This window comes from Candidatus Solincola tengchongensis, assembly GCF_015711935.1.
Lineage (GTDB): Bacteria > Actinomycetota > Geothermincolia > Geothermincolales > RBG-13-55-18 > Solincola_A > Solincola_A tengchongensis.
On sequence record NZ_JACVJJ010000108.1, the window covers coordinates 1 to 115,343 of the forward strand.

General features: G+C 64.9%; 102 protein-coding genes and 1 pseudogene (1 of these 103 running past the window's edge). 26 read left to right on the forward strand and 77 right to left on the reverse strand.

The genetic code is table 11. The features are described 5' to 3' along the window. Positions 1-100: 100 nt before the first annotated feature. The 17 genes from H7007_RS11110 to H7007_RS11190 form a co-directional block, all read right to left on the reverse strand. A complete protein-coding gene (locus H7007_RS11110; RefSeq protein ID WP_287155348.1) occupies positions 101-889 on the reverse strand; it encodes a fumarylacetoacetate hydrolase family protein in 789 nt (262 codons plus the stop codon). Continuing rightward, positions 886-1,005, reverse strand: coding sequence for a DUF2437 domain-containing protein (locus H7007_RS11115; protein ID WP_287155349.1), 120 nt, complete (start codon positions 1,003-1,005; stop codon positions 886-888). The genes H7007_RS11110 and H7007_RS11115 overlap by 4 nt, the downstream gene beginning before the upstream one ends. Positions 1,006-1,184: 179 nt before the next feature. Next, a complete protein-coding gene (cimA, locus tag H7007_RS11120) occupies positions 1,185-2,771 on the reverse strand; it encodes a citramalate synthase (RefSeq protein WP_287155350.1) in 1,587 nt (528 codons plus the stop codon). Between the two features lie 259 nt (positions 2,772-3,030). Continuing rightward, a complete protein-coding gene (locus H7007_RS11125; RefSeq protein ID WP_287155351.1) occupies positions 3,031-3,948 on the reverse strand; it encodes a branched-chain amino acid transaminase in 918 nt (305 codons plus the stop codon). A gap of 116 nt (positions 3,949-4,064) precedes the next feature. Continuing rightward, positions 4,065-5,123 (reverse strand): 3-isopropylmalate dehydrogenase, encoded by a 1,059-nt coding sequence (locus H7007_RS11130; protein WP_287155352.1) that lies wholly within the window; start codon positions 5,121-5,123, stop codon positions 4,065-4,067. Between the two features lie 29 nt (positions 5,124-5,152). Next, complete coding sequence (locus tag H7007_RS11135) at positions 5,153-5,665, reverse strand: 3-isopropylmalate dehydratase small subunit (protein ID WP_350340649.1); 513 nt, start codon at positions 5,663-5,665, stop codon at positions 5,153-5,155. Between the two features lie 8 nt (positions 5,666-5,673). Then, positions 5,674-6,939: a 3-isopropylmalate dehydratase large subunit gene (leuC, locus tag H7007_RS11140; protein WP_287155355.1), complete on the reverse strand. Its 1,266-nt coding sequence runs from the start codon at positions 6,937-6,939 to the stop codon at positions 5,674-5,676. A 32-nt stretch (positions 6,940-6,971) separates the two neighbouring features. Further along, positions 6,972-8,558 (reverse strand): 2-isopropylmalate synthase, encoded by a 1,587-nt coding sequence (locus H7007_RS11145; RefSeq protein ID WP_287155356.1) that lies wholly within the window; start codon positions 8,556-8,558, stop codon positions 6,972-6,974. A 19-nt stretch (positions 8,559-8,577) separates the two neighbouring features. Beyond that, positions 8,578-10,161 carry a phosphoglycerate dehydrogenase gene (gene serA, locus H7007_RS11150; protein ID WP_287155357.1) on the reverse strand — a complete coding sequence of 528 codons (1,584 nt, stop codon included), beginning with the start codon at positions 10,159-10,161 and terminating at the stop codon, positions 8,578-8,580. 281 nt (positions 10,162-10,442) lie between these two features. Then, complete coding sequence (locus H7007_RS11155) at positions 10,443-11,618, reverse strand: pyridoxal-phosphate-dependent aminotransferase family protein (RefSeq protein WP_287155358.1); 1,176 nt, start codon at positions 11,616-11,618, stop codon at positions 10,443-10,445. Between the two features lie 175 nt (positions 11,619-11,793). Further along, complete coding sequence (gene ilvC, locus H7007_RS11160) at positions 11,794-12,789, reverse strand: ketol-acid reductoisomerase (protein WP_287155359.1); 996 nt, start codon at positions 12,787-12,789, stop codon at positions 11,794-11,796. 40 nt (positions 12,790-12,829) lie between these two features. After that, positions 12,830-13,306: an acetolactate synthase small subunit gene (gene ilvN / locus H7007_RS11165; protein WP_287155360.1), complete on the reverse strand. Its 477-nt coding sequence runs from the start codon at positions 13,304-13,306 to the stop codon at positions 12,830-12,832. Between the two features lie 23 nt (positions 13,307-13,329). Next, a complete protein-coding gene (ilvB, locus tag H7007_RS11170; RefSeq protein ID WP_287155463.1) occupies positions 13,330-15,072 on the reverse strand; it encodes a biosynthetic-type acetolactate synthase large subunit in 1,743 nt (580 codons plus the stop codon). A gap of 195 nt (positions 15,073-15,267) precedes the next feature. Continuing rightward, a complete protein-coding gene (ilvD, locus tag H7007_RS11175) occupies positions 15,268-16,944 on the reverse strand; it encodes a dihydroxy-acid dehydratase (protein ID WP_287155361.1) in 1,677 nt (558 codons plus the stop codon). A 552-nt stretch (positions 16,945-17,496) separates the two neighbouring features. Beyond that, complete coding sequence (locus H7007_RS11180) at positions 17,497-18,495, reverse strand: isocitrate/isopropylmalate dehydrogenase family protein (RefSeq protein WP_287155363.1); 999 nt, start codon at positions 18,493-18,495, stop codon at positions 17,497-17,499. A gap of 140 nt (positions 18,496-18,635) precedes the next feature. Further along, positions 18,636-19,133: a 3-isopropylmalate dehydratase small subunit gene (locus H7007_RS11185; protein WP_350340650.1), complete on the reverse strand. Its 498-nt coding sequence runs from the start codon at positions 19,131-19,133 to the stop codon at positions 18,636-18,638. Between the two features lie 34 nt (positions 19,134-19,167). Beyond that, positions 19,168-20,421, reverse strand: coding sequence for a 3-isopropylmalate dehydratase large subunit (locus tag H7007_RS11190; RefSeq protein ID WP_287155365.1), 1,254 nt, complete (start codon positions 20,419-20,421; stop codon positions 19,168-19,170). Between the two features lie 687 nt (positions 20,422-21,108). Here H7007_RS11190 and lpdA point away from each other — a divergent pair. Then, positions 21,109-22,518 carry a dihydrolipoyl dehydrogenase gene (gene lpdA / locus H7007_RS11195; protein ID WP_287155366.1) on the forward strand — a complete coding sequence of 470 codons (1,410 nt, stop codon included), beginning with the start codon at positions 21,109-21,111 and terminating at the stop codon, positions 22,516-22,518. A 243-nt stretch (positions 22,519-22,761) separates the two neighbouring features. Then, positions 22,762-23,145 carry a glycine cleavage system protein GcvH gene (gene gcvH / locus H7007_RS11200; protein ID WP_287155367.1) on the forward strand — a complete coding sequence of 128 codons (384 nt, stop codon included), beginning with the start codon at positions 22,762-22,764 and terminating at the stop codon, positions 23,143-23,145. A 226-nt stretch (positions 23,146-23,371) separates the two neighbouring features. Here the strand turns inward: gcvH and H7007_RS11205 are convergent, their stop codons facing one another. The 41 genes and pseudogenes from H7007_RS11205 to H7007_RS11400 all read right to left on the reverse strand — a co-directional run bounded on the left by H7007_RS11205 (position 23,372) and on the right by H7007_RS11400 (position 69,307). Next, a complete protein-coding gene (locus H7007_RS11205; protein ID WP_287155368.1) occupies positions 23,372-24,055 on the reverse strand; it encodes a hypothetical protein in 684 nt (227 codons plus the stop codon). Between the two features lie 108 nt (positions 24,056-24,163). Beyond that, a pseudogene (locus H7007_RS13760) lies at positions 24,164-24,247 on the reverse strand (zinc-ribbon domain-containing protein); the annotation flags it as partial. A gap of 208 nt (positions 24,248-24,455) precedes the next feature. Then, positions 24,456-25,913 carry an Asp-tRNA(Asn)/Glu-tRNA(Gln) amidotransferase subunit GatB gene (gene gatB / locus H7007_RS11210; RefSeq protein WP_287155369.1) on the reverse strand — a complete coding sequence of 486 codons (1,458 nt, stop codon included), beginning with the start codon at positions 25,911-25,913 and terminating at the stop codon, positions 24,456-24,458. Continuing rightward, complete coding sequence (gatA, locus tag H7007_RS11215; protein WP_287155370.1) at positions 25,913-27,382, reverse strand: Asp-tRNA(Asn)/Glu-tRNA(Gln) amidotransferase subunit GatA; 1,470 nt, start codon at positions 27,380-27,382, stop codon at positions 25,913-25,915. The genes gatB and gatA overlap by 1 nt, the downstream gene beginning before the upstream one ends. 143 nt (positions 27,383-27,525) lie before the next feature. After that, positions 27,526-28,236, reverse strand: a complete 711-nt coding sequence (locus H7007_RS11220; protein ID WP_287155372.1) for a histidine kinase N-terminal 7TM domain-containing protein — start codon at positions 28,234-28,236, stop codon at positions 27,526-27,528. Position 28,237: 1 nt separating this feature from the next. Further along, positions 28,238-28,519 (reverse strand): Asp-tRNA(Asn)/Glu-tRNA(Gln) amidotransferase subunit GatC, encoded by a 282-nt coding sequence (gene gatC / locus H7007_RS11225; protein ID WP_287155373.1) that lies wholly within the window; start codon positions 28,517-28,519, stop codon positions 28,238-28,240. A 94-nt stretch (positions 28,520-28,613) separates the two neighbouring features. Further along, positions 28,614-30,614 (reverse strand): NAD-dependent DNA ligase LigA, encoded by a 2,001-nt coding sequence (gene ligA / locus H7007_RS11230; RefSeq protein ID WP_287155374.1) that lies wholly within the window; start codon positions 30,612-30,614, stop codon positions 28,614-28,616. A 341-nt stretch (positions 30,615-30,955) separates the two neighbouring features. After that, positions 30,956-31,690 (reverse strand): UPF0280 family protein, encoded by a 735-nt coding sequence (locus H7007_RS11235; protein ID WP_287155375.1) that lies wholly within the window; start codon positions 31,688-31,690, stop codon positions 30,956-30,958. A gap of 9 nt (positions 31,691-31,699) precedes the next feature. Continuing rightward, positions 31,700-32,131 carry a hypothetical protein gene (locus tag H7007_RS11240; protein WP_287155376.1) on the reverse strand — a complete coding sequence of 144 codons (432 nt, stop codon included), beginning with the start codon at positions 32,129-32,131 and terminating at the stop codon, positions 31,700-31,702. A gap of 165 nt (positions 32,132-32,296) precedes the next feature. Next, positions 32,297-32,530: a hypothetical protein gene (locus H7007_RS11245; protein ID WP_287155377.1), complete on the reverse strand. Its 234-nt coding sequence runs from the start codon at positions 32,528-32,530 to the stop codon at positions 32,297-32,299. A 321-nt stretch (positions 32,531-32,851) separates the two neighbouring features. Then, entirely contained in the window at positions 32,852-33,262 is a 411-nt protein-coding gene (locus H7007_RS11250) for a hypothetical protein (RefSeq protein ID WP_287155378.1), read from the reverse strand. Positions 33,263-33,295: 33 nt separating this feature from the next. Continuing rightward, complete coding sequence (locus tag H7007_RS11255; RefSeq protein WP_287155379.1) at positions 33,296-35,440, reverse strand: complex I subunit 5 family protein; 2,145 nt, start codon at positions 35,438-35,440, stop codon at positions 33,296-33,298. Positions 35,441-35,536: 96 nt separating this feature from the next. Further along, entirely contained in the window at positions 35,537-37,051 is a 1,515-nt protein-coding gene (locus H7007_RS11260; protein ID WP_287155380.1) for a complex I subunit 5 family protein, read from the reverse strand. Positions 37,052-37,334: 283 nt separating this feature from the next. Beyond that, positions 37,335-38,819: a complex I subunit 5 family protein gene (locus H7007_RS11265; RefSeq protein ID WP_287155381.1), complete on the reverse strand. Its 1,485-nt coding sequence runs from the start codon at positions 38,817-38,819 to the stop codon at positions 37,335-37,337. 2 nt (positions 38,820-38,821) lie between these two features. Then, complete coding sequence (locus tag H7007_RS11270) at positions 38,822-39,205, reverse strand: cation:proton antiporter subunit C (protein ID WP_287155382.1); 384 nt, start codon at positions 39,203-39,205, stop codon at positions 38,822-38,824. Then, positions 39,189-39,938 carry a hydrogen gas-evolving membrane-bound hydrogenase subunit E gene (gene mbhE / locus H7007_RS11275; protein ID WP_287155384.1) on the reverse strand — a complete coding sequence of 250 codons (750 nt, stop codon included), beginning with the start codon at positions 39,936-39,938 and terminating at the stop codon, positions 39,189-39,191. The genes H7007_RS11270 and mbhE overlap by 17 nt, the downstream gene beginning before the upstream one ends. Next, positions 39,935-40,180, reverse strand: coding sequence for a Na(+)/H(+) antiporter subunit B (locus tag H7007_RS11280; protein ID WP_287155385.1), 246 nt, complete (start codon positions 40,178-40,180; stop codon positions 39,935-39,937). Before H7007_RS11280 ends, mbhE begins: the two co-directional genes overlap by 4 nt. Next, entirely contained in the window at positions 40,164-40,490 is a 327-nt protein-coding gene (gene mnhG / locus H7007_RS11285; protein ID WP_287155464.1) for a monovalent cation/H(+) antiporter subunit G, read from the reverse strand. Before mnhG ends, H7007_RS11280 begins: the two co-directional genes overlap by 17 nt. A gap of 2 nt (positions 40,491-40,492) precedes the next feature. Continuing rightward, the gene (locus H7007_RS11290; protein ID WP_287155386.1) at positions 40,493-40,765 is read right to left on the reverse strand and encodes a monovalent cation/H+ antiporter complex subunit F; all 273 of its coding nucleotides are present in this window, start codon (positions 40,763-40,765) and stop codon (positions 40,493-40,495) included. Beyond that, a complete protein-coding gene (locus tag H7007_RS11295) occupies positions 40,758-41,273 on the reverse strand; it encodes a Na+/H+ antiporter subunit E (RefSeq protein ID WP_287155387.1) in 516 nt (171 codons plus the stop codon). Before H7007_RS11295 ends, H7007_RS11290 begins: the two co-directional genes overlap by 8 nt. 252 nt (positions 41,274-41,525) lie before the next feature. Beyond that, positions 41,526-42,143, reverse strand: a complete 618-nt coding sequence (locus tag H7007_RS11300) for a DedA family protein (RefSeq protein ID WP_287155388.1) — start codon at positions 42,141-42,143, stop codon at positions 41,526-41,528. A gap of 149 nt (positions 42,144-42,292) precedes the next feature. After that, the gene (locus H7007_RS11305; RefSeq protein ID WP_287155389.1) at positions 42,293-43,804 is read right to left on the reverse strand and encodes a long-chain-fatty-acid--CoA ligase; all 1,512 of its coding nucleotides are present in this window, start codon (positions 43,802-43,804) and stop codon (positions 42,293-42,295) included. A gap of 163 nt (positions 43,805-43,967) precedes the next feature. Then, positions 43,968-46,694 (reverse strand): formate dehydrogenase subunit alpha, encoded by a 2,727-nt coding sequence (gene fdhF, locus H7007_RS11310; protein WP_287155390.1) that lies wholly within the window; start codon positions 46,692-46,694, stop codon positions 43,968-43,970. Positions 46,695-46,704: 10 nt separating this feature from the next. Beyond that, entirely contained in the window at positions 46,705-48,489 is a 1,785-nt protein-coding gene (nuoF, locus tag H7007_RS11315) for an NADH-quinone oxidoreductase subunit NuoF (RefSeq protein ID WP_287155392.1), read from the reverse strand. After that, on the reverse strand, positions 48,486-49,010 hold the full coding sequence (gene nuoE, locus H7007_RS11320) for an NADH-quinone oxidoreductase subunit NuoE (RefSeq protein WP_287155393.1): 525 nt from the start codon (positions 49,008-49,010) through the stop codon (positions 48,486-48,488). The genes nuoF and nuoE overlap by 4 nt, the downstream gene beginning before the upstream one ends. 178 nt (positions 49,011-49,188) lie before the next feature. After that, positions 49,189-50,076, reverse strand: coding sequence for a dihydropteroate synthase (locus H7007_RS11325; protein ID WP_287155394.1), 888 nt, complete (start codon positions 50,074-50,076; stop codon positions 49,189-49,191). Beyond that, on the reverse strand, positions 50,070-51,032 hold the full coding sequence (lipA, locus tag H7007_RS11330) for a lipoyl synthase (protein WP_287155395.1): 963 nt from the start codon (positions 51,030-51,032) through the stop codon (positions 50,070-50,072). Before lipA ends, H7007_RS11325 begins: the two co-directional genes overlap by 7 nt. After that, on the reverse strand, positions 51,029-52,093 hold the full coding sequence (locus H7007_RS11335) for a uroporphyrinogen decarboxylase/cobalamine-independent methonine synthase family protein (RefSeq protein ID WP_287155396.1): 1,065 nt from the start codon (positions 52,091-52,093) through the stop codon (positions 51,029-51,031). The genes lipA and H7007_RS11335 overlap by 4 nt, the downstream gene beginning before the upstream one ends. A gap of 215 nt (positions 52,094-52,308) precedes the next feature. Further along, positions 52,309-53,238, reverse strand: coding sequence for a methylenetetrahydrofolate reductase (locus H7007_RS11340; protein WP_287155465.1), 930 nt, complete (start codon positions 53,236-53,238; stop codon positions 52,309-52,311). Between the two features lies 1 nt (position 53,239). After that, positions 53,240-53,905 carry a methylenetetrahydrofolate reductase C-terminal domain-containing protein gene (locus H7007_RS11345; RefSeq protein WP_287155398.1) on the reverse strand — a complete coding sequence of 222 codons (666 nt, stop codon included), beginning with the start codon at positions 53,903-53,905 and terminating at the stop codon, positions 53,240-53,242. A gap of 76 nt (positions 53,906-53,981) precedes the next feature. After that, entirely contained in the window at positions 53,982-55,331 is a 1,350-nt protein-coding gene (gene acsC / locus H7007_RS11350) for an acetyl-CoA decarbonylase/synthase complex subunit gamma (protein ID WP_287155399.1), read from the reverse strand. Between the two features lie 88 nt (positions 55,332-55,419). Continuing rightward, entirely contained in the window at positions 55,420-57,600 is a 2,181-nt protein-coding gene (acsB, locus tag H7007_RS11355) for an acetyl-CoA decarbonylase/synthase complex subunit alpha/beta (protein ID WP_287155400.1), read from the reverse strand. Then, a complete protein-coding gene (cooS, locus tag H7007_RS11360) occupies positions 57,600-59,537 on the reverse strand; it encodes an anaerobic carbon-monoxide dehydrogenase catalytic subunit (RefSeq protein WP_287155401.1) in 1,938 nt (645 codons plus the stop codon). The genes acsB and cooS overlap by 1 nt, the downstream gene beginning before the upstream one ends. Positions 59,538-59,603: 66 nt before the next feature. After that, complete coding sequence (locus tag H7007_RS11365) at positions 59,604-60,545, reverse strand: acetyl-CoA decarbonylase/synthase complex subunit delta (RefSeq protein WP_287155402.1); 942 nt, start codon at positions 60,543-60,545, stop codon at positions 59,604-59,606. A gap of 77 nt (positions 60,546-60,622) precedes the next feature. Then, positions 60,623-61,561: a bifunctional 5,10-methylenetetrahydrofolate dehydrogenase/5,10-methenyltetrahydrofolate cyclohydrolase gene (locus H7007_RS11370; protein ID WP_287155403.1), complete on the reverse strand. Its 939-nt coding sequence runs from the start codon at positions 61,559-61,561 to the stop codon at positions 60,623-60,625. Positions 61,562-61,717: 156 nt separating this feature from the next. Then, positions 61,718-62,344, reverse strand: a complete 627-nt coding sequence (locus H7007_RS11375; protein ID WP_287155404.1) for a cyclodeaminase/cyclohydrolase family protein — start codon at positions 62,342-62,344, stop codon at positions 61,718-61,720. Between the two features lie 78 nt (positions 62,345-62,422). Then, entirely contained in the window at positions 62,423-63,199 is a 777-nt protein-coding gene (locus H7007_RS11380) for an ATP-binding protein (protein ID WP_287155405.1), read from the reverse strand. A gap of 1 nt (position 63,200) precedes the next feature. Beyond that, positions 63,201-65,186, reverse strand: coding sequence for an ASKHA domain-containing protein (locus H7007_RS11385; RefSeq protein WP_287155406.1), 1,986 nt, complete (start codon positions 65,184-65,186; stop codon positions 63,201-63,203). Between the two features lie 94 nt (positions 65,187-65,280). Further along, positions 65,281-66,984, reverse strand: coding sequence for a formate--tetrahydrofolate ligase (locus tag H7007_RS11390; protein ID WP_287155408.1), 1,704 nt, complete (start codon positions 66,982-66,984; stop codon positions 65,281-65,283). Positions 66,985-67,772: 788 nt separating this feature from the next. Then, positions 67,773-68,051 carry a DUF2267 domain-containing protein gene (locus H7007_RS11395; protein WP_287155409.1) on the reverse strand — a complete coding sequence of 93 codons (279 nt, stop codon included), beginning with the start codon at positions 68,049-68,051 and terminating at the stop codon, positions 67,773-67,775. A 602-nt stretch (positions 68,052-68,653) separates the two neighbouring features. Next, positions 68,654-69,307, reverse strand: coding sequence for an alpha/beta hydrolase (locus H7007_RS11400; RefSeq protein WP_287155411.1), 654 nt, complete (start codon positions 69,305-69,307; stop codon positions 68,654-68,656). 726 nt (positions 69,308-70,033) lie between these two features. Here H7007_RS11400 and H7007_RS11405 point away from each other — a divergent pair. From H7007_RS11405 to H7007_RS11440, 8 genes are all read left to right on the forward strand, one after another. Next, positions 70,034-70,168: a hypothetical protein gene (locus tag H7007_RS11405; protein ID WP_287155412.1), complete on the forward strand. Its 135-nt coding sequence runs from the start codon at positions 70,034-70,036 to the stop codon at positions 70,166-70,168. A 3-nt stretch (positions 70,169-70,171) separates the two neighbouring features. Continuing rightward, positions 70,172-71,500, forward strand: a complete 1,329-nt coding sequence (locus H7007_RS11410; RefSeq protein WP_287155413.1) for a phytoene desaturase family protein — start codon at positions 70,172-70,174, stop codon at positions 71,498-71,500. A gap of 225 nt (positions 71,501-71,725) precedes the next feature. After that, a complete protein-coding gene (locus H7007_RS11415; protein ID WP_287155414.1) occupies positions 71,726-72,283 on the forward strand; it encodes a hydrolase in 558 nt (185 codons plus the stop codon). Further along, positions 72,280-72,441 carry a hypothetical protein gene (locus tag H7007_RS11420; protein ID WP_287155415.1) on the forward strand — a complete coding sequence of 54 codons (162 nt, stop codon included), beginning with the start codon at positions 72,280-72,282 and terminating at the stop codon, positions 72,439-72,441. Before H7007_RS11415 ends, H7007_RS11420 begins: the two co-directional genes overlap by 4 nt. Positions 72,442-72,594: 153 nt before the next feature. Beyond that, a complete protein-coding gene (locus H7007_RS11425; protein ID WP_287155416.1) occupies positions 72,595-73,383 on the forward strand; it encodes a class I SAM-dependent methyltransferase in 789 nt (262 codons plus the stop codon). Beyond that, the gene (locus tag H7007_RS11430; RefSeq protein ID WP_287155417.1) at positions 73,384-74,943 is read left to right on the forward strand and encodes a 1,4-alpha-glucan branching protein domain-containing protein; all 1,560 of its coding nucleotides are present in this window, start codon (positions 73,384-73,386) and stop codon (positions 74,941-74,943) included. It begins immediately after the preceding gene. A 481-nt stretch (positions 74,944-75,424) separates the two neighbouring features. Continuing rightward, positions 75,425-76,672 carry a glycosyltransferase family 4 protein gene (locus tag H7007_RS11435; protein ID WP_287155419.1) on the forward strand — a complete coding sequence of 416 codons (1,248 nt, stop codon included), beginning with the start codon at positions 75,425-75,427 and terminating at the stop codon, positions 76,670-76,672. Positions 76,673-76,696: 24 nt separating this feature from the next. Continuing rightward, positions 76,697-78,109, forward strand: coding sequence for an acetate--CoA ligase family protein (locus H7007_RS11440; RefSeq protein ID WP_287155420.1), 1,413 nt, complete (start codon positions 76,697-76,699; stop codon positions 78,107-78,109). Between the two features lie 3 nt (positions 78,110-78,112). Here the strand turns inward: H7007_RS11440 and H7007_RS11445 are convergent, their stop codons facing one another. From H7007_RS11445 to H7007_RS11455, 3 genes are all read right to left on the reverse strand, one after another. Then, positions 78,113-79,105: a galactose-1-phosphate uridylyltransferase gene (locus H7007_RS11445; RefSeq protein ID WP_287155421.1), complete on the reverse strand. Its 993-nt coding sequence runs from the start codon at positions 79,103-79,105 to the stop codon at positions 78,113-78,115. Positions 79,106-79,497: 392 nt separating this feature from the next. Then, positions 79,498-80,265, reverse strand: a complete 768-nt coding sequence (locus H7007_RS11450) for an acyltransferase (protein WP_287155422.1) — start codon at positions 80,263-80,265, stop codon at positions 79,498-79,500. Between the two features lie 17 nt (positions 80,266-80,282). Next, the gene (locus H7007_RS11455) at positions 80,283-81,188 is read right to left on the reverse strand and encodes a class I SAM-dependent methyltransferase (RefSeq protein ID WP_287155423.1); all 906 of its coding nucleotides are present in this window, start codon (positions 81,186-81,188) and stop codon (positions 80,283-80,285) included. A gap of 108 nt (positions 81,189-81,296) precedes the next feature. On the opposite strand from H7007_RS11455, the gene H7007_RS11460 reads away from it, so the two are divergent. From H7007_RS11460 to H7007_RS11475, 4 genes are read left to right on the forward strand one after another with little or no spacing between them, the layout of a single operon-like run. Then, positions 81,297-81,713, forward strand: a complete 417-nt coding sequence (locus H7007_RS11460) for a NusG domain II-containing protein (protein WP_287155424.1) — start codon at positions 81,297-81,299, stop codon at positions 81,711-81,713. After that, positions 81,697-83,217, forward strand: coding sequence for a Gx transporter family protein (locus H7007_RS11465; protein ID WP_287155425.1), 1,521 nt, complete (start codon positions 81,697-81,699; stop codon positions 83,215-83,217). The genes H7007_RS11460 and H7007_RS11465 overlap by 17 nt, the downstream gene beginning before the upstream one ends. Then, positions 83,202-84,059 carry an energy-coupling factor ABC transporter ATP-binding protein gene (locus H7007_RS11470; RefSeq protein ID WP_287155426.1) on the forward strand — a complete coding sequence of 286 codons (858 nt, stop codon included), beginning with the start codon at positions 83,202-83,204 and terminating at the stop codon, positions 84,057-84,059. Before H7007_RS11465 ends, H7007_RS11470 begins: the two co-directional genes overlap by 16 nt. Then, positions 84,056-84,856, forward strand: coding sequence for an energy-coupling factor transporter transmembrane component T family protein (locus tag H7007_RS11475; protein WP_287155427.1), 801 nt, complete (start codon positions 84,056-84,058; stop codon positions 84,854-84,856). The genes H7007_RS11470 and H7007_RS11475 overlap by 4 nt, the downstream gene beginning before the upstream one ends. A gap of 18 nt (positions 84,857-84,874) precedes the next feature. On the opposite strand, the gene H7007_RS11480 is transcribed toward H7007_RS11475, so the two are convergent. Together H7007_RS11480 and H7007_RS11485 are read right to left on the reverse strand one after the other, a co-directional pair. Beyond that, complete coding sequence (locus H7007_RS11480) at positions 84,875-85,534, reverse strand: DUF4234 domain-containing protein (RefSeq protein ID WP_287155428.1); 660 nt, start codon at positions 85,532-85,534, stop codon at positions 84,875-84,877. Positions 85,535-85,569: 35 nt separating this feature from the next. Beyond that, positions 85,570-86,013, reverse strand: coding sequence for a DUF2752 domain-containing protein (locus H7007_RS11485; RefSeq protein ID WP_287155429.1), 444 nt, complete (start codon positions 86,011-86,013; stop codon positions 85,570-85,572). Positions 86,014-86,809: 796 nt separating this feature from the next. Here H7007_RS11485 and H7007_RS11490 point away from each other — a divergent pair. After that, entirely contained in the window at positions 86,810-87,148 is a 339-nt protein-coding gene (locus tag H7007_RS11490; protein ID WP_287155430.1) for a prepilin-type N-terminal cleavage/methylation domain-containing protein, read from the forward strand. Between the two features lie 22 nt (positions 87,149-87,170). Then, positions 87,171-87,962 carry a GGDEF domain-containing protein gene (locus H7007_RS11495; RefSeq protein WP_287155431.1) on the forward strand — a complete coding sequence of 264 codons (792 nt, stop codon included), beginning with the start codon at positions 87,171-87,173 and terminating at the stop codon, positions 87,960-87,962. 12 nt (positions 87,963-87,974) lie between these two features. On the opposite strand, the gene H7007_RS11500 is transcribed toward H7007_RS11495, so the two are convergent. Beyond that, a complete protein-coding gene (locus H7007_RS11500) occupies positions 87,975-88,682 on the reverse strand; it encodes a SoxR reducing system RseC family protein (RefSeq protein ID WP_350340651.1) in 708 nt (235 codons plus the stop codon). A 295-nt stretch (positions 88,683-88,977) separates the two neighbouring features. On the opposite strand from H7007_RS11500, the gene rsxC reads away from it, so the two are divergent. Genes rsxC through H7007_RS11530 form a run of 6 tightly spaced genes read left to right on the forward strand, consistent with a single transcriptional unit; the run spans position 88,978 to position 94,166 of the window. Next, positions 88,978-90,387: an electron transport complex subunit RsxC gene (gene rsxC, locus H7007_RS11505; RefSeq protein WP_287155433.1), complete on the forward strand. Its 1,410-nt coding sequence runs from the start codon at positions 88,978-88,980 to the stop codon at positions 90,385-90,387. Beyond that, positions 90,374-91,420: an RnfABCDGE type electron transport complex subunit D gene (locus H7007_RS11510; protein ID WP_287155434.1), complete on the forward strand. Its 1,047-nt coding sequence runs from the start codon at positions 90,374-90,376 to the stop codon at positions 91,418-91,420. Before rsxC ends, H7007_RS11510 begins: the two co-directional genes overlap by 14 nt. Continuing rightward, a complete protein-coding gene (locus H7007_RS11515) occupies positions 91,417-91,986 on the forward strand; it encodes an RnfABCDGE type electron transport complex subunit G (RefSeq protein WP_287155436.1) in 570 nt (189 codons plus the stop codon). Before H7007_RS11510 ends, H7007_RS11515 begins: the two co-directional genes overlap by 4 nt. 2 nt (positions 91,987-91,988) lie before the next feature. Then, positions 91,989-92,627, forward strand: a complete 639-nt coding sequence (rsxE, locus tag H7007_RS11520; protein WP_287155437.1) for an electron transport complex subunit RsxE — start codon at positions 91,989-91,991, stop codon at positions 92,625-92,627. Then, positions 92,624-93,247 carry an electron transport complex protein RnfA gene (locus tag H7007_RS11525; RefSeq protein ID WP_287155438.1) on the forward strand — a complete coding sequence of 208 codons (624 nt, stop codon included), beginning with the start codon at positions 92,624-92,626 and terminating at the stop codon, positions 93,245-93,247. The genes rsxE and H7007_RS11525 overlap by 4 nt, the downstream gene beginning before the upstream one ends. Positions 93,248-93,257: 10 nt before the next feature. Beyond that, entirely contained in the window at positions 93,258-94,166 is a 909-nt protein-coding gene (locus H7007_RS11530) for an RnfABCDGE type electron transport complex subunit B (protein ID WP_287155439.1), read from the forward strand. Positions 94,167-94,397: 231 nt separating this feature from the next. Here the strand turns inward: H7007_RS11530 and H7007_RS11535 are convergent, their stop codons facing one another. Then, the gene (locus H7007_RS11535; protein ID WP_287155440.1) at positions 94,398-94,595 is read right to left on the reverse strand and encodes a hypothetical protein; all 198 of its coding nucleotides are present in this window, start codon (positions 94,593-94,595) and stop codon (positions 94,398-94,400) included. Positions 94,596-94,794: 199 nt separating this feature from the next. Further along, positions 94,795-95,961 carry a hypothetical protein gene (locus H7007_RS11540; RefSeq protein WP_287155441.1) on the reverse strand — a complete coding sequence of 389 codons (1,167 nt, stop codon included), beginning with the start codon at positions 95,959-95,961 and terminating at the stop codon, positions 94,795-94,797. A gap of 428 nt (positions 95,962-96,389) precedes the next feature. Here H7007_RS11540 and H7007_RS11545 point away from each other — a divergent pair, with 428 nt between their 5' ends. Then, on the forward strand, positions 96,390-97,472 hold the full coding sequence (locus H7007_RS11545) for an NAD(P)-binding protein (protein WP_287155442.1): 1,083 nt from the start codon (positions 96,390-96,392) through the stop codon (positions 97,470-97,472). A 576-nt stretch (positions 97,473-98,048) separates the two neighbouring features. Here the strand turns inward: H7007_RS11545 and H7007_RS11550 are convergent. From H7007_RS11550 to H7007_RS11565, 4 genes are all read right to left on the reverse strand, one after another. Continuing rightward, on the reverse strand, positions 98,049-98,852 hold the full coding sequence (locus tag H7007_RS11550) for a pyridoxamine 5'-phosphate oxidase family protein (protein WP_287155443.1): 804 nt from the start codon (positions 98,850-98,852) through the stop codon (positions 98,049-98,051). Positions 98,853-99,003: 151 nt separating this feature from the next. Then, positions 99,004-99,984, reverse strand: coding sequence for a glycyl-radical enzyme activating protein (locus H7007_RS11555; RefSeq protein WP_287155444.1), 981 nt, complete (start codon positions 99,982-99,984; stop codon positions 99,004-99,006). Beyond that, entirely contained in the window at positions 99,950-102,349 is a 2,400-nt protein-coding gene (locus tag H7007_RS11560; RefSeq protein ID WP_287155445.1) for a pyruvate formate lyase family protein, read from the reverse strand. Before H7007_RS11560 ends, H7007_RS11555 begins: the two co-directional genes overlap by 35 nt. A gap of 202 nt (positions 102,350-102,551) precedes the next feature. Continuing rightward, the gene (locus tag H7007_RS11565) at positions 102,552-103,628 is read right to left on the reverse strand and encodes an acyl-CoA dehydrogenase family protein (RefSeq protein WP_287155446.1); all 1,077 of its coding nucleotides are present in this window, start codon (positions 103,626-103,628) and stop codon (positions 102,552-102,554) included. Between the two features lie 651 nt (positions 103,629-104,279). Here H7007_RS11565 and H7007_RS11570 point away from each other — a divergent pair. Then, positions 104,280-104,933, forward strand: a complete 654-nt coding sequence (locus tag H7007_RS11570) for a hypothetical protein (RefSeq protein WP_287155448.1) — start codon at positions 104,280-104,282, stop codon at positions 104,931-104,933. 213 nt (positions 104,934-105,146) lie between these two features. Here the strand turns inward: H7007_RS11570 and H7007_RS11575 are convergent, their stop codons facing one another. From H7007_RS11575 to H7007_RS11585, 3 genes are all read right to left on the reverse strand, one after another. Continuing rightward, the gene (locus H7007_RS11575; RefSeq protein WP_287155449.1) at positions 105,147-106,631 is read right to left on the reverse strand and encodes a B12-binding domain-containing radical SAM protein; all 1,485 of its coding nucleotides are present in this window, start codon (positions 106,629-106,631) and stop codon (positions 105,147-105,149) included. A gap of 560 nt (positions 106,632-107,191) precedes the next feature. Further along, on the reverse strand, positions 107,192-108,565 hold the full coding sequence (locus H7007_RS11580; RefSeq protein WP_287155450.1) for a phytoene desaturase family protein: 1,374 nt from the start codon (positions 108,563-108,565) through the stop codon (positions 107,192-107,194). Positions 108,566-108,670: 105 nt separating this feature from the next. After that, positions 108,671-108,949, reverse strand: coding sequence for a MoaD/ThiS family protein (locus H7007_RS11585; RefSeq protein WP_287155451.1), 279 nt, complete (start codon positions 108,947-108,949; stop codon positions 108,671-108,673). Between the two features lie 510 nt (positions 108,950-109,459). Between H7007_RS11585 and H7007_RS11590 the strand changes: the two genes are divergently transcribed. Together H7007_RS11590 and H7007_RS11595 are read left to right on the forward strand one after the other, a co-directional pair. Next, complete coding sequence (locus H7007_RS11590) at positions 109,460-109,900, forward strand: hypothetical protein (protein ID WP_287155452.1); 441 nt, start codon at positions 109,460-109,462, stop codon at positions 109,898-109,900. After that, on the forward strand, positions 109,900-110,274 hold the full coding sequence (locus H7007_RS11595) for a HAMP domain-containing protein (RefSeq protein WP_287155453.1): 375 nt from the start codon (positions 109,900-109,902) through the stop codon (positions 110,272-110,274). The genes H7007_RS11590 and H7007_RS11595 overlap by 1 nt, the downstream gene beginning before the upstream one ends. Positions 110,275-110,375: 101 nt before the next feature. Here the strand turns inward: H7007_RS11595 and H7007_RS11600 are convergent, their stop codons facing one another. From H7007_RS11600 to H7007_RS11615, 4 genes are all read right to left on the reverse strand, one after another. Continuing rightward, complete coding sequence (locus tag H7007_RS11600) at positions 110,376-111,530, reverse strand: acyl-CoA dehydrogenase family protein (RefSeq protein ID WP_287155454.1); 1,155 nt, start codon at positions 111,528-111,530, stop codon at positions 110,376-110,378. A 330-nt stretch (positions 111,531-111,860) separates the two neighbouring features. Further along, positions 111,861-113,000, reverse strand: a complete 1,140-nt coding sequence (locus H7007_RS11605; RefSeq protein ID WP_350340652.1) for an acyl-CoA dehydrogenase family protein — start codon at positions 112,998-113,000, stop codon at positions 111,861-111,863. Positions 113,001-113,208: 208 nt separating this feature from the next. Continuing rightward, positions 113,209-114,006 carry an enoyl-CoA hydratase/isomerase family protein gene (locus tag H7007_RS11610; protein WP_287155456.1) on the reverse strand — a complete coding sequence of 266 codons (798 nt, stop codon included), beginning with the start codon at positions 114,004-114,006 and terminating at the stop codon, positions 113,209-113,211. A gap of 522 nt (positions 114,007-114,528) precedes the next feature. After that, positions 114,529-115,343, reverse strand: the 3' portion of a protein-coding gene (locus tag H7007_RS11615) for an enoyl-CoA hydratase/isomerase family protein (RefSeq protein WP_287155457.1). It continues 97 nt past the right edge of the window; 815 of the gene's 912 nt are visible here — the last part of the coding sequence; the start codon falls outside the window, past its right edge; its stop codon occupies positions 114,529-114,531.

The window sequence follows — 115,343 nt, forward strand, 5'->3', positions numbered from 1 at the left end:
GGCAGCAAAGGCGACGGGCTTGATAAGGAATGGCCTGAGAGGCATGGCGGTGATCCGGACAACGGCCCGGGCTTTCGTGAGTCATGATAAGGATTCAGCGCTACGGGGCGACCACCGTGTTGCGCAGGGTGCCCACGCCCTCGATGACCACCTCCACGACGTCCCCGGGGCGCATCTCCCCCACCCCGGACGGCGTTCCGGTCATAATCACGTCTCCCGGGTAGAGGGTCATGACGCGGGATGTGAAGCTGAGGAGTTCCGCCGGGGAGAAGATCATGTTGGAGGCCGGCGAGGACTGGCGCAACTCCCCGTTGAGCCGCAGCTCCACGGTGAGCCCCAGGGGATCCACCTCGGTCTCGATGAAGGGCCCCAGGGGGCAGAAGGTGTCGAAGCTCTTGGCCCGCGTCCACTGCCCGTCCCTGGCCTGCAGGTCCCGCGCCGTGACGTCGTTGCCGCAGGTGTAGCCCAGGATGCAAGAAGGGGCCTCTTCCACTCTCACCTCGCGGCACTCCCTCCCCACCACCAGCACCAGCTCCGCCTCGTAGTCCACCCTTTTACTCATGGAGGGGTAGACTATCTCACCACCGTGGGGAAGGAGGGAAGAGGGCGGCTTCATGAAGAGCACCGGCTCCCCGGGTATGGACAGGCCGAACTCCTCGGCATGATCCCGGTAATTGAGGCCAACGGCGATTATCTTCTGGGGGAAGACGGGCGTGAGGAGCTCCACGTCCTCCAGGCGATACGTGCTACCCGTTTTTTTCATCTCCGTGAAGGGGGTGCGCTCCAGCTCGTGGAGGAGGCCGTCCTCCAGGATACCGAAACGGATGTGCCCTTTATATGAATACCTGGCGATCTTCATGTTGGGGTGTTCCTCCTTTCCCGTCCTCAACCGACCTCTCTCGCTCCTCCGGTGAAGGGGGTGCGCTCCAGCTCGTGGAGGAGGCCGTCCTCCAGGATACCGAAACGGATGTGCCCTTTATATGAATACCTGGCGATCTTTGTCACCGTGTCTCCTCCTGCTCTCCATCCCGTTAACGAAAGGTATCCCTCCCCCTCCATAAGGCGTCTAACTTCGTATGATCCGGTAATCTATCCGCTTACGAGAGGTGCCGCCTCGTCACGCTTGGCCTTTCGTCGGATAAAAGGTATCGGAGCCGGTAAGGGGTTAAATACCCCATAGGGTATCACGATTCAAGACCTGACCCCTTCATGTGCAGGAGGCCGTACTCGATGGAATCCACCAGGGCCTGCCAGGAGGCCTCGATGATGTTCTCGGAGACGCCGATGGTGCCCCAGGTCTTCTCCCCGTCCCCGGTCTCGATGAGCACCCGGGTGACAGCGGCGGTGGCCTTCTCCGGGTTGAGGATGATGACCTTGTAGTCCTGGAGGTCGATGTTCTCCAGCTCCGGGTAGGCCCGCCCTATGGCCAGGCGCAGGGCGTTGTCCAGTGCGTTGACCGGGCCGTTCCCCTCCGCGGTGGCGATGATGCGCTTGCCGCGCACGTGTACCTTGATGGTGGCCTCGGTGACCACCTTTCCGTCCTCCCTCTTCTCCATGATCACCCGGAAGCTCTCCAGTCGGAAGAAGACCCGGTGCATGCCCAGGGCCCGGCGCATGAGGAGCTCGAAGGAGCCGTCGGCAGCCTCGAAGTGGTAGCCGCGGTGCTCCATCTCCTTGATCATGTCCAGGATCTCCTGCACCTTCTCCGGGTGGCGGCTGAGGTCGTAGCCCAGCTCTTTCCCCTTGATGATGATGGTGGACCTCCCGGAGAGCTCGGAGACCTCTATGCGCTGCATGTTGCCCACCAGCTCGGGGCGTATGTGCTCGTAGGTCCCCGGGTCGCGCATCACCGCGCTCACGTGCAACCCGCCCTTGTGGGCGAAGGCCTTCTGGCCCACGTAGGGCTGGTGGGAGTCGGGCTTGATGTTGGCTATCTCGCTCACGTAGTGGGAGAGCTCGGTCAAGCCGGCCAGGCTCTCCATGGAGACCACAGGGATGCCCATCTTGAGGATCAGGGCGGGGATTATGGAACAGAGGTTGGCGTTCCCGCAGCGCTCACCGTAACCGTTCACCGTCCCCTGGACCATGGAAACCCCTTCCATGACCGCCGTGAGGCTAACGGCCACGGCGCACTCACTGTCGTTGTGGGCATGGATGCCGATGGGCACAGGTATGCGGTCCCTGACCTCGGAGATGATGCGCTGCACCTCCCAGGGTAGGGTACCCCCGTTGGTGTCGCAGAGGCACACCCAGTCCGCCCCGGCCTCCACCGCCGCCCGCACGGTGTCCATGGCGTAGCGGGGGTTGCCCTTGTAGGCGTCGAAGAAATGCTCCGCGTCATATATCACCTCCCGGCCATGGCGTTTGGCGTACTCCACGGAGTCGGCGATCATGAAGAGGTTCTCGTCCAGGCCGGTGCGCAGGGCGGTGCGCACGTGCAGTTCCCAGGTCTTCCCCACTATGCACACCGCCGGGGTATCGGCGCGCAGTAATTGATCCAGCTGCCGGTCCTTGTCCGCGCCGATCATGGCCTTGCGCGTGGAGCCGAAGGCTACCGGGACGGCGTGGCGGAGGTTTACCTCCTTGAGGCGCTTGAAGAGTTCCTCGTCCTTGGGATTGGATCCCGGGTACCCGCATTCCACGTAGTGCACCCCGAACTCGTCCAGGCGGTGCAGGATCTTCAACTTGTCCTCCACGGAGAGGGATACCCCCTCCATCTGGGCACCGTCCCGCAGGGTGGTGTCGTACAGCTTTACCGTCCTCTCCGTCATGGCCTTCCTCAGTTCATGTGCCACGGCCAACGCCGCGGCCGCCGGCTCGGTCTTCGTCGCCTCCCCCGCCCCTCCGCTTCCGGACGAGCCTTGGGGGAGAAGCCGGAGCCGCCAACGGAACGGGTTTTCCGCCGCGGACGGTGAACGACGCCCAATAGGTTCCTCCACGGCGGCATTCCCTCGGCCCGCGTCTTTCAACCAGCGCTCGCGCCCTCCACGGGATGGGCCGACATCCCAGCGGCAACGCTCGACGGCCTTCTCAGTCCACGTATTCCAGCCAGTGCTCGTACTCCCCGTCCTGCCCCTTGACGATGGCGAAGAACTTCTCCTGTATGCGTCGGGTGATGGGACCCGGCTCCCCGATGGGCCGGTCGTCGACCTCGCGGATGGGCACGATCTCCGCCGCCGTCCCGGTGAAGAAGGCCTCGTCGGCGTGGTAGAGGTCCGTCCTCACCAGCTCCCTCTCCCGGAAGGGTATCTCGAAGTCCTCGGCAATACGGATGACCGAGTCGCGGGTAATTCCCTCCAGGGCTCCCGAGGAGATGGGCGGCGTGTAGAGGTAGCCGTTGCGCACCACGAAGACGTTCTCCCCCGCCCCGTCGGCCACGTAACCGTGCTGGTTGAGGAGGATAGCCTCGTCGTACCCGGCCTCTGTGACTTCCATCTTGGCCAGTATGGAGTTGAGGTACTGCCCGGTGGCCTTGGCCGCCGGGGGGATGGCATTGGGGTCGTTGCGCCGGAAGGAGGAGATCTTGGCCCGCACGCCGTTCTTTATCCCCTCCTCGCCCAGATAGGCCCCCCAGGGCCACACGGCGATGGCCACGTTCACCGGTGACCCATGCGGATGGAGCCCCATCTCCCCGTAGCCCCGGAAGGCGATGGGGCGGATGTAGCAGCTCTTGAGGCCGTTGGCCCTGATGACCACCTTGGTGGCCTCCACCAGCTCCTCCAGGGAATAGGGTATGGGCATGCGGTAGATGGCGGCGGAACGGAAGAGCCTCTTCAGGTGGTCGGTGAGGCGGAAAACCGCAGCGCCGCGCGAGGTCTCGTAGGCGCGGATGCCCTCGAAGACCCCCGAGCCGTAATGCAGGGAATGGGAGAGAAGGTGGACCTTGGCCTCCTTCCAGTCCACCAGCTCCCCGTCCATCCAGATCTTCTCCACTTCCGGGATGGGCATAGGCTACTCCTTCCGTTACCAGATTGTGACACCTTTTCTGCCCGCCCTGCGGCGCGTCCTTTCCGGCCTCCTTCCCCTCCGCCGCGGGGCTGGGGCACGGGACATGTCCTGAGGAATCAACCTTCACGGATGTATTTTACGACAAGATCCCCGACCTCCGAGGTGGACTTGCCCATCTTGCCCGCGGAGAGGGAGAGGATGTCCCGCTCGCAGACCCGCATCACGGCGCGTTCCACCCTCTCCGCGGCCTCCTTCTCCCCCAGGTGGTCGAGCATCATCTGCACGGCGCAGATGGCCGCCAGGGGGTTGATGACGTTCTTCCCCGTGTATTTGGGTGCCGAGCCTCCGATGGGTTCGAACATGGACACCCCCTCCGGGTTGATGTTCCCGCCGGCGGCGATGCCCATGCCTCCCTGGATCATGGCCCCCAGGTCGGTGATGATGTCCCCGAACATGTTGTCCGTGACCACCACGTCGAACCATTCAGGGTTCTTCACGAACCACATGCAGATGGCGTCCACATGGGCGTAGTCCGTGGCGATGTCCGGGTACTCCGCGGCCACTTCGTTGAAGGTCCGCTCCCAGAGGTCCCAGGCGTAGGTGAGCACGTTGGTCTTCCCGCACAGGGTGAGCTTGCGCTCCCTGTCGCGGCGCCGGCAGTACTCGAAGGCGAAACGGATGCAACGTTCGACGCCCTTACGGGTGTTCACGCTCTCCTGCACGGCGACCTCGTCCGGGGTCCCCTTGCGCAGAAACCCCCCCGTCCCGGCGTAGAGTCCCTCGGTGTTCTCCCGCACCACCACGAAGTCTATGTCTTCGGGTCCCTTGTCCTTGAGGGGGCAGTCCACGCCCGGATAGAGCTTCACCGGCCGTAGGTTTATGTACTGGTCCAGTCCGAAGCGTATCTTGAGGAGGATGCCCTGTTCCAAGATGCCCGGCTTCACGTCCGGGTGCCCTATGGCCCCCAGGAAGATGGCGTCGAAGGAGCGCAGCCCCTCCAGTTCCTCATCGGTCAGGGTGAGGCCGGTGCGCAGGTAGCGCTCTCCACCGTAATCGAAGAAGGTGGTCTGGAAGTCGAAGCCGGCCGCCTCCGCCGCCGCCTCCAGGGCCTTGACGCCCTCACGGACCACCTCCGGTCCGGTGCCGTCCCCCGGGATAACCGCTATTTTATACATGTCTTCGCTGTCCCTTCCTCCGCTTCCTCTCAGGTGTCGCCCGCCCTCCTCTCACGCAGGCGCTCCCGCACGTATTCCACCAGCCCTCCCCGGGAGATGATCTGGCGCATGAAGTCGGGGAAGGCTTGGGCCTGGAATTTATTTCCAGTGTCAAGGTTTTCCACCGTCCCCGCCTCGAGGTCAACCCGCAGCCGGTGACCGGTCTCCACGTCCTCCACCGCCTCCGGGCACTCCAGGATAGGAAGCCCCACGTTGATGGCGTTGCGGTAGAAGATACGCGCGAAGGAGGAGGCGATGACGCAGGACACCCCGCACCCCTTGATGGCCAGGGGAGCGTGCTCCCGCGAGGAACCGGAGCCGAAGTTCTCCCCGGCGACGATGATGTCCCCGGGGCGGACCCTGCGCACGAACTCCGGGTCCAGGTCCTCAAGGCAGTGGGCTCCCAGCTCCTCCGCGGTGGTGGCCGTGAGGTACCGGGCGGGGATGATGACGTCGGTGTCTATGTCCCGCCCGTAGCGCCAGGCGTTGCCCTCCAGGACCATCCCTCCGCTCATCCCGCCACCTCCTCCGGATGGACTATACGCCCCGCCACCGCCGAGGCCGCGGCCACCGCCGGACCGGAGAGATAGACCTCGCTTCCCGGGTGGCCCATGCGCCCCACGAAGTTGCGGTTGGTGGTGGCCACGGCCCTCTCCCCCTCGGCCAGCACTCCCATGTGCCCTCCCAGGCAGGGCCCGCAGGTAGGGGTGCTCACCGCCGCCCCCGCCTCCAGGAAGGCCTCCATCAATCCGCGGCGCACCATCTCCAGGAGGACGGCCTGCGTCCCCGGGAAGACGATGGCCCGCACCCGCGGGTGCACCTTGCGCCCCCGCAGGATGGAGGCGGCCACCTCCATGTCCTCCAGCCTCCCGTTGGTGCAGGACCCGATGACCACCTGATCCACCTCCACCTCCCCCACCTCGGACACCGGCCGCACGTTGGACGGGAGGTGGGGCAGGGCCACCTGGGGTTCCATGCCGCTCACGTCGATGGTGAGCCGTTCCGCGTAACGGGCATCGGGGTCGCTTTCCAGGACCTGGAAGGGTCGGCTAGCTCTCCCCTCCAGCCAGGAGAGCGTCTTCTCGTCCGGTCGGAAGATGCCGTTCTTGGCCCCCGCCTCCACGGCCATGTTGGCCATGGCGAAGCGCGAGTCCATGGAAAGTGCTTCCACCGCCGGGCCGGTGAACTCCATGGCCCGATAACGCGCTCCGTCCACCCCTATCTTCCCGATGGTGTGCAGGATGAGGTCCTTCCCCCCCACCCACCGCGGCAGCTCCCCTACGTACTCGAAGAGCATGCTCTCCGGCACCCGCAGCCAGACTTCCCCCAGGGCCATGGCCATGGCCAGGTCGGTGGAGCCGACCCCGGTGGAGAAGGCGCCCAGGGCGCCGTAGGTGCAGGTGTGGGAATCAGCCCCCACCACCAGGTCCCCGGGGAGCACCAGGCCCTCCTCGGGCAGGAGCACGTGCTCGATGCCCACCCGGCCTATCTCGTAGTAGAACTCCAGCCCTTGCTCGCGGGCGAACTCCCTCAGGAGGGCGCAGTTGCGCGCCGCGGCGATGTCCCGGGCCGGGGTGAAGTGGTCGGGCACCAGGACCACCCTTCCGGGATGGAAGACCCTATCCGCGCCCATGTTCCGGAAGGCCTCGATGGCCAGGGGGGCGGTTATGTCATTGGCCAAGGCCAGGTCCACCCTGACGCTCAGCAACTCCCCCGGCCGGACCTCCTCGCGGCCGGCGTGGGCGGCAAGTATCTTCTCGGTGATCGTCTGACCCATGATACCCTCGCGCGGATCGAGATCTCGAGCGGTCAGGAGCCGGCTTTCCCGGCAGCCGCCCTTCCCCGGGTGACGGCCTTGGCCTTGCGGGCCAGCTTCTTCTTCTCCAGGAGGCCCTTCTGGATGCCGCGGTTGATGGCGTTGATATAGGCGCGGGCGCTGGCCTCGATGATGTCCGGGCTCACACCCCGTCCCACCACCTCGTGCCCGTCGATGTCCAGTTTTATGGTCACGTCCCCCATGGCGTCCAGGCCCTTGGTGATGGCCTGCACCTGGTAGGAGACCAGCTTGGCCTTGACCTTGGTGGCCTTGGCGATGGCCTTGCATACCGCGTCCACCTGGCCGTCCCCGGTGGCCGTGGCCTCGTAGCTCTTCCCCTCGCGGCTCAGCTTCACGGCGGCGATGGGGATGGCCCCCGTCCCCGAGGAGGACTGCATGTACTCCAGCTGGAAGAGTTCCTCCAGGGTGCGGATCTCGTCCAGGGCTATGGCCTCCAGGTCCTTGACGGTGATCTCCTTCTTCTTCCCCGCCAGCTCCTTGAAGCGGATGAAGGCCCTCTCCAGGCCCTTGTCGTCCAGGTAGAAGCCCATCTCCTCCAGCTTGGCCTTCAGGGCGTGCCGTCCGGAGTGCTTGCCCAGGTAGATCTCCGACTCCACCAGGCCCACGTCCTCAGGGTGCATTATCTCGTAGGTCACGCGGTGCTTGAGCACCCCGTCTTGATGGATGCCCGACTCGTGGGCGAAGGCGTTGTCCCCCACGATGGCCTTGTTGGGCTGCACGTTGTACCCGGTGAGCATGGACACCAGGCGTGAGGTCTGGTAGATCTCTTTCGTGTTCACCCCGGTGGTGAGGTCCACGTAATCCTTGCGCGTGTTGATGATCATGACGATCTCCTCCAGGGAAGCGTTGCCCGCCCGCTCCCCCAGCCCGTTCACCGCGCACTCTATCTGGCGCGCCCCCACCCGGGCCGCGGCCAGGGAATTGGCCACCGCCAGCCCCAGGTCGTTGTGGCAGTGCACGCTGACCAGGACGTTCTCGATGCCCGGCACGTTCTCCATGATGCCCCTCACCAGCTCGGCGAACTCCTCGGGTAGGGCATAACCCACGGTGTCCGGGATGTTGATGACCGTGGCCCCCGCCTTGATGGCCGCGGCGTACACCTGGTAGAGGAACTTGGGGTCGCTGCGCGTGGCGTCCATGGCCGAGAACTCCACGTTCTCCACGTACTTGCGGGCGTAGGCCACCGCGTCGCGCGCCAGCTCCAGCACCTGCTTGGGGGTCTTCTTCAGCTGGTACTTCATATGGTACTCGGAGGTGGAGATGAAGGTGTGGATACGGGGCCTCTCGGCGAACATGATGGCCTCCCAGGCCCAGTCGATGTCGTTGCGCTCAGTGCGGGCAAGGGCGCAGATGACCGGCCCCTTCACTGTCTTGGCCACCGCTTTGACCGCCTCGAACTCGCTGGGGCTGGAGACGGGAAAACCGGCTTCGATGACGTCCACCTCCAGGCGGGCCAGCTGCTCGGCGATCTCCACCTTCTCCCGCTGGTTGAGGCTGATCCCCGGCGCCTGCTCGCCGTCCCTGAGGGTGGTGTCGAAGATGTATATTCTCTCGGCCATCTGTTCTTCCTCCCCGTCATCACCACAGCTGGATGAACTTTCCATCACGCACCTTGGGAACGCGCCGGATCTCCTCCATGACCTCCTCGGGTATGGGGACATCAACGTTTATCCCCATCACCGCCTCCCCGCCGATCTTCTTCCTCCCCACCTGCATGTGGGCGATGTTGATGTTGTTGTTCCCCAGTATGGTCCCTATCTTACCTATCATCCCCGGAACGTCCGCGTAGCGGAAGAAGGCCATGTACCGCGAGGGGCCCAGGTCGATGTCGTATTCGTAGACGTGCACGAACCGCTCCGCGTTGGAAAGACCTACCAGCGTGCCCCCCACGGCCACCTCGCTCTCGTCGCGGCGGCCGCGCACCATTATCAGGTTGACGTAATCGCGGGTCTGCTCCGACTTGGTCTCCCGAACGGCTATGCCCTTCTCCTTGGCGAAGAGGGGGGCGTTCACGTAGTTGACCGGCTCGAAGACGATCTTCTCGAAGAAGCCCTTGAGGGTGGCCACGGTGAGAACACCGGTCTCGTGGTTGGCCAGCTCCCCCAGGTACTCCAGCTCTATCTCGTCCACGTGCCCCTCCACAAGGTGGGTGAGGAGGAGGCCGAGTTTCTCCGCCAGGGGCACGAAGAGGCGCACCGTCTCGTCCACCTCGGCGGGTACGGGCAGGTTGACCACGTTGGAGACGAACTCCCCCTTGAGGGCCGCGGCCACCTGCTCGGCGATCATGAACCCGGCGCGGTCCTGGGCTTCCTGGGTGGAGGCTCCCAGATGCGGGGTGGCGATGACCCTGGGGTGGACCACCAGCGGGCACTCCGTGGCCGGCTCGTTCTCGAAGACGTCCAGGGCCGCCCCGGCCACCTTCCCCGACTCCAGGGCCCGGTAGAGGGCGTCCTCGTCGATTATCCCCCCGCGTGCCACGTTGAGTATGCGCACCCCGTCCTTCATCTTGGCGAACTCCCCGTCGCTGATGAGATGGTAGGTCTCCGGTGTCTTGGGGAGGTGCACGGAGATGAAATCCGACTGGGCCAGGAGCTCGTCCAGGCTGGAGACCAGCTCCACCCCCAGGCGCCGCGCCTTCTCCTCGGAGATGTAAGGGTCGTAGGCTATGACCCGCATCCCGAAGGCCAGGCATCTCTGGGCCACCAGGGTACCGATGCGCCCCAGGCCGACGATGCCCATGACCTTCTGATAGAGCTCCACGCCCTCGAACCTCTTGCGTTCCCAGCACCTGTTGCGCAGGGAATTTACGGCATCGGGGATGTTGCGGCACATGGCCAGAAGGAGGGCCATGGTCTGCTCCGCCGCGGAGATGATGTTGCTCTGGGGGGCGTTGATGACCATGATGCCCCGCTTGGTGGCCGCCTCGACGTCGATGTTGTCCACGCCCACACCGGCCCTGCCTATGACCTTTAAACGCTCCGCAGCCCGGATGACCTCGGCGTCCACCTTGGTGGCGCTGCGCACGATGAGGGCCTCGTACTCACCTATGCGCCGGAGCATCTCCTCCCGCGACATGTCCGGCAGGTAGTCGACCTCGAAATCCCTGCGCAGGAGCTCTATCCCGCTCTCCGCGATCTTCTCCTTCACCAGGACCCGAGTCAAATCCGTCCTCCTTTTCCGGCTCTCCGGGACCTGCACCTGTCTCTAAAGACCTTCCCTTCCCGCCGGCCGCTTTCCACGGCGCTTCGGCTGCACTCACCCGGACTCCCCCGGGGGTAACCGGCTCCGTGCTCTATCCCTCTTCGGGCCTCCCTCGCACGCCCGAATGTCCCGAACGCCCCTTCCTCGCCGCCCTCCGTCTCAGGGGCCGCCCCGGAGCCCGCTCCGCTCCTCCGGGTAAGGCCCGGGGCGCGGGGTCCGGAACCACGGCCCAAGGCGGCGCCTCAACCGGGGGCTTCCTTTCCCTCCGTCAACTCCCAGTATAACCTCTCCATGGCCGCCACGCCCGAGCCCAACTCGGCGGGGTATCCCAGGGACCTCAGGGTTAACTCAAGGGCGGTGACCGCCACCACCATGTCGAAGAAGTGGTAGTACCCGACGTGCCCTATCCGGAAAATCTTGCCCTTCAGGCGGTCCTGCCCTCCGGCGATGATCACCCCGTGCATCCGGTTCATGTGGCGGACGATGTCCCCTCCCTTTATGCCCTGCGGGGCCTTTACTGCGGTGACCGCGTAGGCCCGTTCCAGTACTTTGGGAAAGAGTTCCAGGCCCAGGGCTTGCACGGCGGCGCGGGTGCACAACGCCAGCACGCGGTGGCGCTCCCAGGCCTCCTCCAGACCCTCCTCGAGGAGCAGCCGTACCGCCGCGGACATGGCCTTGACCAGGCTCACCGCGGGGGTGAAGGGGGTCTCCGGGGAGTCGGAGCGGTACTTCTTCAGGGCCTTCTTGAAGGAGAAGTAATAGGACGGCGACTCCGCCTTTTCCACATACTCCCAGGCCTTGGGGCTCACCGCCGCCGCCGCCAGTCCGGGTGGGGTCATCAACGCCTTCTGGGACCCGGTCACCAGCACGTCCACCTTCCACGCGTCGGTGCGCAGCTCCAGGGCCCCGGCCCCGCTTATGGAGTCCACCACCAGGATGGCCGGCGTTTCGCTCACCACCTCGCCGACGGCCCGCACGTCGTTCACCACGCCGGTGGAGGTCTCGCTGTGGGTGAGGAAAACGCCCTTTATGTCCCGCTTCTCCCTGAGGTAGCGGGCGATGACCTCGGGGTCCGCGGCCTCGTCCCAGGGATACTCGTAGAGCTCCACCTCCAGGCCGTAGGCTTTGGCTATCTCGGCGAAGCGCAGGCCGAACTTGCCCCCCGCGGCGACGAGTACCCGGTCACCGGGGCTAAAGCAGTTGGCCACCGCCCCCTCCATAGCCCCCGTTCCCGAGGCGGCGAAGGTGAGCACCTCGTTCTCCGTGAGCAACACCTTCTTGAGGTCCTCCACCAGGCGCACGAAGAGTTCCGTGTAGGCGGGCGTGCGATGGTGGATGATGGGCTCGGCCTGCACCAGGCTGACCTCCGAAGGTATGGGTGTGGGCCCCGGAGTCAGCAGGTATTCCTTGCGTATCATCCGGCATCACGCCCTTTCCTCTATCCTCCCGCCTCGCGCCTCGCTTCAGGACCCTCTTCCGGACGTCCGACAGGGCTTGCTCTAAAGGGTTCTCCCGGTACCGGAATCCCGGGAGGGGCCTGGAAGCCTTCCTGTGACCCGGATCTCGAACATGGGGCGCGCAGACGGGAAAGCCTTACTTTTCCTGCAGCCAGCTCATCATGGAGCGGAGTTCCCTTCCCACCTTCTCGATGAGGTGCTCCGCATCCCTGCGGCGTAGGGAGTTGAACACCGGCCTTCCGGCCTGGTTCTCCAGTATCCATTCCCGGGCGAACTCTCCACTGGTAATCTCTTCCAGGATGCGCCTCATCTCCTGCCTCGTCTCCTCGGTTATTATCCTCCGCCCCCGGGTCATGTCCCCGTACTCCGCGGTGTCGCTGATGGAGTGGCGCATGAAGGAGATGCCCCCTTCGTAGACGAGGTCCACGATGAGCTTCAACTCGTGGAGGCACTCGAAATAGGCGATCTCCGGCTGGTAGCCCGCCTCCACCAGGGTATCGAAACCGGCGCGGATGAGCTCGGTCACCCCGCCGCAGAGCACGCACTGCTCCCCGAAGAGGTCGGTCTCCGTCTCCTCCCGGAAGGTGGTCCTGATGACCCCGGCCCGGGTGGCTCCCAGCCCCTTGGCGTAGGCCAGGCCGAGCCGGAGCGCGTTTCCGGTGTAGTCCTGGTACACGGCCACCAGGGAGGGCACACCGCTCCCCTGCTGGAACATGCGGCGCACCATGTGCCCCGGCCCCTTCGGCGCCACCATGACCACGTCCACTTCCTTGGGTGGGATGATCTGGAAATAATGGATGTTGAAACCATGAGCGAAGAAGAGGGCGTTGCCCTCCTTGAGCCCCTGCCGCACGCTGCTCTCGTAGACCTCGCGGTGGTCCTGGTCGGGGACGAGCATCATGACTATATCCCCGGCCTCCGCGGCCTCGGCGATACCGGCCACCTCCAGGCCCGCCTCCCGGGCCCGTTCCCGCGAGGGGCTGCCCTCGCGCAGGCCCACCACCACCTTCACGCCGGAATCATGCAAGTTCAGGGCATGGGCGTGCCCCTGGCTTCCGAAGCCGATGACCGCCACCGTCTTGTCCTTCAGCAGAGAAAGGTCCGCGTCCCGGTCATAGTAGATCTCCGCCATCTCCAACCTCCCGGCTCCGATCCGGTCCTCCGAACTCCTCTCACTTTCCCCTGGGCAGGGCCACCTTGCCCGTGCGCACCAGCTCCTTGATGCCGTAGGGGCGTACCAGGTCCTCGAAGGCCTGCAGCTTCTGGGAACTCCCGGTCACCTCCACGATGATGCTCTCCGGGGAGACGTCCACTATGTTCCCCCGGAAGATGTCCACGATCTCGATGACCTCGGACCGGGTGTCCTTGTCCACCTTCACCTTGGCCAGCACCAGCTCCCGGGCCACGGAGGTCTCGGGGTCCAGGTCCACTATCTCGATGACGTTGATGAGCTTGTGCAGCTGCTTGCGGACCTGCTCCAGGGAGTGCTCCGCCACGTCCACCACGATGGTCATGCGGGAGATATCCGGCCGGTCCGTGGTCCCCACCGCCAGGCTGTCGATGTTGAAGCCGCGGCGGGCGAAGAGCTCCGCGACCCTGGCCAGTACCCCGGGCTTGTTCTCCACCAGCACGGACAAGGTGTGTTTCATCGCCTAAGCCTCCCCTCGCCGCCTCACAGGAAGGGCTCCTCGGCCTTCTCCGGGTGAACCTTCTCCACCGGGTAGAGCAGGTCCCCGATCATGTCGTAGAGGGGAGCCCCCGGCGCCACCATGGGATAGACGTTCTCTTCCGGGTCCACCCAGAAATCGATGAGCACCGGGCAGGGCGTCTCCAGGGCCTCCAGGATGGCCTGATCCACCATCTCGGGATCCTTGACCCGGATCCCCTTGGCACCGTAGGCCTCGGCCAGGAGCACGAAGTCCGGGGTCCGCTCCCTCTCCAGGCAGGAACATGAATATTTGCCGTGATAGAAGAGCTGCTGCCACTGGCGGACCATCCCCAGATACCCGTTGTTGAGGATGGCCACCTTCACCGGCGCGCCCTCGAGCACCGCCGTGGCCAGCTCCTGGATGGTCATCTGCACGCTCCCGTCCCCGGCGATGTCGAAGACCACCTCGCCGGGCCTCCCGAGCTGGGCGCCTATGGAGGCCGGGAGGCCGAAACCCATGGTCCCCAGCCCTCCCGAGGAGATGAAACGCCTGGGGCTCTCCACCTTGTAATACTGGGCGGCCCACATCTGGTTCTGCCCCACCTCGGTGCACACGATGGCCTCTCCCCGGGTCAGGGCGTGTATCCTCTCCACCACGTACTGCGGCTTGAGGGTCCCGGAGTCCCGGTCGTAGTTCAGGGGGTACTTCTTCTTCCACCCCTCGATGAGGGCGTTCCACTCCGAGCGGTCCGGCGTCCGCACCTCGGAACGCATCTCTCGGATGGCGGCATTGAGGTCCTTGAGCACCTGTCTGGCGTCCCCCACGATGGGGATGTGGGCCCGCACGTTCTTCCCTATCTCCGCCGGGTCCACGTCGATGTGTATGACCCGGGCCTTGGGGGCGAACTCGGAGAGCTTCCCGGTTATGCGGTCGTCGAAGCGGGCCCCCACGGCGACGATCAGGTCCGCTTCGCACATGGCGTAATTGGCGCAGCGCGTGCCATGCATGCCCAGCATGCCCATGGACAGGGGGTGGCTCTCCGGAAAGGCCCCCTTGCCCATGAGGGTGTGGGTCACGGGGATGCCGTTCTCCTCGGCCAACTTCCGGAGCTCCGCGGAGGCACCGGAGGTGATAACCCCGCCGCCGGCGTAGATCACCGGGTTGCGCGCCTCCAGTATGGCCCGGGCGGCCATGCGTATCTGCTTCTTGTGCCCCTTGAGGGTGGGTTTGTAGCCTGGAAGCACCGGGTGCTCCCGGCGGCGGTACTGCAGCTCCCCCCGCGAGACGTCCACCGGGAGGTCGATGAGCACCGGCCCCGGCCGGCCCGTGCGGGCGATGTAGAAGGCCTCCTGGACCACGTCGGGGATGTCCGCCGGGTCCTTGACCAGGTAGTTATGTTTTACGATGGGCATGGTGATGCCCGTGGTGTCCGCCTCCTGGAAGGCGTCGGTGCCGATGAGATTGGTGGCCACCTGCCCGGTTATGGCCACCAGGGGGATGGAATCCATGTAGGCGTTGGCGATCCCGGTGACCAGGTTGGTGGCCCCGGGGCCCGAGGTGGCCATGCACACCCCCACCCGGCCCGTGGCCCGGGCGTAACCGTCGGCGGCATGGGCGGCTCCCTGCTCGTGCCTGGTCAGCACTTTGCGGATGGGGGAATCGTAGAGCACGTCGAAGACGGGGAGCAGGACCCCTCCGGGTATCCCGAAGAGGATCTCCACGCCCTCCTCTTCCAGGGAGCGCACCAAAGCCTGAGCCCCGGTCATCTTCAACTGCATCACCTTCCCGTAGGCCTTATGACCCTTCCAGCTCTTACGCGCGTCCCGCGCCCTTTTCCTTTCCTGGCCATGCTCGCGCCCTTGCGCCTCTCCCGGGCCCCTCCATCCCCGTACCCAGTCTTCCCCGCCACCCCTGGTTGCGTCACCTAATGGTAATTATTTACAGAACCCCTTTGGTGCCCTTCAATCAATCAACCGTACGGCGCCCCGGCTGGCACTGGAGACCCGGCGCGCGTATTCCGCCAGGTATCCCTCCCGGATGCGCGGCTCCGGCGGACTCCAGGCCCTCCGCCGCTCCCGGAGCACCTCCTCGGGCACCTCCAGCCGGATGGTGCGCGCGAGGACGTCCAGCTCTATGAGGTCTCCCTCCTGGACCAGGGCGATAGGCCCCCCCTGGGCGGCCTCGGGAGACACGTGCCCCACCGCGGCGCCGCGCGTCCCACCGGAGAACCGGCCGTCGGTCACCAGGACCACCTTCTCCGAGAGGCCCATCCCCGCCAGGGTGGCGGTGGGGTTGAGCATCTCACGCATCCCCGGCCCTCCTCGCGGCCCCTCGTAACGGATGACCACCACGTCGCCCTCTTTTATGCGTCCCGAGCGCATGGCCTCCACGGCCTCCTCCTCGACGTCGAACACCCTGGCCGGACCGCGGTGGCGCAGCAGGTTGTCGGGCACCGCGGACTGCTTGATCACCGCTCCCTCCGGGGCCAGGTTCCCCCACAGGATGGCCAGCCCTCCCGTGGGCATGTAAGGATCTTCCACCGGCCGGATGACCTCCGGGTTCAGGGTTCCCTTCCCCTCCAGGATGTCCCCCAGCCGGTCGGCGGCCACGCAGGGCACCTCGGGGTCGATGAGCCCTTTCTTCAGGAGCTCCCCCATCACCGCGGGGATGCCCCCCGCCTCGTCCAGGTCCTGCATGTGGTGGCGGCCGCCGCCGGCGGGACTTATGCGCGCCAGGTTGGGAACGGCATCGCACACTTCCTGGATCTCCCGCAGATCCATGTCCACTCCCGCCTCGTAGGCCAGGGCCAGGAGGTGCAGGATGGTGTTGGAGGAGCCTCCGATGGCCATGTCCACGGCCAGGGCGTTGCGCAGGGAGGATTTGGTAATTATATCCAGGGGACGCCTGTCCTTGCGCAGCATATCCATGACCGCCAAGCCGGCCTCCTTGGCCAGGCGTATGCGGCGGGCGTGGGGAGCGGGCACGGTCCCGTTCCCGGGAAGCCCCAGCCCCACCGCCTCGGTCAGGCAGTTCATGGAGTTGGCGGTGAAGAGTCCGGCGCAGCTCCCGCACCCGGGGCAGGCCGCCTCCTCCAGGCAGGCCAGCTCCTCGGGGTCCATGAGCCCCGCCTCCACCGCCCCCTGGGCCTCCATCACGGTGATGAAATCCACATCCCTCCCGGCGTGTCTCCCGGCCAGCATGGGCCCCCCGCTGACCACCACGGTGGGCAGGTTGAGGCGCGCCGCGGCCACGAGCATGCCGGGCACGATCTTGTCACAGTTGGGGATGAGCACCAGGGCGTCGAAGGCGTGCGCCTGGACCATGAGCTCGATGCTGTCGGCGATGACCTCCCGCGAGGGGAGAGAGTAGCGCATGCCCGCGTGCCCCATGGCAATGCCATCGCATATGCCGATTACCCCGAACTGCACGGGGGTGCCCCCGCCCATGCGCACCCCGGCCTTCACCGCCTCGGCCACCTGTTGCAGGTGCAGGTGCCCGGGCACCACCTCGTTGGCGGCGCAGGCCACGCCCACCCAGGGCTGGTCTATCTCCCGGTCGATGAACCCGTCGGCCTTGAGCAACGACCGGTGGGGAGCCCTGGATAGGCCTTTCTTTACGGCTTGGCTCCTGAGTTCCAAGGTTTTCCTCCGGAAAGAAGGTAAAAATATCGCGAGTCCACGTAAAAGTGGTTGTTCTTTGTATTATTTAGATATTGCGGGAAACCGTCAAGGTATAAAACGCCCTTTGTATCCCGGGCCAAGAGCTGCAACATGCCTTGGGGGTCGAACATCGTGGGATCGCCACTATCGTCCCGTACGCTTGCTCCTTCGGAATGACGGGGTGGTACTCTCTGTGTCTCTATATGTCAATAACCCGAAAGCGCCTGCCGGGACGATACGGCAGCCTCGGCCGACCAGCTTTTTCCGCCGGTATATATAAGGAGGCTATAGGGAGGGGTGCTCCCGAGCCTCAACCAACCCTGGAGCGCCTTCCGAAAGGTCGGGGCCTTGACTCGGAGCCGCAGACGTCGCAGTGTGGCAGAAGAAGTGTTCCCCATCCGTGGATTCGGACGGAACCTTCCCGGGTAAGTTCTCTAGTGGCCGCAGCGGCGTTTCCGTCCTCGGGGAGGCCATCGTTCCTTTTTGGAAGGCTCTTCAGGGTCCGGGAAGGACACCGTTCGCCGCGCCGCCTCACAGCCTCTCGATGATGGCGTCGGCCATCTCCGAGGTGCCGGCGTCCCCTCCCAGGTCGTAGGTGACCCTTTTCCCCTCCCGGATGACCTCGGCCACCGCTCGGTAGATCCGTTCCGCGGCCTCCGCCTCCCCTATGTGGCGGAGCATGAGCACCCCGGAGAGGATCTGCGCCGTGGGATTGACCTTGTTCATGCCCGTGTACTTGGGGGCGCTTCCGTGCACCGGCTCGAAGACCTGTATCTCGTCCCCGATGTTGGCGCTGGGAGCCACGCCCAGCCCCCCCACCAGCCCGGCGCAGAGGTCGGAGATGATGTCCCCGTACAGGTTGGGCATCACCAGCACGTCGTAGATGTGCGGTTTCTGCACCAGCTGCATGGCCATGTTGTCCACGATGCGGTCCTCGAACTCGATGTCCGGGTACTCGGCGGCCACGGCCCGGGCCGTCTCCAGGAAGAGGCCGTCGGTGAATTTGAGGATGTTGGCCTTGTGCACGGCGGTTACCTTGCGCCGCCCCTCGCGCCGGGCGTACTCGAAGGCGAAACGGCAGATGCGCTCCGAGGCCCGGCGGGTTATGAGCTTGACGCTCTCCGCCGTGTCCTCGTCCACCTTTCGCTCTATCCCGGCGTAGAGGTCCTCCGTGTTCTCCCTCACCACCACCAGGTCTATATCCCTATAAGGAGAGCGAACACCTTCCATGCTGCGGGCCGGCCTCAGGTTGACATAGAGGTCCAGCTCCTGGCGCAGGGCCACGTTTATGCTGCGGAACCCTGAGCCTACCGGGGTGGTGATAGGCCCTTTAAGGGCTACCCCATTGGCCCGGATGGAGTCCAGCACGTGGGTCGGGAGTGGTGTGCCATATTTTTCCATAACTCCCGCGCCCGCTTCCTGGACATCCCAATCGATGGAGACCCCGGCGGCCTCGATGACCCTCCGGCAGGCTTCCACTATCTCCGGTCCCACCCCGTCGCCGGGGATGAGGGTCACCCTTCTAGCCATACCCTACCTCCGTTCCCCAACCGGCCGGCCGGCCGGAAGTCCATACAGCCCATGCGCCGCTCCGACGCTGCGATGCCGAACGTTGCGCCCGGGAGAGGGGCTCCTTTCCGCCTCTCCGCCGCAAGCCCCGGGGCGCCTTCTCATAGGCGGAAACCGCCGTGCCTCCTCAGATAAGAGGTCAGCCCGCCCTCCCTTAAAATATCCATCATCACCGGAGGCAGGGGCACGATGTCCAGGGTGGTCCCCCGCGTGAGGTTCACCACCCGGCCCCCGCCCAAGTCCACCTCCAGCTCGTCACCGTCCCGGATTCCCGAGGTGTCGCACTCCACCACCGGCAATCCCTTGTTGATGGCGTTGCGGAAGAATATCCGGGCGAAGGAACGGGCCAGCACCGCTGCCACCCCGGCATGTTTTATGACCAGGGGGGCCTGCTCCCGAGAGGAGCCGCACCCGAAATTCCCCCCGGCGACGATGAGATCGCCGGGGCGCACCTTGCTCACGAATTCCGGGTCCAGGTCCTCCATGCAGTGGCGGGCCAGCTCGTCCATGTCCAGGGTCTTGAACTTGTACTTGCCGGAGATGATGTAGTCGGTGTTCACGTCATCCCCGAAGACGTGAGCCCTTCCCCTCAAGACCATGTTCTCCGCCATCTCCAGATGTCCGCTCCTCTCCTCACAGCATGCGCCGGGGGTCGGTTATCTTTCCCGCCACGGCGCTGGCGGCCACGGTGGCCGGGCTGGCCAGGTAGATGAAGGCGTTGGCGTTCCCCATGCGGCCCTTGAAGTTGCGGTTGGCGGTGGAGATGACGTTCTCTCCGTCGGCGGGCACCCCGTTATGGGTCCCCACGCAGGGACCGCATCCGGGGGTCACCAGGGCCGCCCCCGCCTCCACCAGCCTCTGGATGATGCCCCTCTCCATGGCCCTCAGGAGCACCTGGCGCGACGCCGGGGCCACCACCAGGCGGACCTCCGGACTCACCCTCCTCCCGGCCAGGATGCGCGCCGCCTCCTCGAGGTCCTCCAGCCTCCCGTTGGTGCAGGTCCCGATGACCGCCTCCTGGATGGGCAGGCCTTCCAGCTCCTCCACCGGCCTCACGTCGTCCACCCGGTGAGGCACCGCGACCTGGGGGCCGAGGTCCGAGAGGTCGAACTCCAGCACCTCGCGGTAGGAGGCGTCGGGGTCGGGTGACGCTGGGCGGGGGGTCCGGGAAGCCCTCCCGGAGAGCCATCTCATGGCCTTCTCGTCCGCCTCCATGAGCCCCGCTTTGGCTCCCATCTCCACGGCCATGTTGGAGATGGTGAAGCGGGCCTCCACGGAGAGGGCAGAGATCACCTCGCCCCCGTACTCCACCGCCAGGTAGGTGGCCCCGTCGGCGGTGAGCCTTCCGGCCAGAAAGAGGGCCACGTCCTTGGAATACACACCGGGGCCCAGGGTTCCCCGCAGCTCAAGCCTGAGGGTCTCGGGCACCTTGAACCAAAGACTGCCGGTGAGCATGGCCGCGGCCAGGTCCGTGGAGCCCACTCCGGTGGAGAAGACGTTTATGGCCCCGTAGGTGGTGGTATGGGAATCCGCGCCCACCACTATATCCCCCGGGACCACGTGCCCCTGCTCCGGGAGGAGGCAGTGGCATACCCCGCACCCCACGTCGTAGAGCCCCACCCCCTGTTCGGCGGCGAACCTGCGCATCATGGCGTGCAGGTTGGAAACTCCTTCCAGTGGGCTGGGGGCGCTGTGGTCGATGACCAGCGCCACCCGGGACGGATGGCGTACCCGGCGGCCCCCCATCTCCTGAAATGCCTGTATGGCCAGTGGCGACGTGCCGTCCTGGCCCATCATGAAGTCCACCTCGGCCACCACCAGCTCCCCGGCGCGGACCTCTCGCCCCAGGTGGGCGGAGAAGATCTTCTCGGCGATGGTGAGACCCATCCTCGCGTCCTCCGGTCTCTTACTTCCTCTAGCCGCCCCGTAGGGTCACGGGGCGCTCCCCAACATTATTCACGAAGGGCTTCTCTTTGCCAAGAGCTCGTTTCCGGGCGCTTTTCGACATATCCCGGGTCCGTCGGCGGCGGGTCAGAAAACCGCCATCCATTCCCAGGGTATCCCTCTGGAAGAGGGCTTGGGCCCTGGCGCCTCACCTTTCCTCCAAGACCGGAAAAGGGGCCTTCAAACCCGGAAACCGGACATCAAGACGCCCTGCCGGTCTTTTTTCTCCGCTTTGCCTCCTTCCCCACATGCGGCAAGCACGGCGCAGCGAGTCGCACGGGCATTTGATAGGGGAGGTCGCGGGAGCGGGATCGCAGGTGCCCGGTCAAAAGGCTGGAAGGCTACGTGCTCCAAATATTCAAAAGACTGGAACGCTACGTGCTCCAAATATCTCATCCACCGCATCGTCCACCCGCGTAGCGGGTCCCATCCCAACCCCGCCGTGCGGCGAAACCGGCCTTTCGGCTTCTCCCCGCAGCCGTGGAGGGGGGTTCGCGGGTCGCACGACATGGCCATTCTTCCTTTTCGCCGTGATAAAATAGCTTGGACGCGCGCCCGGACGCCAACGCGGCGCACATCGCGGTAAGAGACGTTTCCCGTCAGCCGGAACAAGGTCCGAAGGAGGAGGTCATGGCAGCCGAAAAGCAACAGGCCAGACTGGTGATCATCGGCGGAGGCCCCGGAGGCTACGTGGCGGCCATCCGGGCGGCCCAACTGGGAAGCGGCGTGGTCCTGGTGGAGAAGGACCTACTGGGAGGGACCTGCCTCAACCGGGGGTGTATTCCCACCAAGGCCATGCTGGCCTGCGCCGAAGTGGTGGAGACCATAAAGGAGGCCCACGAGTACGGGGTCAAGGTCGGCGAGCCCGTTCCCGACCTCAAGGCCATGGTGGAGCGCAAGGACAAGGTCAGCGCCCAGCTGCGCAACGGCATCGCCCAGTTGCTCAAGGCCAACAAGGTGGAGGTGGTCAAGGGCACCGGAAGGCTCGCCTCCTCCAACCGGGTCGTCGTGGAGTCCGAGGATGGGGAGAAGGTCATCGAGACGGAGAAGGTGATCATCGCCACCGGCTCGGAGCCCGCCCGGCTTCCCACCTTCGATTTCGACCAGCCGGCCATCCTCACCTCCACGGAGGGCCTGGAGCTCACCGAGATACCCAAGTCCCTGATCATCGTGGGCAGCGGGGTGGTGGGTTCGGAGTTCGCCACCATCTACAACGCCCTGGGGACCAAGGTGACCATGGTGGAGCTCATGCCCCGCATCCTGCCCACCGAGGACGAGCGCATCTCCCAGCAGATGAAGCGTATCCTCAACAAGAAGGGCATCGAGATACTCACCGAGGTGACCATCGAGGAGATGGTGGAATACCGTCCCGACGGGGTCAAGGCCCGGCTCTCCACCGGCGACGTCCTGGAGGCGGAGAAGCTCCTGGTCTCCATCGGCCGTTCCCTGAACTCCTCCGGCCTGGGCCTGGAGGAGATCGGCGTGGAGCTGGGCAAGAGGGGCGAGATCGTGGTCAACGAGCGCATGGAGACCAGCGTCCCCGGCGTCTACGCCATCGGCGACGTGGTGGGAGGCATACTCCTGGCCCACGTGGCCTCCTTCGAGGGCATGTGCGCCGCGGAGAACGCCATGGGGCTGGACTCCAGGATGGACTATGACGTCGTCCCGGCCTGCATCTTCACCGAGCCGGAGATCGCCAGCGTGGGCTTGACCCCGGCCAAGGCCGAGGAGCGGGGCATCGAGACGCGCATAGGGCGCTTCATGTTCGGCGGGCTGGGTAAGGCCCTGGCCATGGGAAAGGGACAGGGTTTCGTCCAGCTGGTTGTGGAGGCTTCCACGGACAAGGTGCTCGGTTGCCAGATAATGGGACCCCACGCCTCGGACCTCATCCACGAGGTCGCCCTGGCCATACGCATGGGGGTCACCGCCGAGGCTATGGGGCGCACGGTACACGCCCATCCCAGCCTGGCCGAAGCCATCATGGAGGCGGCGGAGGCGGCCCACGAGCGGGCCATCCATGCCGCTCCCGCCCGCAAGTAAGCCGAGCGGCGGCCGGGGGAGGCACCCGCGAACCGCAGTGCCGCGGAGCGCCTCCGGTGGGAACCCTTACCGGAGCACCGGAAGCCCGGCATTGCGCGAATAGTCCGGAGGTCCGCAGGGCGCAAGTGGATGACCTCCCTTTCCGGGCTTGAACGCACATCCACGCCAAAAAGATGTGGCGCCCGGAAGAGGGTTGGGATATGATTGCATCGTCGTGACGGAAAGGACTGGAGGTGAAAACTGATGTACCCGGAGGATCTGAAGTACCATCCCGAGCACGCCTGGGCCAGGATCGAGGGCGATATGGCCACCCTGGGCATCACCTACTACGCCCAGGACCAGCTGGGCGAGATCGTCTTCCTCGAGCTCCCCGAAGTGGGCACGGAGGTCAAGGCCGGCGAGCCCTACGCGGAGATCGAGTCGGTGAAGTCGGTGTCCGATGTCTACAGCCCGGTGAACGGGGTCATCGAGGAGGTCAATCAGGAAGTGGTTGAGGCTCCGGAGATCATCAACGAGGACTGCTACGGCGCGGGCTGGATGGTCAAGGTGAAGCTCGGCGATCCTTCCGGGGTGGACGACCTCCTGGACGCCGCGGCCTACGAGAAGCTGGTCTCCGAGGAAGGCTGAACCGTTGGCCCGACACGGCCGGTCGAACGCCGGGCGTTCCCGCCGTTGGACTCCGGCCGGTCGGATCAAAAGGTTTTAAAGGCAGAGCATCGGAAAGCGGGGCAATGCCCCGCTTTCTTTCCATCCCTCCATCGGCTGCCGGCGGAAGAGATGACATCGGCTGCGGGCGGAAGAGATAAACAGCGGCGCCGCGGCGTTTCCCGGACGGCGACCGCTTTCGGCGGGCTCAGACAGCGGTGTCCCCGGGAATCTCCTCCTCCAGCCTTTCCTGCATCTCCCGCCACCATTCCCGCAGTTTCTCGAGGTCCTCTCTTCCAGGAAATTCCTTCCAGTGGTCGGGGAGGCCGAAGCCCTGGAGATCCGTCTCCCAGTCTTCCGGGCCACGGAAGGACTCGGGCATGGCCGGACTGGGCATCGGGTCGTCCGTGAGGTACCACCTACCTCCCTCCCGCTTCATGTCGAAACGCAGGGGTTCCCTGCCCAGGTCCCTCTCCTCCTCCACCCCGAAAAAGGATATGGTCAGGGTCCCGGAGGTGGTGAGCACAGAGGCCCGGCCGTCGTACTCATGCTCCAGCCGGAGGGCGACGCCGCGGAAATCCGCTTCCATGATCCGGAAAGCCATTCCCAGCACGTCTCGAGGGTCGAGGCCCAGGTTCTCCAGCATGACGTTGTCCCCTGTGGAGAGGTCTTTCTCGGCGAAGCAATCGAGATAGGACTCTACGTCCTTTTCCTCCAAAGCTCGCATGTACTTGCGGGCCAGGGATACCGGGTCCTCGACCCCGCCCTCCCCTCCCCTCCAGAGGGTGAGGTAAAGGGTCAGGACCACGGCTCCCGCCGCCATCAAGACTGCCCCGGCGACTCCAAGAACCACAGCCAGCCGCTTCCTCCCCCGGGGGGCCGGAACTTTCACCGGCTCAACCTCCGGGGGGCGGGGAGGCGGCGACGGAGCCCTTTCAGCCTCCGCCGCTACGCGCCCATGGTCTTCCGCCGCCTCATCTCCCTCCTTCGGTCTGAGGCCGGCACCGCAGGCCACGCAGAAGGATGCCCCTTCCCGTGCTTCCTTCCCGCAGCGCGGACAGCGTCTTACGTCTTCCAATCCCACATCTCCTCCGCTTATCGAGGGGTGCGTTCACCGTCCTCCCCAACCTCGGATACCGATCCCCCCTTGCCGAGACCCTGTGGGGAGGGAGCCCTCTCTACCGCTCCGTACATGTGCGGGCTTACCTACCGCCGCATGGCACGCGGTCCCCGGGTAACACGGCATCGTGCGACAGGTCGCCCCGCTTCCGTATGTGCCGCCGTGCTGCCGGTCAACCTCCCTCGTTGAGCCTGGCGGCCAGTATCTCGTTCACCAGTTGCGGGTTGGCCCGCCCCCCCGTCCGGCGCATGACCTGCCCCACCAGGAATCCCAGGGCCTTCCCTTTGCCCTTCCGGTAATCCTCGACCACCTTGGGATTTTCTTCCAGCACTTCCTCCACCAGGCGTTCCAGTTCCCCGCGGTCGCTTATCTGGGCCATGCCCCTCTCCTCCACCACTTCCAGGGGAGGACGGCCGCTCTCCAGCATCTCCTCCAGCACCGCCTTGGCCATGGTCACGCTCACCGTGCCCTTCTCCACCAGGGCGACCAGTTCCGCCAGCCGCTGCGGGGTCACCTTGAGGTCGTTCACCTCCAGCCCCCTCGCGTTGAGGAAAGCGGAGATCTCCCCCATCATCCAGTTGCTCACCGCCTTGGGCGGCGCACCGGCGGCCACGGCGGCCTCGAAGTAATCCCCCATGGCCTTGGAGGAGGTGAGCAGGACGGCGTCGTGGGCGGGCAGCCCGTATTCCTCCCTAAAACGCCGCCTCCTCTCCGCCGGCAGCTCCGGGAGGGACGACCGGACCTCCTCGATGAAGCTCCGGTCCAGCTCGAGGGGCACGAGGTCGGGTTCCGGGAAGTAGCGGTAGTCGTAGGCGTACTCCTTGGTGCGCAGGGGAGTGGTCACGTTGGCGTCCGCGTCCCAGTGGCGGGTTTCCTGGACTATCTCCCCTCCGGTTTCCAGTACCTCCCTCTGCCGCGCTATCTCGTAGTCCAGGGCCCGGTAGAGGGCGCGGAAGGAATTCATGTTCTTTATCTCCGTCTTGACCCCCAGCTCTGAGGAGCCCCTGGGCCGGAGGGAGACGTTGGCGTCGCAGCGCAGGCTCCCTTCCTCCATCTTGCAGTCGGATACCTCGAGGTGTTCCATGATGCTCTTCAGCTCCTGCATGAAGAGGCGGGCCTGCTCCGGGGTGCGGATGTCCGGCTCAGTGACGATCTCCAAAAGGGGCACCCCGGCGCGGTTGAAGTCCTCCAGGCTGTACTCCGAGCCGTGGATACGGCCGCTCTCGCTGGCGTGCACCGTCTTCCCGGTATCCTCCTCCATGTGCACCCGGGTGATCCCCACCCGGAAGGCCCCCTCCTCCGTCTCCAGGTCCAGGTACCCGCCGACGCCCAGGGGAAGGTCGTACTGGGATATCTGGTAATTCTTGGGCATGTCGGGATAGAAGTAATTCTTGCGGTGAAAGATGCACCTCTCGGCTATCCGGCAGTTTAGGGCCAGAGCCAGGCGCACGGCCAGTTCCACCGCCCTTCGGTTGAGCACCGGCAGGACGCCCGGAAGGCCGAGGCACACCGGGCAGGTCTTGGTGTTGGGTTCCCCGCCGAAGGAGGCGTCGCAGGAGCAGAACATCTTGGAGCGCGTCTTCAGTTCGGCGTGGATCTCCAGGCCGATGACCGCCTCGTATCCGCCCATCACCCCACCCCCCTTCCCGCCGGGGGCCTCTCCCGGAAACCTATGGCCTCCTCCATGGCCCGAGCCACGCGGAGCAGGGTGGCCTCGTCCAGCACCTTGCCCATTATCTGCAGGCCCACGGGCAGCCCGTCCTCCAGGCCGCAGGGGATGCTCACCGCGGGGATGCCCGCCAGGTTCACCGGTATGGTGCACACGTCGGAGAGGTACATGGCCAGCGGGTCCTCCACCTTCTCCCCCAGCCGGAAGGCCGGCGTGGGCGAGGTGGGGCTAACCAGGACGTCGTAGCGCTCGAAGGCCTTCCGGAAATCCCCCAGGATGAGGGTACGCACCTTCTGGGCCTGTCCGTAATAGGCCTCGTAATACCCTGCGGAAAGGGCGTAGGTCCCCAGCATGATGCGCCTCTTCACCTCGGCCCCGAAGCCCCGGGCCCGGGTCTTTCCGTACATCTCCAACATGTCCTCCCCTTCGACCCTCAGCCCGTAGCGCACCCCGTCGTAACGCGCCAGGTTGGAACTGGCCTCGGCGGGAGCGATGATGTAATAGGCGCTCAGAGCGTAGTCCAGGTGAGGCAGCCCGGCCTCCTCCACCTCCGCTCCCAGTTCCTGGAAGATGGCCAGGCAGCGCTCCATGCATTCCCTCACTCCCGGCGTGAGGCCCTCCTGCATGAGCTCTCTGGGCACCCCGACCCGCATTCCCTCGATGCCTCCCTCCATGGCCTTGAGGTAATCGGGGACCTCCACTTGCAGGGAGGTGGAGTCCCGCGGGTCGTGCCCGGCGATGAGGGAGAGGAGCAACGCGCAGTCCCGCACGTCACGGGTTATGGGCCCTACCTGGTCCAGGGAGGAAGCGAAGGCCACTAGCCCGAATCTGGATACCAACCCGTAGGTCGGCTTCAGCCCCACCAGCCCGCAGAAGGAGGCCGGCTGGCGGATGGAGCCGCCGGTATCCGAGCCCAGGGCCCAGATGGCCTCCCCGGCGGCCACTGCCGCCGCCGATCCGCCGCTGGAACCGCCGGGCACCCTCTCCAGGTCCCAGGGGTTGCGGGTGGGGCCGAAGGCGGAGTTCTCCGTGGAGGAACCCATGGCGAACTCGTCCATGTTCGCCTTGCCCACCATGGTGAGGCCGTCACGGCGCAGACGGCCGATGACCGTGGCGTCATAAACCGGGACGTAGTTCTCCAGGATGCGCGACCCGCAGGTGGTGAGTATGCCCCGCGTGCAGAGCACGTCCTTAACCGCCATGGGTATCCCAGCCGCCGGGCCCGGATCCCGTCCCTCGGCAAGGGCGGCATCCGCCTCCAGAGCCGCCCTCTCCGCCTCGTCGAGGGTCAGCGTGATGTAGGAGCGCACGCGCTCCTCCACTTCCCGAACCCGTTCCCGCACCGCGCGGAGGATCTCCACGGCGGAGACCTCCCTGCGTCGGAGCATCTCCCTCAGCTCCCAGGCCCGGGCTTCGTACAGCTCTACCATCTATTCCGCGACCTCCGTTCTCACGCGTCATGGAACCCGTAAACGTATCCTGTGGCCAGAGCGCTTCCCACCCGATTCCGCGCTCTCCTCGGAGCGGCGGATGGACGCGCCGCTCCTGTGGTTCCCCCCACGGCCCTTCCCTCCTATCCCGTTTCTCGGCCGAGGTCCTCCCGGCCCCACCACCTACCCGCCACCCCCCAGGCCAGTACCAGGGCACCCACGAGGCTGGCCAGCTCCACAAGCGGGACACGGGCTTCCCACCACCCCTGCGCCCCCAGCACGCCCCCCAAGACGTTGGCGTAGAAGAGGATGAGCAGCGCGGCCAGTATGATACCCATCCTCTGGGTCTCCCGGCGGTGGCCCTCACGGCGCAGTTCCCTCAGGAGGGCGGCGATGTGATAGATGGCCAGAAGGGAATAGAGGAGGAGCGCGGCGGCCACGATCCATGTCGCCGGAGATGAGTTGTCCGGGATCCACGCCTTGCTCCTCCGGCAGAGCATGTCCTCCCCGTTGGCCAGCACGGCGGCCGCGGACAGCTGCAGGGGGAGGGACCAGAAATAGGCCCTGTAATCCACGTTCCGGCTGAAGGAACGCGCGAAGAGGAAGACGAAGAAGGAGCTCGAAAGCACCAGCACCGAGGTGGCCTGAGAGAACGACAGGCTGACCGTCCGGTCCTCCACCCACCAGGAGACGGCGGAGGATATCGCGGACAGGGCGGCGGCCAGGAGCCAGAGGAGGAACCAGAGACCGGTCTCCCCCTTGATTCCACTCCGGATGCGGAACCAGACCGCGATTCCCGCCAGGACCACGGCGGTGGCGAGGAGCAGGATGGGGCTCACCGGCCTCTCCACCACCTCAGATGATCCTGGGCACGGCGAAGTACCCTCCTTGGCGACGGGGAGCGTTGGAGAGGGCCTCCTCCTGCGTCAGCCCCGGCTCCACGACGTCCTCCCGCATGACGTTGCGCAGGGGGACCACGTGGGAGGTGGGCTCTACGTCCGAGGTGTCAAGCGATTTTATCTTCTCCGCGTGCTCCAGCACCTGCCCGAGCTGCCTGGCGAACCGTTCCTTCTCCTCGGCGGTCAGCTCCAGGCGGGCCAGCCAAGCCACGTATTCCACGTCCCTTTCCGTGATCATCCACTTGCCCTCCGTTCTCCTTACCGCCTACGTTCCCTTAAAAGAAGGGGCTTCCCGCTCCCCGTCCCATGATATACCCCAGCCATCCGCGCGACTACTCCCGAAGGAGGGCCAAGAACTCCTCCTCGCCGATTATCCTCACCCCGAGCTCGCGGGCCTTATCGTACTTGCTGCCCGGGTCGGTGCCGGCCACCACGTAGTCCGTCCTGCGGCTCACGCTGGAGCTCACCCTTCCCCCTCTCTCCTCGATGGCTTCCCGTGCTTCCTCCCGGGTCATGGAGGAGAGAGCCCCGGTGAGCACGAAGGTCAATCCTTCCAGGGGCCGCGGCCCCTCCTCCACCTTCTCCTCCATGTTCACCCCGGCCTCTCTGAGGCGCCGGATGAGCTCCAGGTTGCGCGGCTCGTCGAAGAAGGCCCTCACGCTCTCGGCGATGGTGGGGCCGATCTCCTCCACGGAGAGCAGCTCCTCCACCCCGGCCCGCGCCAACTCTTCCATGCTCCTGAAGCGCCTGGCCAGCAACTCGGCCACGTGGGCGCCCACATGTCGGATGCCCAGAGCGAAGAGCAGGCGCGAGAGCGGCCTTTCCTTGCTCTGCCGGATGGCGTTCATGAGGTTGGAGACCGACTTGTCCTTGAAACCGGTGAGGGTGTACAGCTGCTCCTCGGTCAGGTAGTAGATGTCCTCCACGGAACGCACGTAACCCTTGTCCATGAGCTCCCGGATGGTCGCCGGACCCAACCCCTCGATGTCCATGGCCCCCCGGGAGGCAAAATGGAGCAGGCTCTCGAAGAGGCGCGCCGGACAGTCCACGTTCACGCACCTGGCCACCACCTCCCCCTCCGGGCGGTAAACCTTCCCGCCGCAGGCCGGGCAGCGATCGGGCATGACGAACTCCCGCTCCGTGCCGTCACGCAACTCCACGATGGGCTTGATGATCTCGGGGATGACGTCCCCCGCCTTGTGCACCAGGACCACGTCCCCGATCTTTATCCCCTTGCGGCGTATCTCGTCCTCGTTGTGCAGGGTGGCCCGGGAGACGGTGGAGCCGCCCACGAAGACGGGCTCCAGCACCGCGGTGGGGGTCAGCGCTCCGGTACGGCCCACGTTGACCACGATGTCCAGAAGGCGGGTGCTCTTCTCCTCGGCGGGGAACTTGAAGGCCACCGCCCAGCGCGGAGCCTTGCTCGTGGCCCCCAGCCTCTCCCTCGCCTCCAGGGGATTGACCTTGATGACCGCGCCGTCCACCTCATAGGCCAGCTCGTCCCGCCTGGCTATCCAGTACTGGCAGAACTCCAGGATCTCCTCCACCCCGTCGGCGGGCCTCCAGTGCTCGCTCACGCGGAACCCCCAGTCCGCTATCTGCTCCAGGACCTCGCGGTGGGTGCGGAACTCCCGCCCCTCCACGTAACCAATCTCGTAGCAGATGAGGTCCAGGTTGCGGGAGGCGGTGATGCGGGGGTCCAGCTGGCGGAGCGAGCCGGCGGCGGCGTTTCGCGGGTTGGCGAAGGGGGGCTGCCCCTCCTCCTCCCTCTGCCGGTTGAGCTCCAGGAAGGCCTCCTTGGGCATGAAGACCTCGCCCCTTATCTCCAGGTAGGGGACCGGGCGCTCCCCCAGGAGCCGCAGGGGAAGAGACCTGATGGTCCGCAGGTTGGCGGTGACGTCCTCGCCGGTCACCCCGTCGCCCCGCGTGGCCCCGCGCACGAAGACCCCGTCCTCATAGGTGAGGGCGATACCCGCTCCGTCTATCTTCAGCTCGCACACGTAATCCGTCTTCCCCACCTGGTTCTCCACGCGGCGGATGAAGGCTCGCAGCTCATCCTCGTCGAACACGTTGTCCAGGCTCATCATGCGCGCTCGGTGCTGCACGGGCTGGAAGGCCTCCGCGGGAGGGGCGCCTACCCTCTGGGTGGGTGAATCGGGGGTCACCAGCTCCGGGTATCTCTCCTCCAGCTCCACAAGCTCGCGCATCAGGCGATCGTATTCCTCGTCGCTGATGACCGGTTCGTCGAGAACGTAATAACGGTAGTTGTGGTAGTTCAGCTCCCGGCGCAGCTCCTCCGCCCTTTTCTCCGCCTTCTCCCTATCCAGGCTCATCGCTGACCCCCCTGCCTAATTCGTGGTACCCATTTAATTTTATACAACATGAGCGGCGCCCTGCAGCGCTCGCAACGCGAAGAGACGCTCTCTTGGGGAACGGCTCTCGAGGGAGACGGGATTAAGCCGCATACGGGGCCATATCCGTCGGGACGACTTGTGGAGCCGGATGAAGGCCGCGGGCGACGGCCAACCTCTTTTCCAATTCCTTCCTGGAGAAAGGCGTCATCGGACTCGGACCTCGCCGTCCGCCTCCACCGGAGAGGGGATCCTCCGCTTGCCACCTGCCTCTTGAACGCCGGCCGCGTCAAAGCCACCGGGGGCAAGGCACCACCTTACGTTTACCCGGCCCTCTCCAGCCTCAGGTCGCCCCTCACTCCCAGCCTGTCTCCCATGATGACCAGGCATCCCGTCACGCCCTCCAGGCCGGCCACGTAGGCCAGGGCTTCCTCCATATCCTCCGGCGACTTGACCCGATTACCCAGGGCGGTGGCCGCGGCGTCGGCCAGGCTGGCGCTTTCCGCCACCACCAGGGCGGCATCAGCCGCCCCCGCGCTGTAGGAAGGCCCGACGGTGGCCGAAGAGGTGCAGATCCCCAACCCCTGCGGAGGAGTGGGCGCCACCACCAGGGCCAGGCGCCCGCTGAACGGGGACTCGCCGGCGAAGATCCCTATGCGCCTCTCCGACCTCGAGCTGAGGAAGATGTCTCCACCGTTCTCCACCATCAGTTCCGGCGATAGAGGCAAGAGGTCCAGGCCCACCATCTCCGCGACCGCCCCGGCCACCGCGGCCATAGGGCCCACGTGGGCGCGAGCCGCTGCTTCCGCCATGCGCCTCACTATCTCCGGCGCCTCCACGGGAACCGCATAAGGACGGAAGGTGGCGGCGAAAAGGGGCTGGCGGGCGATGAATTCCTCAAGGAGGGAGCGATGCCGGGTCAGCGAATCGAGGGCTTCCTCGCGCAGGTCTCGCAATGCCCAGATGAAGAGGTCGCTCTCCTTCAGCCTCACCTGGAAGGAAACCAGGCCCTCCGCCCGCATCTGCCGGCGGTAGAAACGGTGGATGTATTCCCTCATCCGCGGGGATCAGAGGCCGGAAAGGCCGATCTTCGGCAGGACCATCCAGGATATGAAGGCCACGTAAAGAAAAAGACCCAAAAGGAAGCACGAGACCTGCCCCAGCAGCAAGGACTGCTCCACCTCTTGACCCTTGGGTTCGGCCCTCGAGGAGAGTAGGGGCTCCGACTCCCTTCCCTCCTCTTCCCCGATGCCCGCATCACCGGCGACGTCCGGAAGGGGAGACGACTCCTCCCCTGCGCCGCTCACCATGTTCGCCACCCCCAGGACCGTGGAGAGGGTCATGAAGACCCAGGAGGCGAACAGGAGGTAACGCGTCCACTGGTTGGAGGTGAAGTTGGCCAGCCAGGAACCGGAGATGAGGATGATGATGGACAGAGGTATGAAGATCACCGCCAGAGCGGTCAACCACCGCGCCGCTCCGAACTGCTTCTCGCTCATTTCCTACCTCCTTGGGACCTCGAGAACATGCGCATCTCGTTCCAGACAAGAACTTTAAGCTTGTGGGCCTGCGAGCTCATCCTCCGAGGAGCCCCACTCGCTCCTCGCAAGGCCATGGGGGCAACCCGGCCGGACCAGACGTCAGGAACCGTCAGGGCACGAGCCTCATCCCTCCTTGCTCTGCCTTTCCTCCTCACCCGCCTTGCGGCGGGTGACCACAACCACGGTGATCACCGCGGCCATGATGGCCAGCCAGATGGCGGCGATGGTCACCACCAACTTCACCGAACTGCTCTTCTCGCCCTCTCCGGATTCGGCCGCCTCCGCACGAGCCGTGGAAAGGCCGACCGTAAGCAGCAGGACGACGACCAGGACAAGGACCGATGTTTTCCTAAGCATTCTTCACCCTCCATGTCATCCCTTTATTGGTCCCCCGAACCCCTTTCATCTTTTCTTCACACCTTCTCACGGCGCCGCATCTCCCACCCGCACAGGAGAAACATCCAAACCGCTTCTCCATGTCCATCCCTCACCGGCCGACTGCCTTCCTCTCTCCTCCACCACGGACCTTCATGCCCTTGCCCAGACCTTTTCCCGGCCCTGCCCATACCGCGAAGGCCGTGTCACCCTGCATCACGCATCCCCAACGCCATCAGGGACCGGCCTTCCGGCGGGGCAAAGGGCAATCCTCCCGACGGCGCCACCCTGACCGCCGACCCCTCAGACCAGCCTCATGATCAAGAGCGCCACCAGGGTCACGGCGATGGCCAGCGCTCCCAGGGCTATGTCCCGGTTAAGCCGCCGGGCGGCGTCGGGCAGCATGCGGCGCGCCTCTCGCCTGAACTTCCTCCAGTCCCTCTTGAAGGTCACCTTGGCCCGCTTCTTGAACTTGGCGTAGCTCCAGCCCCCACCTGCCAGAAAAGCCTGGAACTTTCTGGCAGCGCGCACGTACCAGTACTCGATGCGTGCCTCCCGTGGATAGCGCAGGGAAAAGGGGTCGAACTTGAACAGCTTGAGGTCGAAGAGATCGGAGGCCGCGGCGTAGAGGAGCACCGCCCCACCGACCAAGGCGGCGATGAAGGCCGCGAAGAGGTCCCGTCCCAGGTTGCCGGTTGCCGTCAATCCCAACATGGCCACATGGCCTCCTCCACACCGGTCATTCTTTCACATCAGGCGCATGATCAAAAAGAGGGTGAGGGACACGGCGATGACCAGGGCGCCCACGGCGATGTCTCCCTGGTACTCGCGGATACGGGGCAGAAGCTCCCTGCGCGCGTTTCCGTAAAGCAGCAACGCTTGCCGGCTCACCCATGACGCGGGACGAGTGGTAAGCGAGGGATATACGACCTCCCTCACGGCATGAACGGCCGCCGCGGCGCCTCTCCTGCACAGGGCGACCACGTTCTCCTTCACCGGCGCGTAGTTCCTCTTTCCCCAGAAGAGCAGCCTCAAGGAGCCGCGCGCCGCGGCCAGGTACCAGAAATCCACTCCCAGCCAGCGGGGCAGGCGCAACTGGAAGAGGTCCGGGCCCCTCCTGCGCACCCGGAACAGGTCCGGCCATGCCCCCAGGACGAAGACGCTCAGTCCGATGGCCAGAGGCACGAATATCTCCTTGATATTGGACCACAGGAATATGGTGGTATGCGCCAGGTGCTCCACGTAAAGGGCCTCGAGGCCCGGCACCGTGCCCGCAGCCGGCCCGACCAGCCGCCGCATGAGGAGGCCCGGGAAAAGCCCGTTGAAGAGGACCCCCGCCGCGAGCAGCCCGGTGCCGGCCAGCATCCATGCGGGGGCTTCCCGGACGTGTTCCAGATGAGAGGCATGTTCCGGGTCCGGCCTGCGGAAGAAGGTGTAATAGGTCATCTTGGTTATATATCCGATAGTGCCTCCGCTGGTGATGATGAACATCGTCTCCGCCGCCTTCACCCAACCCGCGGTGGCCAGACGTGCGCCTTCCGCCAGGTGGTGGGATTCGAGTATGGCATGGTGGAGCAGGGTCTTGGAGACGAAACCGTTGCCCAGGGGGATACCCATGATGCCCAAAGCGGCGATACACCAGAAGAGCGTGGTGAGGGGCATACGCCTCCAGAGCCCGCCCAGCTTGAACATGTCCAGCTCGTGGGCACAGAAGAGGACCGAACCCGCGGCCAGGAAGAAACATCCCTTGAAGAAAGCGTGGTTGATGATATGGTAAAGGCTCCCACCCATGCCCATGGCCCCCTCGGCGCCCAAGTACCCCAGGCATCCCACGCCGAAGAGGATGTACCCCATCTGGCTCACGCTGGAATAGGCCAGGGTGCGCTTGATGTCCCTCTGCACCAGCGCCAGGAGCATGCCCAGGAACATGGTGGTCACGCCTATCCAGATGACGGCGAACCCCAGCATGCGCACATCGGCGGCCAGACCCCCCGCGGCATGGACGGCCGCCTCCACTCCGTGTCCCGCCGCAGCCTGCCCCTCCGCCCCGTGGGCCACGGGGGACTGCAAGAAGCTGAGCGCCGTCCTCAAGATGCCGTAGGCCCCCGCCTTGATCATGACCCCGGAGAGCAGGGCGCTGGCCGGGGAGGGTGCCGCGGGGTGGGCGTCGGGCAACCAGACGTGCAGAGGCACCATGCCCGCCTTGACCCCAAAGCCGGCGATGAGCATGACCACTGCGGCCACCTTGAAGGGCCCGGTCAGCCAGGCGCTCTCCATGAGGGGCCGGAAGGAGGTGGTTCCCGCGTATCCCAAGTAGAGGAACACGCCCCCGATGAGGCTCAGGCCGCCGATGACGGTCATGCCCATGTACTTGGCCGCCGCCGCCCGGGCCCGGGGGGTCTCGGAGTGGATGACCAGTAGGTAGGCCAAGAATCCCATGGCCTCGAAGAAGAGATAGAGGCTGAAGAAGTCCTGCACCATGAAGACCCCCAGGGTGGCGCTCTCGGTGAGGAGCATGAAGATGAAGAAACGCGTGCGCTTGTGTTCATGGTCCATGTAGCGGAAAGCGTGCAGCGAGGCCGCGAACCACAGGATGGAGGCGAAGAGGGCGAAAAAGGCCCCCACGGCGTCCACCTCCAGCCCGCAGGAGAAGCGCTCTCCCAGGCGCAGGAATCCGAGCTCGAAGTACACGGGCCCCTTCCCCGTCACCCGGGCCAGGAGGGAGGCCACCACCACCAGGGTGAACCCGGTGCTCAGCACCGCGGACCAGTTGCGGAGGCGCGGCCTCCTCTCTCCTCCCACCGCGGCCCCGGCCGCTCCCACAAGCGGCAGGAGGAGAGCCAGTGCCGGGAGGAAGCTGAAAGAAAGGACGGCCAGTGTCTCCTCATGCACCGCAGCGACTCACCCCTTTGTCACCCCTTTGCAAGAACCTCTCCCGCCGTACTCGCGTTCCTGCAGGCACCGCCCAAGCCCGAGAGCCGTTACCCATCATCGGAATATGACGTTGACCACCTTGCTGACCAGAGAATAGGGGAAGCCGGGCACGTTGCTCCAGATACCCGCGATGACCACCAGGGCGGCAAGGATGACCACCGGTACCACCAGCTTGTGGTCGGCCTCCTTGCCGAAGACCAGCTTGGGATGGTGCCTTTCCCCGTGCTCCTCCAGCTCGTCTCCCTCCCACCGGAAGAAGGCCATGTAGATGATGGGAAGGAAGTAAGCCGCGTTCAGCAGGGCGCTCACCAGAAGGATGACGATATATACCGGCAAACCCGCCTCCAGGGAACCGCTCCCCAGAAGCCACTTGGTGACGAAACCCACCGAGGGCGGCGTGCCCATCATGGCCAGAGCGCATACCGAGAAGCAGATCATGGTTATGGGCAACTGGTAACCGATGCCCGCCATCTCGCTGATGTTCTTCTTCCCCGTCTTCACCAGGATGACCCCGGCGCACAGGAACAGGCAACCCTTCATGAGCGCGTGATGGGTGAGGTGCATGACGCCGCCCAGCGCCCCGTCGTGGGCTAGCATGGAAAGCCCCAGGATGATATAGGAGACCTGCCCTATGCTCGAGTAGGCCAGCCGGCGTTTGAGGTTGTCCTGGGTGAGGGCGAAGACGGAGGCCACAACGATGGTTATGCAGGCCAGCACGGCCATGACCGGGTAGACCTTCAGCTCCCGCATGAGCTCCACGCCGAAGACGTTGAAACAGACCCGGATAATTCCGAAGGCGCCGGCCTTGAGGATCACGCCGGAGAGCAGGGCGCTGGCCGGGGAAGGCGCCGCGGGGTGGGCGTCGGGCACCCATCCGTGCAGGGGCATGATGGCCGCCTTGACCCCGAAGCCGGCCAGGTAGGTGAAGAAGACGGCTGTGAGTGCGGCCCTGGAGGCCATTTCCAGGCCGAGCACGCCGTATCTGCCGAACCCCAACTGCCCGTCGCCCCAGAAATAATGAGCCACGATGGCGAAGAAGAGCACCGTGCCGGCGGCGATGGCGTAAACCAGGTACTTGTAGCCAGCGCGGCGGGCCATGGTGGTCTCCTCGTGGATGATAAGGGGATAGGAGCCGAAGGTCATCATCTCGTAGAAGATGAAATAGGTGAACATGTTGGCCGAGAAGGCGCAGCCCAGGATGAAGGACTCGCACATGGCCATGAAGGCGAAGAAGCGGTTGTGTTTGTGGTCTATGTAACTTATGGAGTACACCGTGGCCAGCATCCACAGGAAGGCCAGTATGAGGCCGAAATAATAACCCAGGGTATCCACGGTGAGGCGCATCTCCAGACTCTCCACCACGCTGGCCAGCTTGATGGTGTAGGTGTTTCCGTCCAGGATGCCCGGGAGCATGGACAGCACCACCCCGAAGGTGGCCAGCGAACCCAGAAAACACAGCCACAGCCGGAGCCTCTCCGCCCGTTTCGGGAAGATGAGGATGGCCAGCAGCGATACCCAGGGAAGCAGGATGGCTACCAGCGGTACTGCCGAGAAGGTGCTCTCTCGCATCGACTACCCCCTTGTCCGCTCATGAAGACGCAGCGTCAATACACTCCGTATCCGCAAGGGCCTCTAGCCCGGCCCCATGAACCCGGTCCGCGGCGGATTGGCAACGGGACGTGACCCGGAGGCCTCCATCATGGCTCCTCGCCCCGCCGTAGAAACCCATCTCGGTCCCCCTTACCCGCCTCCGCCTCTTGACCCGTCCCTCTCCGTACTGCATTCCCGGCTCGATGTTCGACCCTTCCGACCCGCGCGCGAAAGGGCGGCCTCCCACGGCTCGGACGCCGATCTACAGGAGGTACGCCGCCGCCCTGAGGAGCGACGGGATGAGCAGGGAGGAGAAGACGCCGAAGAAAAGCGTGGCCAGCGAGAGCACCCAGACCGGCGCCAGCATGGCCGGCGGGGCATCGTGCCACGACTCCTCCCAGGCCCCCTCCTTCCCCGCTTGGAAAAACATGTAATAGAGTATCCTAAAGCAGTAGACCGCCGCCAGGATGCTCCCCGCTAAAAGCACCACCGCATACAGCCACTTCCCGCCCTCCACGTTCCCCAGGATGAGGTACCACTTGCTGATGAACCCCGCCGTGGGAGGGATGCCGATGACCGAGATAGAGGCCAGGGCAAAGGCGAAACAGGTCCACGGCATCTGCGACCAGGCCCCCTTCAGGTCCTCGATCCTCCGGTACCCCTTCATGTATATGAAATTGCCGGCGCAGAGGAAGAGACAGGCCTTGGCCAGGCCGTGGTCCAGCATGTGGTACATGGCCCCGGTCAGCCCTTCCGCGGTGAAGGCGGTGAGGCCGAGGAATATATACCCGATGTGGCTCACCGTGGAATAGGCGATCATCATCTTCAGGTCCTTCTGGAGGATGGCCATTATCCCCCCGTAGAGGACCGCCGCGGCGGCGGCGACCCCCACCGCGTCCGCCGTGCCCATCACCAGATCGGTGGCCCCCAGGGTGAAAACGGAGAAGGTGACGCGCACCAGGGCGAAGGTGCACACCTCCACCAGGAGCCCGGAGAGGAGGGCGCTGATGGGCGAAGGGGCTATGGAGTGGGCGTCGGGAAGCCACATGTGCAGGGGAAAGAGGGCCGCCTTGACCCCGAAGCCCACCACCAGGAGGATATAGGAGACGATGAGCACCTCCGTGTATCCCGACTCCGCGATGCGCCGCGCCAGGTCGGCCATGTTCAGGGTGCCGGTGACGGAATAGAGCAAACCGATGGCCAGAAGGACGATGATGGAGGAAGGCGCACCCATAAGGATGTACTTGAAAGCGGCGCGCACCGCGTTGCGGTTGCCGGTGATGGCCACCAGAGCATAGGAGGAGAGAGCCAGGATCTCCATGAACACGAAGAGGTTGAAGATGTCCCCGGTGGCCACGAAACCGAGCATGGCGCCGGACATGAGCAGGTAGAGCACGTAATAGGCGGTCCGCCTTCCGGGGCTAACCTCCTTGTCAATATAACGCCGCGAATATATGAGGGCCAGGAAGGTTATCCCGCACACCACCAGCATGAGGAACAGCCCCACGTAGTCCAGGCGTATCTCGATACCGAAGGGCGGCTCCCAGCCTCCCATGTGATAGCTGAGGTATCCTCCCGAAGGTATGCGGCCAATGAGGAGTATACCCAGGAGGGTCGAGGCTCCCAGGGGCAGGAGGGCGACATAGGGCACCCACCTCTCCTTGGCGTAACCCAAGAAGGGCAGGAGGACCGCCCCCAACAGGGGCACGGTGATCATGAAGATCGGGAAATGCCTCCAGGCCCCCACCCTCAGTCCTCCTTCCCGCTTTCTTCCGCTTCGGGTTCCTCTTCCCGCATGAGCCGGTCCACGTCCAGGGTGCCGTACTGGCGGTAGAGGAGGATGACCATGGAGAGGGCCAGGGCGGTGACGCTCACCGCCACCACGATGCCGGTGAGGATGAGGGCCTGAGGGATGGGGTTGACCATGCGGGCGGGATCGGCACCACCGACGCGGATGGGGGCGATCCCCCCGTCAAGGTAGCCGAGGGAGATGTAGAAGAAGAAGACGGAGGTCTCCATGATGTTCAGGCCGATGAGTTTCTTTATGATGTTGCGGCGCACGATGACCGTGTGCAGCCCCAGACAGAACAGGAGCATGGCCGCCGCATAATGGTAATTATGAAACAGTCGCAATCTCCTCCTCCTCCCGGATCATGGCGAAGAGTATGGAGGTGAGTACCATGGCCCCTCCCAGCCCTATGCCCACCTCGACCAGCACCGTCAGCCAGACCACCAGCGAGGGGTGAAGGTCTTGTGCCACTCGTGGCCAAGCGTAAGTGAGGAAGTTCCCCCCGCCCACGAGCCCCAGCGTGCCCACCAGGAAGAAACCCATCACCGCCGCCCCCTCCAGGGGAGCGCGTACCTTGAGTGGAATCCTCCTCGAGGACTCGTAGAGCCCGAAGATGGTGGTGAAGATGATCATGCTCCCCCCGATGATGGCGCCTCCCTGGAACCCGCCGCCCGGGGAGGTCTCGCCGTGGAGGATGGTGTACACGGAGAAGAGGATGATGAAGGGCACGATGAAGCGTACCATGGTCCGGACGATGGTGGAGGAGGGGACCTCAGAGCGGTCCACAAAACCGTGGATGACGCCCCTCCTCTCCCGACCCAGCACGGCCAGGACGGCGGCCAGGGCGCAGAAGATCACCGTCACCTCCCCCATGGTGTCGTACCCGCGGTAGTTGAGGATGACGCCGGTGATCACGTTCACCGTGTGCGTCTCCTCCTCCGCCTTCTCCAGATAGCGGGGGATGACGTGGGTGGCGGTGGGGGTCTCCGGGTCCCCCATGGGGGGCATGCGGGAAACCACGTAGAGCAGGAGCACGGCCAGGGCGGCAATGAAGAGGAGAGCGGCGACGCGTTTCATTCCTCCTCCCTCCTCCGCGTCTTGAAGATGGCGATGACGAAGAGGACGGTGGTCACCCCCGCTCCCACGGCGGCCTCGGTGAGAGCCAGGTCCGGGGCCTGCAGCCTCTGCCACATGAGGGCCATGATCAGGCTGTAGACGGAGAAGATGATCACCGCCGCCAGGAGGTCGCGGGCGGTCACCGCCAGCACCGCGGTGGTCAGCAGGAGGAGGATGAGTACGAGGTTAAGCGCCGTGCCCATCTTCTTTAACTTCCTTTTTCTTCCAGTAGGGGATGTGGCGGCGCAGAGCGGAACGCCCGATGGCGTGTCCGCAGGTGGCGCTGGATAGGAGAAGGAAACAGGCGATGAACACCAGCTTGAGCAGGTCCCAGGACCACCCGTTGTGCACGGCCATGCCCACGATAACCGAACAGGCCCCCAGGGTGTCGCACTTGGTGGAGGGGTGCAACCGGGTGAAGAGGTCGGGCATGCGCAGAAGCCCGGTGGTCCCCAGGATGAAGAAGAATGTGCCCGTGCAGCAGAAGATCCCGGCCACGATGTCCCTGGCCATCCTCAAGGCACCTCCTTCCAGCCCTCGGCCTCCAGGTAGCGGCTCAGGGCCACGGTGACCACGAAGAGGAGCAGGGCGTAGACGATGGCCACGTCCAGGAAGTAGTTCTCGGCCAGGATGTAGGTGACCAGTATGACCACCACCAGGGTCTTGGTCCCCACGATGTTCACGCCCAGCACCCGGTCCTGGGTGGTGGGACCCACCGCGGCCCGGTAGAGGCAGATGAAGGCGTTGAGGCCGATGATCAGGGCGATGGCGGTGAGGAATTCATCCATTTTCTTCCACCTCGGGTTTCTTCACCTGGAAGAGCCAGGCCACCAGTTTCTCCAGTCCGGCCAGCCCCTCCTCGTGGTAGGGGCACAGGCAGTGCACGTTGAGCAGGTCGCCGCGCAGCTCCACGGTGACCGTCCCCGGGGTCAGGGTGATGGAATCGGAGAACACCGTTCGCGGCAGGTCCCCGGGAAGGTAAGTGCGGTATTCGACGATGCGCGGGTCGATGGGGAGGCGCGGATTGAGGATGATCCTGGCCACGTCGATGTTGGCCTTGATGATCTCCCATACCAGGCGGACCATGAATACCGGGAGGCGCAAGAGGACCGAGGGGGTAATTCGCGCGTCGAGGGCCCTCCCCAGCAGGGAGACGGTCAAGGCTCCCACGAAAGCCGAACACACCGCCCCCATGACCAGTTCGTGAAGGGCCAGTGATGCGGTGAGCACTATCCAGAAGAGGAGGAGCAGGAAGAAGAGGAGAAGCTTGCTCCGAAACGCGCCACCACCGGTCAATTCCCTGCTCCCGATGTTCATCCGAAGTCTGGACCGAAACCCGCTGAGACACCTAAAATTGGCGATATTTTATCATGGGCTCCAACTCTTCGCAAAACGCCCTCCAGCTCCCCCCGACACCTACGGGAGAGGCTCTTTTGCGAGGATTTTTCAGCGCGCGGGCCTCCTTCTCCTTTTTACCGGACGACCCCCTCCCCCCGGAAAGAGGGATGAGGACATGCCCCCGTGCGATGAATGCGACACGAGGAGCGCTCAGGCGGCGCGGCGGACCCTCCTCCGCCGGACAAGGTACCAGGAAGCGGCTATGCCGGCCAAGAGGACCAGGAGCCCCCAGCCCAGGGCGTCGAAGAGGCGGTCTATGGTCCTCCAGTGGGCGCCGAAGAAATACCCGAGCGAGGTTAAGAGGGCGCTCCAGAGGACGATGCCCGGGATGTCGAAACCCAGGTAGGCGCCGAGGGACATGCGGTTGAGCCCTGCGGTCACCGGGATGAACGCGTCCACACCGGAGACCATCCTTCCGAGAAGTACGGTGAGGCCTCCGTGACGGCGGAAATAGGCCTGGCCCCTGTGCATCCCCCGCATGATCCGGGGCCGGTCCCGATATTTCCGCATCAGGTCCCTGCCCATCCGGCGCCCGACGAAGAAGCCAACCAGGTCTCCCAGGAGGGCCGCCACCACGGCGGTGGGGAGCACCAGCCAGGGGTTCAGCTCCCCGTGGGCGGCGTAGAACCCGCCCAGGAGGAGAACGGTGGTGCCGGGCGCGATCCAGCCGGTGAGGAAGAGGCTCTCCAGGAAGACCCCGGCGAAGACTATCGCGTAACCCCAGTAGGAGAACAGGGGCATGAAAAAATCCAGCACCCGGTCTACCAAGGAACCCTGCATGCCCCAATTATACACGTGGGCCTAATGGGGAAACTCCGCGGCTGGCCTCCGGGCTTTCGCCCTCCGGTCCCATCTCCGGACGGGCGCGGTACTGCCTCCGTGTGGCGACTCGCCGGGCAAGCCTTGCCGGGTTACCCTCAGCTCTCCTCCTCGATGAGGTCCTTGAGGATCTGGCCCGAGGGGTCTTTCTTGAAGGACTTGACGAAGACCACGAACTTGGGCGTCTTGTAATAGGGCAGCTTCTCCTCGCAGTACTCGAGGACCTGTTCCTCGGTGAGGTTGGAGCCGGGCTTGAGCTTCACGTAGGCCTTGACCTCCTCGCCCAGGTACTTGTTGGGTACGCCCACCACCGCGGCCTCGGAGATCAGAGGGTGGGAGACCAGGACCTCCTCTATCTCGCGGGGATAGATGTTGAAGCCACCCCGGATGATGAGGTCCTTCTTGCGCCCCACGATGAAGAGATAGCCGTCGTTGTCCATGTACACCATATCTCCGGTGTACAGCCACCCGTCCTTCAGGACCTTGGCCGTCTCCTCCGGTTTGTTGTAGTAGCCCTTCATCACGTTGGGGCCGCGGACGATGAGCTCACCCACCTCACCCCTCTCCAGCTCCTTGCCCTCATCGTCCACCACCTTGACCTCCACGTCCTCCGGAGGCACGCCGATGGAACCCATCTTGTAGGGCCCCTCCAGAGGCTGCATGGAGACCACCGGGGCGGCCTCGGTGAGCCCGTAACCCTCGTAGATGCGGGCTCCCAGCTCGTTGTTCCAGCGCTCCATGACCTCGCGCGGGAAGGGGGCTCCCCCGCAGACCCAGAGGCGTACCGAGCTCAGATCGTACTGGTAGATGAGGGGGTGGTTGAGGATGTACACGTACATGGTGGGCACGCCGAAGAAGACGGTGACCTGTTCGTGCTGCAGGGACTTGAGGACCTCCCCGGGTATGAAGGACTCGTGAAGCACCACGCTGCTCCCGGCGTAGATGGAGGCGTTCATCACGCAGCTCTGGCCGTAGGCGGCGAAGAAGGGCAGGACCCCCATGACCACGTCGTCGCTGGTCAGCTTGTTGAGCCTGGCCACCGTGCGCGCGTTCCAGTCCAGGTTCCCGTGGGTCAGCATGCACCCCCGGACCACTTTGGAGGAGGTGGGCGCGTAGAGGAGGACGGCCACGTCGTCCTCGGAACGGTCCACGCCCTCCAGGCTGTCGGAGCCGCTCTCCAGGAGCTTCTCGTACTGGATTACCCCCTCCAGTTCCGGAGCCTCGCTGACGATGATGCGGCTGATCTGCGAGCACATGGAGCCCTGCAGTTCCTTGACCATGTCGTTGAACTCGAAATTGGTTATCAGGGTCTCCACCATGGAATCGCAGACTATCTTCTCCACTTCCTCGGCCAGGCACATGTAGCAGAGGGGCACCACTACAGCGCCCAGGGCCAGCGCGGCATAGTAGGAGATGACGAACTCGGGTACGTTGCGCAAGAGGATGGCGACCTTGGAGTCCTCCCCTATACCCAGCTCGCGAAGGGCGTTGGCCAGCCGGTTGACCCGGGACAGGAGTTCGCCGTAAGCGATGGTCTCATGCCCGAAGTAGAGGGCCGTAGCGTCGGGATCGCGCTCCGTCGTCCTCACGAGATTCTGGTATAGATTCATGTTTCATCTCTCCCGTCTTTACCCGCTCCAAGAGGCCCCTTTCGGAACTTCGCTCTCCGAAACGCCGTTCGCTCCTTGGCGCCACGGTCGGCTACTATTCTACCATCCAATCCGCCGGGGATAAACGCATCGCCCAGTCCCTTCCTTCCCCCCCACCGGCGCATCAGGCGGAAACGTATTCCAGGCCCTCCATGGCTTTCCCGGTCACGATGCGCACGGCGGCCACCTTGTATTCCGGTATCTTGGCGATGGGATCCAGGGCCGGGTTGGTCAGGGCGTTGGCGGGCGACTCCCCGAAGTGGAAGGGGATGAAGACCACACCCGGAGGCACTTTCTCGGTCACCCTGGCCTTCACCTTTATGGCTCCCCGCCTGGATTCGACGGCCACTTCATCTCCGGCGGCCACCCCCAGCCTCTCCGCGTCCTCCGGGTTTATCCACACCCGGTTCTCGGGGACCAGCTCGTTGAGCGGCTCCACGCGGCGGGTCATGGAACCGGTATGGTAGTGGGTGAGCAGCCTCCCCGTGGTGAGGACCAGCGGGTAATCGGCATCCGGCTCCTCGGCCGGTGGCCTGTATTCCACGGGGCTGAACTTCCCCTTTCCCCTGGTAAATCTTTCCACGTGGAGGATAGGGGTCCCGGGATGGTCGGGAGAAGGGCACGGCCACTGCAGACCGCCCGACTCCTCCAGCCTGCGGTAGGAGATCCCGGCATAGGAGGGGGTGAGGCTGGCAATCTCTTCCATGACCGCCGCCGCGGACACGTCCCCCATGTCGAAGCCCAGCCGGGCCGCCAACTGAGCGATGATCCAGGAATCCTCCCTGGCCTCGCCGGGGGGCTCCACCGCTTTACGCACCCTCTGCACGCGGCGCTCGGTGTTGGTGAAGGTCCCCTCCTTCTCGGCAAAGGAGGCGGCGGGTAGCACCACGTCGGCGTAACGCGCCGTCTCGGTGAGGAAGATGTCCTGGACCACCAGGAAGTCCACCCTCTCCAGGGCCTCCTTGAGGTGCCTGATGTCCGGGTCGGAGAGGAGCGGGTTCTCGCCCATGATGTAGAGGACTTTGACCTCGTCTCGCAGGACGGCGTCCATCATCTCCATGACCGTGAGGCCCGGGTTGCCGGGTAGGTAATCCACACCCCAGGCCTTCTCGAACTTCTCCCTGGCCTGGGGATCGGAGACCTTCTGATAACCCGTGAAAACGTCCGGCAGGGCACCCATGTCGCAGGCCCCCTGCACGTTGTTCTGCCCCCGCAGGGGGTTAACTCCCGCGCCCTCCTTGCCCAGGTTGCCGGTGAGCATGGCCAGGTTGGCCAGAGAGAGGACGTTGTCCACGCCGGTGGTATGCTGGGTTATGCCCATGGCATAGACTATGGCCGCGGAAGCGGCGCTCGCGAAGGTGCGGGCCGCTCGCCGTATGTCCTCCGCGTCCACCCCACAGATCTCCGCCGCCCTCTCCGGAGGGTACTGATCCACCACCTTTCGGAACTCCTCGAAACCCTCCGTGCGCTCGCGGATGAACTCCTCATCCGCCAGCCCTTCGGCCAGGATGACGTTCATCATCCCGTTGAGCAGGGCCACATCCGTGCCCGGCCGGTGGCGGATCCACTGGTCGGCGTAATAGCAGAGACGTATGTGCCTCGGCTCGGCGACGATGAGCTTGCAGCCGTTCTTCATAACCGCGCGTTTTATGCGCAGGCCCACGATGGGATGCCCCTCCGTGGTGTTGGAGCCGATGACCAGGATGCACTCCGCCCTCTCCAGGTCGTCGATGGAGTTGGTCATGGCCCCGCTCCCGAAAGCCGTCGCCAGACCGGCGACCGTGGAGCTGTGTCATAAACGAGCGCAGTGGTCGACGTTGTTCGTGCCGACCACCGCGCGGGCCAGCTTCTGCAACAAGTAGTTCTCCTCGTTGGTGCATCGCGCCGAGCTGAGGAAGGCCACGCTGTCCGGTCCCTTGTCGTCCAAAGCCCTCCGGATGCGGTCGGCCACCATCCCCAGCGCTTCCTCCCAGGAAGCCGGGGCCAGTTCGCCGTCCTTCCTTATCAAGGGGGTGGTGAGGCGGTCGGGATGGTGGACGAAAGCGTAGCCGTAGCGCCCCTTGACACAGAGGTTGCCCTGCCCCGGCCCCACCATCACCGGCGAGGAGACCTCGATGATCTCCCCGTCCCGCACATGGAGGTCGATCTGGCACCCGCAGCCGCAGTAGGGGCAGGTGGTGCGCACCTTCTCCACCTGCCAGGGCCGGCCCTTGCCCTTGGAGGGGATGGAGATGATGGCCCCGGTGGGACAGGTGGACACGCACTGCCCGCAGAACTCGCAGGGCGTCTCGGTGAGGGGACGGTTGTAGGGAGTCCCGGGCACGGCCTCGAAGCCGCGATTGACGAAGTCGTAAACCCCCACTCCCTGCACCTCGCGGCAGATGCGTATGCAACGCCCGCAGAGGATGCACTTGTCGTAATCCCTCTCGATGAGGGGGTTGTCGGCCAGTACCTCGTAATGGTGCTGCTCTCCGCTGAAGCGCGATTCCTTCACCCCGTACTCGTAGGCCAGGTCCTGCAGCTCGCAATTGCCGGCGCTCTCGCAGGTCATGCAGTCCCGGGGATGGTCGGAGAGGAGCAACTCGATGATGGTGCGCCTTATGCGGCGCAGCTCCTCCGTGTTCGTGCGCACCACCATCCCGTCCGTGACCCTGGTGGCACAGGCGGGGAGGAGACCCCGCGCTCCCTCCACCTCCACGATGCATATGCGGCAGGCCCCGAAGGGGTCCATGCGCCGGTCGTAGCAGAGGCTGGGGATGCGTATCCCCACCTCGCGCGCCGCCTCCAGGATGGTGCGGTCGGGGGTGGTGGTCACCTCCACGCCGTCTATGTTCAAGCGTACCTGCTCCATCCCGACCTCCTCACTCCGCGTAGATGGCCTCTTCCGGGCACCGGCTGAGGCAGAGCTTACACCTGATGCACACCTGGGGATCGATGGAATGGGGCTCCTTCTTCTCCCCCGAGATGGCCTCCACCGGGCATATCCTGGCGCAGGCGCCGCACCCGGTACATACCTCCTGGTTTATCTTCACCGTGATCAGGGCGGGACACACTCCCGCCGTGCACTTGCGCCTGAAGATGTGGTCCTCATACTCGTTGCGGAAGTACTTCAGGGTGGTGAGCACCGGGTTGGGGGCCGTGCCCCCCAGGGCGCAAAGGCTGGCAGCCTTGATGTCCGCGGCCAGTACCTCCAGCCTCTCCAGGTCCTCCGGCTCCCCATTCCCCTCGCATATGCGGGTGAGTATCTCCAGCATGCGCTTGGTGCCCAGGCGGCAGGGCACGCACTTGCCGCAGGATTCCGCCTGGGTGAAGGAGAGGAAGTAACGGGCCAGATCCACCATGCAGGTGGAGGAATCGGCGACGATCATGCCCCCCGAGCCCATGATGGCTCCCGTGGCGGTGATGGCCTCGTAATCCACCGGGGTGTCCAGAAGGCTGGCGGGAAGGCAACCTCCCGACGGCCCTCCCAGCTGCACGGCCTTGAACTCCTTTCCCTCGCGCACGCCCCCGCCCACGTCGAAGATGACCTGCCGCAGGGTATATCCCATAGGGACCTCGGCCAGGCCGCTGCGGCGCACCTTACCCGCCAGACAGAAGACCTTGGTGCCCTTGCTCTTCTCCGTCCCCAGCTGGGCGTATTTCTCGCCCCCGTTGGCGATTATCCAGGGCACGGCGGCTAGGGTCTCCACGTTGTTGATGTTCGTGGGCTTGCCCCACAGGCCCTCGTTGGCCGGGAAGGGAGGACGAGGCCGGGGCATGCCGCGCTTGCCCTCGATGCTGGCGATGAGGGCCGTCTCCTCCCCGCAGACGAAGGCTCCGGCTCCTTTCTTTATCTTGATGTCGAAATTCCAGTCGGTGCCGAAGATCCTCTCCCCGAGGAAACCTCTTTCCCTGCAGGCGGCGATGGCGATGTCCAGGCGCTTGAGGGCCAGGGGGTACTCCGCCCGGCAGTAGATATAGCCCTGCGTGGCCCCGATGGCGTATCCGGCGATGATCATGCCCTCGATGACCGCGTGGGGGTCGCCCTCCAGGACGGAACGGTCCATGAAGGCGCCAGGGTCGCCCTCGTCGGCGTTGCACACCAGGTACTTCTGGTCACCCCTGGCCTTGCGGGCGAAGCCCCACTTGGTCCCCGTCGGAAAACCGGCCCCCCCGCGGCCCCGCAGCCCCGACTTGCTCACCTCGTCGATTATCTCCTCGGGAGTCATGGTGGTGAGCGCCTTTCGCGCCGCCTCGTAACCTCCCATGGCGATGTACTCCTCGATGCTCTCCGGGTTCAGCTTTCCGCAGTGGCGCAACACGATGCGGTGCTGGTTGGCCAGGAAATCGCCCTCGCTCGCCGTGGGGTCGTCGCTGCGGCGCACCACCCAGTCCTCCAATATCTCGCCCGAGGCCGCCGCCTGGAGGAGCTGGGGGACCTTCTTGGGGGTCAGGTCCCCGTAGACCACCGCCTTGCCGTCGGGGTAGAAGACCTCCACGATGGGTTCCCGGAAGCAGAAGCCCATGCAGCCGGCGATGTCCAGCTCCAGGTCGTAGTCCCCCACGGAGAGCTCCCTCTCCAGGGCTTCTTTGACCGCGGCGGCCCCGGCGGCGATGCCGCAGGTGCCGTAGCCCAATACCAGCTTGGTCCTCCCGTTGCCGCTCATTCTTCCCTCTCCTCACTCTCTCCCATGTACTTCTTGAGGACCTTGCGCACGTTGGCCGGCTTGAGTTTCCCGTGGGTGTCCTCGTCCACGATCATGATCGGCGACAGGGAGCAGGCCCCCACGCACATGACCGTCTCCACGGTGAACTTACGATCCGGCGTGGTCTCCCCGTCCCGGATGCCCAGTATGTTGTGGATCTCCTCGGAGATGAGCTCCGCCCCGGCCACGTGGCAGGCCGTACCGTGGCAGACGCGGATCAGGTGCTCACCTATGGGCTGCAGACGGAACTGGGTATAGAAGGTGGCCACGCCGTAGAGTTGGCTCAACTGGTAACCCGCTCCTTTGGCCAGCGCGCGCATGATCTTCTCGTCCAGGTACCCGTAGGCCTCCTGGGCGTCCTGGAGGAGGGGTATAAGAGCTCCCTTCTCGCCCTTGTAACGCTCGAGTATCTCTCGCAGGGGCTCGAGATCGTCAACGTCGGCGAAACGCTGGGAGCACTTGCAGGTATCGCCTTCCATCATCCATCCTCCTTGGGGTGCCAACCCGCCTTCACCTAAGGCCCCGGGCCGCCCTCCCAGTCACCCGAGGCCTTCCTCCCGCGGCCGCGGAGCCCCGGGAAGCGGTCCTTCCGCTCCCCGCGGGCTCCCGCAATCCGGCGAAAAAGCGCGGGGTCGTCCGACTCCGGCCCGCGCCACGCGCTTAGAGCTCCAGGTAGGAGTGGGCGTAAAGGGTCTCCTCGGTGAGGACCCGCCAGGTCTTGAGGAGCTTGACGACCGTGGGGTCGCTCTCGTCCACCTCTTCGCCCTTCACTATCTTCTCCACGATCTGGTATTCCTCGTTCTTGTTCACCACGCCCATGAGGGCTTCGTCGTTGGGGTCCACGATGGCCGCGGTGAGGCCCTTCACCATGAGCACCGCCAGCAAAGTGCGGTTGAGCAGGCTGCACAGCTCGGGATCGGGGACGCTGTTGGAGACGTTGGAGAGACCGACCACCGTTCCCGGCTTGGGGTCGAACTCGGCGAAGACGCCCTGCAGCATGTCCATGGAATCGATGAGGGCGTGCACCTGGTCCTGGGTAACGGCGATGGGGAGCACGATGGGGTCGATGAGCAGTTTGTCCAGGGGAATTCCGTATTCCTGGGCGGCCATGATGATGTTGTAGGCCACCTCCACCCTCTCGTTGGCGTCCCGCGGCACGTTGCCCTGGGCGTTGAGGACCAGTCCCACCACCCAAGCGTTGTGCTCTACGGCCATGGGCATGAGCTTCTCGATGCGCTCCGGCTGGGAGGAGATGGAGTTTATCATCACCTCGCGGTCCCTGACCGTCTCCAGGCCGGCCTTCATGGCCTCGATGTTCATGGTGTCCAGGGCCAGCGGGACGTCGGTGACCTCCTGTACCGCCTCCACCACGAAACGCATGCGCTCCGGTCCTTCCTTGGTGGCCGGGCCGAGGTTGATGTCCAGCCAGTTGGCCCCGCCCTCCACCTGGAGAAGAGCCATCTCCTGGATGGGCTTCTTGTCGTACTCCTTCATGGCCTGGCCGATCTTCTTCATCATCACGTTGACCTTTTCGCCGATGATCAGCATTTCCTTCCTCCTTGGTCGTTCTTGCGGTCGACGACTTTCCGCCCGTCCTTTCCTTTATCTTCCAACAATTCACCCGCCCGGTAGGAGCTGCGCACCAGCGGGGCGGAGACCACCACGGGGATACCCGCCTCCTCCGCCTCCTCCTTCAGCTCCGCGAACTCCTCCGGCGCGAGGAACCTCTCCACCTTGAGCTGCTCTTTCCCGGGGCGCAGGTACTGGCCGATGGTGAGCATATCACATCCCGTGCCCGCCAGATCGCGGAACAGGCGCCGCAACTGTTCCCGGGTCTCACCCAGCCCCACCATGATGCCGCTCTTGAGCCGCATCTCGGGACACCGCTCACGGGCGGCCTCGAGAAGGCGCAGGGACCTCCGGTAATCGGCCTGCGGCCTCACCCTGGGGTACAGCTCCTCCACCGTCTCCAGGTTGTGGTTGAAGACATCGGGTCTCTCGGAGAGCACCGTCCCCAGGGCCTGGAGGTCGCCACGGAAATCGGGTACCAGCACCTCCACGGTGGCCCCCGGGAGCCGTTCCCGCACCTTCCGCACCGTGGCCGCGAAGTGCGACGCGCCTCCGTCCGGGAGGTCGTCTCGGGTCACGCTGGTGACCACCACGTGGTTCAATCCCAGCGCCGCAGCGGCCTGGGCCACCCTCTCGGGCTCTTCCGCGTCCAGCGGATCGGGCACGCCGCCGGGCACACCGCAGAAGGCGCAGTCACGCGTGCAGGTGCCTCCCAGTATCATGAAGGTCGCTGTGCGGCTGGAAAAACATTCCATACGGTTGGGGCATTTGGCGCTGCGGCATACGGTGTTCAGGCGCAGGTGCCGCAGGATATCCTCCACCTCCCTGAGGTCCTTTCCCGCCAGTATGGGTCGGTGAAACCACCGCGGCATGCGCGCCCCATGGCCGCTTTCCCGGACCTCATCCCCTCGCGTCACGCTCGCTTCAATCCTCATGTGCCCTCCTCCGAAAGGCGGCCGGGCTCCTCCCCGCGCAGGGCCGCGGAGACCTCCGCCGCAAGGCGGTAAGCCCTTTCCGCACGTTCCTCGCTCAGTCCCTCCAGCCCGCAGGAAGGCGTGATCATGGCCCTCTCCCGCAGCAGGCCCTCGTCCACACCGCGGGAGGCAAGGAGTCTCACCCCTTCCTCGAACCGGCGCACCAGGCCGGCGACCTCCTCCTCGTCCACGGCGGGCGTGTTGGGCACCAGGCCCCAGGCCAGTATCCCCCCGCCCTCGAGGAAGCGGGAGAGCTCCTCGGGATAGAGGGCCAGGCTCTCCATGTACCCGTAAGCGTCGAAGTTCACCACGTCAAGTCCGGCCTGGTAAAGCAGCGTCCAGTCGGTGTTGCCGCAGCAGTGGGCCCCGGTCAGGCAGTCCAAGCCCTCCGTGCATCCCCGGATGGAATCCACGACCTGCTGACGGCTCACGCTGACCAGGGCGGAACCCACGGAGACCAGGTAGGGCTCGTCGAGGAAGATGAGCACCTCCTCAGAGGCCCCGGCGCTCCGCAGGAACTCCTCCATCCAGCGGGCCTTCAGGTTGAGGAGCCTGACCATCACCTCCGCCATCTGGTCGTCGTAGAGAATGGGCCGGTTCCTCCGGTCGAGCACGGTGAGCCCGAAGCTCACCGGGCCGGTCACCTGCCCCTTGAGGAGGGGATACCTCCTCCCCTCGGCGGCCACCCTCCGGCGCATGGCGTGCAGGCCGGAGGCGTAATCCTCGCTTATGGCCGCCCATTCGAGGTCGCCCTCCAGGTAAGCCCGCAGGACCTCCTCCATCTCTGCAAAAAGGTCCCTCTCCGTGTCGCAGAAGACCTTGCGCCCTTCCGCGTCCACCACCACCCCGGGCAGCCCCTCGCTGTACTGGGCGTACATGTTCTCCCGGAAATCGCGACGGGGCAACTGGGGCCAGGCGGGCGCCTCCGTTAGGTACTTGAGAGTAAGCGCACAGGCCTCCTCCGCGTCACGATGGGGGAGGCTTCCTATGGCCGTAGCCGTGAAAGACGGCTGGAAGGACACCCTCGGCCCTCCTCATGGAACTCCCGGACCGGTTCCCGGCGCCCCTTAGGGGAGGGGCGCCTCACCCCTCTCGCCCTAGGCGAGGATGCCGCTCCCCCTCCTTCCCGTCGGGGTCTCCGGTTCCCGCCCGGCGAACCTCTCCGGCAAGGAGACGCATGGCGACCAACGTTGAGCTGCGGAGGGGAGGACGTGAGGCCTCCCCTCCGTGCCTCTTCTCACATCTTGGTGATGTCCACCCCGGCTTCCTCAAGGATCTGGGGGACCACCGATTCCTTGCCGATGGCCATGATGTGTACGCCGTCGCACAGCTTCTCGTCTATGCACTGGCGTATCTGGCGGGCCATGATGCGGATGCCGGTGGCCAGCCTCTCCTCCTTGGGGGCGTCCTCCATCTCCCGGGCCAGGCTCTCGGGCACGAAGACCCCGGGGACGTTTGCGTTCATGTACTTGATCTGGCCGGGGCTGGTCAAGAGCACCAAGCCGCAGCAGATGTAAACCTTGTCGCTTATCTTGCGCGCCTTCTCCATGAAGCGCTTGAAGTTGTCCATGTCGTAGACGGCCTGGGTCTGGAACCACTGCGCTCCGGCCTCGATCTTCTTCTCGAACTTGAGCATCTGGGGCTCGATGGGCACCGCCTCCGGGGTGACGATGGCGCCCTTGAAGAACTTCACGCCGCCCTTGAGCTCGTTGCCCCCAGAATCGCGCCCCTCCTCCATGTTGCGGATGAGCTGCAGGAGCTGCACCGACTCCAGGTCGAAGACCGCCTTGGCCTCCTTGTGGTCGCCCACGGGGATGGAATCGCCGGTGAGGCAGAGCACGCTGCGGATGCCCCTGGTGTAGGCGAAGAGCAGGTCGGCCTCGATGGCCAGGCGGTTGCGGTCCCGGCAGGTGACCTGCAGGTTGGGCTCCCCTCCCAGCTCCTTGATGAGGATGGCCGTCCCCAGGGACGGGTAACGCATCACCGAGGACTGGTTGTCGGTGATGTTCATGGCATGGACCTTGTCCTTGAGCAGGTGGATGTGCTCGATCATCTCGTCGATGTCCGTGCCCTTGGGAGGCCCGATCTCCCCGGTGACCAGGAACTTCCCGGACTCGAGGATCTCCTGTATGGAGGGCTTGGCGTGTTCCTTGATGAGCAGGGTCATGTCACTCACCCCCCTCGCCCTTCTTCTCGAAGATCACCCGCCCGGGCTTCATGTTCGCCTGCCAGTTCTTGAGGCCGTAGATCTTGCGGAAACGGTCCAGCTTCCCCATTTTCTCCAACTGGTTGTAGATGAGGGTCCAGCCGCAGTCCTTCTCCTTGCTCGTCTCGCACTTCCCCTCGTCGGTGCCTCCGCAGGGCCCGTTGAGGATGCCCTTGTGGCAGCGGGTCACGGGGCAGATGGCCCCGAAGTCCTCCAGCACGCACTCCCCGCACAGGGAGCACTTCTCCACGAAATGCCCGTGGCGCTGGATGTTGCCCAGGAAAACGGTGTTGCAGGCGGGATGCACCGGCTTCTCGGTTGCCTCGCGCACCGACTGGGTGCCGGCACCGCAGCACATGACCAGGAAACCGTCGGCGGCCTCCACGGCCTCCTTGTTCTCCCGGAACTTGCGCTTGGTGTTCAGCTCGTGGCATACCTCCTCGTAGACCACGGTGCCGGTGACCGTCTTACCCTCGGCCTCCAGCTTGGCCTTCATCTCCGCCACCTGCTCCTCGCCGCCCGTCTCGCACGTGGTGGCGCAGGAGCCGCAGCCGACGATGAAGACCTTGTCCTCACCCTCGAGGGCCTTTAGCACCTCCTCGAAGGGCTTCGACGTGGTGATGATCATCTTAGGCCTTCCTCCTCCGTTCTTCGTCTCTTACCGCGTCTGGTTATCCTAAGACCGCAGGCCTCTCCTCCCCGGCTCAGGTGGTGGAGAACTGGCGCAGGAACGCGGGGATGTCCGCCGCCTCCCGGGTGCCGATGACGATCTCCCAGTCGGGCAGCTCCTCCTCCAGCTCGCCGGAAATCTGAGCCACGTAGCCGGGGATGATCAGCTTGCGGTGCTTCACCTTATCGGCTATCCCCGAGGTGTTGATGAACTTGGCGATGGTCTCGGGCACGAACTTGCCCGCCGCCCAGGCGGTGAGCACCGACTGGCCGTCCACGTCCACCACGCCCAGCCAGGCCGGTATCTTGCTCCCCTCGATCTCGCCGGAGACGATGAAGTAGGTGAGAGAGAAGTTGGTGGTCACCAGGACCGGGCTGTTCTCGTCGGGGTTGCCGATCTCGTAGAACTTGGAATCCACGGCCATGGGGCGCTGGGGATCGGTGTAGATGTTGAGCACCAGAACCAGCAGGGGGTACATCCTCCACTGCTCGGCGTGGGAGAGGATGACTATCCCGCCGTACTTGCAGATGTACATGGCCGCCAGGGCCGTCTCGTAGAGCTCGTCGTCCGTCTCCTCGCAGGGGAAGGTGATGGTTGGGAAGCCGAAGGGGGCGAACTTCTGGTTGAGGGCCGCCCTGCGGATGGCCACAAGGTCCTTGAAGGTCTCCCTGGGCGTGCGCGGAGAGGGGTCCAGGACCAGGTCTTTGAGCCCCATGCCGGTGAGCTTCTCGGAGAGCTCGGCCAGCTTGTCCAGGTCATCGGCCTTCACCGCCAGGGGGAGGTCCTTCTCCTTGGCCAGGGCCCCCATGGCCTCCACGTTGGCTTCGGTGGCCGCGTAGAGGAGAGGCCGGGAATCGGCGGCCACCTCGAGGGCGGCCTTCATGGCCTCAACGTCCTCGGCCATGAGGATGAGGGGTTTGGAGGTGGCGCCCTTCACCTTCTCCACCAGGGCCTTGAACTTGCCGGCGTCGCCGGAGGCGCACTTCACGGCCACGGCCCCCACCTTGAGGATGACGCCCACGCGCTCGTGCACGCATTCCTTGGCCTGCTTGAGGAGCTGGTCCACCCGGGCTTCCTCCATGTCGTCGCTGACCAGCACCCCCAGGACCGTGGGGTTGAAGAAGGTCTTCTCGTGGCGGAAGAGGACCAGTTCCTCACCCACCTTGAAGGCCTCGTCGCCCACCCCGACGGTGACCCCCCTGATGGGCGGGGCGGCGGCCTCGGCCAGCTCGGCCCGCACCTCGTCGGTCACATAGGGACAGTCGTCGAGGTTAGCCTGCCCGGCGGCCAGCTTCATGGCGAAGGCCAGGCAGGTAGGGAACCCGCATTCCTTGCAGTTGGTCTTGGGTAGCTTCTTGAAGATATCCAAGCCCGAAAGTCCCATCTCTAACTCCTTCCTACTAAATCAGCGGTCCTCCCACCTGTTGTATATCCGGTAAAGGGGGAGGGCACAGCGCCCTCCCCCCTCATGCCTACATGAGCATGGGCTCCATGGTCAGGGCGGGATGGCCTACCTGCTCCAGCCAGGGGAGGATCTCCTCTTCGGTGGTGCCCACGTCCTCGTCGGCAATCTTGTTGATGAAGTCGGGGTCGCCGATCTCCTCGCAGCGTTTCTGGAGCTGCTCCTTGAGGGTCTCCTTGAGCTCCTTGGGCATCCACACGATGCGCTGGAACCCCCCGTCGGCGGAGATGAACTTCTTGGAGGTGATGTACACCTTCCCGATGCCGATGAAGCCCGGCGTCTGCTGGCCGCCGCCCACGGAGTTGGCCAGGGTGGAGAAGGTCATGCCGCAGGGGGTCATGCCCTTGTGTTCGCGGTTGACGATCATCACCCCGTTGCACATGGGCAGGAAGGCCACGATGCACTCGAAACAACCGCAGGAGGTCATGGGGTCCTCCATCATGGAGTACATGGTCACCCTCTGCGTGTTGCCGCCGGACTTCTCCTTGACGAACTCGTTGATCGCCGGCCAGACGCCCTTCACCGGGTCCTCCACGTCGCCCTTCTTCACCGGCTGGTTGGGGCCGGTGGGATCGATCTCGTAGGCCGCCTTGCCGTCCAGCCAGTTGTAGGCCCCGCACAGCCCCAGCCTCTCCGGGGAGATGATGCACACGTGGGTGGGGGCGAAGGACTGGCACAGGGTGCAGGAGTAGAAGGTGTCCACCGACTCGTCGGTCATGCCCGCCGTCTTCTCATCGCGGTAGCGGTAGGCCTGGCGGGCGATGGCCAGCCACTTCTCCACGTCCTCGAGGTTGGTGTAGATGGTCACCTGCACTTTGTCCACGATGGACGGGAAGTCATTGAGCAGCTTGGCGTGGATGATCTCCCCGTAGTGGCGGATCTTGAACCCCTTTGCTTGGGCCTTCTTACTGATGCGCGTCCACACGATGTCGCGCTGGCCCATGTGCCAGATGCCCTCGGCCCCGTTGATGAGGTGGTGTATCTGGCGCTCCAGGATGGACTCGAAGTCCTCCTGCATCTTGCGCCCGGCCACCTCCACCACGATGCCCAGAGGCAGGGCGTCGCCCTCGTTGACGTCGTCGATCTCCGGGCCGACCACCTCGATCTTCCCGTCGGTGACCTCGTCCATCTCCCGCATGCGCACGTACTCGAAGGCGGGAGTGATGTTGCCGCCGAACTGTATGTACATGTCGTCCTTGCGGATGACCTCGCCCTCGAAGGCCGGACCGTAGGCCATGGGGATGGGGATCTCGGTGATCTGGATCTTGAGCCCACGCACCTCCACGCACTTCTGGACGATCTCCTCCTCGGGAACGCCGCCCACCACGTGCTCGTAGGTGCACACGCCGGTGGGCAGGATGTCCGGGATGGGGGTGTTGGCGATGGTGGGGAACCCGTAGTTGATGGCCCCCGCGGCGTAGGCGTACTTCTGCTCGTCCACGTAATCAAGGGCCAGGACGAAGGCGAAGATACGGTTCTTGTTGTAACGCAGCACCTTCTTGAAGTCGCCCGGCTGCGCCCCGCCGAAGGACATGGCGGCGCGGGCGGCAAAGCCCAGGGAGTACACCGCCGAGGACATCTCCTTGCCGTAGGGCACGATACGGGTGTCCCATCCCAGCTGACGGTCCACCTGCTGCAGCTGCTCGGCGATGGAGACGCCGTCCACGTGCCCGGAGATCCACACGTAGAGGTTCTTCTCCAGGAGCTCCACCACTATCCGGTCCGCCATCTCCGGGGTGGAGGCCCGGCCCACCAAGGCGCAGAAGCCGGGTGCCGTGCCGTCCACGAACTCTACCCCGCGCTCGCGCATGATGACGTCGTCGGCGGCCCCCAGCCAGAGGTCGTCCACCGGGGGGTTGGTGGCGTACTTACAGCCCTCGATGATCTCCCCGGCGAAGAGGGTGGCGATGCCGGCATCCAGGGCGTGCCCCAAGTAGGGAACCCAGTGCCGCTGCTTGGGGATGGGGGGGAGGAGGTCCTTGGCGTACTCCAGGACCTTGTCCATGTCCTCCAGCCTCTGCACGGGGATGCCCGTGAGGGCATAGATGATGGGAAGGTAATAACCGGTGTTGGGGAACTCCACCTTGGCGGTGGCGCCGACGGCCTCTTTGGTCTCGGCGAGCATGCGCTCGGCCTCGGCCACCTCCTTGTGGGCCCCCTTGATGGCTGCGGCTGCGATTATCCTACTCATCAGATCTCCAACTCCCTTCTCATGGCCATGTCGAAGAGGACCCTTTCGCGCTTGGCCATGATCCCCAGGGCCTCGCGCTTGCTGTCGATGTGGCTCAGGATCTTGCCCACCATCTTCTCCGGGTCCGGCTCGAAATCCCAGGTGTTCTTGAAGAGCTCACCGTACTTCTTGAACAGGAAGTCGGTGACGTTCTTGGAACCCATGGTCGGCCACTTCACCCCGAACACGGTGTACACGCCGGAGGCTACGAAGTACTCGCCGATGGCGATGGCCTTCTCGCTCATCCACTCCGGCGCGCAACCGGCCACCGGGAGCTCGCTTATGTCGTCGCCCAGGCCGCCCTCGTGGACCATGGCCGTGCAGGCGATGAGGATGCGGCTGTTGTCCACGCATGAGCCGCAGTGCAGAACCGGCGGGATGCCCACCGCCTCGCAGATCTCCCACAGGCCCTGGGGGCAGATCTCCCGGGCCACCTCGGGGAGCATGAGGCCCGCCTTGGCCACCGACTGGGCGGCACATCCGGTCATGACCACCAGGCAGCCGTTGGCGATGAGCTCTTTGACCACGCGCACGTGGATGTCGTCGTGCTTGACGCGCGGGTTGTTGCACCCCACCACGCCCACCACGCCGCGGATGCGGCCGTCGATGACCCCGTCGTTGAGGGGCCGGTAGGAGGCGCGGAAACGGCCACCCAGCATGTAGTTGATGTACTCGTGGTTGAACCCGGCGATGAGTGATTCCTGGACGTCGGGGATGCGCACCTTCCCTCGTTTGGGGAAGTTCTCGATGGCCGCGGAGACGATCTCCTTGGCGATGTCCAGGGCGTGGTCCTCGTGGAACTCGATGTGCCGGGCGTAGGGCATCTTGGCCTTGGGGGAGGTGGTGATGATGTCCGTGTGCAGGCAGCTGGCGATCTGCCCGATGCCCTGGTAGACGCACTGTACGTCCACCACCATGGCCTCCACGGCTCCAGTGAGCAGGGCCAGCTCCTGCTGGAGCACGTTGCCGGCGATGGGCACCCCGTGGCGGGTGAGCACCTCGTTGGCCGTGCAGCAGATACCCGCCAGGTTGATGCCCTTGGCCCCCACCGCCTTGGCCTTCTCCTGCATCTCGGGGAGGCTGGCGGCGAGCACAATCATCTCCGAGAGGATGGGCTCGTGGCCGTGGACGATGATGTTGACCTCGTCCTCCTTGAGTACCCCCAGGTTGACCTTGGACTCCAGGGGCACCGGCGTCTGGAAGAGGATGTCCTGTAGCTCGGTGCCCACCATGGAGCCGCCCCATCCGTCGGCCAGGGCGGTGCGGGCGCAGGCCATGAGTATGTTCTCGTAGTCCTGGTCCACGCCTATGGAGGTGCGGTGCATGAGCTCCACCACCTCGCGGTCGATGCCCCGCGGGAAGACTCCCAGCTGGCGCCAGATCTCCTTGCGCGGCTCGGGAGCCCTCTGGGCGAAGGCCAGCTCGCCCTCCTGCTGCCCGAACATGGCCAGGCAGCGCTCGCCCACCTCCAGGGCGATGTCGTTGATGTCGCGGTCGCCGATCTCCACGCCGAGGTCGGCGGCCACCTCCAGCAGCTTGATTCGGTCCTTGATCTCGTAGTCCTTGGCCTCTCCCTTGGCGGCCAGGATCAGGGTCTCGGCCACTGCGCGCCCGTGGTCGGAGTGGGCGGAGGCCCCTCCGCAGACCATGCGGGCGAAGTTGCGGGCCACGATGGTGTCCATGGTGGCCCCGCAGACCCCCCGGCTCTCCTCGGGTTTCTTGGGGTTGATGCGGCAGGGCCCCATGTTGCAGATACGGCAGCAGCTCCCCGCCTCGCCGAAGGCGCAGCCCTTCTGCTGCTCCACGCGGTCGAAGGCGGTCTCCTGCTCCAGCTCCTTGGCCTGCCTGAGCATCTCCAGCGTGGCTTCGCACGCCGACAGTTCCTCGATTTCTGCCATGTCTCCGTTTCCTCCTATGGAATTGGTCTCGGGTCCTTCTGGAACCCCTTCTCTCTATGTCCAAGCCTACCCGGAAAGGTCGGCGATGAGCTTTTTCACCAAGCGGATGGACTCCGGATGGCGCAAGACCAGGATGTCCGCCCCGGCCAGGAGGAGGGCAACAGCGGTCACCGTCTCCCACATGATGCCCCGTTTCTCCGGATCGCCCCACTCCGGGTAATCCTCCTCGGAGCTCTTGGCCTCCTTGGTCTTCCAAGCCTGGAAACCGATGTTCGCCAGCATGGGCATCTGGGTCATGGAGTCGTCCTGGAAGAGTCCGGCGATCTTCAGGCGCTCCATTACCGAGTAAGTGTACTCCAGGCCGTATCCCAGGGCTCCGGTGGTGGGGTCGATGACCAGCTTGTCCGCCTCCATGCCCAGGTTGGTGAGGAGGATGTTCAGCTGCTTGGCCAGGTTGACGTCGATGGGGGTCATGCCGGCTACGGTCTGCTTGTATCCTATGGCCGGAGCCCCCACCTTCTTGAAGTTGTCCTCCTTTGCCGGGCCGATGAGCAGGTTCTTGCCCTCCGCCTTGGTGGCCACCACGCGGGCGATCTCGGCGTCCTTCTCCACGTCCTCAGTGCCGTAGACGATGACCGGGACCTTCACCGCCTCCTCCACCTTGAGCACCGTCTCCGCCGCCTGATCGGCCGGGGCGTCGGTCCCCTTGGGGTCGGTGGAGGTGAGGAGGAGGAAGATGGCGTCGGCGCCCCATTCCTCCACGGCCTTCTTGGCCCAGGCCACAGGATCGCCCTTGACCTCGCCCAGGGCCTTCTCCAGGGCCGGGACCAGTTCGCTCACCTCGTCCATGACCTCGGCGGCCACGATGGGTTTGTTGGGCATCTCGCCTTCCCAGAGGTAGAAGGGCAGGCAGTTCTCGCCGCCAACCTTTCTGGCCTTCTCTCCGGCCCCTAGTTCTACCTCGCGGATCTTGCCTTTGGCCGTTTCCGTCGGTAGAGTGAATGCCATCTCTCTTCTCCTTTCCGATGTCTCAACCGCCGTTAAATATGATATTTACAACCTCCGCGCGAGGACCTTGACTCCCGTCATTCCAAACCGTGCTGCAGTTTGCAGGCCCGCAGGGCGTTCTTCATGAGCATGCGGTTGGTCACCGACCCCACGCCTCCGGGCACCGGGGTGATGGCCTTCACCATGTCCTTCACGGCGTCGAAGGCCACGTCGCCCACCGTCTTGGTCTTGGGCTTGCCCTTCTCGTCCAGCACCGGTTCGCCCTTCTCGTCCAGGACCTTCACCCGGTTGATGCCCACGTCCACCACGATGGCCCCTTCCTTCACCTGGTCCGGGCCGATGAGGCCGGCCTTCCCGGCGGCCACGATGAGGATGTCCGCTCCCTTGGTATGTTTTTCCAGGTTACCCTTCATGCTGGTGAAGACGTGGCACACGGTGGTGGTGGCGTTGCGGTTGAGCATGAGGAAGGCCACCGGTTTGCCCACGATGTTGGAGTGGCCCACCACCACTATCTCCGCACCCTCGTAGAAGTCCTTGGGATCCACCTTTTCGTATTCACGGGCGTAGCGGTCCAGAATCTCCACCACCGCCGAGGGGGTGGCGGGAGGGAAGGTGGGCTCGCCAAGGGCCAGCTTCCCCATGTTGAAGGGATGGAAGCAGTCGATGTCCTTGTTCACGTCGATGGAATTGATGACCGCGCTGTCCGAGATGTGCTCGGGGAAGGGACGCAGGGGCAGTATGCCGGAGACCGCCTTGTCGGCGTTGAGCCGCTTGACGATCTCCACCACTTCCTCCTCGCTGACGTCTGCCGGAGGGTTCTCGTTGAAATAGTTGAAGCCCGCTTCCTGGCAGAACTTCTCCACCTGGCCCCGGTACATGCGGGCTCCGAAATCGTCCCCCACCAGGAGGGTGGCGATGCCGGGGGTTATTCCCTTGGCCTTCAGGGCCTCCGTCTCGGCCACGATCTCCTTCATCAACTCCTCGCCGATGGCGACACAATCGATGACCACGGTCATAAGCCTCGCTCCTTTCCCTTTTCCGGAGGGGATCCTTTCCTTCCTCCCACCTTCCTGTCCGTCAATGATTACGCATCCATGCCCGCGCCCGTGCCGACCCTCAGCGGTAACGGTTTCATGCGCGGGAAGCGCGGGAAGACCAAATCCTTTCCGCCCCTACCCGAGCTTCTCGTAGGTCAGCCTCAACACGCTGTCCCGCAGGCGGGCACTCTCCTCGAGGATCTCCTCGATGCGTCCCCAGCGGGATTCGGCGAACTCCCGATCCTCGATGCTGTTCACGTTTATCCTCACGTTGAGAGCCGCGCTTTGAGCCGCCGCCTCGGCGAGGAGGACCGCCACTCCGGCATCGCTGACCGCGCCGACGTTTCCGATCTCCGCCGCCGTCTCCGAGAGGCGGGCCACCTCAAGGCACTTCTCGGCGATCCGGAAGGGCACTTCGGTGGCCTTCTTCAAGGCCTCCTGGATACGGGCGGCGCGCTCCGCCTTCTGTTCCTCCGTGTCCCGGGGAAGCTTGTAGGCCTCGGAGACGTCGGCATACACCTCGGTGTCCCTCTGGATGAGCGTCTGCAGCTCGGCCCGCAGTCCCTCCGAATCCCGGAGCAGTGCCTCTATACGGTCCTGAACGCCGGCGTATTTCTCCTTGCCCAGCGTGAGGTTGGCCACCATGGAGACGAGGGCCGCGCCCACGGCCCCCACCAGTGCGGATGCGGAGCCTCCACCCGGCTCCGGCGACCTGGAGGCGAGCTTGTCCAGAAATACGACCATGGGCTTCTCTACGTACATCGTCAGACCTCCCCGGTCCAAATCCTGATTATCTCACTTCTCCGGGCATAATTCCACCTTTTCCCTTAAATCCCAGGCTCAACCGCCGCCCGCCTTGGCCGCACCCAGATAACGGGAGAGGATGTCCTCCACCGCACGGCGGGCCGGGCTGTCCTCCGGCAGCTCGGTGATGGCCCGGCCCTCCTCGTCCAGGCTCACGATGAGGGGGTCGTCGGGCACCACCCCGGCCAGCTCCAGGTTCCCTTCCTCGGCTATGGCCCGCAGGTTGTCCGCCAGCCCGTCCCTCACCCGGGAGACCACCAGGGCCATGCGCCGGATGTCCAGTTTCAGTTCCCTGGCCAGGTCCCGTATGCGCAGGGCGGTACGGATCCCGCGGACCGTGGGGTCCGAGGCTATGAACATCACGTCCACCCCTCGCGTGGTGCGGCGCGAGAGGTGTTCCATGCCCGCCTCGTTGTCCATGACCACGTACTCGTACTGTTTGGTCATGATGTCCAGGTAGCGCCGGAAGATGTTGTTCAGGTAGCAGTAGCAGCCCGGCCCTTCCGGCCTTCCCATGGAGATGAGGTCGAATCCCTTCTCCTCCACCAGGGCCTGCCGGAGCATGGTCTCCACCCATACCTCCTTGGACATCCCGGCGGGAATACGGGATACGTTCTCGGTGAGGTACTCACGCACCGCGCCCACGGTCTTCTCCGCCCGTGTGCCCAAGGCCTGGTCAAGGTTGGCGTTGGAATCCGCGTCCACGGCCAGGACCGCCTTCCCCGTCCTGCGCACCAGGTAATCCACGGCCAGGGCGGAGAAGGTGGTCTTTCCCGTCCCTCCCTTGCCGGAAACGGCGATGATGAAACTCAAGTCATCCCACCTCCCCGGCGGAGGCCGCCTCTCCCGTCCTGTAGCGGACCTTCCTGCGGGCCTCCAGCTTCTTCTTCACCGAGGGGAAGGCGTCCAGGTTGGTGTGGGGGAAGAAGAGGGCCGAGAGGTAGTGCTCCATGAAGGCCGGGTTCATGGACAGTTCCAGGTAGGTCATCTGGCGGGCGATCTCGTTGGCCTTCTCGAGCATGTCCTTGGAGAGGGCGGAGAGATGGGCGCCCAGGAGGGACCCGTTGCCCACGAACTTCATCTTCTCGAAGCCGATGTCCGGGAGGAGGCCTATGTTCACCGCCTTGTCCACCTCCAGGTAACGCCCGAAGGCCCCGGCGATGAGCAGCTCGTCGATCATGGAGACGTCCATATCCACGGAGGAGAGGAGTATCTCTATCCCCGCGTACACGGCGGCCTTGGCCCGCATGAGGTTGTCGATGTCCACCTCGGTGATGACAATGTCCCGCCGGGTGGCGGAATCCTCGGCCCGCACCAGGACGTACTCCGCCCCTCCCTCGGTGGCCCGCACCCGGTCGGTGGGGAGGTCGGTGTTTATCTTCCCCTTCTCGTTGATGATGCCGGTCATGAACATCTCCGAGAGGGCGTCGATGAGCCCCGAGCCGCAGATGCCGATGGGCTTGCGGTTGCCCACGGTGATGATCATGGGCTCGTAGTTCCCGGGGTTGATGCGCACCTGCTCTATGGCCCCACGGGTGGCCCGCATGCCGTGTTTCACCCCACCTCCCTCGAAGGCCGGCCCGGCGCTGCAGGAGCAGGAGAGCATCCATTCCCGATTGCCTAGGACCATCTCGCCGTTGGTCCCGATGTCGATGTACAAGGTCAGCTTGTCGGTGTTGAATATCCCCGAGGCCAGCATGCCGGCTACGATGTCCCCGCCCACGTAGGAGGCCACGCAGGGGATGGCGTACAGATAGACGCCGGCGGCTATGCGCAGCCCGATGTCGCTGCATTTTATCCAGGGGAAGAAGGTGGCGGAGGGTATGTAGGGCTCCTCGCGTATGTACTTGGGGTTCAGGCCCAGGAGGAGGTGGGTCATGGTGGTGTTCCCGGCCACCACCAGGTGGGTGATGTTGCAGTACTCTATACCCGCCTGCTCCACCAGCGTCTTGATGAGGTTCCATATGGTCCCCACCACCACCGACTGCAGCTTGGCCAGCCCGGTCCCCCGGGTGGCGTAGATGATGCGCGTGATGACGTCCTCCCCGAAGGCCACCTGGGCGTTGTAGTCAGAGGCCCGGGCGGTGACCTCGCCGGTACGCAGGTCGATGAGCTCGGCGGAGATGGTGGTGGTGCCCACGTCTATGGCGATGGCCGACTGGCGCTCCGTTGTATCTCCCTGCTCTATGCGTACCGCCCTCAGCTCCTCCCCGCTGTCCAGGACGGTGACCGTGATGTCCCAGTCGCTCTGGCGCAGCATGTTGGGCAGGCGCTGCAGGACCGGGTAGTCGATGACCACGTCTCGCAGCCCTGCCTCCATGGCCAGTCCCCGCTTGACCCGCTCCGCGTCGCTGACGTTGTCGTCCAGAGTAGGGGGCGGGAGCACCAGGTGGATCTTCCGCGTGGAGGGATTCAGCTCCCAATGGGGCAGCCTCTTCTCCCAGTCCGCGGCGGAGAGGAGGTACCCGTGGGCGGGAACGGGCTCTTTCCGCTCGAATATCCTCTTGTCCCCGATGCGCGACTCGATGGGTATCCTCACCTGCAGGTCGGTGAGCACCCTCGCCTGGCAGGCCAGGGCGTAACCCTGTGCGATCTCCGACTCGGTGAGCTTGGGGTTGGGCTCTCTCTCCACCTCCCCCTCTTCCACCACCACACGGCATTTTCCGCAGGAGCCGGAGCCGCCGCAGGAGGCGTTGACGTGAACGTCGGCGTCCATAGCCGCCTTGAGGAGGTTCTCTCCCCTGGGGACGACTATGTAGCGGTTGTCAGGAAGGAACAGTACCCTGCAGGTGTCCTCCAAAAGCCGTCCTCCGAGTTATCAGCGTCCCTTTCCGGTCGATGCCCCGGTCCGCCGGACCGGGGCATCGCAAGCTCTCATCGTCTATCGCCGGCGACTAGAACAGGCCCACCGTCCTGCCGTTCTCGTCGATGTCCACGTCCACCGCCGCCGGCCGGCTGGGCAGACCGGGCATGGTGCGCATGGCCCCGCAGAGGGGGTAGAGGAAGCCGGCCCCGATGGAGGGGCGGATGTCCACCACCGGCAGGCGGAATCCCTTGGGCACTCCCTTGAGGTTGGGGTCGTGGGACAGGGAGAGGTGGGTCTTGGCCATGCAGATGGGCAGCTTGTCCCAGCCCGCCTCCGTATACTGCTTTATCTTCTGCTCCGCCAGGGGGGTGTAGTCCACCCCGTCGGCGCCGTAGATCTTGGTGGCGATGGTCTCGATTTTCTTCTTGATGGGCCAGTCCAGCTCGTAGAGGAACTTGAACTCCTTAGGCTGGTTGCAGGCCTCCACCACCGCCTCGGCTGCTTCCCTGCCTCCCTCGCCGCCCTTGGCCCACACCTCGATGGGCACGCAGGCCACCACACCGGCCTGCTCGGCCAACTTCTTGACCAGCTCGATCTCCTTGTCCGTGTCCGTGACCCGCTTGTTGATGGTCACCACCACGGGCAGGCCGAAGAGCTTCATGTTCTCGATCATCTTGAGGAGGTTGCCCGTGCCCTCTTCCAGAGCGGGCATATTCTCCTTCTTCACCAGTTCCTCGTCGATGGGCTTTCCCGGCCGCACGGTGAAGGCTCCGCCGTGCATCTTCAGGGCCCGGATGGTGCAGGTTATGACCACGCAGTCCGGGGACTTGCCGAGCGCGCGGACCTTGATGTTCATCATCTTCTCCGCACCGCAGTCGGCACCGAACCCGGACTCGGTGACCACGTAATCGGCGCACTTGAGGGCCACCAGGTCGGCCACCACCGAGTTGTTGCCGTGGGCGATGTTGGCGAAGGGTCCGGCATGCATGATGCAGGGCTGGTGCTCCAAGGTCTGGATAAGGTTGGGCTTGAGGGCCTCCTTGAGGAGCACGGTCATGGCGCCCGCCGCCTTGAGGTCCTCGGCGGTCACCGGCTTGCCGTCGTAAGTGTAGGCCACCACGATGCGCCCCAACCGCTCCCGAAGGTCCCTGAGGTTCTTGGCCAGCGCCAGGATGGCCATCACCTCGGAGGCCACGGTGATGTCGTAACCGGTCTGACGCGGATACCCGTTCTCACGGCCTCCCAGCCCGATGACGATGTCTCGCAGGGCGCGGTCGCTGATGTCCACCACCCGTCGCCAGGAGATGGTCAGCGGGTCGATGTTCAGGGGGTTGCCCAAAAGGATGCTGGTATCGATCATGGCCGCCAGGAGGTTGTTGGCCGCTCCCACGGCATGGATGTCCCCGGTGAAATGGAGGTTGAGGTCCTCCATGGGCACCACCTGGGAATATCCTCCTCCCGCAGCGCCGCCCTTGATACCGAAGACCGGTCCCAGGGAGGGTTCGCGAAGGGTGAGGATCACGTTCTTGCCTATCTTCCCTAGGGCCTGGGTCAACCCTATGGAGGTAACCGTCTTGCCCTCGCCCAGAGGGGTAGGGGTGATGGCGGTCACATCGATATACTTAGCGTCCGGACGGTCCTTCAGACGTTCCAGGACCTGTTCGAAATTGATCTTGGCCTTGTACTTGCCGTAGAGCTCGATCTCATCCTCCTCAAGCCCCATATTCCTGGCGATCTCAGTGATGGGTAGCATTTCCGCCGCCTGGGCGATCTCAAGGTCACTCGGAATCATGCTGCAACTCCTTTCCTCTTCCTCCAGTGACGGCCTTTTCGTTCAATCCCTTCGCGTTTCCCCTTCAGTACCGGTCCCGATTTTAGGCATATTATTAACCGACGGCTCTCAGCCATAAGGCCTGGAGTCCCCGGTGAGTCCTCATCGCGGAAATCGGTTCCGGTTCTTTTCCTCCCGGACACCGACGGTATTATATCCGCTGCTCCCAGCCATTGCAAGGAAGGAAGCGCCCTCCAGAGGCCAGTAGAAGGTCCTCTATCGACGGGTTGGGTCGAGGCAAGGAGTCCATTGCCCGCGGTCATTTCCTGAGGGATAAAGGCGCCATAAGACATGGAGAGAAGGACGGCCACCGGCTTTCGAGCCGTGTGGGTCTTCGGCGCGGCCTGCGCAATCCCACCCCGACGAGCCGCTTATGGATAAACGGAAAAGGCCTGTGCCATGGGGTGAGCGGGAGCGGAGCGTGCCGACCCGCTTGCGGATGATCGAGTCGCGGACGAATGACGAGGTCCGGAGCGGATGACGAGACCTTCACCGCCCACGGGACGTGAGGACCCGTATCCCGCTCCGACGACCGCGGAAGAATACGGTGGAAGGACAGACCTTTACTCTCTCCCTCTGCCGGACCAGAAGGCCCGCCACGCTCCGCGCGCGTGGACGGGTCATACATAAATTATTTTATCCGTGTATCCGTGCTCGAGCCTTTCAGCCCACCGACCGGTCAACGGCCAAACACCGAGCTTTATGATACCGTCCTGCCATCATGAGCCATGCGGCTCGGGGTCAAGGGTTCAGCCGTGGGTTATGGTCGGCCGCTCCCTCTCCGGCTGAGCTTCCGACCCCTCGTAGTACATGTCCTCCCGCTCCAGGATGTCCGCCGGGTAGGCGTCCACCATCTCCCATCCGAGTTTGAGGTCCTCGGGCAGCGCCGCGGCTATCATCTCCGCCTGCTCCTGGGGCAACGCGGCCTTTAGCACGGCGACCACGGCCCTCACCGCCCGGTCCGCCTGACCGACGGACTCCAGTCCCGCGGCATCCCTCACCTTCTTCAGGAACTCTTCCCGCAACATGTTCCTCGCCCCCTTTCTCCGCGGGTCCGGTCGGGACGGCCCGCACCCATCCGCCGTCCTCTCCATCCTCTATTTATCATTATCACCACCCCACACCCCGGATAACCCCAAGCTGTTCTTCATCGCCTCCCGCACAACAAACCGACCATCTGCTTTTCATATCGACATCTCGAGGGCAAGCGATAAAGGGGATGTGTTAACCTCACGCTTTCCTGCAGCCTGCGGTCCCCTTCTCCACCGCGTCTCTACCCCGCTTTTCAATATCGGGGCGTCAAACGTATTCGGTTGATGTGACGCGGTTCAACCCACGCCACGGCCCGCCCCGGGCACATGCCGAAAGGGGGTCGATAAAACCGGCGCACTCTTTGGAATATAATTCCAAGCTATTCTCGCCGCCTGCGAGGTCCAGAGAAAGGAGGCCGAGGATCGCGTGCTTCCAGGCGCATACTACTCCTGCGGATCATGCCGGACCCGGAAACCATCCGGAAACCTTCTGCCGCATGACGGGCGTTGGTCCTGTGTCGGACCACACCGTCCAGCGTGTGGGTCGTTCGGGGAACGCAGGCCCACGTTCCCGTCCGGCCTCCCGGAGGCAATGCGGTTCAGCGGGTCTTTCCCCAGCGGCCGGCGATGACCCGGGCGACCTCCTCCTCCCGGCCGAAGAGGAAATGGTCGGCCCCCTTCAGGAGATGGAGCTCTCCCCCCAGGCGGGAGGCCAGCTCCTCGAGCTTCTCCCGAGAGGCGAACTGATCCTTCTCCCCGGCCACCACGAGAGTCTCCGGCGGCAGGCTCAGGCCGCTGTTTTCCAGGAAGTGGAAGAAATCGAATCCCACCATTGGCGGGCTCACGAGGGCCACCCGGCGGCAGCGACCGCCCTTCACCGCCCAGCGCAGGCCCACCCAGGAGCCGAAGGACCACCCTGCAAGGGAGAGGTCCCCCGCGTCCACGTCCTCCCGCTGGGCCAGGAAACGGTAGGCCCCCTCCACGTCCTCCGTCTCCCGGAGCCCGCCGGTGGACTCCCCGGCGCTCTCCCCCACTCCCCGGAAGTTGAACCGCAGGCAGGCCCATCCCTCCCCCACCAGCACCTCGGAGATCACCCGCAGAAGGGGAACATGCATAGACCCTCCGCCGATGGGGTGGGGGTGGCAGAGGATGCAGGCCGGAAAAGGCCCCTCTCCTTCGGGGAGCTCCAGAATCCCCTCCAACCTCAGAGGCTCCAGGCTTTCGGCGTAAAAGGCAACCTTTTCCCGTTTCACCCCACGCGCTCCTTTCCCATCCTCTTGAAGATGGCTTCACACATACATTTTCGCCAGAGATATGCTACATGGCTTTGGGAACCACTTCCAGAACGGCCCCACCGAGGAGGATACGTGACGCTCCGTGCCTCGGAGGCATGCTCTTCCCCGCCCCCGGATCCCGCCTTCCCGTACATAGGCCAAGGCCTCTGCGCTTCCCGTCGCGGAGACCGATCCAGGCACCAGGCGGCAACCATACGCCTCCCGCGTGCGGTCAAGAATCAAACCCGGCGGCCACGTCGGCCCTTCTTCGGCTGCTTTCCTCCCGCGACCACGAGGGTGGAGTCGCACGCCGACCCATGAAAGGGCACGGCTCGCCCCAGCTGACGACGCTGCGCAATGCCCCAGCGACCTTGCCCTTCGCGAGCATCCCATCATAGGGTACCTGTTGCCAGCTGGAACCAGTGAAGGCGGAGGGGCCGGGTCCGGCCCCGAATTCCTTTCCCCCTCACCCCCCGGAGCCGATGCAGGCCTCCGCTGGGGCCCCTTCGCGGAATGGCTCGCGCATCCGCCGCCAGCGTGGGGTCGAACGAACACCTATGGTCGCAGCAAGGGCCACGGGAGCCGAAGACATCCTGGAGACCATCCCGCCTCCCCGTTAAAGCAATCATATCGAAGAAGGAAAAGTCGGTTTCCCGAACATGAACCGCCGTGTGCGCTCGTTCTTATCTATGGTTAAATATCCTCATGGCCCGCGAACGTACCGCCGAGGGCGGCACGGGGGACGAAAGAGGGAGGGCGGGGGTCGCCGGGCCGTTGAAGATCGCCGCCCTCCTGATGATGCCCGGCGGGAGGGCCTTCACTGAGACGGAGGGGGTTTAAGGCATGGACGGATACGACGTGATAGTCATCGGGGGCGGCTACGCGGGACTTTCCGCCGGCGCCCTTCTGGCCAGTAAGGGCCACCGGGTGCTCCTACTGGAGAGGTCGAGGCATCTGGGAGGGAGGGCCGCATACCAGGAGCGGGACGGCTTCCTTGTGGAATACGGGCTGCACGACAACCGCTTCGCCTCGGAGGGGGCGGCGGCCGCCGTCTTCCGCCGCCTGGGTCGGGAGCTCAAGTTCATCGAGCCCGGGGAACCGGAGCTCTACCGGAACGGGAGTTTTCTCCCCCTGCCCAACAACGTGGGAAAGATATTCCGTTCCCCCCTCCTGTCCACCCGGGCCAAGCTCAGCGCCGCCTACTACCTGCTACGCCTGGTCCTCGGGCGGCCGGAACGGAAGTACCAAATCTCTCTTGAGGAACTCACCTCGAAGTGCAGGTCGCCGGAGACCCTCGAGCTCATGAGGGTCCTCTCCGGCATCGGCATCATCGCCCCCGACCTGCGGCACGCCTCCGCGGGCGAGATGGCCGCCTTCCTGCGCAAAGCGCTGCGGGCCAAAGTGAAGGTTGGTTATCCCGAGGGGGGGACCCGCCAGATCATCGAGGGATTGAGGGAGGAACTGGAGAAAAACGGCCAGATACTCACCTCTTCACAGGTCACCCGCCTCTTCCTGCGGAAAGGAAAAGTCACCCAGGTGAAGACGGACACCGCAACCTATACCGCCCGCGCGGTGATCAGCGCCATACCCGTCCAGGAAGTGCCCGACCTCTTCGGGGGCAAGGACCTTCCCATCAAGTTCGTGAAGAAAGCCCGGGAGCTGGTGCCTACGGCGGGCATTGCCCTGGACCTGGGGCTACGGGAGAAGGTCAGCGAGAAGAAGGGCTTAATAGTGACCCCGGACCCCGTGACCATGGGGCAGTTCACCTCCAACATCGACCTCTCCACGGCCCCGGAGGGGAAGCAGCTCCTCTCCTGGTTCTATCCCCTTCCCCTCCCCTGGATGAGGAACCAGGACAAGGTGAAACGGGAAGAGGAGAGGCTGCGGGAGATGCTGGGAGAGATGTTCCCGGGGATATGGGAGGCGGTGGAATGGGAGCGCGTCATGCGCCTGAGCATGGTGGACGGCTTCCTGCCGCGACCCGGGCAGACCCGCGAGGACCGGCCGGGCTTCACCCTCCCGGGCCTGGACAACTTCTTCCTCTGCGGGGACACCACCTGCGCCGAGGGCACGGGAGGGGACACTGCCTTCAACTCCGCCCTGGAGGTCTCCGAGCTGGCGGACGCATATCTCAAGGAGGCCAAGGGAGAAGAAGGCGAGGAAGAGGGTTGAGGATTGGTTTGCTGGACATGACCGCGCATGACGAGGAGGGTGCAATGACGTTCTCCGGTCTCGCCAAGGTGCGGTGGAGCGGGTTGACGCCTTGAGAGGACAGCGGTCGGGCGAGGCGGAGGGAAGGGAGGAGAGGGAATGAGCTGATGAGGGGCGACCGCTAATCGGACCGGATGCCCTGCAGTCCATAAACCGATCTACGGAGACCGCAAAGGAGATCGAGACATGGAAAGACACCCGGACCTGGCCAACGCAGCAGACAGCCTGCTCCTGGTCATCGACCCCCAGGAGAAACTGGTGCGCATGATCCACAACCGCGAGGAAGTGGTCGGGAACATCGTCCGGCTGCTCAAGTTCGCTTCCATATTCTCCCTGCCGGTGATCCTCACCGAGCATTATCCCCAAGGGCTGGGATACACGGTGGAGGAGGTCAATCGCGAGCTGAGCGAATACCGGCCCATCCTGAAGCGCGTCTTCAGCTGTTTTGGGGTCCCCGAGTTCGAGGAGGCCGTGAAGGGCTCCGGCCGGAAGCGTCTGCTGGTCTGCGGCATCGAGACCCACATATGCGTGTGCCAGACGGTCCTCGACGCCCTGCACCGCGGCTACCTGGTCCAGGTGGTGTCCGACGCGGTGGGCACCCGCCGGCCTGAGGACCACTACGCCGCGCTTTCGAGGATGCGCGACGCCGGGGCCACGGTCACCACCTCCGAGGCCCTCATCTACGAGGTTACCTGCCGGGCGGACGGGGAGGAGTTCAAGAAGGTCCTGGACCTGGTGAAATGAGGAAGAAGCGTCTTCGCTACCTGGGCATGGGGATGGCCGCGGGCCTCCTCTGCCTGGGGCTCGGGTTCGGCTTCGGCAACTATTACCTGGTCGTCGCGGGCATCATCCTCGTCGGCGGGGCCCTGTCCACCCTCTCCATGCCTCTCCCCCTTTTATGAGGCCTGGCGAGGAGGGGGCCCGCGACGAGGCCCAGGAAAGAGCCGCCGACAGTGCCTGCTCATCCACCTCACGCGACTTCGTTGCCGGGGCCTCTGAGGCCCTCGGGACGATTGGCTTGGCAAAGAGGAGCATACGGTGCCAGAATATGCACCATGGACGAAGAAGTGGACACCTCGGACCTTCCCCAGGACCATTACCCTCCCCTGGCCCTGACCGGGGAACGCACCCTCCCCGGGGTGAGGGAGGAGAATTACTGGTTCCAGCGCCACCTGGCGGCCTACCGCTTTCTCCTCCCCTACGCCGCCGGCAGGCGCGTCCTGGACCTGGGGTGCGGTGAGGGTTACGGGACGGACCTCCTGGCCTCCTCGGCCCGGGAAGCGGTGGGGGTGGACCTCGCCCCGGAGGCCGTGTACCACGCCCGGCGCACCTACCGGCGACCCAACCTCAGGTTCCTCTACCGGGACATCTACGACCTGGGCCTGGAGGACTGCTCGTTCGACCTGGTATGTTCCCTCCAGGTGGTGGAGCACCTCCACCACCCGGACAGATTCATGCAGGAAGCGCGCCGAGTGCTCAGACCGGGCGGCCTGTGCGTCATCACCACCCCCAACCGCCTGATCATCTCGCCGGGCCGTGAGACACCGCTGAACCCCTTTCACATACGGGAATACGACCACCGCGAGTTCTGCGACTTCATGCGCCGCCACTTCACCCGCTCGGAGGTGAAGGGCGTCTTCCACGCCCGGCTGCTCCGACTGCACGACCGTCTGAGCGGCCGCAACTTCTCGCAGTGGTGCCTGGAGTTCCCCCAGTGCCTGGAGAGGTACTTCTACCGCCCCCTGTTCCTCCCCCTCCTCAGCACCAGGGACTTTGCGGTGCGCGACCGGCCCCTGGAGGAAGCCCTGGACTTCATAGGGCTGGGATGGAAGGAAATGCCATAGATGGAAAGACGTGCCTTCACCATCCTCCTGCACTCCCACATGCCCTACGTGCGACGCAACGGAGACTGGCCGGTGGGCGAGCAGTGGATTCTGGAGGCCTGGGCGGAATGCTACCTGCCCCTCTGGGAGCTCATCGGAGAGATGGCGGAGGGCAGGCGCCGCGGAAAGCTGGCTCTGACCATGACCCCCATACTCGCCGAGCAGCTGGAGGACGCCTACCTCCGGGAGCGTTTCGCCGCCTACCTGAGGAACCGCCGGCGCCAGGCCGAGGAGGAGGTGGTGCGGCTGCGCTCCCTGGGAGAGGAGGGGCGCTCCCGCCTGGCCTCCCTCTATGCCCGTGAGCTGGAGGGGCTGCTCTCCCTCCTCGAGGAGAAGTACGGGGATGGCATGCTCTCCGCTCTCCGCCGGGGAATGGAGGCCGGCGTGCTGGAGGTGCTGGCCAGCTCGGCGACCCACGCCCACCTTCCCCTCCTCTCCGCCGACGCCTGCCGGGCGGCCCAGGTGGAGATCGGGCTGGAATGCTACCGGCGCAGCTTCGGCCGGGACCCGGTGGGCTTCTGGCTTCCGGAGTGCTCCTATACCCCTCAGCTGGACCGGGTGCTGGGGAGGTTCTCCCCGCCCCTGCGATACGTGGTCCTGGATCACACCGCCCCGGACACCGCGCCGCTGTCCCTTCCCACCTGGAGGGCCTGCCGGCTGGGGGGGACCCCCCTGGCCGCTTTCCTGCGCGACGAGCTCTCTCACCGCCTGGTGTGGGAGCCGGACGGATACCCCTCTCACGGGGAATACCGGGAATACGTTAAGAGGGACTACCAGGGGCACGGCTTCCAATACTGGAGGATAACCTCGCCCTCCCTCCCCCTGGAGGACAAGGAGCTCTACGACCCCGAGGCGGCGCGGGCCCGGGCGCGCGCGGATGCCGAACACTTCGCGGCCCGCATGCGGGAAAGGTGGGACCGGCTCCCGGGCCGGGAACCCGGTGAGGAGGCCGTCCTCCTGGCCGCCTACGATGCCGAGCTCTTCGGCCACTGGTGGCGCGAGGGACCCATATGGCTGCGGGAGGTGCTGGACATCCTGGGCCCGGAATGCGAGCTCCCGGGCCGGGTGGCGGCGACGCTGGAACCGGATTCCCTTCCCGTGCTCTCGCCCGCCCGCACCGCCTGGAACGTGGACGGCACGTTCAACACCTGGGAGAATCAGGGCACGCGGGACATCTGGGAGGTCACCCGTGGCTCCGAAGAGGCCTTCCTCTCCCGCTGCGGCGGTGAGCGTGACGAGGCCGCGACGAGGGCCCTCCTGCAGGCGGGGCGTGAGCTCCTGCTTCTGGAGGCCAGCGACTGGTCCTATATGGTCACCCGGGACACGGCGGCCGAATACGCCAGGGAGCGCTTCGCGGCCCATGCCGAGCGCTTCCGGCACTGCATGGCCATGCTCGAACGCGGTGTGGAGGAGGAGGCGCTGGCCCTCATGGAGGAGACGGACAACCCCTTTTCATGGCTGGACATACGATATTGGGCAAGACACCTGGAACATCTTCCCGGACACCGCCAGGGCGAATAGACGTTGTCCCCGCGCGGCCGTGGCCGAATCACCGTCTTCCGGGAGTCCCGCGAACCTCTTCCGCCTTCCGAACTGAGGCAGCCGGTCGCATCGGAGGCAGAGGAGGCTCAAGAGCCACGAAGCCGACTTATATGCCAACTTCTTCCAACAAGGATGCCGGGCCGCACCGGCGGACGATGAGGTGGTTTTCCTCGAGGCATCCCCGGTTCCCCCCTTCCCGCCGCCGAATCCCTTGCAGGGGATAGGCCATTCCCTCACGCAAGATGCCCGCCGATCCGAGTTCGCTCCTCCCAACGGGAGGATCGCCGCGGAAACCCGACGCGATCCGGATTGAATTACCATAATTACCCAATCATAGGCTTTATTGCCAACGCCCATGAGAGCGAATAAAATATTTTCGCCCTTCCAGAAGGGCGGGTGGAAAAGGCGGCGGGCGGCTCCCGGGGGAGGGAGGCGTCGCTCATATGAGAAGGTAGGGGAGATGAAAGTCCTGATCCTCAGCTGGGAATATCCACCACGCATCATCGGCGGCCTGGGAACCCACGTCCACCAACTGGCGGTGAACCTCGCCCGCTTGGGGATCAACGTCCACGTGGTGACCAAGGACTCGCCCGGGGCGCCGGACTACGAGGAGGCGGAGGGGGTGAAGATCTACCGCGTCCCCCTCTATCCACCCGAGATACCGCAGGACGACTGGGTCTCCTGGACCCTGCAGTTCAACGTGGCCCTCCTGGAGAGGGCCGTGCCGCTGATCAACGAGAGGATCGGCAAGGTGCACATACTTCATGCCCACGATTGGCTGGTGGCCCACGCCTCCATAGCCCTCAAGCACGCCTACCGCATCCCACTGGTGGCCACCATCCACGCCACAGAGTACGGGCGCCACCAGGGAAACCTTCCCGGCCCCATGCAGAGGATAATCCACCAGATAGAATGGTGGCTGACCTTCGAGAGCGTGCGCACCATCTGCTGCAGCAACTACATGCGCGACGAGGTGGTGCGCATCTTCGAGCTGCCCCCGGACAAGGTCACGGTCATCCCCAACGGCATAGAATACGAGATCTTCAACGTCAACCCGGACCGGGAGCGCATCTTCCACCAGTTCATACACCCCGACCGCCGCATGGTCTTCTTCGTGGGCCGGCTGGTCTACGAGAAGGGCGTCCAGACGGTCATCGAGGCCATGCCCATGGTACTCCGGGAAGTGCCGGACCTGCGCTTCCTGGTGGCGGGTACGGGGCCGCACGCCCGCGCCCTCCAGGCCATGATCGAGGAGCTGGGCCTCGGCGAGAAGATAAAGCTCCTGGGGTTCGTGGACTCCGATGTGCTGGCCAAGTTCTATAAATGCGCCGACCTCACCGTGGTTCCCAGCCTCTACGAACCCTTCGGCATGGTGGTCCTGGAGGCCATGGTGGCCGGGTGCCCGGTCATCGTGGCCGATACCGGGGGCCTCAAGGAGATCGTGGTCCACGAGGAGACGGGCCTGTGCTTCAAGCCCGGCAACCCGGAATCGTTGGCTCAGGCCATGATACGGGTGCTCAAGGACGAGGAACTGGCCCGCAGGCTAACCAGCGACGCCCGCAGGTTCATCGGCGAGAAGTACAACTGGGGACGTATCGCCAGGCAGACCGTGGAGGTGTACGAGCGTTCCATAAGGGAGTACGAATACCGGCCGCGCGTCTTGCACGTCTGCCCTCCCCTCCCCGAGGAACGCGTCCAAGGCGGCTAGTCGGCGGAAGCGGCGGCCGGGGCCATGGACCGGCGACTGAAGGAAAGCCTGGACCGCATCTTCCATCCCCGCGCGGCGGCCGTCGTGGGGGTCTCCGAACGGCGCGACAGTCCCGGCACCCTCCTTCTGCGCTCCTTCCTGGACATGGGGTTCGAGGGAGACCTCTTCCCGGTCAACCCCCGCCATGACGAGATATTGGGGATGAGATGCTACCCCGACATCACCTCCCTGCCCCGCGTGCCCGATCTGGTGGTCCTCAGCGTTCCGCCCGCCGCCGTGCCCGGGCTGGTGCGGGAATGCGCGGCGGCCGGGGTGGGAGGCTGCGTGATCAACACCGCCGGGTTCTCCGAAACCGGACGCCCGGAGGGCCGCCGATTGGAGGAGGAGGTCCGCGAGGCCTTACGGGGAAGCGACCTCCGGGTGGTGGGCCCCAACTGCATGGGGATCTACTCCGCGCGGGGAAAGGTGGCCCTCTTCGCCGGGATGTTCCCGGTGCCGGGACGTGCGGGAATGATCTCCCAGAGCGGCTCCATCTCCAGCATCAGCTTCCTCACCGGGATGGAGAGGGGCATCCTCTTCGACAAGATAGTCTCCAGCGGCAACGAGCTGGACCTCAATTGCGCCGATTTCCTGGAGTACATGGCTGAGGATCCGGCTGTGGAGATCGTCCTGGCCTACCTGGAGCAGGTGCGCGACGCCCGGCGCTTTCTGGAAACGGCCAGGCGCATGCGAGGTAAAAAACCGCTGGTGGCCATCAAGGGCGGCCTCACCCTCTCCGGGGAACGGGCGGCGGCCAGCCACACCGCCGCCCTAGCGGGGAATGCCGAGGTCTTCCGGGGGGCGGCCCGCCAGGCAGGGATGGTGCTAGCCGACGACCTGGCTCAGATGCTGGACTTCTCCTCCGCTCTCCTCCACCTCCCGCCCTGCGGGGGCGACCGGGTGGCGGTGGTCAGCGCCCCCGGAGGCCTGGCGGTTAACTCCGCCGATGCGGTGGAGTGGGCGGGACTATCCATGGCGCGTATATCCCCACGGACGCGCGAGGCGCTGGCCTCTTTCCTCCCCCCGGAGGGGACCAGCTTATCCAACCCCGTGGACCTGGGTTTCGGAGCCGTGGTGCCCGGCAACTACCGGCGGGCGCTGGAGCTTCTGGACCGGGACCCCGGCGTGGACATCATCCTGGCCGTGGGGAGCGCCCCCGCCTCTCGGGAGGGGGACATCGGGCTGATCCGGGCCATAACCGACGAGGTGCTGGAGGCAAAGCCGAGCCTCTCCAAACCGCTGGTGGTGGTGCTCTTCCCCAGTGCACTCGTCCAGCCCCAGGCGGCCAGGCTGTACCAGGCGGGCATACCGGCCTACCTCACACCCACCTCCGCCTGCCTCTCCCTCCGGCACTACGTGGATCACCACCGAGAGGCGGCCGTGCTTCCCCGCGGGTAGGGCTCAGCCCACGGCCTCGGCCAGCCGCCGGGCGGCCTCCTCGGGCGGCACCGGGTTGATGAACATACCGGAGGCCATCTCGAAACCGGCGGTCACCGCAAGCCTAGGGATCAGTTCCAGGTGCCAGTGGTAATAGGGATGCTCCTCGCCGCAGGGAGCCGAGTGCAGCCACAGGTTGTAGGGCGGGTCGTCGAGGAGTTCATTCAATCCCCGGAGCGTGCGGCGGAGGATGTCCGCCAATCCCCGCAACTCTTTTTCCCCGGCCCTGGAGAAGTCCTCCCGGTGGCGGAGGGGCACGAACCAGGTCTCGTAAGGCTGGCGGGCGGAGAAGGGAGCCAGGGCGGCGAAGGACCCGTTCTCCAGCACCGTCCTTCCCTCCCGGCGGGCCTCCTCCACCGCCGCGCACAGCGGGCAGCCGCGGGAGCCCGCCCTCCTTAAGCGTCGCAGTTCCTCACGCACCGCCCCAGGGACCAAGGGGAGGGCGAACACCTGGGTGTGCGGGTGCTCCAGGGAGGCTCCCGCCTCCCGCCCGTGATTGAGGATGATGAGGACCTGCCTTACCCCGGGGCGCCGGCAGAGCTCGCGGTAGCGGAGACGGTAGGCGCGCATGAGACGGAACGCAGGTTCCGGATCCATGCGGGCCAGAGCGAGGTCGTGGTGGGGAGAATGGACGATGACCTCGTGGTACCCGTTTGCCGGAAGCGTTCTCCTACCGACCTTTCCCACCGCGGATGGGGCTTCCGCCAGCGCCGGGTAGAGGTTGGGGAACACCCGGATCTCCCACCCGGGGCCGTCCCTGCGGCGGCCTTTCTCCCCCTCCGCCCATACCTCCGGGGGCGTCAGGCGCTCGTTCCCCGGACAGAAGGGGCAGGGGCCCTTTACCGTCCTTGCTCCCGTCCCCCCTCCGGGACGGCGGGAACGCCCGGGAGCCACGATGGTCCAACCTCCGATAAGGGGGTCACGCCTAAGTTCCGGACGGCCATCCTCCCTCGTCATACCTCCCGCTCCCGGTGACCGGTCAAAGCTCACTGTAATAAATTACCATTTCATTTACCGGAGGGCGGGGCACGTCTTTCGAACGCCGCATCCTCACGCCTCCGAGCCCAATCGAGAACCTGCAAATGTCTTCCTTTTCACCAGCGGGTGCCTGGATCTCACTCGGAATGCAGCTCCGCCATCCCGCTAGGCCACGACCCCTGGGCAAAGAACGCTGCGCGAGAGCCTCCCTTCGGGAAAAGTCAGCCACGCAACAGATCTCGATGGTCCCCCTCTCTCTTAGAAAGGGAGGAGCGGTTTCCGACCCCAGCATGCCGGCAATTCCCGATTCGCTCACCAGGGGCGACATAAAACCGTTTGCAGGATGAACCGGTCCGAGCGCCGTGTCTGCTTCACCCCCGGTCTTCGGGTGTATCACCGGCACTTTCCCCGTACCCCTCCACGCCGGAAGCGTCCCCACCATCTCCCTCCTCCGCCGCAAGAGCCACGGGCCGGGGCCTCCAGCCGATGACCCTCGCCGGCACGCCTCCCACCACGGCGTAGGGGGGCACGTCGCGGTTCACCAGGCTCATGGCCCCGATGACCGAGCCCCTCCCCACGGTCACCCCCCGCAGTATGGTCACCTTCTCCCCCACCCAGATGTCTCCCTCCAGGCGGATGGGCTTCTTGGTGATGCCCTGGGAGCGGATGGAGATCACCGGGTCCCAGTAGTTGTGGTCGAAATCCACTATGTACACCGAGTCGGCGAAGAGGCATTCCGGCCCGATGTACACCCCGGCGTAGCAGTTCACCGTATTGTCCGTCCCGAAGATGGTGTTGTCCCCGATGTACAGCTCACCCTCGTGGCAGCGGATGGCGTTGTTCCGGCCTATCCACACCCAGCGCCCGATCCTTATGCGGCCTCCCTTCTTGAGCACCACCTCATAACGCCGGGGCAGGAAGACGAAACCTTCCGTCTTCACCCGGGGGTGCAGGACCTTGAAGCGCAGGAAGCGATAGAGGAAGACCCAGTAGCGCGGGGTGTACATGCGCCTGGAAACGACGAACCGGACGGTACTGCCCAGCCACCTCAAGCCCCGGGGGCGGCCGGCGGCCTCCATCCCCTGTGCCTTCTCCACCTCCTGCATGGCCTCCAGGGCCTCACGGCTGCAGCCTCCCAAGGCGGCCCCCCTTCCCGTCACTTCTCCAGGCACAGGATGAGGTTGTAGAACCAGTCGCGAGGCAGGTAGCGGTAGAGCACGCGGTCCAGGGCCCGGGCCCTCTTGTAGGTGTTGTAAGCCCCCCACCTCCAGCGGTCGGTGATGTTCTCCTCGCTGACGCTCCCTTCCACGGTGCGTATCATCCAGCCGATGAAGCTGGAGCACAGCTCCTCGCACTCGTAACGCACATCGCGGAAGCCCACCTCGCGGGCCAGGGCACAGAGCTCGCGGGGGCGGAAGTTGTGTATGTCCACCATGAACTCCAGCTCCTGGAGCTCGTGGTTCTCCGGGGACCCCTCCGCGTCATAACGGCGAAGCTCCACCCTCCTCTTCCCCAGCCGGCCGCCCAGCCTTGCATACCACCTTATCCCGAACGAGGCCAGGTCCTTGGCCACCCGGGCCAGCCGATGGCCGGCCACCGTGGGTTCCCCAGCCACCACGCATTTGCCTCCCGGCCTGAGGACGCGGTGCACCTCCCGCAGGGAAGCCCTGAGGTCGGGGAGGTGATGGAGCACGGCATGCCCGATGACCAGATCGAAGGACTCATCCTCGTAGGGAAGCTTCTCCGCGTCCGCCTGCTGGAGGTGGACCTTGATACCCAGGCGCTCCGCGTTCTCGCGGCAGACGTCCAGCATCCCCCGGGATATGTCGCATCCCCAGGCCTCGTCGAGGACCCCGGCCAGCCCCAGGTTGAGCATGGCGTACCCCGTGCCGCACCCGATCTCCATCACCTTTACGCCGCGGGGGAAGGGCCCTCCCAGGCCCAGTTCGAACTTGGAGAGCACGAAGCGGGCCATGTCGTCGTCGAAGCGGATGGCCCACTTGCGGTCGTATTCCCGGCTGGTCTCGTCGTGAAAGACCAGGTTGGCTTCCTTGACGTCCATAGGAAAGATTATATGCGCGGCCCTGGGGCATAACAACCGGAAGCCGCGTCCCCGGTTGTAGAATGGAGGATGAGCATACGCCGGTGGGATGACTAGGAGGACGGAACGTTGAACGGCACCATACGATCCGGGCGGTGGGCCGCCTCGCTGAAACGCTGGTGGGCCCCGGGCGACGTCTTCCTGGTCCTGGCCGTGGGGGTCCTGAGCGTCTTCCTCATCCTGAACGGCGTCAGCCGAGCGGGAGGGTCAAGCCTCAAGGTGCGCATCCTGGCCGACGGCCGGCAGGTGGCGGAGTTGGACCTTCCGCAGGGACACCGCTCTTTGTCCGTGGACGGGTACCAGGGGAAGAGCTTCCTGGAGATCGAGGGCGGAAGGGTCCGGATGGTGGACTCCGCTTGCCCGGACAAGCTCTGCGTGCGCACGGGGTGGATATCCCGCCCCGGGGAGAGCATAGTCTGCCTTCCCAACCGGGTGGTCGTAGAGGTGGTGAGCGGCGAAGGGAGCCCCGATGTCGTCAACCGCTGAACCGAGGCCCCTCCCCAGAATACCGTCCTCCGACCGGCGGGCCTATCTGGTCAGCCGCTTGGGACTCCTCGTGGCCCTGGGCCTTGTGCTCCAGATATTGGAAGGGATGATCCCTCCCGTCCTTCCCTTGCCGGGAGCCAAGCTGGGTCTGGCCAACCTGGCCACGCTGATAGCCCTCTTCATCCTGGGGCCCTGGGAGGCATTGGTCGTCAACATCCTGCGCTGCCTCCTGGGCGGGCTTCTGCGCGGAAGCTTCGTGGGCCTGACCATAAGCCTGGCCGCCGGGACCACGGCCACCCTGGTGATGATGGCCATATACGCTGCCAGGCCCCCAGCCGTAACCCTCACCGGATTGAGCGTCGCCGGCGCCGTCTCCCACAACGCCGCCCAGCTTGGGGTGGCCGTGTGGCTGGTTGGCTTTCCGGGACTCGTGCATTACCTCCCCTTCCTCCTCCTCCTGGCCCTGCCCACCGGCTTCCTGATCGGCGTCCTGGCCCGCAGGCTGCTCTTATCCCTTCCTCCCCAGTTCTCGCCCCACGCCCTCTCCCCACCCCACCGCGGGAGCAGGGCACGCGGCGGAGAGGCCCCGTATGGAGGCCGAACCGCCATCCCGGATGCCCTCCGTGATGAACGGACCCCGGATGAAAACGGGGCGGGACCAGGAGGTGGGAAGGAGTCGGCCATCCTCCTGGAAGGAGTTACCATATGCTTCCCCGGGAGGGAGGACCGGCCAGCTCTGGTCGACGTCGACCTGCGGGTGGACGAGGGTGAGTTCGTGGCCCTCACCGGGCTCAACGGCTCCGGCAAATCCACTCTCTGCCGCCTGGTGAACGGGCTCCTGCTGCCCGGGCGAGGAAGGGTGCTCGTCTTCGGGCTGGACACCTCAGTCCCCGGCGATCTGGCGGAGATACGCCGCCGGGTGGGCATGATCCTTCAGGATCCCGACCACCAGATAGTGGGCTCCACGGTGGAGGAGGACGTGGCCTTCGGGCCCGAGAACCTGGGGCTTCCCCGTGAAGAGGCGGCCCGGCGAGTGGAGGAAGCCCTGCTTCTTGCCGGCATCCTCCACCTCCGCGACCGCCAGCCGCATCTGCTCTCCATGGGGGAGAAGAAGAGGGTGGCCCTGGCCGGAGTGCTGGCCATGCGCCCCCGCATCGTCATCTCCGACGAGTCCACCTCCATGCTGGACCCCGCGGGCCGGGCGGAGTTCCTGGACCTCCTCCGGAGGTGGCGGGAGGAGCACAAGGTCACTCTCCTGCACGTCACCCACCGGCCGGACGAATTCCTGCTCGCCGACCGCCTGCTGCTCCTGGAAGGCGGAAGGGTGACCTTCGACGGACCGCCCGCTCTCTTCCTCTCCCGGCCCGAACTCCTGTCCCGCATCACGGCCCGGGAACCGGAAGTCCTGGCCCTGTCCCGAGAATTGCGCAGGAAGGGATGGGGGCTCCCCGAATACCCTCGCAACGTGGACGAGATACTGGAGGGATTATGGGTCTCGCTTTGAGGGACGTCCATTTCACCTACCATCCCGGCACCCCCATCGCCAGGGAGGTGCTCCGCGGAGTGGACCTGGAGATCCGGGAGGGCGAGATACTCTCCCTTCTGGGGCCCAGCGGTTGCGGCAAATCCACCCTCCTCCTGGTGGCGGCAGGGCTGCTCCCTCCCCAGAGGGGCACTCTCCTCCTCGACGGGAAGCCCTGCGGCGGGACACAGACCGCCCATGCGCCGCTGAGGGAACGGGTCGGATTGCTCCTCCAATCCCCGGAAGACCAGCTCTTCGCGGACACGGTGGAAGCGGACGTGGCTTTCGGGCTGCGCCGTGCCGCCCTCTCCCCCCGCGAGGTCAGGGAGAAGACGGCGGAAAGCCTGAGGTCCGTGGGGATGGAGCCCTCTCTATACTCTCCGCTCTCGCCATTCGCTCTCAGCCGGGGCGAGATGCGCCGCGTGGCCCTTGCCGGGGTGCTGGTTCGGGAACCCCGGTTCCTCCTCCTCGACGAACCCTTCTCCGGTCTGGACGGGGAGGGCCGGGAAAAGCTTGCCTCCCTCCTTAGGGACCTGCGCGGCAATGGCACGGGCATCCTCTTCGTCACCCACGAATGGGAGGAGGTGGATCTCCTGGCGGATCGCGCCGCTGTGCTCTTCGAGGGGCGACTCCTCCTGGAAGGTGAGAAGAAGAAGGTCCTGGGGGACCGGGAGGGGCTTCTCCGCGCCGGCCTGGAACCCCCGCCGCGGGTGGAACTCCTCCACCGCCTGCGGGCAAGGTACCCCTCCCTCCCTCCCTACGCCGACGACGCAAGGGAAGCGGCGGAGAAGGTGGACATCCTCATGAGGGGGTGTGCGGGTTGAAGGGTCTGCGCCGCATTCGCATCGGGCAGTATTACCCCCTACCCTCCCCCGTGCACCGTCTCGACCCCAGGACCAAGCTGGCCTGTACCTTGGCCCTTCTGGTAGGCGCCTTCCTGGTCCGCCGGCCGGGAGGGGTGGTCCTCCTCCTCGTCTTCTCCCTGACCGCGATCTACCTGGCCAAGCTCCCCCCGGGACAGACCCTCTCCTCGCTGCGCTCGGTGGCCTTGCTCCTCCTGATCACCGGACTCGCCCAGCTCCTGTTCTCTCCCGGCAGGGAGATATGGAGATGGGGACCCCTGGTCATCACCAACACCGGCCTGGAGAACGGCGCGCTCTACTCCCTGAGGCTGGCCCTGGCCGTCCTGCTCCTGAGCATTCTCACCATGACCACCGGACCGGTGGAGATGCTCTCCGGCCTGGAGTCCCTGGCCGCCCCACTGCGGGTGCTGGGCCTTCCGGTCCGCGACATGGCCATGATCCTCACCGCGGCCTTCCGCTTCCTCCCCCTCCTCCTAGGGCGCGCCGGCGACATTGCCCTGGCCCAGGAGGCGCGGGGGGCCGACTTCTCCAGCCGCAATCCCGTGAGGAGGATGCTGAACCTCGTTCCCCTACTGGTTCCCCTCTTTTCCGCCTGCTTCAGAGACGCGGAGGAACTGGGCGCCGCTCTGGCGGCACGCGGATACAGGGGGGAGGCCGACCGCACCCGTTACCGGGCGATGCGCTTCCGCCGCTCCGACCTACTCGCCCTCTCGGCGGTGGCGGCGGTTGTGGCCCTCTCCCTGTGGCTCCCGGCTTGAGGGATAAGGGACCGACGCTCAACGCAGGGCCTGTACCAGGAAATCCTCCCAGGGAACCTGGGCCATGAAGTGGTCGTTGAAATCCTTGATCATCACGTACATCCAGTAAAGGCCGTAGATGCCACAGGTGACGAGAGTGAGGATGAGGAAGGTGGCGAAATCTCTCTGGGGCACGGAGGGCGCCGCCTGTCCGGCCTCCGTGGCCAGCCCCAGCTTGGCCAGCGCCCCGCTCATCAGGGTGAAGAACTGAGCCTCCAGAACGTCATGCTGCACGTAATCCTGCATGAGCAGGTAGTAGAGTATCAGGTAGCCTATGCCCGTGAACATGCAGATGAGAAGCCAGATGGCGGCCCCGCGTTCCGTGGCCATGGTGGCCATCTGCATGCGTACCTGCTCCAGCTGGGAGAGCTCCGGCGCGATTAGTTCCTCCCTTCCCTGCGCCTGGGCCTTCGCTCTCAGGGCGGCCACCGCGGCATCCGCCACCCCGGCCATGCGCCGGAAGTGCTCGTCCCTCCTCTGCACCAGCTTGTAGGCGATGTACAGGCCGTAGATGCCGCAGGTGACGACGGAGAGAAGGACGGCGGTCCCGGGATCGGTGATGAAATCCGTGCTCACCCGGGCTCCCACGTGGTACTCGAGGGGGTTTCCGGGTTGCGCCGCATAAGGAGTCCCTTCCATGCTTACCTCCTTCCTCCTCCCGGCCCACAGGCCGCTCACACGTTCACGCCGAAGATCACAAGCCTCGCCGCCCAGGCCGCCACCAGGAGGGCCAGCCCCGCCCTTGCCAAACGTCTCCTGGCCTCCTCGTCCGGCCTGGGCAGAACGCGCCGTCCCAGCGCCCGTTCCAGCAAAGACCCCAGTGTAACCCCGAGGACCAGGAAATACAGGGGCGGTCCCAGAAAGTGCCAACGGAAGGCCTCCGCCAGCTTTCCATGGGAGGTGGCGGCGAAGCTGCGCGTCATCCCGCACAGCAGGCAGGGCAGCCCGGTAAGGCGATGAAAAAGGCATCCCGGGGATATGCGTTCCAACCATTCCCGCATGTAGGGATAGAGATATGAAGCGACGAGGATCATGGTCCCTCCCACCGGGAACACGATTCCCTCTTCGAGGAAGAGGACGCCTGCCGTCGGGCTCTTCGGCCTCCATGCGGGACCCATTCCCGCATCCTCCCGGGACAACGTGTTGTATGGCATATCCTTCCAGTTCCCCCTTCTCGCCGCAGCATACCCTCCCTCCGGAGAGTCCGGACCGTCCGCCGACCGGACGCCACTGCCGATCCACCCGCCATCCACGCCTTCTCTTCGCGGCGTTTCCATAGCCGGACTCCGGCCTCCCGGATCCCCTTCATTCGATTCCATCCGGGACTCGCAGCCTCCTCCCCCAAACATTTTCCACTAAATGGAGAACTCCCGCACTCTTCCTTTTCCCCGACAACGAAGGACATCCGAAGGGGCTGCAAGCCCTCTCTCCGAATTATTCCCCCACGAGACGGAAATCATGTCCGCCGGCCCCGCGCGGCCAAAGCAGGTTCTTTCGGGCCCCTCGCCGACCGCTCGGTCATCAAACTCCTCGAGAGCATGTCGTTTTCCTCAATAGTTTCCCCAAACTGAAAAGAGGCAAGCGACCAGCCCCGCGACAAAGGGTTTTTAGGGGGGCCTCGCCCCCCGTTCACCGGAGGCGGCCCAGGTTTCACCGGAGGCTGCCCGATCGAAGGGAAAACGAAGGATGGCAATCCCGGAGCCGTTCAAGGATTACCTCACCCCCACCGAGGAATAGCGACCAGCCCCGCGACAAAGGGTTTTTAGGGGGGCCTCGCCCCCCGTTCACCGGAGGCGGCCCAGGTTTCACCGGAGGCTGCCCGATCGAAGGGAAAACGAAGGATGGCAATCCCGGAGCCGTTCAAGGATTACCTCACCCCCACCGAGAATTATGTTGAACGCGGGATGGTGAACGATGAGAAACCGGCGCCCCGGCGAAGAAGATGGTTTCACCGTCGTGGAGATGATGATGGTCCTTCTGATCATCGGCATACTCCTGGGTATCGCCTTCGTCTCCTATTCCTTCTCCCTGGACCGCACCAAGGAGACAGTCTGCCGTGCCAACCTCAAGAGCATAAGGGAGGCCATCATCGTTTACGAAGCCGAGAACAATGCCTGGCCACCCTCCCTCCAGGACCTGATACCCGAATATCTGGAGGAGGATCCCGATTTCCGCTGCCCGAAGTCCGGGCAGGAATACATATACGACCCCCTCACCGGAACGGTCTCGTGTCCCTACCACCAGGGCCTGTGATCTTGGGGAGAAAGGACGGAAGATGAGGTACGCCAAATTCGAGCGCATGGTGCTCCTGGTGATGGGCCTGGCCGTGGCGGCCATGGCCGTGGGGATGGCGGTGCAGAAGACGGACGCCGTGGAGATCTTGGGCCATTGCCTGATGCTGGCCGTCGTGGTGGCCAGCCTCTATGGTGGTAAGCGCGGCGCCGCCCTCTCCTTCCTCGTCAGCCTGGCCATTTACGCCGTCTCCCGCCTGGCGTGGAGGGGGGAGTTCCAGGCCCATGTGCTCGCCCAGCTGATCGGGGCCAAATTCCTGGTCTACGGCATCCTGGCGATCCTCTGCCTGTACATACGCATCCAGTTTCGTTACTTCTTCGTGAAGATGGAGGAACAGGACCTGGTGGATGACGAGACCCAGGTGGGCAACGCCCGGTTCCTCCGCAGGGAGATCGAGCGGCGCGTCCTGGAGCACGAGAGGTACGGCAAGCCCTTCTCGCTGGTGATCTTCTCCTTCGATCCCGCCCTCATATCCCGGATGAGGAGCAGGGAAAGAAGGATACTACGGGACGTGGCGGTCAACGTGCTCAAGCCCGACACCCGCGCCGTGGACGAGGTGGCCAGGGTCGAGAACCGCCTGGTGGTGCTCCTTCCCAACGTGGGTCCGGAGGGAGCGCGGACCTGTGGTGCCCGCTTGAGGGGGAAGATCGACGGCATGCTCACCTTGCGGGAGGGAGAAGAACCCGCAGGAGTCCGGTTGACCATCAGCTCCTATCCCGGAGACCGCGAGGCGGTGGAGATGTTCCTCGCCGAGCTGGAGGAGGCAACCCAATAGGCTACCGGGGCCCTACCCGGAGCGCGGGCCTCGCAGCGCCTCCGGTATTCCCACTGGGCGCGGGTCTTTTTGATTATCCCCCGTGTCCCCTCCCGCACCGTCCACTCCCTTTCCGAGCACTGCGACGACCCGTGGACGCACCGACTTCCTTCCCACCAGCCTCGCGCTCCACCAGAAGGAAAGCCCTCCGGTGACCACGGCGGCGGCCACTGCCGCGCCCTGGTGGCCAACCCCGGCCAGTGCGAGGAGGATGAGGCTGAGGACGAGATATGTGGCGGCCATGGCCAAAAGGGGCAGCCCGAAGGCTATAAAGAAAGAGGCGAGCACGGCGCGCCCGGGTATCTCCAACAACACCACATCTCCCTCCCGTGCCGCCCCGTGCTCGAGGACCGTGAACTCCACGTCCTCCCCGCCGCGCCGGGAAAATATGCCGCATCCCCCGCACTCGGCGCAGTCACTCCCGGATACCCGCACCCGGACAGTCTCTCCTTCGCGGCCGGTGACCAGAGCCCTGCATTCCATACGAACAGTATACGGCCGGTCGCGGGCGGACCCAACCCCAGGGAACTCCATCACGGAAGGCGGAGCCGGAGCGCGTCGGAGACGAACCGACGGGTCGGGATGCCCGAGCGGTCTCCGGGAAAGGAATGCAAGGACAGTCCGGGGGACGGGATCCGGGCGCGCTCCAACCCACCCGAAGGAGGGGGGACAAGAGTCCATGAGGGCATGGGGAGAATCACCCCGCAAGGCCCGAAGCCCCAGCTCCCTTTGAGCGTTAGGCGGGAACCGCTCCCATCCGGGGATCCGAAATCCAATGCCTCGCGCTTCCGTCCACTCGACCCTCCGCCATAAAGGGGGTGCAGGGTCGCAGGACTTTACCTAGATTTCGGAACCTTTAAAAAATTTTTTGGAAATTTCGAAAAAAAGCTGGACACAATCTCAGGCGGGGATATAAATTACAATACGGTTTTATTCCGCTTAGGCTGGCTGTCTTTCCCTTGGACATGGAGACTCGATGGGAATCACGGTAGGCATAAGGACCAGGCGGGGAAAGAGGGTTAAGGGCGGTGTCCACCCTCCGGAGAGCAAACACCTCACCGCCGACAAACCCATCGTCCGCATGGAAGCCCCTGAGCTGGTAACCATCCCCCTCCGCCAGCACGTCGGGGCGCCATGCTCCCCGAGGGTAAAAAGAGGAGACCGGGTGCTGGTGGGGACGCTGATCGGGGATTCCGAGGCCTTCGTCTCCGCCCCCGTGCATTCCAGCGTCTCCGGGACCGTACGCGGCATAGCCCCCCATCCCCATCCGGCGGGAGGCGAATCTCCAGCGGTGACCATTGAGAACGACGGCCTTTACGAGCGCGACCCCTCCCTGCGCCCGCTGGAATGGCGGGACATGGAGCCCGACGAGATCCGACGCGCGGTGCGCGCGGCGGGGATGGTGGGCCTGGGAGGAGCGGCCTTCCCCACCCACGTGAAACTCGCACCGCCCAAGGAATTCCCCATCCACACGGTGATACTCAACGGCGCGGAATGCGAGCCCTTCCTAACCGCCGACTACCGCCTGATGCTCGAGCACCCCGAGGACGTGGTGGAGGGGTTGAGGATCATCATGAGTGCCGTGGGAGCGCATCGGGCCATCATCGCCGTGGAGGACAACAAGCCCCTGGCGGTCAAAAAACTGGCGGAAGTGGTCCGTGACCCTTCCATAGAACTCCGCACCCTCAAGACCCGTTACCCGCAGGGAGCGGAAAAGGTGCTCATCACCAACCTCTTGGGAAGGGAGGTCCCCTCCGGAGGGCTGCCCATGCACGTGGGGGTGGTGGTGAACAACGTGGGGACGGCAAGGGCCATAGCGCAGTATTTCCGTACCGGCCTCCCACTGGTGGAGAGGGTGGTCACGGTGACCGGATCGGTGATACGGGAACCCTCCAACCTCCTGGTCCCGCTGGGAAGCAGTTTCGCCGCCGCCGTGGAGGCCTGTGGGGGCTTCTCCGCCAGTCCGGCCAAAGTTATCATGGGCGGACCCATGATGGGGCTGGCCCAGTATACCCTGGAGGTCCCGGTGGTCAAGGGGACCTCCGGAATCCTGGCCCTCTCGGACCGGGAGGCGGCATACGAGGTCCCCCGGGAGCCGGTGTGCATACGCTGCGGCCGGTGCGTGGAGGTCTGCCCCATGAACCTGATCCCTACCTACCTGGCGGCCTTCTCCCACCGCGAAAAGTGGGATCAGGTGAGGAGGCTGAACATAAACGACTGCATAGAGTGCGGGTGCTGTACCTACACCTGTCCCACGCGCAACCCCATCGTTCAATTGATAAAGGTGGGCAAGGCGGAGCTGGCCCGCTTGAAGACACTACAGGAGCAGCGGGCCCGGGAAAGGGAAGAGGCGATGGAGCAGGGAGGTCGCGATGGAGACCTCTAGGTTCATCGTCTCCACCTCCCCCCACATCCGAGACCCCATAACCACCCGGAAGATCATGTGCCAGGTCATCGCGGCCCTTGCCCCGGTGACCCTGTACTCGCTGGTCATCCACGGCATACACGCCCTCTACGTTATTGCCCCCTCCATCGCCGGGGCCATGCTGGGAGAGCTGGGAGTGCAGAAGGCCAGGCGCCTCCCGGTGACCATTGACGACTGCAGCGCCCTGCTTACCGGCCTGCTCCTGGCCCTCACCCTCCCGCCCCGGGTTCCCTGGTGGATAGCCGTGGTGGCGGGCATGGTGGCCACGGTGCTGGGAAAACAGGTCTTCGGCGGCCTGGGCCACAATCTCTTCAACCCCGCCCTGGTCGGAAGGGCGGTGGCCTTCGTGTCCTGGGCGGCTTACATGACGGCGGGATACGTCAAGTCGGCTTCCATCGGTATCGCCGGCACCGCGGCGCACCGGGCCATCGAGAAGGCGGTGGACGTGGCCGGCGGGGCCACTCCCCTGGCGGCCATGAAGATCGTCTACGACCCGTCGCTGAGCCCCGTCGGCCCATCCGGGGTGCCTCGGGGGATCCAGGCCTCCTCATACTATAAGCCGCTGCTCCTGGCCAATCCCTGGGGGTGCCTGGGCGAGGTATCGGCCCTCCTCCTCATCCTCGGAGGGGTCTACCTGGTGGCCACCCGCGTCATCGACTGGCGGATCCCGGTGATCTACTTGGGGACGGTGGCCGTGCTCACCGCCCTCACCGGCAGGGACCCCCTCTTCTACACCCTGGCCGGCGGATTGCTCCTGGGGGCCTTCTTCATGGCCACCGACTACGCCACCAGCCCCCTGGCCCCGCGCGGGAAGGTCGTCTATGCCCTGGGACTGGGGCTGGTGACCTGGCTCTTGCGTTTCTGGTCCAACAACCCGGAGGGCGTGATGTTCGCCATCCTCTTCATGAACGGGCTGGTGCCCATAATCGACCGCTATATCATGCCCCGCACCTACGGTAAGGTCCCACGGGCCAAGGAGGCGGGCGGGCCATGATGCGCCACATCCTCAACCTGGGCCTGCGCCTCTTCCTGGTCTGCGCGGTGGCGGCGGCGGGGCTGGGCCTGACCTACACCCTGGTGAAGGACCGCATCGCCCTGGAGGAGGCCAAGAGGCGGGCCAAGGCGGCGGATGTGGTGCTCTCATCCATCGACGCGCAGCCCCAGGAGAGCGAAGAGCTGACGGCTCTCCTGCAGCCTCGTTTCCCGGACCTCATTACCGTCTTCGAGGGCCTCGACGCGGACGGGCGGCGAGCCGGTTACGCCTTCGTGCTCAAGAGCAAGGGCTACAACTTCATCACCCTGGCCGTCGGTGTGGACGTGGAGGGGAGGGTCACGGGCATCAAGGCGGTGACCAACGAGGAGACCCCGGGGCTGGGAGCGGTGGCCCTGGACTCCAAGGAGTACCTGGAGAAGTTCAGGGGCAAAGGTCCCGAACCCCTCACCCTCAAGGTGGACGTGGATGCCTGGACGGGGGCCACCTTCACCTCCAAGGGCATAACCAATGGGGTGAACATGGCCCTCCGGATGTGGAAAGCGCTTCAGGAGGGGGGTGAGGGCTGACCATGGAGGAGAGGGAGAGGACGTTGTGGGGCGAGCTGACCAAGGGGTTCATCACCACCAACCCCCTGCTGGTGCTCATGGTGGGCCTATGTTCCTCGCTGGCCATCTCCACCCGGGTGGAGAACTGCATCTTCATGGGACTGGCGGTCATCTTCGTTCTCACCTGCTCCAACGTGATCATCTCCCTGATACGCAACTTCATACCCGACCAGGTGCGCATCCCCATATACATCGTGGTCATCGCCTCCTTCGTGACCATCGTGGACCTCACCCTGAAGACCATCCCCGCCGTCTACGAGCGCCTGGGGGTATGGATCCCCCTCATCGTGGTCAACTGCATCATCCTGGCCCGGGCGGAGGGATATGCCTCCAGCGCCAGGGTTTCCCATGCCCTCATGGACGGGCTGGGCATCGGGATGGGGTACACCTCGGTGCTGCTCATCATGAGCGTGTTCCGGGAACTCTTCGGAACGGGCAAGATCGTGCTCTTCGACAAGACCATCATCGACCTGCACATCAAGGCCGTGCCTTCCATCCTCATCATGTTCCCGGGCGCCTTCGTGACCTACGCGCTGCTCTCCGCCCTGCTACAGTGGTACCAAGCACGCAAGAAACCCGGAGTGGAGGAGGAAGGACCATGAGCGAGGCCTGGAGGTATTTCCTGCTCTTCTTCGGCGCCTCCGTGGTGGCCAACATCCTGCTCATCCGCTTCATCGCCCTGTGCCCCTTTTTCGGGGTCTCCACCAGCCTGGACACCTCCCTGGGGATGAGCATCTCGGTGATCTTCGTCATGACCATGGCCACCTCGGTGAGCTGGATAGCCTGGAACTACGTGCTGAAGCCGCTGGGGGTGGGGGAGTTCCTGTACATCCCCTCCTTCATACTCATCATCGCCAGCCTGGTGCAGTTCGTGGAGATGGTGATCAAGAAGACCAGCCCTCCCCTCTACCGGGCCATGGGCATCTACCTCCCCCTGATAACCACCAACTGCGCGGTCCTGGCCGCGGCCACGGAGAGCGTCAAGCCGGGGTTCTTCACCAAGCTGAACATCGCCTACCACTACGCTTTCCCCGAGGCGCTGGTCTACACCGTCGGCGTGGCCGTGGGGTTCTCCCTGGTGCTCATCCTCTTCGCCGCCATGCGTGAGAGGCTGGAGCTGGCTCCCGTTCCCAAGTTCTTCCGCGGAGTGCCCATCGCCTTCATCACCGCCGCCCTCTTCTCCCTGGCCTTCATGGGCTTCGCGGGCATGTTCAACCTGTGAGGGATGTGAAATGGAGTGGTCCCTGGTCTGGAAGGCGGTGATCGGCCTGGCCGGTTTCGGTATCCTTCTCGGGGCCATCCTGGCCGTGGCTTCCAGGCGTTTCCATGTGGAGAGCGATCCCCGGGCGGCGGAGATACTGGAAGCCCTCCCGGGTTCCAACTGCGGAGCCTGTGGCCTCCCCGGTTGCGAGGCGGCCGCCGAGGCTGTGGTCCGCGGCGAGGCCCCGGTCAACGTCTGCCGGGCCGGGGGCCCGGACGTGGCCGCGGCCGTGGGCAGGATAATGGGCCTGGAGGTGGAAGCGGGGGTGGCCCGGGTGGCCCACATCCACTGCCGAGGCGGAAAATCCCTCTCCCCGCTTCGCGCTTTCTACCAAGGGGTCAACTCATGCCGGGCCGCCCATCTGGTGGGAGGGGGCAAGGCTTGCCCCTTCGGCTGCCTGGGGCTCCAGGACTGCGCCGAGGTCTGCCCGGTGAGCGCCATCGCCTTCGACGAGGAGGGCATCCGCCGGGTAAACGTGCGCAAGTGCACGGGGTGCGGCCTTTGCGCCGACGTATGCCCCCGTGACCTCATAGAGATGGTCCCCGTGACCGCTAAGGTCTTCGTGCGCTGCAGGAGCCGGTATACGGGGAAGAAGGCCACCTCGGTGTGCAAGGTGGCCTGCATAGGGTGCCGCCGCTGCGAGAAGGCCTGCCCGGCGGACGCCATACGCGTGGAGAACGGCTTCGCCGTGATCGACTATGAGAGATGCACCAATTGCGGGAACTGCGCCGCCGTCTGTCCCACGGACTCCATCCAGTTGTGGGTGGGAAGGGAAGGCCACCCGGAGGGCGGGGAGTTCGTGGTCCCGGAAAAGAGAGAGATCAAGGGAAGGAGCAAGGAAGAGGGAACCGACCCCGCAAAAGAAGGAGAAACCGCGTAGTCCCTCGCCGCCCCCGAGCCCTGAGACGGGACACGCCCACAAACCACCTCGTTTGAGGCAGCCCTCAAACCTGTTCCGGTAGATTCCCGCAATGAGGACAGGCGATGGCCCCACTCGGCGCATGACCTCCGCGATGCATGCACAATACCCACCACTGCCGGGGCGTCCACCAAGAAGGCGAACAACCCCGGCCGGTACCCTATGCAAGGCTCACCCTCTCAAATCCCCGCATCAGGATAGCGGGAATGCATATGAGGATGAACACCTGCGGGCCATGTCCACGATCAAGGCCGGGGTTTTCGCCGCGCCTTCAACAATGCCTCCCGAACCGGCGGGGCTTGCCGGCATCGCGGAGGCCATTAGGGCCAGGACGACGAGGATGACCGATGCCTTGGAGAGGGAAAAGAACTCTATGGTATATATTACCAACCCTCTTCTCTCGTGGTGTGCGACTGCAGTCCTAATCCGCGGTCTTCGGCACGTGCTCCAAAGCCTGGAGCGGGCACCGCCCCGAATCCCCTTCAGCCACGTCGCCCACCAGGATCGCCCCGCCCCTCGCCGAGCGGAAGCCTTTTTCCGAAAAGAGGAGCCGCGGCGCATCCGGTATCCTGCGGTGTCCGGCCCGGCGTCAGCCCCGCAACCATTTCAAGGTAGGCGCCAGGAAGGGAAAACGGGACTCGAGCCGGCGGAAATCCGGTCCGGACAGTGCTCCCCGGCGACGGACCCACGGCAGACGGTTGTCGTAGGCCACCTCGACCCGGCACGCGGCTCCCGCACCCGTCTCCTCGGACATGCGGTCCCCCACGTACTCCGCGAGGCACCGAAAGAGTTCGTGCACCCCCTCGTCTTCCTGTCCGAGGTCCTCGGGCAGGAAGAGGCCCAGGAACCGCGGTGCGCGGTAGACGGCTATGGCCGGGCGATAGACCATGGCGAAGAGGCGGGTGCGGAAGCGGAACAGGTGATGCCCGCCGCGCGGCAGGTAACATGTGCCCTCCTCCCTCTCCCCGCGTTCGCAGGGAGGAAAGACCTCCTCCACCGCCTCCCGCAGGACCATGTCCAGCGCCCCACAGGCACGCTCCCAGGAGCACGCTTGCGGGAGGGACATCTCTACGAAGAGCGAGCCGCGCATGGGAAGCGTCTCGACCCTCTCCACCTCCAGGGGCTCCAGGAAATGGACCAGGCCGCGGGCGGCGTAAGCGGCATAGGCATCCTCGCCCATTCCGGCCAGCCGGCTCATGGTATCCTTTTCCAGCCGCAACACCCTGGCGCGCAATCGGACCAGCCCCCAGCCCCCATCAAACCCCTCGGGGAGCAGGACCGGGAGACGGGGAAAATCGCGGGTGAGCACGTCTCTCAAGCGAGCGGGGAAATCGGGACGGTCGAAGTCCCTCCTTCCCGAGGGGTATAGGAATCCGATCCCCAAGCCATCCGGGAGCCTCGGAAGCCGGCACACCGGGAGGTAATGGGGGGAGGTGGGGGGAGGCGGCTCTCCCCGACGCAGGGCGGCGCGCATCTCCCCCATCACGTAGGCCGGGTAATAGGCGCGGGGCTGGTAGAGGACGGCATAGGCGCTGAGCATCCCCTCCGCCTCCACTGTGTCCCCCTCACGGAGCGACTCCCCGAAGATGGCCTCCTTTATCCCCTGCACTTCCATGCCGGAATGGTCACGCCCTCTGCGGTCCCTGCCCTCCGCCGAGGAATGTTCGGAAAGCGCGTAGCATATGGAATATTTTCCCATTTCCTCGGCGAGGGGATCCCGCTCCCTGCGTGCGGGGGTTCGGTACCTCTCTTCCATGACCCCATTATAAACGGGAAGGCTCCCGTGGCCGTTGTTGTCCCCCCTCTTATAAGCTCGGGTCTTGATTGACGCCCCGCCCTCATTCCCGCTGCGCCGCAACCTGACTCGCGGCACCCTTCTCGTAGCCACTCCGGACCAAGCCCTTTCTCTCCCCCGGGAGGCAGGAGAGGCCCCCGGCGGGCCTTCGACGCCCACGCTGCAGGCCTGCCGGCCTTCCCATCCCGGACGTATGCGGGAGGCCTCAAGATAACCGGGGCATGGCTTCCCGCCCGCTGCTTGCGGAGCGCAGACCTTTCGGCGCCGGGACGCGTTGCTGGAAGTCGAGGGAATCACTGAACGCGCTTATCCCGCCGCCTTCGGTCTTCCGGTGATAATATATTTCCGGCGCATCCGTCCGGGAGGGCATGAGGAAGGGGGGCCGAGTCTTGTCCGAGGCATATGACGTCACCATCTACGGCGCCGGCATGTCCGGCCTCGTGGCGGCCATCGACCTGGCCCGCCACGGCTACCACGTGGTGGTCCATGACCGCGAGGAAGGGTACGGAGGGGACAGCGTCTACAATCCCTCCACCCACACCACCTCCATAGACGTGGAACGCACCTCCGAATACCTGGGCATCGACCTCTCGCCCGTCTTCCACCCCCTCATCCGCTGTCCCTTCTACTTTCACGAGTCCGTCTTCCACCCCCCGCTGGAGGTCCTGGACATGTATACCGTGGAGAGGGGGAACCGGCCCACAAGCCTGGATACGCTCCTCTACGCGGAGGCCACGAGGCTGGGGGTGGAGTTCCGTTTCTCCTCCCCGCTGCGCCGGGAGGACCTGGGAAGGCTTCCCGAGAACACCATCATCGCCTGCGGGCTGACCCCAAGCGTGTACGAGATGTTGGGCCTCCCCTACCTGCGCTGGTACGGGTGGATCTCCCGGGGCGAGATCGGCTTCAGCAACCTCTCCTGGATCTGGGTGGACGAGGTGGTCTCGGAATACGGCTACCTGAGCTCGTGCAACAACTACTACTTCGACCTCCTCTTCTCCAACCGCCACATCGAACGCAAGGCCCTGGAAAAGTACCGGGACTTCATGGTCCGCCACGAAGGAGTGGAACACGACAACTGGACCTACGTGTCGGGCGCGGTGCCTCTGGCCAGCCCGGACAACCCCCGCCTCTTCCACCAGGGCCTGATACTGTGCGGCACCATCAGCGGGGCCATGGACCCCTTCTTCTGGTTCGGGATCCTGGGAGCCTTGGTGACGGGAAAGGTGGCGGCCATGGCCGTCTATGACCGCTCCAAGGCCATCGAGGAGTTCAACCGCTTCAACCGTCACTACCGGAGAGGGTACAACTTCAAGAATCGGGTCTGGTACCGCATACGGCCCCACGTGAACTGGCTGGAATGGCAGATGAACCTGGTGGGCCCGTCGAGGATGACCAGGCTTGCCGCCCTCTATTTCCGCCGATTCCGGGCCCCTTTCAACCTCCCCGGTTTCGCCCGCCTCGGCGTCTACTGAACGGATCGAACAACATCCCCACGGTTTTGGGGGTCCTCCCCGATGCCCCAGCGGAGGAGGGCCACTGCCCGGCGGCCCAACCCCGAATCCGCTCCGGCAACCGATAAGGAGACCAACCGGGGCCGGACGGGTCGGTCGCAGCGAGCGCTCCTTTCCCTCGCCTTCTTTCTCGGAGACGGTGCGAGGAGGCGAGCGAGACCGTTACCCTCCGGCCCTTCGAGAACCCCGCCTACCCGGGGCCGGACGGGTCGGTCGCAGCGAGCGCTCCTTTCCCTCGCCTTCTTTCTCGGAGACGGTGCGAGGAGGCGAGCGAGACCGTTACCCTCCGGCCCTTCGAGAACCCCGCCTACCCGGGGCCGGACGGGTCGGTCGCAGCGAGCGCTCCTTTCCCTCGCCTTCTTTCTCGGAGACGGTGCGAGGAGGCGAGCGAGACCGTTACCCTCCGGCCCTTCGAGAACCCCGCCTACCCGGGGCCGGACGGGTCGGTCGCAGCGAGCGCTCCTTTCCCTCGCCTTCTTTCTCGGAGACGGTGCGAGGAGGCGAGCGAGACCGTTACCCTCCGGCCCTTAATACCACTTATTCGGGAGGCACGATGCGTTCGCCGACGCGGGGCGGCATGGCGTTGTAGACCTCCTCCACGCGGAGGGCGAAACACCCCCTCCCCGCGTCCAGGAGCTCCCCTTTCACCTTGTACGACTTGGCGTCCATGGTCACCAAGGCCATGGCCGCCGGACATGGCGTGCGCACCTCGGAGAGCTCGGGGTTGTAGCCGGCGGCCCGGAAGATGAGGAGGCCGGTCCCCTTCTCCACTACCGGGAGAACGGGAATCACCCTCGGATAACCGTCCTCCCCCATGACCGCCAGGGCCTTGATGGAGGTCAACATGGTAAATTTTTCCTTCACAAGCCTAGGCATGCGGACTCCCTGTGGGAGACCGTCTCGACCGCGCAGTTTGAGGCGTGCCAGGTCCAAGGGTATGGAGAGGAACGACGCCCGGCGGAGCGGGCCCTGTTCCCGCACGTCGATGACCCCCGCCGACCTCACCCCGGAATAGGCGTTGTAGCGCATCAGGGGTGAGGAGTCGATGGCCTCCTTGTACGGGCCGGCGCGTTCGAACCCCCGGAAATCTCCCGTGAGGCTGACCATCTTCAGCTTGGTGTTCACGCAGGCTACCCCCACATGGGGGTTGCCGGCCAGGTACTCTTTACTCCTCCACATGAGGAACTCCCCGAAGATGAGCCGGTCCCTCCTCCCGTCCGGTGGCGGCTGGAGGGTGACGATGAGGGCCACGTTGGGCCGGCCCTCCGGGTCTACGGTGGCCAGGAACTTGGCCGCCATCTCCTCGGAGAAAAGCTCCCGCGCCTCGGGTGAAAGCTCCATTCATCCCACCCCTTTCTCCTGGCGGAGGCTCCCGCTTTCCTCCCCCCCACTCCCGACCCATATCGGGTTGCGATCCCTTTCCCGGTAGAGGCCCCTCGCGGTAGAGGCCCCTCCCGGTAGAGGTCCCTCGGGCCGGGGAGGAAAAGCCGTCCTACCCGGCCTCCCTCTCCCTAGCCGTGGCCCCCGACCAGCGGGCCACCGAAAGGCCTTCCTCCCCGGCCACCTCGGCCAGCCGGATCATCTTCGCCTCCGGGATGAGGTCCCGTCCCGCCAGGGAGAAGATGAGGTCCAGCCGGCGGTACTTGGCGTCGCAGGTGTTGTTGAAGGCCAGGAGGTCATACCTCTCCACCGTGGGCAGTTCGTCACATATGAAGCGGGCGATGCGCCGCACGTTCTCCTCGTCGTCCGTATACCCAGGGATTACCGGGGTGCGCACCCACATTGTCTTCCCCCTTTTCGTCACCCGGCGCGCGTTCTCCAGCACCAGTTCCAGGGGAACGCCGGTGTATTCGCGGTGCGCCTCGGGGTCCATGATCTTCAGGTCGTAAAGGACCATGTCGGCCAGCTCGACAAGAGGTTCCAGCCGCTCCCAGGCCACGCCCCCGCAGGTGTCCAGGGCCAGGTGGATGCCCTCCTCCTTGAGCGCTTCCATCAACCCCCGCGAGAACTCGGCCTGCAGGGCAGGCTCGCCCCCGGAGAGGGTCACCCCTCCTCCCGACTTCTCGTAGAAGACCCGGTCCCGGAGCGCCTCGGCGGCCACCTCCTCCACCGTCCTCACCCTGCCGATGACCTCCAGGGCGGCGGCCGGACAAGCCTCCTCGCACAGCCCGCAGGCGTCACACCTCTCCCGGTCGATGACCATACCTTCCGGCGTGAGGGTGAGAGCGCCGTGGGGGCAGGCCCGCAGGCAGTCGCGGGCCCCTATGCAGCGCACGTCGTACCACACCAGCTGGGGGCGCCGGTCAAGCCCCTCCGGGTTATGGCACCAGGGGCAGCGCATGGGGCAACCCTTGAGGAAGACGGTGGTTCGGATGCCCGGTCCGTCCTCCGTGGAGTAGCGCTGCACGTTGAAGACCACGCCGGTGAGCCCGCGGGGCTCAGAGGCGGTGGGATTCCCGGGCGATGATCTCATCCTGTATCTCCTTCCCCAGCATGACGAAGTAGGCGTTGTATCCGGTGACCCTCACCAGCAGGTTGCGGTACTCCTCGGGGCGTCGCTGCGCCTCGCGCAGGGTATCCGGGTCGATGACGTTCACCTGCAGGGCAGTGCCCCCTTTCTCCCCGTAAGCGCGCAAAAAGGCCATGAGCTTCTCCACGTGCTCCGCGTCACGCAGTAGTGAAGGGCTGAAGCTGATGGTGTGGGAGGCACCGTTGGGAGCCGTTTCCAATCCCAGTTTGCCCACCGAGAGGGTCACCGCCGTGGGTCCGTTGCGGTCCGCCCCGTCCACGGGGCCGATGGCATTGGACAGATAGGTTCCCCGCTTCCTCCCGTCTGGAGTGGCGGCGGTGGAGGGGGCGAAGGATATCCAGTAGTTCCAGGAGAGGTAGCCGCCGCGGTACCTCCTCCCGGTGGCCGGGGAGGTGCGCCTGAATACCGCCTCCGTCCAGGTGCGAGAGAGCCAGCGGGCCACCTCGTCCGCGTAATCATCGTCGTTCCCGTACTTGGGAGCTTTGTTCAGGAGGGTCAGCCGCAGGGCCTCATGCCCCTCGAAGTTGTCCTCCAGCGCCTTCTTCAGTTCGCCGAGGCCTACCTTGCGTTCCTCGAAGACCAGTTTCTTCACCGCGGTGAGGGAATCGGCGGTGGTGGCGAAGGCCACACCCTCCACGGTTATGTAGTTGTGGCGAGCCCCGCCCTGGGTTATGTCCCTCCCCTTCTCCGCGCACCCGCCCACCAGGGCGGAGAGGTAGGGGGTGGGCTCGTACTCCGCCCGGATGCGGTCCGCCTCGTCGCTTATGTCCAGGACGTGGTCCAGCAGGGCCTGGAGCTGAGTCTCGAAGGCGCGGCGGAAATCCTCCCAGGTGGAAAACCTTTCCACAGGGCCGGTGTCCGGGCCGATGCGCTTTCCGGTCGCCGCGTCCCGGCCGCGGAAGAAGACCATCTCCACAGCCTTGGCCAGGTTCACGTTCACGTCCACGGTCCCCGATCGGTCATCTCCCTGCAGGGTGTTCTCCAGGCAACCCACGGGGGCGTAGTCCCACAGGCGTTCCCTGGGAAGCCCCTGCCATTCCAGCCCGCGCATGGAGTTCTCGTCGAAGTTCATGAGGAAGGGGGAACCCTGGGCCCGGGATATCATCTCCGCCACCCGCCGCAGCAGGGGTTCCGGGGTCTTGGCGTGCAGGCGGATGTTGGGCTTGGGCTCCAGCATGTTCATCTCCTCGATGACCTCCAGAAGGAGCCAGGTGAGCTCGTTGGAGGCGTCGTTTCCCTGGGCGTCGATACCGCCCAGGGTCATGAGCTGCCCGAAGCCGGAGTTGATGCCCTGGTTGCTGAGCACGCGACACTGGAAGTCGTAGGCGTAGTTGTGCTTTATCCAGTAGCAGTGCAGGATCTCCTTGGCCCTCTCGCGGGTGAGCCGCCCTTCTTCCAGGTCCTTCCTGTAGTAGGGGTACATGTACTGGTCGAAGCGGCCGTGGGAGAGGCCCGCCCCAGGATAGGACTCGGCGGCCATGACCAGCATGTGAGTGAGCCAGATGGACTGCACCGCCTCATGGAAGGTCTCCGCCGGCTCCCATGGGACCTTGCGGCAGATGCGCGCGATCTCCCGGAGCTCCGCGGCCCGGACCTCGTCCTCCTCCTCCCCCGCCATCCTCTCCGCCTCCTCGGCGTAGCGCAGGGCCAGCTCCCGCGCCCCCTGGCAGGCCACCACCAGCGCCTCCAGGAAATCCCGGTAAGAGGGGTCCGAGGACCCGGTCCGCCGGCGCTCCAAGTCCTCGCATATGCCGCGCAGGCCCTCGCGGAGCACACGCGGGTAATCGGGGATGAGGTGCCCGGGGACGGCGCCGGCGTTCCCGATGCCCAGCTCGTTTATCTCCGCGCACCTCTTCCACCACTTGTCCACGGCCTTCTTCCAGCGCTTAGCCTCCTTACGGTTGTGGCATTTGGAAAGAGCGGTGTTGAATTGGCCCCCCACGATGAGTTCACCCTCAAGGATGTTCACCGGCAGGTGGCGCCGCAGGACTTCGCGGAAGAAGATGGCCCGGCGCACAATGAGCGGTTTCTCCCAGAACCCCTCCGGGAGCTCCACCTTCCGGGCCAGGACCTTCAAGGACTCCGCGAAGTCCCCCATGAAGGTCACGAGCTCGGGGATGATGCCCCAGTTGACCGGAGACCACACTTCGTCCCACTCCGTCCCGGTGGTGAAGGGAAGCACCTCGTTGCGGAAATAGGGCCGCTTATCGATGGAATAATATTCCTCCCGCAGCCTCCTCACCCGCGGGGAAAGATTGTCCGAGGGCCGCCAGATGCGGTCCGGGGTCACCACTTCGCTCTCCCTCACCTTCCTCACCTCCCGCGGAACCGCCGGTCCTGCTCCCGGCATCGACCGTACCCTGCCCTTCGGTGGGCCACACCCCTATGATAAACTATGCGGGCTTCTCGGCATTGACTACCATTAAGACACCGGGGCGGTTTGATGCACCGTGCCCTTCATGAGAACCTGGACTCCCGTGAGGGAAAGCCTACACACCAATGTCTTTAAATCATAAGAGGTTCTGCAACTGCCAGTCGAGTACCGACCTTCCGACCTCGAGCAGTCGCAGGTCGTTGAGCATGCGGGAGGCGTTCTCGTCCAGGGGGATGCGCGCCTCCTCCACGAGATCACGCATGGACTCCACCCATTCGGGCAGGGCCCCGCCGAAGAACAGCAGCAACTCGAGGCGTTCCCTGCCGTCCTCCTCGTCGCCGAAGGTGAGCTCCAGGAGGCGCTTTCCCAGCGCACGGTAGGCGGTGAGCTCCACCTTTCTCTGGGCCAGCGCGGCGCGTACATCGGGCGGGACGGAAGCGGGATAAAGGTGGGATATCAAGAGGTGGTGCCAGCGCTCCAGGAAGGCCACCACCACGGGGATGACCGCGGTCCTCTCCCAGAGGAAGAGGGAACGGGAGACGCGCTCGTGTCCCTGTCCTTCCTCCCCCACCATACGGTCGGCGGAGACCCGCACCTCGTCCAGCAGCACCTTCCCGTGCGGTGAGGTGGAAAGATATCCCAGCTCAACTTCCTCCACCTGGATCCCGTCCTCCCTCTCCAACAGGAAGGCGGAAAGTCCTTTCTTCCCCGCTGCAGGGTCCGTGACGGCTAGGACCAGGAAGACACCCGCCGACGGAGCGTTGGTCACCGGGCCTTTCTCCCCGCTGATGAGATAGCTTCCGTCTCTTTTCTCCGCCCGCGTGCGCATGCGTGTGGGGTTCGCCCCCGACCCGGGTTCGGAGACGGCCGCCGCTCCCACCAGCTCCCCGCTGCACAGGAGGGGGAGGTAACGTCTCTTCAGCTTCTCCGAGCCGAAGACCTGCAGGGGATAGGCGCAGAGCATCACATGATCCAGGACACTCAGGGCCAGGCCCAGGTCGAAGCTCTCCGCGGCCAGGATGGAAAGGCCTTCCACGAACTCCTCCATACCGGCTCCCTGGCCACCATAGCGTTTCTTGATGGGCGCCCCCAGGATACCGATCTCCGCCAGCTTCTTCCACAGCCTCTTATCCAGTTTTTTCCCAGATGCCCTTCTCTCCAGGCTGGGGAATATCCTGCTACGCGCGAAGGTCCTCAACTCCTTGGCGTTCATGTCCGCCTCCGTCCCGACGACAATCCCGATAAACCTTTCCGCACAACCACCACCTGTGCGCCTGCCGGCCGTTCCGCCCGTTCACCCTGCTGACGACCTGGGACTCATGCCAATCCCCAGGGCATCCCCCAAAAACATCATAGACCGGCCAAAGACGCTCCCGCAACGAAAGACTCGGGCTCTTGCGGATAGCCTCACGTTTCCGTAGATCGCTTGCCTTGCCCGCAGGCCAGGACGGTCTCTCAACCCTATTCTTGCGGAAAGGGCCGATGGCAGACCGGTCATCCTCTAACTGCCCGGGAGGTCGCCTTCTCCTGGCGCCGCAATAGGCTCCAGCCGGAAGAACAAGACGCTACCCCACTGTCGTCGGGCTTGAGGTCGGGCGGTGGATTGACGCTGCCTCTGCGGGGAAGGGAAAGGTCCCCCTACGGGCGGTGAAGAGCCTTTTCGGGATCTCGGCTGTCAATCCCCAGAGAGAGCCGGGTTCGGCGAACTCCGCGTGCGGTTATGCTCGAAGGAAGTCCGTGGATTGCGCGGACAAGGCGGCGGCCCTTTGAGGTTTAGCGAACTGCGAACCAGGAAAAGTTTATTGAGGGGCGATAAATCTAGGTATCCTCGGTTTAATCCACACCTTCAAAGGAGGGATGAAAAATGAGCAGGGCATGCATCCTCGCGATTGGGCTGGTGGTCTTGCTTTCCGTCTCCTCCCTTTACGGCTGCGGGGGCGAGACGGGTGTGGAGGAAAAGCCCTCCGAACAAGTCTCCGCGCGTATACAGCAGTTTCTCGTAAACCAGTGGGTGGACATCTCCTTCCGTAACGCGACCTACAGCGCACAGAACCCGATGCAGGTGGAAAGCAGGGGGACGGGAATCGGCCATTATATGGTCGAGGGATGGGAAATGCGCCATGAGATGGGCGTGATGGCGGCGGCTGTGGAGGGTTACGAATACCTCTTGATCCTCTTGCGGGTCAAGGGAGACAGCGGCAATCCCCAGACGAAGGGACCTATCGGTCCCCTGGTCCATCCGGCTTACTTCGAGGAAACCGGGACCAACCCCTCACCACGCTTCGTCTTGTTCGACGCTCAGGGCAATCAGTACCAGCAGAGGACCTCCATCTCCTGGGCGGCCGCTAACGCCACGGGAAGGGAGAATCTAACCTCCATAGAGTTCTCGGATTCCAGGGAGCACCTCACGACGGTTGCCTTCCAGATCCCAGAAGCGGCGGAGGGATTACGCCTGCGCGTCCAGGTGCGGGAGGACAAAGAGTGGGTCGACGCCGGTGAGTGGCCGCTCCAGAGCTGACCGTATTCTATCCATCGAGGCGCGTGGTCGCGCAAACTTTCTCTGTACCCTCGGTTGGTGATGAGGCCAAAAGAGGGCCAAGCCCCATGCCTGCGGTAAAACGCGTCCGTGCCCCCCATCTACGGCCGGGGATACCCGCGGTCGGGGAAGGAGACACGGACCACTCAATGGAGAAAAGCCCTCGCCGCACGCCATGCATGCGCACTTTACGGCTCAGGCGCGAATGGCCTTGTTGAGGCTCTCGGCATAGGAGATGAGTTCCTGCATGGTGGGGAATTCCTCGCTGGCGAAGCAGAACTCCTCCGACCAGGGGTTGAGGCGCATGGATTCCCGCTCCTCCTCCCCATAGGTGCGCAGGAATCGCTCGTAGAGCGCAGTGCCCCTGAAGACCACGAGAGGGAAGAAGGTGGCCTCGCGAATGCCCTCCCGGCGCAGGATTTCCACCGTGCGCTCCATGCTCCGCCGGGTCTCCCCGGGGAGCCCGGCGATGAAGGTCAGGATTGGCTGAAGGCCATGCCGGCGAGCGGCGCGAACGGCGGAGAGGATCTCATCCCGGGTGGTGCGCTTCTTGACCACCTCGCTCAGGATGCGGTCGTCGAAGGATTCCGCCCCCAGGGCCACGGTGCGGAAGTTGCTTTCTCTGAGACCGTTGAGCACCTCGGGCGTCAGCGAATCGGCGCGGGTCTGGATGTGGTAGGCGAAGGGGACTTCCCTCACGGTCTCCAGCAGTTTCCATAAACGGTTACGATTGAGGGCAAAGGTGGCGTCGCCGAAATAGAAGGAGCGGTCTCCCCCGGTGAAGTTCTCCCAGCAGTAATCGAGGACTTCCCTTACGTAGGCCGGTGAATGGAAGCGCGTGCGGCGTTTCCATACCGCGGGGTCCAGACAGAAGGTGCACCGTTCGGGGCAACCCCGCGATGTGAGGAACCCGGCCCCGGGGATGTAGTCGTCGAAGGGGTTCAGGGATTTCAGGAGGCGGTGGCGTTCGGCGATGCGGAATTCCCGCGAAACGGTGTAGATGTGCGGGAAGCGGTCCAGGTCATCCTCTCTCTCCCTGTCCGGATTATGGATAATCCTTCCACCCTCGCCCCGCCAGGTAAGGCCGTCGATTCCCGAGAAATCCCGCTCGCCCTCCCGCAGGGCCTCCAAGAGCTCCAGGGTGGTCCACTCACCTTCCCCCCGGACGACGAAGTCCGCCGCCCCGTCCTCCATCACCTCCCGCGGGTGCATGGTGGCGTAGATGCCCCCGGTCACCAGGACGGCTTCGGGGAGCATCTCCCGCAGCCGGCGCAGCATCTCCCGGGCGTGCAAGGCTAGGTAATAGATGGATAGGGGGAAGAGCACCACCTGCGGCTGCAGGTCGCGCAAAGCATCTTCCATATTCTTCCTGACAAGCGCCAGGGCCTCTTCTCCGCCCACCGGCGCCGTGGACGTGGCGTCATCGGGGAGCCCTTCCTCCCTCTCGCGGAACCAGGACTCTTCCCGGAAGACGTCGGCCACCAGGTTCAGAACTTCTGCCTCCCAGCCGTGTTTTTTCAGAAAGGCGGCGATGTACATGGCCCCGTATTCGGGGACCAGCAAGGCCTTGTTGCGGATGGCGGCGTAGCGCACCTGCCACAGGGGGTGGGGCTTGGTCTCCATGAGGCCGTAGCCCCAGACATCGGAGATGATGACCGTTCTCGGCTTTTCCTTCCTCATTCGCTGGCCCGCTCCCTTCCGTAGAACGGGATCCCTCAAGGCACCGCCGGGCCTTCGGACGGAAAGGCCACTGACCGTAAGGGCCCGAGGATGTCCATCCCTCGTCCTATTCCCGCTTCTTCCCTTGTGACCGACTCCTCCCTCCCCACCGACGCGTAAATGATAAACCAGCCTCGCCCCGGTCAACAAATCCTCCGCTACCCGCCGGAACAGAGGGGGTGAAAACGGGGCGAAGCGGCCTTCGGGACCGCCCCGTTTGAATCACGCACCGCCGCCCGCAGGCGAGGAGGTCGAGGATGTTGCTGCCCGGCCCTTAAGAGCGCGGGTAAGATGGACGGGCTTCCCGCCTTCCTGGCATCCATGCATAAGGCGGGACCGAGGAATGGGGAAGCCGAACCGCCATCCCGGGCGGAAAGGAGAAGAGGAGCGGCACGGAAGCCTTCCCGCCGAGCCACTCTTCCCCGGGCCGCGCACCGGCCTCTATACCGCTGGTGGTCCGGACACGGTGCGGGAGAGGTCTCCGCCTCCGGAGCCGTAATGTCCGGGGGACAGGTCGAGCCTCAACCCAGGATGCGCTCCGCGCAGAGGATGGCCGAGCGGGCGGCACCCTCGATGGCCAGCCCTCTTCCCAGGTATGTGTCCCCGGCGAAGAAGAGGCCCTCCACGCCCGGGGCCTGCACGTCGGGCTTGAAGTCCCCAGTGAGCCCGGGTTTGCGGGCCAGGCCGTCGCACCCGGCCGTGTAGTAGGGGATGGCGAACTCCACCTCCCCGTCCTCGAAGCGGTACATCTCCTTGACGTCCTCCCAGTGGGCCTCAAGAAGCCGGTCCCGGTTGAACTTGTCCTCCACTTCCTCTGGCTCCACCACGTTGTCCGTTACCAGGAGGTAGCGTCCGGGAGGGGCCACGCCGGGGTCGAATGCCGTGGGGGCGAAAGCCTGGAAGGGAAGCCCGGTGCGCGGGGAGCGCAGGGCGGACATGAACACGGTCCTCTCGTAGAGTGGACGGCGGGTGGCGATGATGTAACCCAGTAGCCCGGTGCGCTCCCCCCGGATGTCCTCGATGCGCTTCAGCCACCAGGAGGGCAGCGGCGAGTGGCGCCGGTCGAAGTCCAGCACCTTGTCCAGGTGCCAGATGGGAAGGGCCAGAACCACCAGGGGGGCGGTGACCATCTCGGTGGCGGGTACGCGCCACTCCCGGGCGATGGGGTTTCCGCCCTCCCGGGCCACTTTGACCCCGACCACCCTGCGCCCCTCGAAGACCACCATCTCCACCCTTCGGCCCAGCTCCAGCCTTCCTCCCATTTTCTGGAAAGCGTCCGCCAGAGGCCCGATTATCCCGCCCATGCCGCCCCTGGGGTAGGCGGCGATGAGGACGGCGCGCCCCTTGCGCAGAGCCTCCCGCGCGATGTACAGGCACTCCCCCGCCGATTGCTCCCGGGTGTCGGGTATGGTGGTCATGATCATGCTCATGTTCTCCCATACCTCTCGCAGACTGCCGGAGATGCCATTCTCATCCAGCCACTGGTCGAAGGAGCGGTTGTCCCAGGCGCGGAAGTCACCCTCCTCCATAGCCGCCACGCCCTTCATGACCTCGATGAAGAGCGATTTTTCCTCTTCGGTGAGGCGGATGAAGGTCTGCATGTCCCGCCACTCCCCATCCTGGTAGAGGTCCAGGGTGTTGGAGAAGGCGGCCCACTCGAACTCCACGCCCACCCGGGCGCCAAGTTCGTGGCAGAAACCCTTATCGCCCATCTCGATGAGGTGCAGACCGGTGTCCACCCGGTAACCCCCGGGAAGCTCGTAGGACTGCATCCGTCCTCCCGGTCGGGGATACATCTCCAGGAGGAGGGTCCTCTTTCCGGCCTGCTGCAGCTGGGCGGCTACCCCCAGGCCGGCGATGCCCGCTCCCACCACGATGGCGTCGTAATCGTTCACCCCACTCCCTCCCTTTTCGACGGTTCTCTTAGAGGAATGCCTGTCCCCAAAAACGGCATTACCACTCGCCCTTTCCTCCCGCGCCGCCGGCTTTGCGGAACACCGTCACCCACCGGCCATCCGGGAGAGGAGGAAGACCTCGTCCCCGTCACGCAGGGGGGTGTCCTCGCCGGATGAGGGCTCCCCCTTGCGCATGGCCACCACCAGGGGATGGAACCTCTCCTCCTCCGCGTCCCACATCTGGGCCGGCATGCGGGAGGCATATTCCCTGCCCACCGCCTTCAGGAGGTCTCCCAGGCGGGAGCCCTCCGGGAGCTCGAAATCCCTCTCCTTATCTCCGAGATGATGGCGTATCAACCCCGTAAAACGCACTTTCACGCGCATGGCCCGTCCTAGACCGCCTTTCTTTCCGCGGCGCTGCACCTCTCTTTCGAGGAGGGTGCGAGCGGCGCAGTCTTGTATTACCCGCACTTCGGAGCGAGACGGAGCCGGGCTCAGCCCTTTCCCGGACCCCGGGAAATCCTTTTATCCCCGGGAGACGTGGGACCTTCCTCCGCCCTCCCCGGTTCGCGGCATCCGGGAGAGCCTCCGTTGAGGACTCCGACCGGACCATTCATCCGCTCTCCCGTCGGCCAAACGGTCGTTTTCTTGAGGATAACCCTAAAGGAAACCCGGCCGCAATCCGAGCAGAAAGGCAGCAGATCCGCCAAAGCGCCCACGACGAGACAGGAGCCGAAGGAGGATGCCGGACGAACCGGGACCCGAGAAGATCTGCGGTCCTTAAAGCGCAAGGGAAGTCATACCCTCAGGCAACTCACCCTCCTCATCACCTCCGTTTACATCCTCGCCGGCCTGGCCGGACACCTAATCCTCAGCGGCTCCCAGGGGGAACTCGTGGAAAAGACCAGGCAGAAACTGCTCCTGATGCATGCCTCCACGGTAAGCGGGAACACGGCTTGTGCCATCGACTTCCTGCTCCACCTGGGCGGGGAAAGACTCCGGCATCTGGACGCCGAACAGCTCCTCGATCTCGACCACGGGAATGACCCCTTCGGAGGGAAGGCCTACCTCGAGGAGGCGCCGGCGGCCATGATCGGCGCCCGTTTTTCGGGACTGGAGGGAGCAGCTCTTATGCTCCCCTCTCCTTACGACGACGGCCGCTACATCGCCGTCGCCGCCGCTGGAACCGCCTCGCTTCGTGAGCCCCTCCGGATCTCATCCGGGCCGCCGAGGCGGGGAGGCCATGGGTGTGGACGGGAGAGGACTATTCGGAAACTCGGGATGGCACGAACCTCGTGGTCGCCAAGCGGGTGGACCTCAACGGAAACGGACTGATGGCCTATCTTCTGGCCACGAGGTCCATGGAGGGGGAGATCGCCGCCATCGACCGCTTCTGCGACCGGAAGAAGGCACAGCCCGCTAGGAACCTGGTTTTCCTGGGACTCTCCTTCCGGTATACGCCCCTGGTGGCGCTGTTCCTGGCCCTTTTCTTCCTCCTCGCCTTCCTGGGATTCAGGTTGCTGCTGCGGAAGAACGTCACCCGCCCCGTGGAGGAGCTCTCCGCGGTCGTGGAGAGGGTCATGGAGGGCGACCTGGAGGAGACCATCCCCGCGCGCGAGGGCGAGGATATCGAGGCACTGCAGCGCGTCTTCAGGGATTTCGTGGACAGTTCCCAAAGGATCATCTCGCGCTCCCTCGAAGGGGAGTGAGCTCGTGCTCCCGGCATACATGGCGGGCGAGACCTTGAAAAGTCTCCCTTGCCGATAAAAAAGGGCCGGCGGAAGTCGCCGGCCCAACGGGATCTCGCCGCTCAGAGCTTGCCCAGGAGGAGACGGCTGATGATCAGTTTCTGTATCTCCGAGGTGCCCGCTCCGATGGTCCCCAGCTTGGCATCCCGCAGGGTCCTCTCCACCGGGTACTCCCGGATATACCCATAGCCGCCGAAGATCTGTACCGCCTCGCTGGCCACTTGGAAGGCGGCCTCGGTGACGAAGAGCTTGCACACGCAGGCCTCCATCATGGCCGGGATGCCCTGGTCCTTCATCCAAGCCACGCGGTAGACCAGCAGGCGCGAGGCGTCCAGCAGGCATTTCATCTCCGCTATCTTGAAGGCCACGGCTTGGAACTTCCCGATGGGCTTGCCGAACTGCTTGCGCTCCCTGGCGTACTGCACGCAGCGCTCGATGTTCGCCTCCATGGCCCCCACCGCGGGGGCCACCATGATGGCACGCTCCCACTCCAGGGTGGCCTTTCCCACCCCATAGAAGCCCTCGCCCTCCTTCCCCAGCATGTTCTCCGCGGGCACGCGGCAGTCGGTGAACACCAGCTCGGCGGTGGGCGAGGTGCGGTTGCCCATCTTGTCCAGCTCCTTGCTCACCTCGAACCCGCCGAACTCCTTCTCCACGATGAAGGCGCTGATGCCCGCGCCGCCCTTCTCTTTGTCCGTCACGGCCATGACGATGCACAGGTCGGCGATGGGGCCGTTGGTGATGAACATCTTGGTCCCGTTGATGACGTAGTAGTCGCCGTCCCGCACCGCAGTGGTCTTTATGGAGGCGGCGTCGGAGCCGGCGTCGGGCTCGGTGAGACCGAAGCAACTTATCTTCTCCCCGCTGCAGATGGGAGGGAGATATTTCTTCTTCTGCTCTTCTGTGCCCATAACCCAGATGGGCACGGCCCCGATTATGGTGTGGGCGCCCCAGGACAGGGACATCCCGGCGTCGCCGCCCCCCGCCCCGAAGGCGTCCATGGCGATGGCCGTGTCCAGGGCTCCCGCGCCCGACCCTCCGTACTCCTCCGGGAAGGGCAGGCCGAGCAGGCCCATATCTGCCATTTTTTTCCATCCTTCCCAGTAGAACTCGCCCTTACGGTCGTATTCCTCCGTATTGGGAGCTATCTCCCTGGCGGCGAATTCCTTGACCTCCTTGAAAAAGGCCTTCTGTTCCGGAGAGAGCTCGAAGTCCATACCCTACCTCCTTTTTCCTCATCCGTTGCTCTCTTAAGAGGCCCTCCCTTCCTCGGCGCAGCGGGCAGCATGGCTTGCCGCTTTCCCGCCGCGCGACGTCTATAATACTAAATCACTTCTTGCGCGCTTCACCACCCCGCATCTCTTCCGGGCTCCACGCTCCGCAAGCCGGGCACAGTACCATGTTTTCATATCCAACTTTGAGGGATCGCTCCTTCATGTCCTGTCTATTTGCCTCTTCTGTGCCTCTTCTGTCGAGATGACAGCTTGGTCTCTCGACCTCCTTCAACCTGAAAAGCGCTCGCTGAAACGATGCAATACCTCCTGTTCTCAGCGTCCCAGGAGGGAACGGGCCATGACCAGGCGCTGGATCTGGTTGGTCCCATCCCAGATCTGGTTTATCTTGGCATCCCGCATGAGTTTCTCCACCGGGTAGTCGCGCATGTACCCGTAGCCCCCGAAGACCTGCACAACGTCGGTGGTCACCCGCATGGCCATGTCCGAGCAGAAGGTCTTGGCCATGGCCGCCTCCCGGGTGAAGGGCATGCCCTGCGTCTCCAGCCAAGCGGCCTTGTAGTACATGAGCCTTCCCGCTTCGATGTCCATGTCCATGTCCGCCAGCATGAACTGGATGGCCTGGTTCTCGATTATGGGGCGGCCGAACTGTACCCGCTGCCGGGCGTAATCCACCGCCGCCTCCAGGGCGGCGCGCGCTATGCCCACGGAACTGGAGGCCACGGAGACGCGCGCCTTGTCCAGGGTGATCATGGCGATCTTGAACCCCTGACCCTCCTCCCCCAGGCGGTCCTCCACCGGGACCCGGCAGTCGGAGAGGATGACCTCGGAGGTCACTGAAGCGCGCACCCCCATCTTGCGCTCCTTCTTGCCGCCGGAGAGGCCCGGGGTCCCTTTGGGCACCAGAAAGCAGGAGAGGCCGCGGGTACCCCGTGAGGGATCGGTGGAGGCGTACACGGTGTGCAGGTCGGCGATGCCCCCGTTGGAGATGAAGCACTTGGTCCCGTTGAGGACGTAGAAATCCCCATCCCGGACGGCGGTGGTCCTCACCGCCCCGGCGTCGGAGCCCGCCTCGGGCTCGGTGAGGGCCATGGCCGCGAGTGAAGGGCGGGAGGTGAGGTCGGTGAGATACTTGCGTTTCTGCTCCTCGCTCCCGGCCACAAGAAGAGGTGTCACCCCCAGGTTGTTGGCCCCCAGGATGGTGGCAAACCCGCAGCATCCCCAGGCCAGCTCCTCGTTGACGATGCAGGCAGTGAGGAAGTCCATGCCCTGTCCTCCGTACTCCTCGGGCACGTAGGTATAGGTGAAGCCGGCCCGGAAAGCCCTCTCCACGAACCACTCCGGGTACTCCTCCCTCTCATCGTACTCCGCGGCCACCGGGCGGATCTCCCGTTCCGCGAACTCGTGGGCCACCCTGCGGACGGCCTCCTGCTCCTCGCTCAACCGGAAGGAAATCAATCTCCGCACCTCCCTCGTCGATCAGGTCGTTCCGCCTTCAGGTCCATGTGGGGGTGTGAGGATCCCATGCCCTCTGCCCTGACCCCGCGCGCCAACCGCCGTGCTCCACGGAAAGCAAGCCCTCCGTTCCCTACGGCTCCGTCCAAGGCCTCCTTGAACCTCTTTCCTTCCGCCTCCCCGCCCCGGCCTCGCAAGCCGGCGTCCTCTACCTCCCTCTGAAGGCGGGCCTGCGTTTCTCGATGAAGGCCCGCATTCCCTCCTTCTGGTCCTCGGTGGAGAAGAGCAGGGAGAAGCACTTACGCTCGTAGGCCAGCCCGGTGTAGAGGTCGGTGTTCATCCCCTCGTTGACGCAGGCTTTGGCGCAGGCCAGGGCCACGGCCCCGTTGCGGATGCAGCGAAGGGCGAGCTCCCTGGCCTCCTCCATGAGCCGCTCCACCGGGACCACCCTGTTTACCAGGCCCATCTCCAGGCAGGTTCGCGCGTCGAAGAAGGAGCCGGTGAAGATCATCTCCTTGGCCCGGTGGGGGCCTATCAGGCGGGGAAGGCGCTGCGTCCCTCCCGCCCCGGGGATGATACCTAGGGTGATCTCCGGCATGCCGAAGACGGCGGTCTCCGAGGCCACGATCATGTCGCAGACCAGGGCCAGCTCGCATCCCCCTCCCAGGGCGTAACCGCTGACCGCGGCGATGACCGGCTTGGGGATGCGCTCGATCTTCTCGAAACCCGAAAGATCTGCCCCGTAAGCGTTGAGCATATCTGGGGCGTACTTATCCGCCATCTCCTTGATGTCCCCCCCGGCGGCGAAGACCTCCTCACCGCCGGTCACGATGACCGCGCGCACGGAACCGTCCCGCGCCAACATGTCCGCGGCGCGGCCCAGCTCGGCTATGAGCTCCAGGTTCAGTGCGTTCCTGGCTTCCGGGCGGTTCAGCCGCAGCACGGCTATCCCCTCCTCGTCGCGTTCCACGACAAGATGTTTGAACTCCCAGTTCTCAGCGTTCATCTCGCCTCCTTGCCTTCCTTTTCCGGTCCAGAAGCCGGCGCGCCGGCGATGCCGCTTCAGTCACTCTCCTCGCGCACCGGCCGGGATACGGTCCCTTACCCGCTCCCCTTACCCGCCTCCACGGCAGGCGGGAACGCCGCCCCGCCTCGAACGGGGGTGAGCACACCTCCCTCAGCCCTCGCCGGAGGAGGACAAGGCCATCAGGGGACTTGTTGTATACGGTTTAACCCTCGGTGCCGTGAAGGATGCACCGGCAGGCAGTCCGGACCGCACTGCCTTCCACGGCGGGCCTCGAGCGCCCCATGTCCGGGAAAGGCCCATGCATACAGGCAAAGCGGAAACGGCGTCGATCAGAGGAGATGGGCGCCTCTCTCCAAGTCGGAGAACCGACAGCGCCCTGGGATTCGCCGCCTTACAACGTGAGGCGCGGATGCAAAGGTCGGCCGATACCCGAGGCGCCTACCGCAACCGTGCACCCTCAATCTCCGCCGGGCTCAAAAAACAGGGTCCCAGCGGGGTCCCTCACTCGAAGAGGTCTTCCTCCTCTTCCTCTTCCGGCTCCCCGCTGTCCACTTCGGGTGCGCTTCCCGAGGCCGTGAAGGCGACCCCCGCGGCTTCCTGCTCCTCCCCGCCGGCCTCGGGTCCCCCTCCAACGGCGGACGCTTCCCGCGAGGCCCTCTCCTCCGTGAAACGGCGCATGCCGCGTGCCGGATCTCCACTCGCGAAGCAGGTGGAAAAGGATTCCAGTTCGAGCTCCATGCCGTGGGTGATGTCCAGGTCCAGGGAACGGTTCAGGCTGCGTTTGGCCAGGTAGAGGGCTGTCCTCCCTCCCTGGGAGAGCTTGTCCACCCATTCCCGCACCCGTGACTCCAGCTCTTCATCCCCCACCACCTTGTTCACCAACCCCCACGCCGCCGCCGTCTCCGCGTTCACCACGCGTCCGGTGAGGAGCATCTCGCGGGCACGGCGCAGCCCCACAAGGCGGGCCAATCTCTGGGTGCCTCCCCCGGAGGGGATCATCCCCAGCCGTATCTCCGGAAAGGCGAAGCGGGCACTGGGGGTCGCCAGGGCCAGGTCGCAGGCCAGGCAGATCTCCAGACCCAGCCCCATGGCCACGCCGTTCACCGCGGCGATGGTGGGGACGGTGAGCTCCGCTATGCGGTTGGTTATCATCTGGGCCTCGCGGGCGCGGCGCCGCGCCGCCAGCGGGGTGGCGCCCTCCAGGTCGCTCAGCTCCATGCCGGCGCAGAAAGCCTCACCCCGCCCGGAGAAGACCACCGCCCTGACCTCGCCGCGCGATTCGAGGGCGTTGAGGCAGGCCCACAGGTCACGGACCG

Excerpts from the sequence above, each read along its gene's own strand:
- cimA (WP_287155350.1), bottom strand. The coding sequence starts at position 2,771 with ATGACGGAGAGGACGGTAAAGCTGTACGACACCACCCTGCGGGACGGT.
- H7007_RS11125 (WP_287155351.1), bottom strand. The coding sequence starts at position 3,948 with ATGCCCATCCCGGAAGTGGAGAAGATCTGGATGGACGGGGAGCTGGTG.
- H7007_RS11130 (WP_287155352.1), bottom strand. The coding sequence starts at position 5,123 with ATGTATAAAATAGCGGTTATCCCGGGGGACGGCACCGGACCGGAGGTG.
- H7007_RS11135 (WP_350340649.1), bottom strand. The coding sequence starts at position 5,665 with ATGGTCCTGGAGGGCAACGCCTGGCGCTACGGGCGGGACATAGACACC.
- leuC (WP_287155355.1), bottom strand. The coding sequence starts at position 6,939 with ATGGGTCAGACGATCACCGAGAAGATACTTGCCGCCCACGCCGGCCGC.
- H7007_RS11145 (WP_287155356.1), bottom strand. The coding sequence starts at position 8,558 with ATGGCCGAGAGAATATACATCTTCGACACCACCCTCAGGGACGGCGAG.
- H7007_RS11155 (WP_287155358.1), bottom strand. The coding sequence starts at position 11,618 with ATGATACGCAAGGAATACCTGCTGACTCCGGGGCCCACACCCATACCT.
- ilvC (WP_287155359.1), bottom strand. The coding sequence starts at position 12,789 with ATGGCGGAGATCTACTATGACCGGGACGCGGACCTTTCTCTGCTGAAG.
- ilvN (WP_287155360.1), bottom strand. The coding sequence starts at position 13,306 with ATGAAACACACCTTGTCCGTGCTGGTGGAGAACAAGCCCGGGGTACTG.
- ilvB (WP_287155463.1), bottom strand. The coding sequence starts at position 15,072 with ATGACCGGGGCTCAGGCTTTGGTGCGCTCCCTGGAAGAGGAGGGCGTG.
- H7007_RS11180 (WP_287155363.1), bottom strand. The coding sequence starts at position 18,495 with ATGGCTAGAAGGGTGACCCTCATCCCCGGCGACGGGGTGGGACCGGAG.
- H7007_RS11185 (WP_350340650.1), bottom strand. The coding sequence starts at position 19,133 with ATGGTCTTGAGGGGAAGGGCTCACGTCTTCGGGGATGACGTGAACACC.
- H7007_RS11190 (WP_287155365.1), bottom strand. The coding sequence starts at position 20,421 with ATGGGTCTCACCATCGCCGAGAAGATCTTCTCCGCCCACCTGGGGCGA.
- lpdA (WP_287155366.1), top strand. The coding sequence starts at position 21,109 with ATGGCAGCCGAAAAGCAACAGGCCAGACTGGTGATCATCGGCGGAGGC.
- gcvH (WP_287155367.1), top strand. The coding sequence starts at position 22,762 with ATGTACCCGGAGGATCTGAAGTACCATCCCGAGCACGCCTGGGCCAGG.
- gatB (WP_287155369.1), bottom strand. The coding sequence starts at position 25,913 with ATGGGCGGATACGAGGCGGTCATCGGCCTGGAGATCCACGCCGAACTG.
- gatA (WP_287155370.1), bottom strand. The coding sequence starts at position 27,382 with ATGGTAGAGCTGTACGAAGCCCGGGCCTGGGAGCTGAGGGAGATGCTC.
- gatC (WP_287155373.1), bottom strand. The coding sequence starts at position 28,519 with ATGATCACGGAAAGGGACGTGGAATACGTGGCTTGGCTGGCCCGCCTG.
- ligA (WP_287155374.1), bottom strand. The coding sequence starts at position 30,614 with ATGAGCCTGGATAGGGAGAAGGCGGAGAAAAGGGCGGAGGAGCTGCGC.
- H7007_RS11235 (WP_287155375.1), bottom strand. The coding sequence starts at position 31,690 with ATGAGGGAATACATCCACCGTTTCTACCGCCGGCAGATGCGGGCGGAG.
- H7007_RS11240 (WP_287155376.1), bottom strand. The coding sequence starts at position 32,131 with ATGAGCGAGAAGCAGTTCGGAGCGGCGCGGTGGTTGACCGCTCTGGCG.
- H7007_RS11245 (WP_287155377.1), bottom strand. The coding sequence starts at position 32,530 with ATGCTTAGGAAAACATCGGTCCTTGTCCTGGTCGTCGTCCTGCTGCTT.
- H7007_RS11250 (WP_287155378.1), bottom strand. The coding sequence starts at position 33,262 with ATGTTGGGATTGACGGCAACCGGCAACCTGGGACGGGACCTCTTCGCG.
- H7007_RS11260 (WP_287155380.1), bottom strand. The coding sequence starts at position 37,051 with ATGCGAGAGAGCACCTTCTCGGCAGTACCGCTGGTAGCCATCCTGCTT.
- mbhE (WP_287155384.1), bottom strand. The coding sequence starts at position 39,938 with ATGAAACGCGTCGCCGCTCTCCTCTTCATTGCCGCCCTGGCCGTGCTC.
- H7007_RS11280 (WP_287155385.1), bottom strand. The coding sequence starts at position 40,180 with ATGGGCACGGCGCTTAACCTCGTACTCATCCTCCTCCTGCTGACCACC.
- mnhG (WP_287155464.1), bottom strand. The coding sequence starts at position 40,490 with ATGGCCAGGGACATCGTGGCCGGGATCTTCTGCTGCACGGGCACATTC.
- H7007_RS11290 (WP_287155386.1), bottom strand. The coding sequence starts at position 40,765 with ATGGATGAATTCCTCACCGCCATCGCCCTGATCATCGGCCTCAACGCC.
- H7007_RS11305 (WP_287155389.1), bottom strand. The coding sequence starts at position 43,804 with ATGAATCTATACCAGAATCTCGTGAGGACGACGGAGCGCGATCCCGAC.
- nuoF (WP_287155392.1), bottom strand. The coding sequence starts at position 48,489 with ATGAGCGGCAACGGGAGGACCAAGCTGGTATTGGGCTACGGCACCTGC.
- nuoE (WP_287155393.1), bottom strand. The coding sequence starts at position 49,010 with ATGATGGAAGGCGATACCTGCAAGTGCTCCCAGCGTTTCGCCGACGTT.
- H7007_RS11325 (WP_287155394.1), bottom strand. The coding sequence starts at position 50,076 with ATGCTGATCATCGGCGAAAAGGTCAACGTGATGATGAAGAAGATCGGC.
- lipA (WP_287155395.1), bottom strand. The coding sequence starts at position 51,032 with ATGAGGATTGAAGCGAGCGTGACGCGAGGGGATGAGGTCCGGGAAAGC.
- H7007_RS11340 (WP_287155465.1), bottom strand. The coding sequence starts at position 53,238 with ATGACCCTGCTCATCAAGGAACACGCCAAGCCCTCCATACAGGAGATC.
- H7007_RS11345 (WP_287155398.1), bottom strand. The coding sequence starts at position 53,905 with ATGATCATCACCACGTCGAAGCCCTTCGAGGAGGTGCTAAAGGCCCTC.
- acsC (WP_287155399.1), bottom strand. The coding sequence starts at position 55,331 with ATGGGACTTTCGGGCTTGGATATCTTCAAGAAGCTACCCAAGACCAAC.
- acsB (WP_287155400.1), bottom strand. The coding sequence starts at position 57,600 with ATGAGTAGGATAATCGCAGCCGCAGCCATCAAGGGGGCCCACAAGGAG.
- cooS (WP_287155401.1), bottom strand. The coding sequence starts at position 59,537 with ATGGCAGAAATCGAGGAACTGTCGGCGTGCGAAGCCACGCTGGAGATG.
- H7007_RS11365 (WP_287155402.1), bottom strand. The coding sequence starts at position 60,545 with ATGGCATTCACTCTACCGACGGAAACGGCCAAAGGCAAGATCCGCGAG.
- H7007_RS11370 (WP_287155403.1), bottom strand. The coding sequence starts at position 61,561 with ATGACCGTGGTCATCGATTGTGTCGCCATCGGCGAGGAGTTGATGAAG.
- H7007_RS11375 (WP_287155404.1), bottom strand. The coding sequence starts at position 62,344 with ATGTACGTAGAGAAGCCCATGGTCGTATTTCTGGACAAGCTCGCCTCC.
- H7007_RS11390 (WP_287155408.1), bottom strand. The coding sequence starts at position 66,984 with ATGATTCCGAGTGACCTTGAGATCGCCCAGGCGGCGGAAATGCTACCC.
- H7007_RS11395 (WP_287155409.1), bottom strand. The coding sequence starts at position 68,051 with ATGTTGCGGGAAGAGTTCCTGAAGAAGGTGAGGGATGCCGCGGGACTG.
- H7007_RS11405 (WP_287155412.1), top strand. The coding sequence starts at position 70,034 with ATGGCCCGCGAACGTACCGCCGAGGGCGGCACGGGGGACGAAAGAGGG.
- H7007_RS11410 (WP_287155413.1), top strand. The coding sequence starts at position 70,172 with ATGGACGGATACGACGTGATAGTCATCGGGGGCGGCTACGCGGGACTT.
- H7007_RS11415 (WP_287155414.1), top strand. The coding sequence starts at position 71,726 with ATGGAAAGACACCCGGACCTGGCCAACGCAGCAGACAGCCTGCTCCTG.
- H7007_RS11420 (WP_287155415.1), top strand. The coding sequence starts at position 72,280 with ATGAGGAAGAAGCGTCTTCGCTACCTGGGCATGGGGATGGCCGCGGGC.
- H7007_RS11425 (WP_287155416.1), top strand. The coding sequence starts at position 72,595 with ATGGACGAAGAAGTGGACACCTCGGACCTTCCCCAGGACCATTACCCT.
- H7007_RS11430 (WP_287155417.1), top strand. The coding sequence starts at position 73,384 with ATGGAAAGACGTGCCTTCACCATCCTCCTGCACTCCCACATGCCCTAC.
- H7007_RS11435 (WP_287155419.1), top strand. The coding sequence starts at position 75,425 with ATGAAAGTCCTGATCCTCAGCTGGGAATATCCACCACGCATCATCGGC.
- H7007_RS11440 (WP_287155420.1), top strand. The coding sequence starts at position 76,697 with ATGGACCGGCGACTGAAGGAAAGCCTGGACCGCATCTTCCATCCCCGC.
- H7007_RS11445 (WP_287155421.1), bottom strand. The coding sequence starts at position 79,105 with ATGACGAGGGAGGATGGCCGTCCGGAACTTAGGCGTGACCCCCTTATC.
- H7007_RS11455 (WP_287155423.1), bottom strand. The coding sequence starts at position 81,188 with ATGGACGTCAAGGAAGCCAACCTGGTCTTTCACGACGAGACCAGCCGG.
- H7007_RS11465 (WP_287155425.1), top strand. The coding sequence starts at position 81,697 with ATGTCGTCAACCGCTGAACCGAGGCCCCTCCCCAGAATACCGTCCTCC.
- H7007_RS11470 (WP_287155426.1), top strand. The coding sequence starts at position 83,202 with ATGGGTCTCGCTTTGAGGGACGTCCATTTCACCTACCATCCCGGCACC.
- H7007_RS11480 (WP_287155428.1), bottom strand. The coding sequence starts at position 85,534 with ATGGAAGGGACTCCTTATGCGGCGCAACCCGGAAACCCCCTCGAGTAC.
- H7007_RS11485 (WP_287155429.1), bottom strand. The coding sequence starts at position 86,013 with ATGGGTCCCGCATGGAGGCCGAAGAGCCCGACGGCAGGCGTCCTCTTC.
- H7007_RS11490 (WP_287155430.1), top strand. The coding sequence starts at position 86,810 with ATGAGAAACCGGCGCCCCGGCGAAGAAGATGGTTTCACCGTCGTGGAG.
- H7007_RS11495 (WP_287155431.1), top strand. The coding sequence starts at position 87,171 with ATGAGGTACGCCAAATTCGAGCGCATGGTGCTCCTGGTGATGGGCCTG.
- H7007_RS11500 (WP_350340651.1), bottom strand. The coding sequence starts at position 88,682 with ATGGACTCTTGTCCCCCCTCCTTCGGGTGGGTTGGAGCGCGCCCGGAT.
- rsxC (WP_287155433.1), top strand. The coding sequence starts at position 88,978 with ATGGGAATCACGGTAGGCATAAGGACCAGGCGGGGAAAGAGGGTTAAG.
- H7007_RS11510 (WP_287155434.1), top strand. The coding sequence starts at position 90,374 with ATGGAGACCTCTAGGTTCATCGTCTCCACCTCCCCCCACATCCGAGAC.
- H7007_RS11515 (WP_287155436.1), top strand. The coding sequence starts at position 91,417 with ATGATGCGCCACATCCTCAACCTGGGCCTGCGCCTCTTCCTGGTCTGC.
- rsxE (WP_287155437.1), top strand. The coding sequence starts at position 91,989 with ATGGAGGAGAGGGAGAGGACGTTGTGGGGCGAGCTGACCAAGGGGTTC.
- H7007_RS11525 (WP_287155438.1), top strand. The coding sequence starts at position 92,624 with ATGAGCGAGGCCTGGAGGTATTTCCTGCTCTTCTTCGGCGCCTCCGTG.
- H7007_RS11530 (WP_287155439.1), top strand. The coding sequence starts at position 93,258 with ATGGAGTGGTCCCTGGTCTGGAAGGCGGTGATCGGCCTGGCCGGTTTC.
- H7007_RS11540 (WP_287155441.1), bottom strand. The coding sequence starts at position 95,961 with ATGGAAGAGAGGTACCGAACCCCCGCACGCAGGGAGCGGGATCCCCTC.
- H7007_RS11550 (WP_287155443.1), bottom strand. The coding sequence starts at position 98,852 with ATGGAGCTTTCACCCGAGGCGCGGGAGCTTTTCTCCGAGGAGATGGCG.
- H7007_RS11555 (WP_287155444.1), bottom strand. The coding sequence starts at position 99,984 with ATGAGATCATCGCCCGGGAATCCCACCGCCTCTGAGCCCCGCGGGCTC.
- H7007_RS11565 (WP_287155446.1), bottom strand. The coding sequence starts at position 103,628 with ATGAACGCCAAGGAGTTGAGGACCTTCGCGCGTAGCAGGATATTCCCC.
- H7007_RS11570 (WP_287155448.1), top strand. The coding sequence starts at position 104,280 with ATGAGCAGGGCATGCATCCTCGCGATTGGGCTGGTGGTCTTGCTTTCC.
- H7007_RS11575 (WP_287155449.1), bottom strand. The coding sequence starts at position 106,631 with ATGAGGAAGGAAAAGCCGAGAACGGTCATCATCTCCGATGTCTGGGGC.
- H7007_RS11585 (WP_287155451.1), bottom strand. The coding sequence starts at position 108,949 with ATGCGCGTGAAAGTGCGTTTTACGGGGTTGATACGCCATCATCTCGGA.
- H7007_RS11595 (WP_287155453.1), top strand. The coding sequence starts at position 109,900 with ATGGCCTATCTTCTGGCCACGAGGTCCATGGAGGGGGAGATCGCCGCC.
- H7007_RS11600 (WP_287155454.1), bottom strand. The coding sequence starts at position 111,530 with ATGGACTTCGAGCTCTCTCCGGAACAGAAGGCCTTTTTCAAGGAGGTC.
- H7007_RS11610 (WP_287155456.1), bottom strand. The coding sequence starts at position 114,006 with ATGAACGCTGAGAACTGGGAGTTCAAACATCTTGTCGTGGAACGCGAC.